The following is a 110852-nucleotide window of genomic DNA, read 5'->3' as shown; positions in this document are numbered from 1 at the left end:
TCATCAATGGTCCCGTCATGCAGAAACCAGTCATCCGCTATTTACATCTCACCCCGGACAGCGATTTTCCCGCGCTGGAAGGCCTGTCGCAATTCAAGGCCGTGCTGGTCGTCGAGGCCGAGGTGGCCGAGATGACGATGTGGGAAACCAGCCGCGCGCTGGTCGCATCGGGCTGCCTGTACGCGCTGGCCTGGGGCGACCAATGCGAAGCCTGGCGCGAAGCGATCGAGGACGCGAGCCTGGAGGCATCCGACTACGACGACGTGGCCGAAGAGCGGCAAGTGATCACCACCGCGCACGAGGATGAGGATCTGAGCGAAGTCTTCTGGTTCGCCAAGCACCGCGCCGTGCATCCAGCCGAACTGCGCGAGACCCTGATCCTGCACATCGCCGACGCCCCGCGCCGCGACGACATCGAAGCCGGGTACCGCGACGCCTGATTGCCGGCCCCTCTTTTACCCGCCGAAAGATCAGAACGTTATTTTCACGGACGGCGTGCTGCGTTTCGCTTCGCCGTGGAAGACCGCTTCGATATTGTTGCCGTCCGGGTCCAGCACGAAGGCGGCGTAGTAGCCCGGATGATAGGGCCGCTCGCCCGGCGCGCCGTTGTCCTTGCCGCCGTTGGCCAGCGCCGCTTTGTAGAAGGCTTCCACACCGGCCCGGTCCTGCGCCTGGAACGCCAGGTGATGGCGCCCGGTCAGCACGCCTTGCGCCGCCTCGCTGTCGGCGGTGGAGACGAACAGCTCGTCGGCCCAGAAGTAGCCTTCGCCGGTGCCGCCCATCGGCACTTTCAATACTTCGAAGATGGCCGAGTAGAATTTTTGCGAGGCGGGCAGATCCCGCACGACCAGCTGGATATGGTCGATCAGACGACCGCGATGGATTTCCTGTGTTTCCATTTTTCGCTCCTGTGAGTGGTGACCAAGCTTAGCGCAGCGCGGATTAATCCGGCGCGCGCGATTCGGTTTGCGCAGCCGCAACGCTCAACGCCCAGCTGGTACCGAAGCGGTCCTTCAGCATGCCGAATAGCGGCGACCACGGCGAGGGCATGAGCGGCATGGTGATGGTGGCGCCGTCGGACAGCTTGTCCCAATAGGCGTTGATGTCCCCGGGATTTTCTGCCTGCAGCGCGATCAGGAACGCATTCTCGCCCGGATTCCAAGGTGACTGGGATGGAACGTCATAGGCCATCACGCGGAATCCGCTATCGGCCGCCACCTGGCCCCACATGATCTGGTCCGCTTCCGATTCGTCGGTCACGCTGTGGGCGTCTTTGTACGTGACCGCCTCCAGATGGCCGCCGAAGACGGACTGGTAGAAAGCGAGCGCCTTGCGCGCCTGGCCGCGGAAATTTAAATGGACAACGGCGCTGACGTTTGCTGGTTTCATGATGAACTCCGGTGAGAAAAGGGAGCCCCATTCTATCCAGCACTCCTGTCAGTTTCTGGCAGGAGTCGGCGTCTCCAACGCCTGGAGTATCTTGCAATTCCTGATGGAGTCCACCGACTGGCAAGACTGCCGCAGATCGCGCAGTTGTTGCTGGAGCAGATGCAGTTCGCGGATGCGCGCCTCGACCGCCTGGATGTGCGTGTCGAGCAGGCGGTTCACGCCATCGCATCCCGCTTCCGGACTGGCGCGCAATGCCAGCAAGGTACGGATTTCGTCCAGCGATATGTCGAGCGACCTGCAGGCGCGGATGAACAGGATGCGCTCCAGATGTTGCGCACCGTACAGGCGATAGTTCGCGTCGGAGCGCGGCGGCGTTTGCAGCAAGTTCATGCGCTCGTAGTAGCGGATGGTTTCCACCGATGTCCCGGTTTCCCGGGATAGATCGCCGATTTTCATAGCTCCTCCGCGCTTGACCCTGTAGCTGCTACAGGGTTTCTAATCGGACTATACACATAAAACCAGGAGTGGATATGGCCGACTGTTGCAATGGTGGATGCGCCTCGGGCAAGCCGCCGGTGGACCCGCGCTACCGGCGTATCCTGTGGATCGCCTTGCTGGTCAATGCCGCGATGTTCGTGGTCGAGCTGGTGAGCGGGTGGCATGCGGATTCGGCGGCGTTGCTTGCGGACTCGGCGGACTTCATGGGCGATGCGCTGAACTACGGCATCTCGCTGTTTATCCTGGGATTGCTGCCGGTCTGGCGCAGCCGCTCGGCACTGATCAAAGGCTTGTCGATGGGGGCGTATGGCTGCTTCGTGCTGGCCACCACGGCCTGGCATGTCGCTTCCGGCTCGATGCCGGCGGCGTCCACCATGAGCATCATCGGCGTGCTGGCGCTGGTGGCGAACGGCGTGGTCGCGGCCTTGCTGTATGCCTTCCGCAACGGCGACTCCGATATGCGCGCGGTGTGGCTGTGCACGCGCAACGATGTGATCGGCAACCTGGCGGTGCTGCTGGCCGCCGGCTTTGTCGCCAACACCGCTAGCAACTGGCCCGACCTCCTGGTGGCGGCAGGCATGGGCATATTGAGCCTGACGGCCGCCTGGGCCGTGGTCAAGCGGGCGCGCCAGGAATCCGCAGCGGCACTAATCGGTGCGAGCAAGGATGTTCAACTCCCGCTGCACGCGCCACGACAACGGCAGCGTGAATAGCAGGATGGCAGCCAGGGCGATCAACGCAAACGGCACGCCCATGGCGTCCCCCAGACTGCCGAACAGCACGGGCGACAACGCGCCGGCGCCGATGGTGCCGGTATAGAACAACGCGAACGCCTGCTCGTGCTTGCCTGTCTCCGCCAGTTCCGGCACCACGCCATACAGCACCGACGAAGTGCCGTTCAATGCCAGGCCGAGCAGCGGCAGCATCGCCATCACGCCGGCCAGCGGCAGCCACACCGCCAGCATGACGAACAGCGAGGTGGCGGACTCGGTGATCCAGACCGTCTTCATCATGCCGATGCGCGCGCCCAGGTAGCCGCACAGCAGCTTGCCGAACGCGCCGCCGACAAACAGCAGCGACAGCGCGATGCCGATGCCGGCCGTACCCGCGCCTTTGCTTTTCAACAGGAAGGGCAGGAAGGTGAGGAAACCCATGCGCACCGCGCTGTCCAGCGTGCCGGTCATCAGCAGCGCGCGCAGCCCTCGGGCGGAGCCATTGCCGCTTGCGGCCTTGATGGCCTTCGCCTTGCCGGCTGCGGGTTCGCTGCGCGCCGGAATCAGCCACCACAGCAGCGCGGCGGCGGCAAGGCCGAGCAGGCCTATCAACGTTACGCTGGCCTGCCAGCTCGCGACCACCAGCAACAAGCCCACCAAGCCGGGGATCAGCGTCTTGCCGATGTCGCCGGCAAAGTTATACTGCGACAGCGCTTCCTTGACGCCGCCACCCGCTTCATAAGCGTCGGTGACCATCGAGGAGGCTAGCGGATGCTGGGTGCTGGCGCCCAGGCCGCCCAGCATCAGCGCCACCAGCAGCGCCGCCAGTCCGCCGGCCTGGCCGGCGACCAGGTAGGCGACGCCCGCCAGTGCGGTGCCGCCGATCAGCATGCGTTCGCGTCCCCAGCGCTTGGCCAGGCGGCTGGCCAGCAACTGGAAGCTGGCCATGACGCCGGAATAGGAAGCGCGCAGCATCCCGACCACCGCGTAGCTGAGGGCGAACTGGGCCTGCCAGATCGGCAGCAGTACATAGATAAGATCGGTCAAGCCGTCATGCACGGCATGCGCGGTGCTGGCGGCGAACAGGGAGCGGCGGCGCACCGAGATGTCGGCGGCGTCCGCATTCAGCGCGGTGAGGGTCATAGCTGCCGAGTTTAGCAGACATAAAAAAAGCCGGCTCCCGAAGAAGCCGGCTTTCTCAGCAGCGGACTGCGTGCCCCGGCGAACCGGGGCGGCACATTACATCATGCCGTCCATGCCACCCATGCCGCCCATGCCACCCATGCCGCCGCCCATGCCGCCGGCAGCTTTGTCGTCGGCAGCTTCAGCAACCATGCAGTCGGTGGTCAGCATCAGGCCAGCGATCGACGCTGCGTTTTGCAGTGCCGAGCGGGTCACTTTGGCTGGATCCAGCACGCCCATTTCAACCATGTCGCCGTAGGTGCCGTTGGCGGCGTTGTAACCGTAGTTACCTTTGCCAGCCAGGACAGCCGCGACAACTACCGATGCTTCTTCGCCGGCGTTTTGAACGATCATGCGCAGTGGCTCTTCCATGGCGCGCAGAACGATCTTGATGCCTGCGTCCTGGTCCGGGTTGTCGCCTTTGACGGTGATCGAAGCGCGTGCGCGCAGCAGGGCTACGCCGCCGCCAGGCACGATGCCTTCTTCCACGGCAGCGCGGGTCGCGTGCAGTGCATCTTCAACGCGGGCTTTCTTTTCTTTCATTTCAACTTCGGTGGCTGCGCCGACTTTGATCACTGCAACGCCGCCTGCCAGTTTGGCAACGCGCTCTTGCAGTTTTTCACGGTCGTAGTCCGAGGTCGCTTCTTCGATCTGCACGCGGATTTGCTTGACGCGGCCTTCGATGCCTTCAGCCTGGCCAGCACCGTCGATGACGATGGTGTTTTCCTTGCCGATTTCGATACGCTTGGCCTGGCCCAGTTCTTCCAGGGTGATTTTTTCCAGGGTCATGCCGACTTCTTCAGCAACCACTTGACCGCCGGTCAGGATCGCGATGTCTTCCAGCATGGCCTTGCGACGGTCGCCGAAGCCTGGGGCTTTGACTGCGCAGGTTTTCAGGATGCCGCGGATGTTGTTCACAACCAGGGTCGCCAGTGCTTCGCCTTCGATGTCTTCGGCGATGATCAGCAGTGGACGGCCGGCTTTGGCGACTTGTTCCAGTACCGGCAGCAGATCGCGGATGTTCGAGATTTTCTTGTCGCACAGCAGGACGAATGGATTGTCCAGGATCGCGACTTGCTTCTCTTGGTTGTTGATGAAGTATGGCGACAGGTAGCCGCGGTCGAACTGCATACCTTCAACGATGTCCAGCTCGTCGTTCAGCGACTTGCCGTCTTCCACGGTGATGACGCCTTCCTTGCCGACTTTTTCCATCGCTTCAGCGATGCGCTCGCCGATCGATGCGTCCGAGTTGGCGGAGATCGAACCAACCTGGGCGATTTCCTTGGTGGTGGTGCATGGACGGGCGATGATGGCGATCTGCTCGACGGTGGCGGCAACGGCCTTGTCGATACCGCGCTTCAGGTCCATCGGGTTCATGCCGGCGGCAACGAACTTCATGCCTTCGCGCACGATGGCTTGTGCCAGCACGGTGGCGGTGGTGGTGCCGTCGCCGGCGTTGTCGCTGGTGCGGGAAGCAACTTCCTTGACCATCTGCGCGCCCATGTTCTGCAGCTTGTCTTTCAGTTCGATCTCTTTAGCAACGGATACGCCGTCCTTGGTGACGGTAGGGGCGCCGAACGAGCGTTCCAGCACGACGTTGCGGCCTTTAGGGCCCAGGGTGACTTTCACTGCGTTGGCCAGGACGTTAACGCCTTCGACCATTTTGGCGCGCGCTGCGTCGCCGAAAATTACTTCTTTAGCTGCCATGTTGTTTCTCCAGAATTAGGTGAGTACTTGATGCAGTCGATCGGTCAATTACTTGACGACGATTGCCATGATGTCTTCTTCGCGCATGACCATCAGTTCCTGGCCGTCGACTTTGACGGTTTGACCGGCGTATTTGCCGAACAGGACGCGGTCGCCTACTTTGACATCCAGCGGACGGACTTTGCCATCTTCCAGAATCTTGCCATTGCCGACGGCGAGCACTTCGCCTTGATCCGGTTTTTCAGCAGCCGCATCAGGGATGATCAGGCCGGACGCAGTTTTGGTTTCCTGGTCGAGGCGTTTGACGATTACACGATCGTTCAAAGGGCGAAGGTTCATACAAAACTCCTTAATTAACAATGGTACAGTTTGTTGTTGTTTCAATCAGATTGCCACAACGGAAAGTTGTTGAGAGCGCTGTTAGCACTCTCTCGTAACGAGTGCCAATTATAGGGACGACCTTGGTGTATTTCAAGGCGAACTGTTTGCGTGTGCGCAAAAAAGAGGGGTAATGATGCAGATATGACTACGTTTGGAACGCCGGACCGGTCGCCGGCCGGCGTTCCAGGGTGTTATCAAGGGTCCAGCGGATCCAGCGGATCGATGCGCAGCGACTTGGCCGACGGCCGGAAAGTCAGCTCGGTGGGCGATAATCGGGTGCCGACCGTGCCGGGCAGGTAGCCGAGCTCCTTCTGGTTGCGCGCCGCGAACTCCGCGCTTTCGATGTAGCGGCTTTGAGGGGTGTAGGTGACGATCAGGCTGTCCCTGTCCAACGGCGCCCCCATCGCGATCAGCCGCCGCGTCACATTGCGCAGGTTGGTCGTGGTGTGGCGAGCATACGGCTCGATGATGATGGACTCGGCCGGCACGCCGAAGCGCTCGATCAGGGCTTTGCGCATTTCGACCGCCTCGACAAACCGGGTGCCTTTCGGATGCACCGAGGCGCCGCTCAGGATGATGAAAGGCGCTACGCCGTCCGCAAAACGCCTGGCGGCCAGCCGCACATTCCATTTGCCCCGTGCGCTGAGCGGCATGCCCGGATTTTCCGGACCGATGCCCGGAATGATGATGGCCGTGTAGCGATACAGCTTCCAATCGATAATCTGCGCACGCCCCAGCGCGGCCGCGTTGTGGGCCATGTCGAGCGGCTCGAAGGCGACGGCGTCGTCGCGGTCATTCGCATCAAGCAGGGCGATGGCCAGCTGGAGGCTGGGATCCAGCGTCAGCGCCGGATCGTCCTCGCCAGCGTTGGCGAGGGCGATCGCGTCCTTGACCGCGGCGTTGAAGAGCGGGCTGCCGGCCACGTCGATCGGACCGTCGACGAGCGGATAGCGCGGCGCCGCACCCTGGCCGTAGACCTGGATAATGCTGTTCAGCCCGCGCAGTTCGCGCGCGACCTGGGCTTGCGCGCCATCATCGGCCAAGGTCGATTTTCGCCATGACGAAGCGGGCGCCTTGGCGGCCGTGGCCGCGATGGCGGCGATTTCGGCATCCGTCCACAGGCTGGCGTTCAGCGTGCAAGCCGGCTCCTGCTTGCACGCTTCGATGCGCGCGCGGCGGCCGGCCGGCACGGCGGCGTCGGGACGCGCGCCGCCCATGTCCACCAGCGCCGGAAACAGCTGCCTGGCGAGCAGCGACCAGTGCTGGTCGCGCACCGGGGCGGCGTGCGCCTGCTGCGCCAGCAGCAGCGAGAGTGCGATTATCGTTTTCTTGATCATCTTGTTTACCATGCCTTGCTCAGTACCAGGCGGGCGCTGCGGCCGAAGACCGGACGTCCGTAAATCGCTTCGCGGCTGCCCTGTCCGGCCAGCGTATCGGTCCGGGTGTTGCCTTCGGTGATGCCTTTCGCGTTGGTCAGGTTGTCGCCGACGATCTGCAGCCGCCAGTCGCCGCGGCTGACCGAGACGCCGGCGCCGATGGAGTGATAGGCCGGCATCGCGGTGGCCTCGAAGAAGTCGACGTAGCGCTTGCCCGTGTACGCGTAGCTGCCGTACAGCTCGACCAGCTTGTCGCCGACATTGAAATTGAAGTTGGGACGGATATTGCCGAACACCTTGGGCTCGCGGATGATCTGGTTGCCGACCACCTTGGACGGATCGGCGCCGGTGGCGCTGACGAAGTCACGGTACTGGGGATCTTGCACGGTCAGCGAGCCGTTGATGTAGAAGCGGTCCGTCAGGTGCAGCGCGCCGTCGAACTCGGCGCCGCGCACCACCGCCTTGCCGAAGAACGGCACGGTCTGGTCGTTGCGGCCGGTGACCGGATTGAAGGCGGTAAACGAGGCGTTGAGCGGATCGAATTGCGTGTAGAAGCCGGTCACGTACAGATAGGAGCGGCCGGCGCTCATCTTGAAACCAACTTCATACTGGTCCGCCTTGGTGGTCAGGACCAGCGGATCGACCGAGGCGGCCACCTGCATCGACGGCGGCACTTCCAGGTGCGACACGCGCGCGTAGCCGCCGAAGCGCTGCGAGAAGTCGTAGTTGGCGCCCAGCGTCCAGTTGAGGGTGTTGAGGTTGTACTTGTGCGCCTGCCTGTCGCCGGTGAAGGCGCGCGTGGTGTCGTCGGCCAGCGTGGCCGTATCGCCCAGGTTTAGCTGTTTGGTCAGCAGCGCGTAGCCGTCGTAGTTATAACGCTCCTTGCGCACGCCGCCGTCGAGGCGCAGTCCGTCGAAGACTTCCCAGGTGTCGTTCACATAGAACGCGCCCATCCTGGCGTCGACGTCGCCCTGGTTCAGCGTGGTGGTGTAACGCAGCACGCCGTTGTCGGTGACCGAGCCGAGCACCGCGCCGGAAGCGGAGTAGGCGACCAGGTCGAGGGTGCGCGGCTTGCCCTGCACTTCGATCAGCATATCGTTGTAGACCGACTTGCTGGTCTGGCCGTAGCCGCTGCCGTAGAAACCGATCTTGACGTCGTGGTTGCCCATGCCGGTCTCGAAGTTGCGCGTGATATTGATATCGGCCTGGTTCGAATAGAAGTCGGAACCGGCGGCGCGGTATTGGGCCTGCATCACCAGGCCCGAGGCGGCGGCGGGGTTGTAGACCTGGGCGCCGTGGCTGCCGGCGATCGCGTAGCCCAGATGGTCGACGGCGCCGAACGCGGTTTTGGCCGCGCCCAGGAAGCCGTTGGCGAACGTGGTGGCGTCGGCCGGATTCGAGGTGGAGTAGAACGCGTCGAAGTCCAGCGTGCCCTTGGTCATGCCGCCCTTGGCCGACAGCTGCCACTTGCCGAGTTCGCCTTCATAGCGCACGCCGATATTGCCGTATTCGAGATGGCGGCCGTTGGCCAGGTCGCGGGTGTCGGTTTGCAGCTTGCCGGCGCCGTCCAGGTATTTCTGCGGCACGCTGCGCAGCGACGGCGAATTCATCGTGCCGTCGAAGTAATCGATGTACTTGTCGAGCGACACCGCCGGATTGCGCGGATCGGAGATCGGGATCGGCAGGTAGAAGGTGTTGTGGTCGTTCAGGTAGTTGGCGCTGACCGTCAGCGTGCCCGACTCCAGCACGCGCTTGATGTTGCCGCGTATCTGTCCGCCGCGATCGTTCGGGAAGCCGTTGTCGCGGTGGCCGTCGTCCTGGCGCACGAAGCCGCCGACCGCATAGAATGTCTTGTCGTCGATCTTGCCGGCCTGATAGATGTCGAGGCGCGCGAGGCCGGTGGTGCCCAGCGTGACCTGCGCCTTGCCCTTGGTGGTCTCGGTGCCGGTGACGGTGCTGCTGTTGACGATGGCCGCCGCCTGGCTGGCGTAGATCGATGCCGGCCCGCCGCGCACCACTTCCAGGTTTTTCGTCATCAGGTCGTAGCGGTTCAGGCTGTCGCCACGGAAGAAGAAGCCGTTGATTTCCGTGAACAGCGGCAAGCCGTCCTGCTGGAACAGCGCCAGGCCATCGTCGGTCGGGATGCCGCGCACGCGGGTGATGTTCTGCACCTCGCCGCCGGTGGCTTCGACCTGGATGCCGGGCAACTTGCCCAGCAGGTCGGCCATGTTTTGCGGCGCGAGTTTCTGCACATCGTTCTGCGACAGCGAGTTCACCGCGTAGGACACATCGAAGCGGCGCTGCGGCCGCGCCGAGCCCGTCACGACGACGCTCGCGACGTCGGCTTCCTCGCCCGCTTGCGCCGCCGGCGCGGTGCCGGTTTCCGCAGGCAAAGCCTGGGCGAATGCGGGGCAGGCCATGGCGTACAAGGCGCCGATCACCCAGCTGTGGGCCAGGGTATTCTTTCTCTTCATCATAGATTTCTCCGGTTTGGACAAGGTGGGAAGCTGTTGAGCCGGAGTATAGGCACGGTATTTTGGGTATAATTATTTATTACTTGTAAAATAAATAGAATATGACAGGCGTGTTACAGGAATTGCCTTTATATACATAACACCATGAAAATTGCGCGGCTAAAACTGTCTTCAGAAGAAAAACGTTTGTTATGGCAGCTCAGGACCAAGGGTCCGCTGCCGCGCACCGATCTTTCCATGGCGCTGCAAGTGAGCAACTCGGCCTTGACCAAGCTGTCGCGCAACCTGATCAGCATGGGCCTGGTCGAGGAGCAGGCGTCGTCCGACACGAGCGGGCGCGGGCGTCCGACCGTGCCGTTGACGATCTCGGCGGCCGGCGGCTTCGCGGTGGGGGCGACGGTGCACAAGGGCGTGCTGGAAATCGCGCTGGTCGACTATGCGGGCGGCATCATCTCGCTCACCAGCGAGGCGGTCGGTGCGCCCGACCCGCTCGGCTTCGCGCAACTCCTGGAGCAGCGGATTACCGAGCTGTCGGTCAAGCACCGGCTGTTGGGCGGGCGGTTTCTCGGCGTCGGCGTCGGCCTGCCGGGCCCGCCCCGTGGCCGCGACGGCGGGCAATGGAACATCGTCAACGACCTGCCGGGATGGCGCAATGTCCCGCTGCGCCAGATCCTGGACGACGCGCTGGGCTTGCCGACCATGCTGGAGAATGACGCCAACGCGTCCGCGCTCGCCGAGTACTATCTGAACGATACGATACGGCGCTCCTCGACGGTGGTGGTATTCCTGCTGGGGTACGGGATCGGGGCGGGCGTCATTGAGGATGGGCGCCTGCTGAAAGGCGAGTTCGGCGGCGCCGGCGATATCGGCGGGCTGTATCCGATGGAGCTGCCGCGGCCCACCACCATGGACCTGCTGTCCGTGCTGCGCGAAGCGGGATGTCCGATCCAGTCGATCGCGCATTTCGATGAGGCGAGCGTCGGCCACGATGCGCTGATCGAGCGCTGGCTGGACCGGGCCGCCGGGCAGCTGGAATCGGTGGTCAACAGCGCGATCTCATGGTTCGATCCCGGCGAGATCGTGTTTTCCAGTCCGCTGCCGGAGTCCATCATGATTCGCCTGGCCGCCAGGCTGAACCAGGGCCAGCTGCGCTGGCCCGAGCACCGGCAGCCCGCCGAAATCCGGGTGTCGCGGCTCGGCGGCAGCTCGATCGCGCTGGGCGCCGCGCTGTTGCCGATACACGCGTCCACCACGGTTTCCTTCTGGTAGGGACGGGCGATCATGGGCCGTTATCTCGCAAGGGTAAAGACGGACCGGCATTTGATCGGCTATTCGACCGGCAATTTCGGCAAGAACCTGCTGCTTGGCAGCGTGGATGTGACGCTGCTGTTCCTGCTGACGGACCTGCTTGGCATCGCTCCGCAAAGTGTCAGCCTGCTGATGCTGCTGGTCTTCGGCGCCGACCTGGTGCTTGATTTGAGCGCGGGCTTGCTGGCGGCCTGGGCGCAAAATAGGGGGACCGGTTACCGGCGCCTGATCGCCTTGGGCACGCTGCCCTGCGCCGCCGCGTTCGTCCTCATTTACAGCTTGCCGTGGCTGGGGGCGAATGACATCACCGCGATTGCCCTTGTCATTATTCTGTTCCGCGCGACGTACGCGATCATTGACGTCCCGCACAACAGCCTGCTCGCGCGCGTCGCGACCGACAGCCGCGCGCGCGGGCGCGCGTCCGGGTATCGCACCGTGTTCAGCTCGGCGGCCAGCGTGATCATCGCCACCGTGCTGGTGCCATTCATGGTCGCCGCCGGCCCGCCCGTCAGCGCCGGCCGGCTGTCCTTGCTGGGCATGGCGGGCGGACTGGTGTTTTGTGCCGTGATGTTCTTCGCGGCCTGGTCGGCAAAGGAAGAGGGCGGCGGCGAACGCCGGATCCGGCCTCACGCACGCATAGTCATCCTGCCCAAGCTGGACCGGCTGTTCGGGGCCATCGCCATCATCGCTTTGATCACCGGCTTCGCGACGCCGGTGTTCTCCAAGATGATCCTTTACATCGCGACGTATGTGCTGAAGCAGCCGGACTTCGCGGGCCGGGTTTTGCTGACCATCACCCTGGGCCAGTTGGCCGGCGCCGCATTCTGGATTTTCCTCATCCGCTCGCGCGACAAGACCGTCTTGCTCGCCGCCAGCCACGCTGTCGCCGGCTGCGGCATTGCGGTTTTCTGCATGGCTGGAGACCGCCTGTGGTTATTGACGGCTTCGGCGGCGCTGATCGGCGTCGGCTTCGGCGGTGTGTTCATGCTGCCCTGGGGGATCCTGGCGGACCTGACGGATTTCGCCGAATTCCATCATGGCGAGCGGCGCGAGACGGCCACCTTCGCCACCGTCCTTGTCCTTCTCAAGGCGGGCGGGGTGGCGTCCGTGGCGTGCATAGGCTGGACGTTGGGGGCGCTGGGCTATGTGCCGGGCATGGCGCAACCCGAATCCGTGATGCAGGGCATGCAACTGCTTGCCTTCGGCGTCCCGATCCTGGGCTCCCTCATCGCGATCCTGACACTGCGGCGTCTCGCGGTCGGGCATGCGTTGCATGCCCGCGTTGTGCGGGCGAACAAGCGGTGGACATAGTTACTCGTGCTTGGTCACTCGTGATACATCTGCGAGCGGCCGCCGTCGATCAGGATGTCGGTGGCGTTGATGAAAGGGGCTTCGTCGCTGGCCAGGAACAGCGCGGTGGCGGCGACTTCTTCGGGACGGCCGAGGCGTTTGCAGGGCAGCAGGGCGGCCTGGCGGGCGCGTTCGGCTTCGGGGTCGGCCTGCTCGGCGAAGTGGCGCTCGATCATCTCGGTGACGATCAGGCCCGGCGAGATCGAGTTGACGCGGATGCCGCGCGCGGCGTATTCCAGCCCCAGCGCGCGCGTCATGCCGATCAGCGCATGCTTGGCGACCGGGTAGGGGAAGCAGCCGGGGATGATCTTGTGGCCGTGCACGGAGGCGATGTTGACGATGCTGCCGGCGCCTTGCGCCAGCATCGAGGGCAGCGCGGCGCGCGAGGCGTTCCATGCGCCTTCCAGGTCGACCGCGAAGCAGCGCTTCCAGTCTTCCTCGCTCAGCGCCAGCGGATCGTCGAAGACGTTCATGCCGGCGTTGTTGATCAGGATGTCGATGCGCCCGAAGCGCTCGATGGTGCGCGCGGCCAGCATCTCCATGGCGGCGCGGTCGGCGACATCGGCTTCGATGAAGATGCTGCGTTCAGGGCCGAGTTCCGCCGAGATCAGGCGCGCGGCGTCGTCGTCGCGGTGGCTGTTCAGCGCGACCATCGCGCCTTCCGCCGCAAAGCGCCGCGCGATGGCCGCGCCGATGCCTTGCGTTGAGCCGGTGACGATGGCGACCTTGCCGTGCAGTCGTTGCGACATCGCTTAACGGCGCTCGCCGCGCGTTTTGAGCTGGTCCAGCAGCACGGCCACCAGCAGGATCACGCCGCGCATCAGGTACTGGTAGAAGGCGTCGACGTCCAGCAGGTTCATGACGTTTTCCACGGTGCCCATGATCAGCACGCCGATCAGCACGCCGAAGATGCGCGCCTTGCCGCCTTGCAGCGAGACGCCGCCCAGCACGCAGGCCGAGATCACGTCCAGTTCGAAACCCTGCGCCGCATTCGGCTGGCCGCTGGTGATGCGCGACGCCAGGATCAGGCCCGCCATCGCGGTGACCAGGCCTTGCAGCAGGAATATCCAGACGCGCAGGCGTTCCACGCGCACGCCGGCCAGGCGCGCCGCTTCCGGATTGCCGCCGATGGCCAGCGTGTTGCGGCCGAAGACGGTCTGGTTCAGCAGCACGCCGAACACCAGGAAGCACAGGCCGCACACCAGCACCGGCAGCGGCATGCCGAAGATGCGCTCGTCGCCGAAGGCGATGAAGGCGTCGCTGTTGATGCCGACCGCCTGGCCCTTGGAGACGATGAAGGCCAGGCCGCGCACCATCAGCATGGTGGCCAGCGTGGCGATCAGCGCGTTGACGCGCAGGTAGGCGATCAGCACGCCGTTGGCGGCGCCGATCAGCGCGCCGGCCGCCAGGCCAGCACCCACGGCCAGCGCGACGCTGCCGCTTTGCTCCATGACGATCGCGCCCAGCACGCCGGCGAAGGCGATGGTCGAACCGACCGACAGGTCGAAGTCGCGCGAGGCCAGGCACAGCATCATGGTGCAGGCGACCATGCCGATCTGCGCCACCGACAGCATCAGGCCGATGACGTTGGTCACCGAGAAGAAGTTTTCCACCGTCGCCGCCAGCACGGCGAACAGGACGACGTAGGCCAGCGGCATGCTGTATTCGGACAGCCATTGGCGCGAGATCAGGGGGCGCGCGGACGGCGCGGCTGGATTCAATGGTGAGACGTTCATGCGATGCTCCGTGTTGGTAGTGCGGGCGTTTCGATATATGCGGCGGGGGCCGGGGCCGAGGAATCGGGCAGGGCCAGGCGCAGGACTTCGGTTTCGGTGGCTTGCGCGCGCGGCAGTTCGCCGCAGATCTCGCCCTCGCGCATGACGATCACGCGGTCCGAGATGCCCAGCACTTCCGGCAGTTCGCTGGAGATCACGATCACGCAGCAACCGCGTTCGGCCACTTCATGAATGATGCGGTAGATATCGTTCTTGGCGCCGACGTCGATGCCGCGCGTCGGTTCGTCGAGGATCAGCACTTTCAGGCCGGGTTCGGCCAGCCAGCGCGCCAGGATCACCTTCTGCTGGTTGCCGCCGGAGAGCAGGCGGATTTCCTGCTGGCGGTTCGGCGTCTTGATGCGCAGGCGGGCGATGAACTCGTCGGCCAGCGCGGCTTCCTTTTTATGGCGCAGGAACAGGCCGGCGCGCAGATCGTTGCGGCGCACGCTGATATTGATGTTCTCAGCCACCGAGGCGGTGGCCAGGATGCCTTGTTCCTTGCGGTCTTCGGGGCACAGCACGATGCCGGCCGCGATGGCGTCGGTCGGCGCGCCGGTAGGGACGATCGCGCCGTCGAGCGTCACCGTGCCTTCGCTGCGCGGATCGGCGTTGTACAGGAGGCGCATCAGTTCCGAACGTCCGGCGCCGACCAGGCCGAAGAAGCCCAGCACCTCGCCGCCGCGCATGGAAAAGCTTTGCGGGCCTTTCACGTGCTTGCCGTTCAGGCCCTGGATCTTCAGGCGTTCCTCGCCGTGCCGGCGCTCGCGGTAGTCGTAGATGTCGCTCAGTTCGCGGCCGACCATGTCGCTGATCAGGCGCTCGCGCGGCACGTCGGCCATCACGTCGTGGGTGACGATCTTGCGGCCGTCGCGGAAGATGGTGCAGGCGTCGCACAGTTCGTACAGCTCTTCCAGGCGGTGCGAGATGTAGATCAGCGTGCGGCCTTCGGCGCGCAGTTCCTTCACAAGGCGGAACAGGATCTCGGTTTCGCGGTGCGACAGGCTGGACGTCGGCTCGTCGAAGGCGATGACCTGCGCGTCCTGCATGATGGCCTTGCAGATCTCGACCATCTGGCGCTGCGCGATCGACAGGTCGGCCAGCCTGGCATCCGGCGACAGGTCAACGCCGATGGCGGCCAGCTTTTCGGCCACGATGCGGTGCGCCCTGGGCTTGTCCAGCAGGCCGAAGCGCGTCGGCATGCGGCCCAGCAGCACGTTCTCCGCCACCGTCAGCTCAGGCACGTATTGCAGCTCCTGGTGGATGATGGCGATGCCCGCTTGAATCGCGTCCTTGGCGCTGGCGAAGTGGCGCTCCTTGCCGTCGACCAGCAGGCGGCCGCCGTCCGGCTTGTACTGGCCGCCGAGGATTTTCAGCAGCGTCGACTTGCCCGCGCCGTTCTCTCCCAGCAGGCCGTGGACCTGGCCGGCGTGCGCCGAGAAGCTCACCCCGTTGAGCGCCTTCACGCCCGGGAAGAACTTGCAGACCTGGTCAAATTGCAGGTACGCGGTCATGTCACTGGCCCATCGCTTTGCGGACTTCCGCCTGGTTGGCGCGGGTCATCAGCATGCCCTTGGTCAGCACTTCGGCCGGCGGTACGGCTTTGCCGGTGATCCAGTTGTACAGATTGACGGAGGTCTGGTAGCCGTGCTCCTTGGCGCTGATCATGACGGAGCCGAAGAAGCCGGTTACCGCAGGCTTGTTCAGTTCATTCTCGGCCGCCTTGGCGCCGCCGATGCCGACGCCGACCATGTTGTCGGCCTTGATGCCGCGGCCTTCGGCCGCGCGCACCGCGCCCAGCACGGCTTCGTCATTCAGGCCGACCGCGACCCAGTGCTTGAACTTGGCGTTCTTGGTCAGCGCGATGTTGGCGGCGTTGAAGGCGTTCTCGGTATCGGTCTTGGCCTGCGGCGCGTCGATGATGTTCGCGGCCGGGAAGCCTGCGGCTTTCAGCGCGTCGACCGCGCCGGTGGTGCGCTCCTTGGCGGTCGGCAGCTGGTCGTAGGCGACGCGGATCGCGCCCACTTCCGCCATGTTCCACTTGCGCGCCTTGATCTCGGCGATGATGCCTTCGCCCACCTGCTTGCCGATGGCGTAGCCGGAAATGCCCATGTGCGGAATCGTGTCGATCGGCTTGCCGCCGCCGTCGACCAGGCGGTCGTCGACCGAGATCACTTTCAGGTTGTTGCGCTTGGCCGAGCGTTCGACGGCCTTGCCCAGCTTGACGTCGGGCGCGCAGATGACGAAGCCCTGGGCTTTTTGCGCGGCCAGGTTGTCGATCGCCGCCATCATTTTTTCGCCGTTCGGCACGCCGATCTTGACCAGCGTGAAGCCCTTGTCCTTGGCTGCCTGTTCGGCGTAGCGCCACTCGTCCTGGAACCAGGGCTCCTCCGCCTGCTTGACGAGGAAGCCGATTTTCACCGGATCGGCGGCATGGGCCAGGTTGGCGGCGGCCATGATGCAGAGCGTTGCTGCGGCGATGAGGGTACGTTTCATTGAAGTCTCCAGTTGATATTGTTTTTTACGGCGCCACGCGGAGCTGATACACGGGTATCACGCTGATCCCGCGCAGGGTGGCCATTTGCTTATCGCCGCCGAAGTCGGGGCGTGCCTCTTTGGGCAGGTAGATCGGCGCGTCGGCGCGCAACGGCAGTACGGATACGGTCAGCGGCTGGTCGAGCAGGGCGGCGTTCTGGCGCAGGCCGAACTGCCATTGATAGCCGCTGTAGTACCAGTCGTCCAGCAGGCGGGTACCCGAGTATAACCGGCCGATGTCGCCGACGAAGTCAATCTGCAGCAAGGCGTCGTCCAGGCCGCGCAGTTGCTCGCGCGGCACGATGACCTGCCATGCGCCGGCGGCCTTGAAGCTCTCCGGGATAGGCTGGATGGCGGATTTCGCCAGGCCGCCCGTCATGACAGGCGGCGCGGCTTGCGCGGCGCGGGTTTGCGTCACGGAGGCTTTCAGTTCGCGCGCAGGCAGCTCCGCTTCAAACGCCTGGAAGATGCCGTCGTTGCCGGCGGCGCGCAGCGCCACCGAGGCGGAAGGCGCCGAGCCGGTGGCCTTCGCGCTCCATGCCGCGCTGTCGCTGCTGGCCTTCGGCAGGCCGCCCAGTGCGGGATAGACGGCGAAGCGGAACTTGCTGCTGCCGGTCGAGCGCAATTGCAGCGCGCCGTCGCCGGCGTAGGCCTGCTGCGCGCTCAGCACCAGGCGGCGCTGGCCTGCCAGCTGGACCACGTTCAGTTGCTGCGATTGCTCCGGCGTCAGCACCACGATGGTCAGTGGACGCTTGCCGTCGCGCTGCAAGGTCAGCGCCGCCTCGGCGCCCGGCTGTACGCCGGTCACCAGCGCGCGGCCGTCGGCCACCGTCACTTGGGCACCCGGCGCGGCGATGCGCGCCGCCGCGTCGAACGCCAGTTCGACCGGGATGCCGGCAGCGGCGGCAAACACCGCCACCACGCCGGCCTTGCCCTGGTCGAGCAGGGTCAGGGGTTGCGCGGTCGCGTAGGCCAGGTTGGTGCCGTCCAGGTCCAGGTTCAGCGGCCAGATGAAGTAGGCGCCGTCGGCGATGTCGACCGGCTTGCTCGGCAGCGTGATGTTCTGGCCCGGCAGCTTGACGCTGAACCGCGTCGCCTGCTGCGCGGCCATCGGATACTGGCGCACGTGGTTGTTCACGAACAGGAAGCCGCGATCGCCTTCGCTGCGCACCGCGAAGCGCGCGGTCGCCAGGTCGGCCGGTGTGGCGGGCGTGTGGTCCGGCTTACGCACCGTCATCGGCGCCAGGCGCGCGCCGAAGTCGTGCAGGAACAGGTGGAAGGGGCGCAGCTTCTCCAGCACCTTGCGCTGCTGGCCGTCCGGGCCGAGCGGCGCCTGGAAGTCGTAGCTGACCATGGTGGTGTCGTTGTAGCCGCCGCTGAGGGTGGACTCTTCCAGTCCGCTGCCGCCCAGGCTGAGCGGATTGCGGCCGCCGTGGAACATGTAGTAGCCCATCAGGTTGACGCCGGAACCCAGCTGCACCGGCAGCATCGAGGCGATGTCGTCGGCCGACACCACGGTGCGGCGGCGGTACATGAATGGCAAACCGGCGCCGTATTCGGCGCCGAGGAAGGGGGTGACTTCTTTGTCCGTCTCCGCCGTGCCGGGAGCGTGGGCCGCCGTCTGCGCGCCGAGGTCGCCGCTGACGCGGGTGTCGAAGCGGAAGGCGTAGGTTTCCTTCGGCGGCAGCTCTTTCGTGCTCACGCCCCAGGGTTCGTCGGGATAGCCGCCGAACACCGGCGTCACTTCGCCGGTCGGGTAGATGGTGCCGTCCCAGCCGGTGACGGTGTAGTAGGGCACGTCCATGCCCGCCTTCAGCGCCAGCTTTTTCAGCGCGGCGATGTGCGCCGCGCCCTTGCCCGGGCCGTCGATGTTGTATTCGTTTTCCAGCTGGACGCCGATCACGCGGCCGCCGTCTTTCCACAGCTGTCCCTTGATCTGCGCGCCGATCTGCGCGTACAGCTTCTCCACCAGCGCCATGTACTGCGGGTCGTTGCCGCGGGTCGGCATGGCGTTCACCACCCAGTCCGGAATGCCGCCGAAGCGCACTTCCGCGTGCGCCCACGGGCCGACGCGCACCACCACATCCAGCCCGGCCTTGGCGGCCAGCTGCACGAAGCGGCGCAGGTCGCGGTTGCCGGACCAGTCGAACCTGCCGGCGATTTCCTCGTGGTGGTTCCACATCACGTAGCTGGCGACGATGTCGATGCCGGCCGCCTTCATCTTGCGCAGTTCCGCCTCCCACTGTGAGGCGGGCGTGCGGCTGTAGTGGAATTCGCCCATCACCGGCAGCCACGGGGCGCCGTTGCGGGTCAGGTAGCGGGCGTTGGCGCCCAGGGTGTCGCCGTTGGGAGCGACGGCGCTGCCGAGGCGCAGCGCGGCCGCCAGCGGCGCCGGGGTGGGCGCGCTGGCGTCGATGGACAGCGTACCGGCGCTGGCCGCGTTGGCTGCCAGGACGCCGGCGATCAGCGCGGCGCCGGAATGGCGGCGTAACAAAAAGGGCATACTCGTCTCCAGATACTTTTTTATTGTTGGCCCCAGGCCGCGATGACAGCGCTTGCCGCGCCTACCACTCGGCGACGCTGCCGTCCGCATGGCGCCAGACCGGATTGCGCCAGTCGGGGGCGTTTTTGCTCGCCTCGATCACGCGCTCCTCGTCCACTTCCACGCCCAGGCCGGGCTTGGTCAGCGGCTTGATGTAGCCGTCGGTGATCTTGAAGTCTTCCTTGTTGAGGACGTAGTCGAGCAGTTCGCCACCGCGATTGTAGTGGATGCCCATGCTTTGCTCCTGCAGCATGGCGTTGTAGGAGACGAAGTCCACGTGCAGGCACGCCGCCAGCGCGACCGGGCCCAGAGGGCAGTGCGGCGCCAGCGCGATGTCGTAGGCTTCGGCCATCGCGGCGATCTTCAGGCATTCGGTGATGCCGCCGGCGTGCGACAGGTCCGGCTGCACGATGGATAGGCCGCCGGCCGCGAACACGTTCTTGAATTCGAAGCGCGAGTACATGCGCTCGCCCGCCGCCAGCGGAATCGCCGTCATCTCGGCCAGGCGCGGGTAGTACTCGGCCTGCTCGGCCAGCACCGGCTCCTCGACGAACAACGGGCGGAACGGCTCCAGCTCGCGCAACAGGATCTTGGCCATCGGCGCGGCCACGCGGCCGTGGAAGTCCAGGCCGAATTCGATGGTGTTACCGAAGGCTGCGCGGATCTCCGCCACGCGGCGCACCGCTTCGTCGACCTTGGCCGAGGTGTCCAGCATGCCCAGTTCCTCGGTGCCGTTCATCTTGAAGGTGTCGAAGCCGCCTTTTTTCAGCGTGGTGATTTGTTCGATGATGTCGGACGGGCGGTCGCCGCCGACCCAGCTGTACATCTTCATGCGGTCGCGCACCAGGCCGCCCAGCAGTTCGTGCACCGGCTGGCCCATGACCTTGCCCTTGATGTCCCACAGCGCCTGGTCGATGCCGGCGATCGCGCTCATCAAGATGGCGCCGCCGCGGTAGAAGCCGGCGCGGTACATGGTCTGCCACAGGTCGTTGATGCGGGACGGGTCCTGGCCGATCAGATAGGGCTCCATTTCCTGTACCGCGGTCTCCACGGTGCGGGCGCGGCCTTCGATGACCGGTTCGCCCCAGCCGACGACGCCTTCATCGGTCTCGATTTTGAGCAGCATCCAGCGCGGTGGAACACGGTAGGTCGTCAGTTTGATGATTTTCATGGGATCAGGAGTGAAGTTCAGGGAACAGCGCTCAGTCTAAGCCCGGCCGCTAGACTGGAAATATGATTAATTCGCAGGTAGCCATATCAATATCAGATAGCTGAATTCCCCTCTGGCAGCTATCCGATATCGGCATGGATGACCGTGATTTATTCATATCTGCTGGCGCCCGTGGCCGCTTAGACTGGCGCGATCCGTTGTCATCCCCATTTCAGGAGCATTTGCCGCATGAGTACAGCCAGCACGACCGTCGCCTCCACCCCCGGCATTATGCTGATCCGGGTCGGACAAGCCGGCAGCGCGCTGCGCTGGGACGCCGCCGGCCAGTGCTGGCGCTGGCCGGATCCGCTGGGCAGCCAGCTGTACGCCTGGCCGGCCCCGGCCGGCATGCCGAGCGGCGTGCGCATGCTGGAAAGCGCCTGCGTGATGGCCTGCTGCGGCTCCGGCCGCGTCTTGCTGGGCCTGGGTAAGCGCCTGGGCATGGTGGATTTGCCGCTGCCCGGCCAGCCTTCGGGCCAGCCCGGCCGCCCGCTGCTGGCCCAGGTGCTGACCACCATCGACGCCGCCGAGCCGCGCACCAGCATCAGCGACGGCTGTACCGACCGCAGCGGCAATTTCGTCTTCGGCACCGCCAACACGGCGCAGGACCGGCGGCCGATCGGCAGTTTCTACCAGTATTCCCAGCACCATGGCCTGCGCCGGCTGGCGCTGCCGGTGGTGGTGACGGCCGGCAGCATCGCCTTCAGCCCCGATGGCCGGCGCATGTACTTCGCCGACACCGCGGGCGGCGCCATCATGCAATGCAGCTACGATGCGGAGCGGGCCAAGGTTGGCGAAGTGGAAACCTTGGCCGAGCCGCTGGAGCAGGGCGCCGGCGCGGCGGTGGTCGACAGCGTCGGCCATCTGTGGAGCGTGCAGGGTGGTGCATTGGTGCAATACGATACGGGCGGCAAGGTGCGCCAGCGCATCGCCCTGGTCCGCGAGGAAGCGGCCAGCGTCGCCTATGGCGGCCCGCGGCTGGACCAGTTGCTGCTGCTCGGCGCGCGCGGCGGCCTGTACGGTTTGCCGCCCGATCTGGCGGCCGGACTGGCTCCGGGCATCGCCGATACGTTGTTTGATGATAGCGGTACCGGTTCCAGCGCCGCGTTCCACTCGCAACGGTGATTGACGCTGCTTCAGCCCGCCTTTATGATGGGCGATCAAAATAATCACCAATATGACCGATTCCCGCTCAGATCGCTTTGTTCGTTCCCACCTGAAAACCCGCCATTTGGTCTTGCTGGTCGAGCTGGGCCGTCACGGCTCCATCGCCCATGCCGCCCAAGCCGCCAACCTGACTCAGCCAGGCGCGTCCAAATTATTGGGCGAGCTTGAACACGCGCTGGGGGTGCAGCTGTTCGAGCGCCTGTCGCGCGGCGTGGCGCCGACCTGGTACGGCAAGGTGCTGATACGGCGCGCCGGCGCGGCGCTGGCGGAGATGGACGCGGCGCACCAGGAGGTGATGGAGCTGCTGTCCGGCCTGCGCGGGCGTGTCGGCATCGGTACCGTGCTGGCGCCCGCCACCGGCCTGGTGCCGAAAGCGATCAACCTGCTGAAGGCGCGCCACGCGCGCGTGCATGTCGCCGTCACCATGTCGACCAGCAAGGTGCTGGTCGAGCGCTTGCGCAGCGGCGAGCTGGATCTGGTGGTGGGCCGCATCCTCGATACCGAGGCGGCCGATGAATTGAATTTCGAACCGCTGACCGACGAGCCGCATCTGCTGATCGCGCGCAGCAGCCATCCGATGGCGGGCCGCACCGACCTGACGCTGGAAGAGCTGATGGGGCAGTGCTGGATACTGCCGCCGGCCGGCAGCATCCTGCGCGACCGCCTCACCGCGCTGTTCCTGTCGCACGGCCTGGAGCAGCCGGCGGAAACCGTCGAAACGCTGGACATGCCGGTGGTTGCTAGTCTCCTGATGAGCAACGACATGATCGTCGCGCTGCCTTCCGACGCCGTGCAGCCGTATCTCGAAGCGGGACTGCTGACGATTTTGCCGTTCGATCTCGGCGTCAGCATGGACTCCTTCGGCATTGTGACGCGCAAGCGACACCAGCTCTCGCCTGGCGCGGATGCGATGCTGATCGCGTTGCGCGATGCCGCAGCCAGCATCTACCCTCACTATCGGCCGCCTGCTTCCGCTTGATATACGAACTTGGTATGGCGCGCACGCAATAATCTATTGGTTTGTAAATTAGTGTTTCGTTAGCATCCAGTTTATCCGTCCACTCTGTATCAGAGACGGGCTATATACAAACACTGGAGATGCACAATGAAACATAAAAAAATGAGCTGGCTCATCGCCACGCTCTTCACTTCCCCTTTGCTGGTACAACAGGCGCTTGCCCAGGACGCCGCAGCCGCGGGCGATATCCAGCAAGTCAACGTGACCGGCATCCGTGCCTCGGTGCGCAATGCGCTGGCGGCCAAGGAAGCCTCCAACAGCATGGTCGAAGTGGTGTCGTCGGAAGACATCGGCAAGCTGCCGGATACCACCATCGCCGAATCGCTGGCGCGCTTGCCTGGCCTGTCGTCCGGTCTCGATCGCGGCAACGCCAGCCAGATCGTGGCGCGCGGCATGGGCCCGCGCTTCATCGGCGCGACCTTGAACGGCCGCGAACTGGCATCGTCGGAGCCTAACCGCGCCGTGCGTTTCGAGCAGTTCCCGTCGGAGTCGCTGAGCGGCGCCACCGTCTACAAATCGCAGAACGCGGAACTGGTGGAAGGCGGCATCGCCACCACCATCGACCTGCAAACCGTGTCGCCGCTGAAGTACAACGGCCGCCAGATCTCGTTGAAGGCCGATGCGCTGTACTACCCGCTGGCCAAGGATATCCAGGGCGCCGACAAGACCGCGCCGCGTATCGGCGGTGTCTATATCGACCAGTTCGCGGACAAGACCATCGGCGCCGCGCTGGCCTTCAGCTACCAGGACCAGCCTTCGGTGCAGAAGAACAAGCGCCATTGGGGCTTCAACGAAGACCATTCGGCCGACATCAACGGCGACGGCAAAGTCGACAAGACGCCTTGGGGCTTCCAGGACGAGGCCCGCTACGGCAAGGACAAGCGCGCCAGCGTGTTGGGCAAGCTGGAATGGAAACCTAACAGCGATGTGCTGATCACCGCCGACACCTACTACGCGCAAGCGAAGATCAAGGAACGCGGCCTGCAGCACTGGGCGGACAATCTGGGCAACTGGGACGGCGGCAACTCCGGCGCCTACAGCAAGCTGGATATCCGCGACGGCTACGTGGCCGGCGGCACCATCAGCAACGCCACCCTGATCACCAACGATTTCGTCTACGTGCAGGACACCAGCGTGGCCGCCAGCGGCTTGAACGGCAAGTTCAACGTCGGCGACTGGAAAGTGGAATCCGACCTGTCGACGTCGCACGCCATGCGCAGCAGCCAGTGGCGCGACCTGCGCATGAACGCCAACGGCGGCGTGCCTGTCACCTGGTCGTTCACCGGCGACGAGAAGCAGGACTACAGCTTCGGCATCGATAGCGGCAACCCGGCCAACTTCGGCGCGCCGACGCTGTACGTCGACAACGACGGCCATGTGAAGGATTTGCTGAATGCCTTCAGCTTAAGCGCATCGCGTCCTCTGGAAAACAGCTTCATCAGCCGCATCAAGGTCGGCGTGCGCGCCAGCGACCGTGAAAAGAGCTACCGCCAGACCACCTGGACCCTGGCGCAGAAAAAAGGATCCGAGATTACTTCTTCGGCCTACGAGACGGTCAACGTCAGCGGCTACCCGGCATTTATCGCGCTGAAGGATTTCGACGGCACCATCGCCACCGCGTTCGGCCCGAACGCTTTCAATCCTAACGGCCAGGTGCAGGAAGACTGGCAGATCCGCAACGACGCTCTGGCTGGCTGGAAGGTCAAGGAGCGCAGCACCTCGGCCTACGTGCAGGGCGATCTGGATGGCGAAGCGCTGGGCAAGACCTATCGCGGCAACGTCGGCGTTCGTCTCGTGCATACGAAGCAGACCGGCTACGGCATGCAATCGCTGGAGAACGCCGCGGCGACGCCGGTCGAAGGCGGCACCTCGTACACCGAGATCCTGCCTAGCCTGAACCTGATCTTCAACATGGATGAAGCGCAGGAACGCCAGGTGCGCTTCAGCGTGGCGCGCGCCATGTCGCGCGCACCGCTGGACGAGATGCGCGCATCCCGCAACCTGAGCAACGTGACGCAGACCAGCCAGCCGATCACCGGCAGCGCCGGCAATCCTGAACTGAAGCCGATGATGGCCAACCAGGTCGACCTGTCATACCAGTGGTACTTCAGCAAAGGCTCGCTGCTGTCGGCCGGCGCCTTCTACAAAAAGGTCTCGCGCTACATCGCCATCGAGAGCGACACCACCACCGTCAACGGCCGTACCGCGACGCTGACCCGTTCGGTCAACGGCGACGGCGGCGACATCCGCGGCCTGGAGCTGGTGTACCAGCAGGCGTTCACTTCGCTGCCGGCGCCGTTCGACGGCCTGGGCATCGCCAGCAACTATGCCTATACCACCAGCAATATCAAGGAGCAGACGCCGGTGGGGAATCCGTATCCGATCGAGGGCCTGATGAAGAGCAATGGCGGCGTGACCCTGTGGTACGAGAAAGCCGGCTATGAAGCCCGCCTGTCGGCCAACTATCACAGCGCGTTCGTGCGTAATCCGACCTGGGGCGCCGGACAGCTGATCATGAACGAAGCGGAGACCTATCTGACGCTGAACCTGGCCAAGCAGCTGACGCCGCAGATCCAGCTGCGCTTCGGCATCGACAACCTGACCAACCAGAAGGCTGTCTACACCAGCTCGAACATTCCGGTGCAGCAGGAAGTCACCGAGTTCGGCCGCCGCTTCAACCTGGGCTTGTCCTTCAAGCTTTGATACGTCGCTCCCGCTTGTGCGGGAACGACGACGTTTTTATCGTGGTTTGGCGGAGCGGTGCGTGATGGCGCTGCTCCGTTTTTTTTATTCTTCGGGAGCGCAGCTTGAAACCATTTATGACTCACTGGCGGAGGCTGTGCTCCGCTTTGCTTTTGCTGACCGCCTGCGTGCAGGCCTCCGCTGCGCCCGCACCTGCGGCGCCGGTGCGCGAGCGCCTGTCGCTGGACCGCGGCTGGCTGTTCCACCTGGGCGACATCGTCCAGCCGCCCATCGTCGGCCATGAGGAATCCTATGGCAACGCCAAGGCCGGCAGCGCCGGCGGCGCGGCCGGCAATGAATACGACGACTCCGACTGGCGCAAGCTGGACCTGCCGCACGACTGGGCGGTCGAAGGACCGTTCGATCCCAAGGCCAACGTCTCGCAGGGCTATCGTCCGCGCGGCATCGGCTGGTATCGCCGCTACCTGCGCGTCGGCCCGTCGGACCGCGGCAAGCACTTCGAACTGCAGTTCGACGCCATCGCCACCCACGCCACGGTCTGGGTCAACGGCAACGTGGTGAACCGCAACTGGTCCGGCTACAATGCCAGCAATATCGACATCACGCCTTACCTGCGCTACGGCGACTCCATGAACACCATCGCCATCCGCGCCGACGCCGAAGCGATGGAAGGCTGGTGGTACGAAGGCGCCGGCATGTACCGCCACGCCTGGCTGGTCAAGCGCAGCCCGGTGCATATCGCCACCGACGGCGTGCACGCCACGCCGCGCATCGGCAAGCGCATCGCCAATGGCCAGCAGTGGAGCATTCCGGTCGAGGTCACGCTGAACAACAGCGGCAAGCAGGCCGCCGGCGTGACGGTGGAAGTGACCGTGTTCGACCCGTCCGGCAAGCAGGTCGCGCAGCGCACCGCCGCCGCGCGCGTGGGCGTGCTGGCCACCAGCACCGTGCAGCTGCCGGTCACCATCGATAACCCGGCCTTGTGGTCGCTGGAGAAAACCAACTTGTACCGCGTGGCGACGCGCGTCCTGCAGGATGGCAGGCAGCAGGATGAACTGGCGCTGCATACCGGCTTCCGCACCATACGCTTCGACGCGGCGCAGGGCTTCTTCCTGAACGGCGTGCATACGAAGCTGCAGGGCGTGTGCATCCATCAGGACCACGCGGGCGTGGGCGTGGCGATTCCGGACTCGGTATGGGAGTACCGCCTGCGCCGCCTGAAGGAGATGGGCGTCAACGCGATCCGCTTCTCGCACAATGCGCCGGCGGCCGAGGTGCTGGACCTGGTCGACCGCATGGGCTTTGTCGTCATGGACGAGAACCGCAACTTCAATCCGTCGCCGGACTACATGAAGCAGCTGGAGTGGATGGTCAAGCGCGACCGCCATCATCCGGGCGTGGTCCTGTGGTCGGTGTTTAACGAAGAGCCGGTGCAGGCCACCGAAGTCGGCTACGAGATGGTGCGCCGCATGTCGGCCGCCGTCAAGGCGCTGGACGACACCCGTCCCGTCACGGCGGCGATGAACGGCGGCTTCCTGACCGAGCTGAATGTGTCGCACGCGGTGGACGTGGTGGGCGCCAACTACCAGGTGCCCGACTACGACAAGTACCACAAGGCGTATCCGAACAAGCCGTTCACCAGTTCCGAGGATACCTCCGCCTTCATGACGCGCGGCGAGTTCAAGACCGTCAAGGAAAAGAACCTGATCGCCAGCTATGACGACGATGCGGCGCAATGGGGCAATACCCACCGCGACGCATGGGAGGCCATCGCCACGCGCCCTTATGTGGCGGGCGGCTTCGTCTGGACCGGTTTCGATTACCGCGGCGAGCCGACGCCGAACGAGTGGCCGTCGGTCAGCTCGGTGTTCGGCATCATGGACTTGAACGGCTTCCCCAAGAACGCCTACTACATCCACCAGGTACAGTGGATCAAGGACAAGCCGCTGATCCATATCGCGCCGCACTGGAACTGGAGCGGCAGCGAAGGCAAGGACATCCGCGTGATGGTGATGGCCAACGTCGAGCGCGTGCAGCTGCTGCTGAACGGCCGCGTGCTGGGCGAGCAGCAGGTCGATCCGTTCCGCATGAATAACTTCAACGTCGCCTACGCGCCGGGCAAGCTGGAAGCGATCGGCTATCGCGGCGGCAAGGAGGTGGTGCGTACTTCGGTCGAGACCACCGGCGCGCCGGTGGCGCTGGAACTGGTGCCGGACCGCGCGCAGCTGGCCGGCGACGGCCGCGACGCGATGCCGATCACCGTGCGCGCGCTGGACGCGCAAGGCCGCGCTGTGCCGCTGGCCGATGCGCAGGTGACGTTCGACGTGACGGGCGGCGGCCGCTCCATCGGCCACGGTAACGGCGATCCGAATTCGCATGAGGACGAGAAGGGCGCCACGCGCCGCCTGTTCAACGGCCTGGCGCAGCTGATCGTGCAGACCAGCTACGACAGCAAGGAGGCCATCACCGTGAGCGCCAGCGCGCCGGGACTGAGCAGCGCGCGCGTGACGATTCCAGTGCGGCAGGTGGCGGCGCAGCCCTACGTGGCGGCGGCCGATGCGCCGCTGACCTTCGTGCGCAGCTGGCGCATCGCGCCGGAAGGCGATGCGCGTCCGGATCCGGTGCAGAAGCTGGCCGGCTTCGACATGAACACCTGGGGCTGGGGTTCGCCGCCGATGATCGCCAAGGCGGGCGGCAAGTTCCACCTGTACCGCTCCAGCTTTACGCCGCGTAAGAACCTGGCCGATGGCAACGGCGGCATCCGCTTCGCGTCCATACGCGGCAAGGCCGAGGTGTGGCTGGATGGCGTTCTGCTGGGCAAGAAGGACAGCTATGCGCCGGCCGCGCTGGACCTGCCGCTGCCGGCCGGCGCCGGCAAGCGCGAGATCAACGTGATCGTCGAGGCGGAAGCGGGGCAGGGCAGCGGCATCGAAGGCCATGTCACCATCGAGCCCTTGCTGGCAAAGTAGCAACCCGTTGTTGACGGCGTGTAAATAAATCGCGTGCTTGGGGCTCAAAAACGGCGTCCCGCACGCGATTCGGTTGACGGCGCATCGCGCGCTCCCTATAGTGGCGGGATGATTTCTGAATTCCAAGAACTATCCGACAAAATCGACCAGCTGGCCGAGATGACCGTCGCGCTGCGTCGGGAAAATGCGCAACTGCGCCAGGCCAATGCCGCCCTCGTGGTGGAGAACATGGGCTACCAACGCCGCCTGAGCGAAGCGTCCGGCCGGGTCGAGGCTTTGCTCGAAAAAATCCCCGCGCTCGACGGCGCCGATGCCGACGACTTGCCTGACAATGAGGATGTACGATGATTCAGCTGGATGTCACCATCATGGGGCAGCCGTATCGACTGGTCTGCAAGGAAGACGAAGAGCGCGCGCTGCGCGAAGCGGCGGCCTTCCTGGACAAGAAGATGACCGTCATCCGCGACGCCGGCAAAGTCAAGGGCAACGACCGCATCGCCGTGATGGCGGCGCTGGGCATGGCGGCGGAATTCCTGTCGGTGAAAGCGCCGCAGGGACCGTTGTCCGACATGTCGATTCTCGAGGTGCAGACCAAGATCGCGGCCATGCACAAAGTGCTGGATTCCGCACTGACTCCGCAAGAAACCCTGTTTTAATTCGCTAAACTTCTTCCTTTGCGGCGGACAAGAGAGTAAACTTCGTCTCACCCTGCGGTGTTCGCGATTGCCATATATTCCTTGAACCATTTATGTGCACCGGTTGCGGAATTTTGTTCGATGGGCGTGAGCGTCGCTAGTCCGATGAACCCGAAATTGAACTAACTGTGACCACCTTGAACCGTTTGGTTCGGGATGCCGGCAAAGACGGCACAGGCGGGGTACTAACACTAAAGAAGCGGTTGCAAGCATGTGAGTGCGCAGCCGTTTTTTTTCGCCTGGAGAACGCTGATGCAATACTGGTTGATGAAATCCGAGCCGGATGAAGTGAGTATCGACGACGTCATGGCGTCGCCGGGCCAGACCACGCCGTGGTTCGGCGTGCGTAACTACCAGGCGCGCAATTTCATGCGCGACCAGATGCGGGACGGGGATGGGGTGCTGTTCTACCACTCCAGCTGCCCGGAGCCTGGCATCGCCGGCCTGGCGCGCGTGGTCGGCGGTCCGTATCCGGACGCGACGCAGTTCGACAAGGACAGCAAGTACTACGACCCCAAGGCCACGCAGGAGCAGCCGCGCTGGATTTCAGTGGATGTGCAGGGCACGCGGAAAACGCGCCTGCTGTCGCTGGCGGAGCTGCGCACGATACCGGCGCTGGAAGAGATGGTGGTGCTGCAGAAGGGCAGCCGCCTGTCCATCACGCCGGTCACGCCGGCGCAATGGAAGACGATCGTCAAGCTGCTGAACGCCTAGCCTTCGCTCCAAGCAGCGCAAGCCCTGCCGCCATCATCAGCCAGGTGGACGTCTCCGGCACCGGTGTCACCGGCGCGCCAGTCAGCGTAAAAGAGAAGCTGACGTTGGGCGAATGCAGCACCACGATCCCGTCATCCGAGTCGGCAGATGCGCCACCCTGGAAGTTCACCGCATAGGCGGCGTAGTTGGTGCCTGGGTCCATGTCGTAGTAGACGATATCGTACCAGGAGCTGATGGCGACGTTTCGCGTGCCGTCGCCGAGGAACAGCTGGTGGTTGCCGTAGGTGTTGGTCTCCGCCACAAAGTTCTGGTAACCGAAGGCGCCGCCGGTGAAGGTGCCGCCATACAGCGCCGTGGATCCGAGCGCGCTCCAGCCGCCGGGGGCGAGCAGGGTGGCCGTGGCCGTAGCAATGCCTGGGACGTAGTGCGAGAGCTCATAGCCCGCGTGCGGCACCACCACCAGCGGAGAGTCATACGGATTGGTATTCAGGTAGAAGGACGAAGTGTCGCTGAAATCGAGGGACAGCTTGTCTCCCGATAGCGAGACATTGTTTCCCAGGACCGCGGTGTCGTAGTAGACATCAAATGTGGCGCCGCCGATGAAGCTGTAGGTACTTGCCTGCGCCGTCAGTGACAGCAGCAGGCTGGCGCCGACCATCGCGGCCTTGGCGTATCGAGTGATCATGGCATTCCTTGAGATTGTTTAAAAATAATTCAAAATAAACAATATCACGGGATGCCGCGCTCCACAAACGCTATTTGAGCGGTGCGCGGCCTTTCTGCCTGACCTTGTAGGCCCACACCAGCATCGCGACGGCGCCGACGATCATCGGCAGCGACAGCACCTGGCCCGAGGTGATCGGCATGCCGAGGACCGTGGTTTCCCAGTCCGGCGTGCGGAAGTATTCGGTGAAGAAGCGCGCGCAGCCATACAGCAGCGTGTAGAAGGCGCCGACCGCCAGCCGCGGACGCTCCTTGCGCGAGTACAGCCACAGGATCGCGAACACCAGCAGGCCGTCGATCAGCAACTGGTAGATCGGCGACGGATGGCGCAGGCCTTGCAGGAACACGGGATTCGGCGACAGCGGATAGGCGGTGTTGGGCCACATCATGGCCCACGGCAGCGACGGATCGCCGACCACGCGGCCCGGCAGTTCGGCGTTGATGAAGTTGCCCAGGCGGCCGGCCGCGTAACCCAGCGGCACCAGCGGCGCGATGAAGTCGTACACGTCCAGCAGGTTGCGGCCCGACTTGCGCGCCCACAGCGCCATCGCGATCAGCACGCCGATGAAGCCGCCGTGGAAGGACATGCCGCCGTGCCAGACCTTGAAGATCTCGATCGGATCGGAGAAGTATTTGACCGGTTCGTAGAACAGCACCTCGCCCAGCCGGCCGCCGATCACCACGCCCAGCATGCCGTAGAACAGCATGTCGTCCAGGTCCTCTTTCCGCCACAGCTGCGCGGCGATGTGCGGCTGCTTGATGCGCACCCGGCCCAGCGTGATGAACATGGCGAAGGCGAGTACGTACATCAGTCCATACCAGTGGATCGCCACCGGCCCCAGTTGCAGGGCGATCGGATCGGGCATCGGGTGTATCAGCATAGGGTGTTCTTCCTTAATAATTCCAAAAAGCCGCGCAGCACCGGCGAGGCATTGTCACGGCGCCAGGCCAGGCCGGTCTCGACCAGCGGCGTGGCGTCGCTCAGCGCCCGGTATTCTACCCCGGGCCGCATCAGGTTGGAGACCGACTGCGGCACCAGCGCCATCCCCATGCCGGCCGAGACCAGGCTGACGATGGTTTGCATCTGGATCGCCTGCTGGCCGATCTCCGGGGTGACGCCCGCCTCGCGGAACACCGACAGGATGGCGTCGTACAGGGCCGGCGAGATCGCGCGCGGGAAGACGATCAGCGGCAGCGGCGGCAGCGCGGCGAGCGCCAGCCTGCCTTTCTTCTTCAGCGCCGGCAGGCCGGCGGGCAGGGCCAGCACCAGCGGTTCGTTCAGCACCGGCAGGTAGTCGAGTTCCAGTTTCGCCTTGTCCGGCAGCGGCGGGATCAGCAGGCCGACGTCGATGCGGTTCTGCAGCAGGTCGTCCAGCTGCAGGTCCGAGGTCGCCTCCTGCAGCGTGATCTGGACTTGCGGGTAGGCGGCGCGGTAGGCGCGCAGGAAGGGCGGCAGCACGCTGTAGTCGGCCGAGGAGACGAAGGCCAGGCTCAAGCGCCCGACTTCGCCGGCGGCGGCGCGCTGCACCAGCTGCGGCAGTTCCTGCGACTGCGCCAGCATGCGCCGCGCCTCGGGCAGCAGCGCCTGGCCGGCCGGCGTCAGCGCCACGCCGCGCCGGTTGCGCTCGAACAGCGGGGCGCCCAGCAGCTCTTCCAGCGCCTGTATCGTCTGCGACAGCGGCGGCTGCGTCATGTGCAGGCGCAGCGCCGCCTTGCCGAAATGGAGTTCCTCGGCCACGGTGACGAAATAGCGCAGTTGCCGCAATTCTAGATTCATATCGTTTACTATTGAAATGATGCCTTGTGATATTTTATACGACTCACAGAGTCGAAAATCATATATTTGACACTGGGGCAGGGGCAAGGCAATCTGTCATGCTAAGCCAGCGGTCTTAAGCCCGCCTTACCAGCCAAGCAACATCAGGAGAAACATCATGCCGCAATACCGTTCCCGCACCACCACCCACGGCCGCAACATGGCCGGCGCACGCGCCCTGTGGCGTGCCACCGGCATGAAGGACGGCGACTTCGACAAGCCTATCGTCGCCGTGGTCAACTCCTTTACCCAATTCGTCCCCGGCCACGTGCACCTGAAGGACCTGGGCCAGCTGGTCGCGCGCGAGATCGAGAAGGCCGGCGGCGTCGCCAAGGAATTCAACACCATCGCCGTCGACGACGGCATCGCCATGGGCCACGGCGGCATGCTGTACTCGCTGCCGTCGCGCGACCTGATCGCCGATTCGGTCGAGTACATGGTCAACGCCCACTGCGCCGATGCGATGGTCTGCATCTCCAACTGCGACAAGATCACGCCGGGCATGCTGATGGCCGCGATGCGCCTCAACATTCCGGTGGTGTTCATTTCCGGCGGCCCGATGGAGGCCGGCAAGGTGCTGAAGGTGGTCGACGGCAAGCAGAAGATCATCAAGCTGGACCTGGTGGACGCCATGATCAAGGCCGGCGACCAGACCGTCAGCGACGCCGACGTCGCCGAGATCGAGCGTTCCGCCTGCCCTACCTGCGGTTCCTGCTCGGGCATGTTCACCGCCAACTCGATGAACTGCCTGACCGAGGCGCTGGGCCTGGCGCTGCCGGGCAACGGCACCATCGTCGCCACGCACTCCGACCGCGAACAGCTGTTCCTGCGCGCCGGCCGCCTGATCGTCGAACTGGCCAAGCGCCACTACGAGCAGGACGACTACTCGGTGCTGCCGCGCTCCATCGCCACCAAGGCCGCGTTTGAAAACGCCATGGCGCTGGACGTCTCGATGGGCGGTTCCACCAACACAGTGCTGCACCTGCTGGCCGCCGCGCACGAGGCGGAAGTCGACTTCGACATGGCCGACATCGACCGCATCTCGCGCAAGGTGCCTTGCCTGTGCAAGGTCGCGCCGATGACCGACAAGTACCACATCGAGGACGTGCACCGCGCCGGCGGCATCGTCTCCATCCTGGGCGAACTGGCGCGCGCCGGCCTGCTGGACACGTCGCTGCCGACCATCCACGCACCGACCCTGGGCGATGCGATCGAACGCAACGACGTCAAGCGCACCGACGATCCGGCGGTGCACCAGCTGTTCCGCGCCGCGCCCGGCGGCGTACCGACGCAGACCGCGTTCTCGCAGTCGGAGCGCTACGACGCGCTGGACCTGGACCGCAGCACCGGCTGCATCCGCGACAAGGCGCACGCCTATTCGCAGGACGGCGGCCTGGCGGTCCTGTACGGCAACCTGGCGGAAAACGGCTGCATCGTGAAGACGGCCGGCGTCGACGAAAGCATTTTGAAATTCAGCGGCAAGGCGCGCGTGTTCGAGAGCCAGGACGCTGCGGTCGAGGCCATCCTGGGCGACACCGTGCATGAGGGCGACGTCGTCATCATCCGCTACGAAGGTCCGAAAGGCGGCCCCGGCATGCAGGAAATGCTGTATCCGACCTCGTACATCAAGTCCAAGGGCCTGGGCAAGGCGTGCGCGCTGTTCACGGACGGCCGCTTCTCGGGCGGCTCGTCGGGCCTGGTGATCGGCCACGCTTCGCCGGAAGCGGCGGAAGGCGGCGCGATCGGCCTGGTGGAAGAGGGCGACATGATCGACATCGACATCCCGAACCGCAAGATCAGCCTGCGCATCAGCGATGCCGACCTGGCGGCGCGCCGCGCGGCGATGGAAGCCAAGGGCGACGCCGCGTGGAAGCCGATCAACCGCGAGCGCTACGTCTCGCAGGCGCTGCAAGCCTATGCGGCGCTGACCACCTCCGCCGACCGCGGCGCCGTGCGCGACCTGTCGCAGCTGAAGCGCTAGTCGGTTACCTCGAACGCCGCCGGATCAAGCTCGTCGAGCTTGACGATGGCGTTGCGGCCCGGCTGCGCGGCATGCTGTCCCAGGCGGCCGCGCAGCTGCGCCAGATAATCGGCGCGGCAGCGGCGCAGCACGTAGTCGCGGAAGTTGTCCTGTTCCAGATTGCGCCACGCGCGCTCGCGGCCTTCGTCGGAGCGGCCGCCTGCCAGGTCGCGCAGTTCAGGCGAGATGGCGGCGTCGCCCGGCGTCAACCGCGTGTAGCCGTAGCGGTCCATGTAGTCGCCTGCCAGCGTTTCGATGACGTTGATCTCGTCCACCGACAGCTGCTGCTTGAACTTGTCGATGTTGGCGGCGATCGGCGGGTAGCAGTTGGACGACCACAGCGCCGACAACTGCGAGATCTGCCTGGCTTCCTGCGAGCCGGCGACGTCCAGCATCTTCGGCAGGAATGCGATGCCGAGGAAGTCGCACAGCGTCTCCAGCGTGGCCTGCTGCTGCGACAGGAAGTCCTCATAGCGTATCGTCAGCACCCGGTCCGGGTAGTGCCGCATCACGTGGTCCGCCGCCTGGTGGGCCGCCACCCAGGTCTGCGCGTTGAGCAGCGTGTCGAAGTCGTGGATGATGGCGCGGTTCATCGACGCCACCTGCGCGCGCGGGTCGCGCACCACGTTCACGAACAGCATGTCGGGGTAGAGCGTCATCAGCTCGTCGGCGTAGTGCACGCTGTCGAGCGATTTGTCCATCACCACCTGCGCCTGGCGGCGTTCGCCGGCGCGCAGCAGCAGCTCCCACACCACGCGGTGCATGCTGCGCGGCTGGTGGCGGATCGCTTCGAAAATCTCCACCGGATCGAACACCACCTCGGGCCACTTGACCATGCTGACCTCCTGCAGGCCGACCACGTCGACCACCATGCGGAAGTAGGCGCGGTCGTCGCGCAGGTCGCCGTACAGCTGCGCCAGCGGCATCAGGTCGACGATATGCAGAGGGTAGGGGGAATAGAACTGCGGCGACATATTCAGCCGCAGACGCAGCGCATGGCTGCCGCAGCGGCGCAGCGGTATCATCATGACGGGGCGCGGACGTGCCGCGCCCGTGGTGGCGTGTGTAACGGTCATTTCATCTCTCCTCAGAAAACCAGCCAGCCGGCGAGGGCGGCACACGCGACCACCCAGGCGGCATCGATACGAAAACGCACCAGCGCAAGCAGCGCCAGTGCACCAATCAAAACGGACGGCCACGATGGCGTGGCCAGATGGGCGATGCCGGCGGCCGCCGAAAACACCATGCCGGCCAGCGCGGCGCGCACGCCGCACAGCGCCGCCTGCACCCCGGCCGAGCCGCGGATGCGCTGCATGGCGCCGCTGGCGGCGATCATCAGCACGGCGCTGGGAATGAACATGCCGGCGCTGGCGGCGATGGCGCCGGCCACGCCCGCCACCTTGAGGCCGACGAAGGCGGAACTGATCATCACCGGCCCGGGACTGAGTTGGGTCAGCGCGAGGCCGTCGACGAACTCGCGCGGCTGCAGCCAGCCGTAGGTGTCGACCACGGTGTGCTGCAGCAGCGGGATGAAGACGTAGCCGCCGCCGAAGGTCAGCAAACTCATGCCAGCGAACACGCCGGCCAGCTTGGGCAGCAGGCTCGATTGCAGCGTCAGCGACGCCAGCCAGGCCAGCGGCAGCGCCGCCGCCAGCGCGATGCGCCACAGCCTGCGAGGCGGCGCGGCCGGCGCGGCGCCCTGCACCGGCGCCGCCTGCGCGGCGGACCGGCCGCGGTATTGATAGCCGACGGCGGCCGCCAGCGCCATCACCGCCAGCGTGGTCGGCAGGCCGGGGACGACGGTGAGCAGCAACGCGGCGGCCACGCCCAGCGCCATCTGCCGGGAATCGCGTACCGCCGACGACCACAGGCGGCAGCCGGCCGCCAGCACCACGGCGACAATGGCCGGCGTAATGCCATGGAACAGCGGCCGCACCGCGTCCATGCTGCCGAAGCGGAAATACAGGCTGCCCAGCATGACGATGCACAGGAAGGCCGGCAGCACCGCGCACAGCATGGCGATGGCGGCGCCGGCGACGCCGCGCAGGCGGTAGCCGGTGTAGGCGACGACATTGATCGCCACCGGGCCCGGCAGCACCGAGGCCAGCGCCAGGCCGTCCAGCAGGTCGGAGGCGGGCAGCAGGCGGCGGCGTTCGACGATGACGTTCTGCGTCACCGAGACCATGGCCATGAAGCCGCCGACGCTGGTGCAGCCGATGCGCAGGAACAGCAGCGCCAGCGTGGGCAGCGGCAGCGGCAGCGGCGACGCGGCCTGCGGCTGCGCGCCGGCGCCCAGCGGCAGAGGTTCGCTAGCCCGCATGGCGCTCGGCCGCGGGCGCGGCGAAATAGTGGCGGAAGCAGTCCAGGAACCGGCCCAGCTCGGAGGCCGGCAGGCGGTTGATGCCGGCGGCCGCCATGCGCCCGCCGCCGCTGTCGAACTGCCGGCACAGGCCGCAGGCGCTGAGCGCCGCCGGCGAGCCGGAACGCACGCTGACCAGATAGCTGCCGTCGCCGCGCTCATTGAGCACGGCGAACGAGGCGCCGCTGTGCTGCGCCGCCAGGCGGTTGGCCAGCACGCCGCTGATGCGGCGTGCCCACGGGGCGGCCGGCAGCAGGTAGACCGCGCGTCCCGGCGCGTCCCAGTACGGTTGCAGGTGCTGCAGGCGCGCGCAGTCTTCGCGGTAGCCGTCGCTCAACAAGCGGTAGGCATCGCTGGCGGCGATGAAATCGAGCGGATGCTCGTAGCCGCCCAGCGCGCGGTACAGTGCGGCCGGTGCGATATGCAGGTCTTCCACGCATTCGCCGTAGGCGTTGTAGTTGATGACCTGGCCCAGTTGCGCCAGCGCCGCGACGGCGTCGTCGGCCAGTCCGAGGCTGGCGGCCAGTTGCCGCGCCGGCTGCTCCAGGTTGTCGCCGAAGGCCGCGGCCACGGCCCAGGGGCGGTGGCGGCCGCCCAGGTGGCGGTCCACCAGGATGCTGGTGCAGACGTCGGGCGCGACGTCGCAATGCAGCCGCAGCCGGGGATGGTCGAAGGCGCCGCCGGCCGCGCAGTCGGCTGAATGATGGTCGAAGTAGTCCACCGTGGCGCCGCTGTCGAGCAGCCGCCGCAGCTCGCCGGCGTTGCTGTCGAGCGAGATGTCCAGCACCACGATGCCGTCCGCGCCGTCCGGCACTTGCCGCAGCAGTTCGATGTCGCGCTTGACGCCGGTCACCAGCACGGCATCGGCCGGCGCGTGCAGGCGCAGCTGGTGCAGCGCGCAGATGCCGTCGGCATCGCCGTTGAAGACGTCGTAATGCGGCGCCGTCGCGGCGCCGCCGGTGATGTGGGGGTTCATGATGTCAGATGAAGCGCGGCGACAGGTACTGGAACAGGCGCTCGCTGGACTGTTCCAGCGACAGCTCGCCGGTGTCCAGCGCCATCGCCGGCTCCAGCGGCACTTCGTAGGGCGCCGAGACGCCGGTGAATTCCGGGATCAATCCGGCGCGGGCCTTTTTGTACAGGCCCTTGGGGTCGCGCTCTTCGCACACCGCGCACGGCGTGCTGACGTAGGTCTCGACGAAATTGTCGGCGCCGATGATCTGGCGCGCCACCTCGCGGTCGCTGCGCAGCGGCGAGATGAAGGCGCAGATGACGATCAGGCCGGCGTCGTTCATCAGCCGCGCCACCTCGGCGCTGCGGCGGATGTTTTCCTGGCGGTCGGCCGGCGAGAAGCCGAGGTCGCGGTTGAGGTGGTGGCGCAGGTTGTCGCCGTCCAGCACGTAGGCCAGGTGGCCGGCGCCGATCAGGCGGCCCTCCAGCGCGCAGGCCAGGGTCGACTTGCCGGCGCCGCTCAGGCCGGTCAGCCAGACGGTGGCCGCCTTCTGGCCGGCCTGGCGCCAGCGCGCCTCCGCCGTCACCTGGCCGGCGTGCCAAAAGATGTGGGGAGCGACGGCTCCGTTCGTATCGCTGATCTTGTCCAGTTTGCCCATGTCCGCTCCTCGGTGCGTTGGCTTAGAACTGTTCCCACTCAGGCTCGGGCGCCTTGGCGCTGCGCGCGCCGCCGGCCAGCGCCGGTGTGCGCGCCGCCGTCACGCGCGGCGCCGGGCGGCGCGGCGTGACGGCGCCGACCATCAATTGTAGCGCGGGACGCGCCGCGCCCGCTTTCGCTTCGACCCGGAACACGCTGACCACCGCGTTCAGGTCGTTGACCTGTTCCTGCATGGCCTGCGCGGCGGCGGCCGCTTCCTCGACCAAGGCCGCGTTCTGCTGGGTGACGTCGTCCATCTGCGTCACCGCGTTGTTGATCTGTTCGATGCCGGACGACTGCTCCTGGCTGGCCAGCATGATCTCGGACATGATGTCGGTGACGCGCTTGACGCTGGCCACCACCTCGTGCATCGTCGAGCCGGCCTGTTCGACCAGCCGGTTGCCGGCCTGGACCTTGTCGACCGAGTCGCCGATCAGGTCCTTGATTTCCTTGGCCGCCGCCGCCGAGCGCTGGGCCAGGTTGCGCACCTCGGTGGCCACCACGGCGAAGCCGCGGCCCTGCTCGCCGGCGCGCGCCGCTTCCACCGCCGCGTTCAGCGCCAGGATATTGGTCTGGAAGGCGATGCCGTCGATGACGGCGATGATGTCGACGATCTTGCGCGCCGACACGTCGATGGCGGCCATGGTGTCGACCACCTGCGCCACCACCGCGCCGCCCTGGGCGGCGACGTCGGAGGCCGATTCGGCCAGGCCGTTGGCCTGGCGCGCATGGTCGGTATTGAGGCGCACGGTGCTGGTCAGCTCTTCCATCGAGGAGGCGGTTTCCTCCAGCGTGCTGGCCTGCTGCTCGGTGCGCGAGGACAGGTCCAGGTTGCCGGAGGCGATCTGGCCGGCCGCGGTGGCGATGGTCTCGGTGCTGGCGTGCACCTGCGAGACGATCTGCGACAGGTTGTCGCGCATCGAGCGCATCGCGAACAGCAGGCTGTGCTTGTCGTCGTCGCGGGTGGCGATGTGCACCGCCAGGTTGCCGGCGGCGATCTGGCCGGCGATCTCGGCCGCTTCGGCCGGCTCGCAGCCGAGCTGGCGGGTGACGCCGCGGGTGATCAGCACCGCCGCGATCAGGCTGGTGACCAGCGCCATCGAGCCGATGATCAGCATCACCAGGCGGGCGCTGGCGTAGGCCGCCTCGGCCGCCGCCGCGCCTTCGGTGTTTTGTTTTTCCTCGATGGCGATCAGCTTGCGCACCAGTTCCCACCACTGCTTCTGCACCGGGCGGAATTCATAGCGCAGCAGCTTGTAGGCCTCGTCCTGTTTTTCCTCCAGGGCCAGCCCGGCGGCGCGCTGGATGAAGGGGGCGGCCAGTTCGGCCTGCTGCTTGATCTGGCCGAGCAGCTGTTTCTCGTCGGCCGATGTGCTCTCCAGCGTGGCGAACATCTGGCTCAGCTTGTCCTGCGCGGTCGCGTATTTCTTTTCCTGCTCGGCGATCCGGTTGACTTCGATCTGGATTTCCTTGGCTTCCTTCAGCAGGATCAGGTTGCGCAGCGCCAGAGCGCGCTCGGTCACGGTCAGGTCCATGGTCTGGGCCAGACGGGTTTCGACGTTGTTGATCTTGGTCACTTCATCCATCCGGTCCTGGATTTGCCGCATGCTGGTCAAGCCCAGCGCGATCACCACCATCAGGAACACGGCAACCAGGCCAAAGCCGATGCCCAGCCGCGTTGCAATTGTCAGATTCCGAAATTTCATACACCCTCCTCAAGGCCTACATACGCTTTCCAAATAAGCAAATGCGAAATTTGGTGGAGCACCTTGATGTTAGGGATTGGAAGCGCCGTAAACATCTCCAATAATCACTTTCAGCATCAACGCAACAGGAAAAATTGCGATTGACGTTGTCGTGTGGAAAGGTTAATTGGACTGTCGCAGCAGGAGGAACGCGTCCGGAAGGCAAGCTCGGCGCGAAACCGGCTTGCAGGGAAGGAGTGAGGCGGTGTGGTAAATCGGCGATGGGCGCGGCGGCGCGCCTTGCCCATCGCGCTTATTTCTTGTCGAAGTTTTGCTTGACCCGCGCCTTGCGGCGCTTTTCGTCTTCGTTGTGGGCCTTGCGCTTGTCGAAGCCCAGCATCGGTTCGAGGAATTCGAACCAGACGAAGGCCAGTATCATCAGGCCGATGATCCACCACCAGGACAGCTGGCCGAACTTCCACACTTCAAAATAGCGCAGCCCGCACAGGGCGGCGATCAACAGGATAATGGGCATGACGATCTCCTTCTCTTCCTCCATCTTACAAACAAAACGGCTTTACAGGGAGCAATATTCTATTATTGGTCAACGGGGATATCCGGTATGGCGTTTAATGTTCCATGGGAAAACACGGTAGAATTGTTGGCAGAATCGAGTAGCACTTACCTGGAGAGCACAATGAAACGCAATTTGATGATGGTTGGGGTAGTAATGGCAACGGCGTTGGCGTCGCAAGCGGCGCTGGCCGATGCCGGCCTGGATCTGGCCAAGGCCAAGAACTGCATGGCTTGCCACGCGGTCGGCACCAAGCTGGTGGGTCCGGCCTACAAGGATGTGGCCGCCAAATACGCCGGCCAGAAAGATGCCGAAGCCAAGCTGGTCACCAAAGTGATCAAGGGCGGTTCCGGCACCTGGGGCGCGATCCCGATGCCAGCCAATCCGCAGGTCAGCGAGGCCGATGCCAAGACGCTGGTGAAATGGGTGCTGTCGCAGAAATGATGCCGCGGCCCTAGGCCGAAAAAAAGCCCACATCGCTTGCAGCGGCCAAGGCCGCCGCACAGCGATGTGGGCTTTTTTTATGGCCGCGGGATTTACTTGATGACTTCCACCTTGGTCTTTTTGCCATCGGTGTAGGTGAACAAGGTCATCGCGCCATCCTTGATGTCGCCCTTGGCGTCGAACGAGATCAGGCCGGTCACGCCCTGGTACTTGATCTTGTGCAGGAACGGCAGGTACTTGGCCGGCTGCGACGACTTGGCTTCCTGCATCGCGGTGGCCATCGTCATCACGGCGTCGTACACATACGGCGAATAGATCTGCACGTCGGCGTTGTATTTCTTCTTGTAGCGGGCGACGAAGTCGTCCATGCCTTTTTGCTGGTCGCCGGTGACACCGCCGGCTTCGGCACAGGTCACCAGGCCGTTGACGGCGGCGTCGCCGGCCAGCTTGGCGAACGGTTCGGTGCAGATGCCGTCGCCGCCCATGTACTTGGCCTTGATGCCCAGCGCCTTCATCTGGCGCAGCAGCGGGCCGCCGACCGAGTCCATGCCACCGAAGAACACCAGGTCGGGATTCTTGGCCTTGACGGTGGTCAGGATGGCGTTGAAGTCGGTGGCCTTGTCGTTGGTGAATTCCTTGGCGACGATCTGCACGCCGGGCAGCGCCTTCTTGGCGCCCTTGATGAATTCATCCGCCACGCCCTGGCCGTAGGCGGTGCGGTCGTCGATGACGGCGATCTTCTTGGCGGCCAGCTTGCCGACCGCGTAGGTGCCCAGCGTGCCGCCCAGCTTGGCGTCGTTGGCGACCACGCGGAAGGCCGAATTGAAGCCCTGCTGCGTGTACTTGGTCTGGGTGGTGGCCGGCGAAATCTGCGGGATGCCGGCGTCGAAGTAGATCTTCGAGGCCGGGATGGAGGTGCCCGAATTCAAGTGGCCGATCACGCCGTTGACCTTGGCGTCGACCAGCTTTTGCGCCACTGCGGTGCCCTGTTTCGGATCGCTGCCGTCGTCTTCCAGCTGCAGTACGAACTTGACCGGCTTGCCGTCGATCTTGAAGCCTTTGGCGTTCAATTCCTCGACAGCCATCTTGGCGCCGTTTTCATTGTCCTTGCCGAGGTGAGCCGATGGACCGGAGACCGGGCCGACGTGGCCGATCTTGATCACCTCTTGCGCACCGGCGCTGCCGGCGAATGCCAGGGCGATGGCGAGTGGAATGAATTTAGTCTTGAACAGCATATACATTCTCCAGTGGTTGAGATTTATTCTGCAAGGCCAAAAGGTACAACAAATTATTCGCGGCGCAAAGCTGGAAACGCAGGGATGGGTACTTTTGTGGAGCATTTCCCTCATTTGATGCGGGGATGCCCGGGAAGAGTGCGGTCCGCGCACTGGAATGGACGCGGACCGGGGGAGGAGGGGCTTACTTCTTCTGCGCCTGCAGGTGGGTGAGTTCCTGCGAGACGGCGCGGGCGACGATTTTCTCGATGGTATCGTGCAGGCCGATGCGGATTTCGTTGGTCAGGTCATGCAAGGCATGGCTGAGCACTTCGGCCATGCTGTCCTTGATGCGCTGCTCCAGCACGAAGTCCACGCGCGATTGCAGCTGGTGCATGATGCGCACCGACAGGCGATGCTCCATCATCGCCCATTCCGCCTCGCTCCAGCCGTCGACGGCGTCCGCCTCGAGCTGGGCGGCCTGTTGGGCTGGGGTGGCGCGGGCGGCGGAAGCGCTGGCTTCGCCGGGCAGCAGTTCATCGCCCAGCGGCTCGGCTTTCAGGACTTCCGTCAATACAGGGATACTGGCGTCAAACGATTGGGCTTGGCTCATGATTTTCCTGTGACAAAGTGGGTAAGTGGGTACTCTTGCTGCTTGTATGCGACATAACGCTTGCGGCCGGCAGCCGCATCATCCTCGTCTGAGGAAATCACTTCGATCATGCGCTCGAATTGCGCGACATGGCCAGGCGCGCGGCGCGATAAATTGACCAATAATTCTTTGTGGGTGTGTGGTAATTCCGCCTCATCGTTGTCGGTGAGAATGATCGGCGTCTGCGCGGCGAGGGCGTCGCCGGCGACCACATGCGGCAGGAAGTCGGCGGCGGAAAATGTCCACATCGCCGCGTTAAGTTCCGCCAGTTGTGCCTCATCTTCCGCCATCAGCACCACGCGATTGTTCGCGGCCCAGGCCTTGCGCGCGAGGCGGCAGGCGTAGGCGACCTTGTCCGGCACATTGGTGTGGAAATCGATGCGTGTCATAGCTGTTTGATCTGTTCTCTAGAGGGGAATCGCCTGCGCGTGGCAGGCGCTGGATTCCAGTTTATGCGAAATTTGTGAATGCCGCTGGCATCGATGTTGCTACCGCGTCGCTATCGTGTCGCCGCCGCGCTGTGATTTTAGAACTGGAAACCCGGCGGCGCATTGAGCGGCGGCAGCGGCTTGCGCGCTTGCTCTTCCATGGGCGCCAGTTCCGGTGGCTGCGGCGGCGGCGGGGCGGCGGCGACCGCCGGCGGATACTGGTAATTCGACGGCAAGCGCTTCTCCGCCGGATAGCCGGCCTCGGTCAGCGCGCCGTCCCAGCCGCTCTGTTCATAGCCGGCCAATTTGGTGCGTCCGACCAGCAGCAGCGGCAACTGGTTGGCGCCGCCGGCCTGCTTGAACGCGGCCTGGTCGTCGGCGCTGTTGACGGTCTTTTCGCGGAAGGGGATGCCGCGCGCCATCAGCATCGCGCGCGCGTTGTCGCAGCCTTGGCACTGGCCGGTGGTGTACAGCGTCACGGGCCGATTGCGCGCGGCGTCGGCCAGCTCAGGCGGCAGTTCGACCGCGCCGCCGGTGCTGAAGGATTTGACTTCGACCCGGGTCCTGGCCGGCGTGGACGGCGGCGGCGGCTGGTCGCTGTAATGCGTCACGCCCTTGTCGTCCTTCCACTTGTAGACCTGCGCGCCGGCCGTGCCGAAGCACAGCAGCGCGGGCAGCACCATCAGCAGCAGCGCCGGCCGTTTCATGATCAGGCCGCCATGCCGCTGTGACGCAGCAGCGCGTCGATGCTGGGCTCGCGGCCGCGGAAGGCGGTGAACGATTCCAGCGCCGGGCGCGAGCCGCCCACCGACAGGATCTCCTGCAGGTAGCGCTTGCCGGTCTCGGTGGCGGCGGCGGGCCCCAGCGCCTGCGCTTCCTCGAACGCGGCGTAGGCGTCGGCGGACAGCACCTCGGCCCACTTGTAGCTGTAGTAGCCGGCCGCGTAGCCGCCGGCGAAGATGTGGCCGAACGAGTTCTGGAAACGGTTGAACGCCGGCGGGATGATCAGCGCGAATTTGGCGCGCACTTCGTCGATCACTTGCTGCACGGTCTTGCCGGTCGATGCGTCGTAGTCGTAGTGCAGGTGCATGTCGAGCAGCGAGAACTCGACCTGGCGCAGGGTCATCAGGCCGGACTGGAAATTCTTCGCGGCCAGCATCTTGTCGTACAGCGCGCGCGGCAGCGGTTCGCCGGTGACGGCGTGCGCCGTCATGTGTTCCAGCACTTCCCATTCCCAGCAGAAGTTTTCCATAAATTGCGACGGCAGTTCCACCGCATCCCATTCGACGCCGGAGATGCCGGACACGGCCAGCTCGTCGACCTGCGTCAGCATGTGGTGCAGGCCGTGGCCGAATTCGTGGAACAGCGTCGTCACTTCGTCGTGCGTGAACAGCGACGGCTGCGCCTCGCCGTCGACAACGGCGGGCTCGGTGAAGTTGCAGGTCAGGTAGGCGACCGGCGTTTGCACCGACTTGCCGTCGGCGCGGCGGCCGCGCGCGTCGTCCATCCAGGCGCCGCCGCTCTTGCCGGCGCGCGCGTACAGGTCGAGATAGAACTGGCCGACCAGCTTGCCGTCGCGCTCGATGCGGAAGAAGCGCACGTCCTTATGCCAGACCGGCGCCTCGTCCGGCTTGATCTCGACGTTGAACAGCTTCTGGATCAGGCGGAACAGGCCGTCGACCACTTTGTGTTCAGGGAAGTACTGCTTCACTTCCTGCGCGGAGAAGGCGTAGCGGCGCTCCTGCAGTTTTTCGGAAGCGTAGGGGATGTCCCAGGCCTTCAGTTCTTCGAGGCCCAGCTCGTCCCCGGCGAATTTTTTCAGCTCGGCCAGGTCCTGCTCGGCGAACGGGCGCGCGCGCCTGGCCAGGTCTTCGAGGAAGGCGATGACTTCGTCGGGCGACTTGGCCATCTTCGGCACCAGCGACACTTCGGCGAAATTCCTATAGCCCAGCAGCCTGGCTTCCTCGTCGCGCAGCTGGAGCAGCGTGACGATGTTTTGCGTGTTGTCCCAGTCTGCCTTCTTGCTGAAGACCTCACCCTGCTCGGAGGCCTTGGTGGCGTTGGCGCGGTAGATGGTTTCGCGCAGTTCGCGCTTGTCGGCGAATTGCAGGATAGGGAAGTAGGACGGGAAGTGCAGCGAGAATTCGTAGCCGTCCTTGTTTTCCTTTTCTGCGGCGGCGCGCGCGGCGGCCTTGACGTCGGCCGGCAGGCCGGCCAGGCCGGCTTCGTCGGCGACCAGCAGCTTGTAGTCGTTGGTGGCGTCGAGCACGTTTTCCGAGAAGCGCGTCGAGACGGCGGCGTGCTGTTCCTGGATCTCGGCGAAGCGTTGCTTCTGCTCGGCCGGCAGTTCGGCGCCGCCCATGCGGAAGTCGCGGATGGCGTTGTCGATGATGCGCTTGCGGGCCGGCGACAGGCTGTTGAATTCCGCCGAGGCGCGCAGCGCCTTGTATTTGTCGAACAGCGCTTCGTTCTGGGACAGCTCGGTCCAGAACTCGGTCACCTTCGGCTGGTTGTCGTTGTAGGTGGCGCGCAGTTCAGGCGTATCGACCACATTGTTCAGATGGCTGACGATGCCCCAGGCGCGGCCCAGCAGCTCGGTGGCGTTTTCCAGCGGCGTGACGAAGCTGTCCCAGCTCGCTGGTCCGGCTGGCGCTTCCAGTTGCGCGACGACGGCGCGGCTCCTGGCCAGCAGGTCGTCGATCGCAGGCGTGACATGCTCGGGCTTGATCGCGTCGAAACGCGGCAGGCCGGAAAAGTCGAGGAGGGGGTTGATAGCGTCTGTAGTCATCATCAGTTCCAATATGTTCGTTACGCCGTCGTCCTCGCGGACGCGGGGACGACGGTCTTTAGGTACGCTCTGCGGCCTCGACCGTGTTCATCAGCAACATGGTGATCGTCATCGGACCGACGCCGCCCGGCACCGGGGTGATGTGCGACGCCACTTCCTTGATGCCGGCGAAGTCGACGTCGCCGCACAGCTTGCCCGCGTCGTCGCGGTTGATGCCGACGTCGATCACGATCGCGCCCGGCTTCACCATCCCGGCGGTCAGCGTGTTGCGGCGGCCGGTCGCGGCCACCACCACGTCGGCCTGGCGGGTGTACAGGCCCAGGTCCGGGGTCGCGCTATGACAGATGGTGACGGTGGCGTTGGCTTGCAAGAGCAGCAGCGCCATCGGCTTGCCGACGGTGTTGCTGCGGCCGATGACCACCGCGTGCTTGCCGCGCAGGTCGACGCCGGTGCTTTCGATCAGCTTCATGCAGCCGTACGGCGTGCATGGGCGGAAGCCGTCCAGGCCGGCCATCAGCTCGCCGGCGCTCAGCACCGAGTAGCCGTCGACGTCTTTCTTGGTCGAGATGGCTTCGATGACCTTGTGCGGGTCGATGTGCTTGGGCAGCGGCATTTGCACCAGGATGCCGTGGATGGCCGGATCGGCGTTCAGCGCGGCGATGCGTTCCAGCAGCGCGGCTTCGGTCAGGTCCGCAGGGTATTGATCCTTCAGCGAATAGAAACCGGCGTCTTCGCAAGCCTTGACCTTGTTGCGCACGTACACATGGCTGGCCGGGTCGTCGCCGACGATGATCACGGCCAGGCCGGGTTGTTTGCCTTTGGCGGTGAGGGCGGCAGCACGTGCAGCAATTTCCGCGCGCAGTTTTTGGGAGAGGGCGATTCCGTCGATCAGTTGAGCAGGCATGATTTAACCAGGTTGGAGAGGAAAGCAGGATTATAAAGCGCCGGAGCGCAGTGCGCCTTGTTTCCGGCGGCTTGGTGATGCTGCGATGCACAAGATTTTCATGGGGAAATCTCATAATATGAAATGTCATATCATAGTTTGAAAAACCTAAAAAACGCTGTTAGAATCCGTACACGTCATCGAAGTATTAGTAAATAATCAGCGTTCCACTGCCCGAAGCCAGCATATATCGCGGCACTTAACTCAGGAGACTTAATACATGTCAGCTCAACTTGACCAGGTAACGGTAAACACCGACCCTGATTCGCAAGAAACCAAAGAATGGTTGGACGCACTGGCCGCAGTGCTGGAACAAGAGGGCCCTGACCGCGCTCACTACCTGATGGAACGCCTGATCGACCTGGCCCGCCAAAGCGGCTCGGATATCCCGTTTTCCGCTAATACCGCTTACGTCAACACCATCCCTACCCACCTCGAAGTCCATTGCCCGGGCAACCTGGAATACGAAGAGAAGCTGCGCTCGTGGATGCGCTGGAACGCCATGGCGATGGTGGTCAAGGCCAACCGCGTCGACGGCGACCTCGGTGGCCACCTGTCCTCGTTCGCCTCGCTGGCCAACATGCTGGGCATCGGCTTCAACCACTTCTGGAAAGCGCCTAGCGACACCCACGGCGGCGACCTGCTGTACATCCAGGGCCACTCCTCGCCAGGCGTCTACGCCCGCGCGTTCCTGGAAGGCCGTTTGAGCGAAGAGCAGCTGACCCATTACCGCCGCGAAGTCGACGGCAAGGGCCTGTCCTCGTATCCGCACCCGAAACTGATGCCGGACTTCTGGCAGTTCCCGACCGTGTCGATGGGCCTGGGCCCGCTGATGGCGATCTACCAGGCGCGCTTCCTGAAGTACCTGCACGCGCGCTCGATCGCCGACACCACCGACCGCAAGGTCTGGGCGTTCTGCGGCGACGGCGAGATGGACGAACCGGAATCGCTGGGCGCGATCGGCATGGCCGCGCGTGAGAAGCTGGACAACCTGGTCATCGTGGTCAACTGCAACCTGCAGCGCCTGGACGGCCCTGTGCGCGGCAACGGCAAGATCATTCAAGAGCTGGAAGCGGACTTCCGCGGCGCCGGCTGGAACGTCGTCAAGGTCATCTGGGGCCCGGGCTGGGACGCCCTGCTGCAGCAGGATAAAGAAGGCATCCTGCGCAAGGTGATGATGGAAACCGTCGACGGCGAATACCAGAACTACAAGGCGAAAGACGGCGCCTACGTGCGCGCCAACTTCTTCGGCAAGCATCCGAAGCTGCTGGAGATGGTCGCCAACATGACCGACGACGACATCTGGCGCCTGACCCGCGGCGGCCACGATCCGCACAAGATCTACGCCGCCTTCAAGGTCGCCCAGGAACACAAAGGCCAACCGACCGTCCTGCTGGTGAAAACCATCAAGGGCTTCGGCATGGGCAAGCACGGCGAAGCGCGCAACACCGCGCACAACACCAAGAAGCTGACCGACGAAGCCGTGCGCGAAATGCGCGACCGCTACTCGATCCCTATCCCGGACGACCAGCTGGCCGACATCCCGTTCTACAAGCCTGCCGACGACGCGCCGGAAATCAAGTACCTGCACGAGCGCCGCGCGGCGCTGGGCGGCTACCTGCCGGCCCGCCGCCAGCAAGCCGACGAGAAACTGACCGTACCGCCGCTGAGCGCCTTCCAGAACGTACTGGATGCGACCGCGGAAGGCCGCGAAGTGTCGAGCACCCAGGCTTACGTGCGTATCCTGACCACGCTGCTGAAGGATTCCAGCGTCGGCCAGCGCATCGTGCCGATCCTGGTCGATGAGTCGCGTACCTTCGGTATGGAAGGCCTGTTCCGCCAAGTGGGCATCTTCAACCAGCAAGGCCAGTTATACGAGCCGGTCGATAAAGACCAGGTCATGTACTACCGCGAAGACAAGGCCGGCCAGATCCTGCAAGAGGGTATCAACGAAGCCGGCGGCATGAGCTCGTGGATCGCCGCGGCGACTTCGTACTCGACCAACAACCGCATGATGGTGCCGTTCTACACCTACTACTCGATGTTCGGCATGCAGCGTATCGGCGATCTGGTGTGGGCGGCGGGCGACATGCGCGCACGCGGCTTCCTGATGGGCGGCACCGCCGGCCGTACCACGCTGAACGGCGAAGGCCTGCAGCACGAAGACGGCCATAGCCACCTGTTCGCGGCGGCCGTGCCTAACTGCGTGCCTTACGATCCGACCTTCGGCTACGAGCTGGCCGTGATCATCCAGGACGGTATGCGCCGCATGGTGGAAGAACAGGAAGACGTGTTCTACTACATCACCATCATGAACGAGAACTACTCCCACCCGGGCATCAAGCCGGGCCAGGAAGAGGGCATCCTGAAAGGCATGTACCTGCTGCAGGAAGGCGACAAGAAGGCCAAGCAGCGCGTGCAGCTGATCGGTTCCGGCACCATCCTGCGCGAGTCGATCTTCGCCGCGGAACTGCTGAAGAACGACTGGAACATCGCCGCCGACGTCTGGTCCGCACCGTCGCTGACGCTGGTGGCCCGCGATGGCCAGGATGCGGAACGCTGGAACCTGGTCAACCCGACCAAGCCACAGCGCGTGCCTTACGTGGCGCAGCTGCTGAAGGATACTTCGGGTCCTATCGTTGCGACGACCGACTACATGCGTGCGTTTGCTGAACAGATCCGCGCCTTCATCCCGAAAGACCGCACGTTCCGCGTGCTGGGCACCGACGGTTTCGGCCGTTCGGACAGCCGCGCCGCGCTGCGCGAGTTCTTCGAAGTGAACCGTTACTACATCACGGTCGCTGCGCTGAAATCGCTGGCTGAAGAAGGCAAGATCGACGTGAAAGTGGTTGAACAGGCTATCGCCAAGTACAACCTCGATCCGAACAAGCCAAATCCGGTGACCCAATAATTAGAAAACGGAGCAAACGCTATGAGCATTGTGGAAGTTAAAGTCCCGGATATCGGCGATTTCAAGGAAGTTGAAATCATCGAGTTGATGATCAAGGTCGGCGACACCATCAAGGTGGACCAGTCGCTGATTACGGTTGAATCGGATAAGGCCAGCATGGAGATTCCTTCGTCCGCCGCTGGCGTGGTCAAGGAAATCAAGGTCAAGGTCGGCGATAAGGTGGCCATGGGTTCGCTGCTGCTGTTGCTGGAGGCTGACGGCGCCGCTGCGGCTCCTGCCGCCGTACCGGCCGCTGCTGCGCCAGCACCAGCGCCTGCCGCCGCTGCTGCCGCGCCAGCTGCTGCCGCCCCTGCACCGGCTCCTGCAGCTTCGGCCGGCCCGGTCGAAGTCAAGGTGCCGGATATCGGCGACTTCAAGGAAGTGGAAGTCATCGAAGTGATGGTCAAGGTTGGCGACACGATCAAGGTCGACCAGTCGCTGCTGACCGTCGAATCGGACAAGGCCAGCATGGAAATTCCTTCGTCGCACGCTGGTGTGGTGAAGGAAGTCAAGGTCAAGGTTGGCGACAAGGTTGCCATGGGTTCGATCGTGTTCGTGGTGGAAGCCTCCGGTGGCGCAGCTCCTGCGGCCGCCGCTCCGGCTGCGGCACCAGCACCTGCCGCCGCTGCGGCACCAGCGCCTGCGCCGGCTCCGGCCGTAGCAGCTGCTGCTCCGGCGGCGTCGCAAGGTTCGGTCCAAACCGGCAAGCTGGCGCACGCATCGCCGTCGATCCGCAAGTTCGCCCGCGAACTGGGCGTGGATCTGGGCAAAGTGCCGGGCTCCGGTCCTAAAGGCCGCATCACCCAGCTCGACGTGCAGAACTACGTCAAGGGCGTGATGGCCGGCACCACCGCCGCACCTGCCGGCGCTTCGGCTCCAGCCGGCGGCGCGAACGGCGGCATGAGCGTGCTGCCATGGCCGGTGATCGACTTCAGCAAATTCGGTCCGACCGAACTGCTGCCGCTGTCGCGCATCAAGAAAATCAGCGGTCCTAACCTGCACCGCAACTGGGTCATGATCCCGCACGTCACGCAGTTCGACGATGCCGACATCACCGACCTGGAAGCGTTCCGCGTCGAGACCAACAACGCCAATGCCAAGAACAAGGACGCCGCCAAGCTGACCATGCTGGCCTTCGTCATCAAGGCATCGGTCGCCGCATTGAAGAAATTCCCGTCGTTTAACGCGTCGCTGGATGAGAAGGGTGAAAACCTGATCCTCAAGCAGTACTACAACATCGGCTTCGCGGCCGACACGCCGAACGGCCTGGTGGTACCGGTGATCAAGAACGCCGACCAGAAATCGGTCTCGCAGATCGCCCGCGAAATGACCGAACTGTCGCTGCAAGCACGCGAAGGCAAGCTGAAACCGACCGACATGCAGGGCGCCAGCTTCACCATCTCGTCGCTGGGCGGCATCGGCGGCACGCACTTCACGCCTATCGTCAACGCGCCGGAAGTGGCGATCCTTGGCTTGTCCAAGGCGTCGATCAAGCCGGTCTGGGACGGCAAGGCCTTCCAGCCTCGCCTGATGATGGGTACCTCGCTGTCCTACGACCACCGCGTGGTCGATGGTGCGATGGGTGCTCGCTTCTCCGTGTACCTGAGCGAAGTGCTCGGCGACATGCGCAAAATTCTGCTGTAAGGAGCGACTATGAGCACAGAAGTGAAAGTGCCGAATATCGGCGACTTCGCAGAAGTTGAAGTAATCGAAGTGATGGTCAAGGTCGGCGATACGATCAAGGTTGACCAGTCGATCATCACCGTTGAATCGGACAAGGCCAGCATGGAAGTTCCTTCGTCGCACGCGGGTGTGGTGAAGGAAGTCAAGGTCAAGGTCGGCGACAAGGTCAAGGAAGGCGTGGCGATGCTGGTGGTGGAGGCTTCGGCGGGTGCTGCTGCTCCCGCTCCGGCCGCTGCGGCGCCAGCGCCTGCGGCAGCCGCACCGGCTCCGGCCGCCGCAGCTCCAGCGCCCGCACCGATCGCCGCGCCGGCCGGTGGCAGCTACGCCGGCCAGGTCGACATTGATTGCGACATGATGGTACTGGGCGGTGGTCCTGGCGGTTACTCCGCCGCGTTCCGCGCCGCCGACCTGGGCCTGAACACGGTGATCGTCGAGCGTTACGAAACGCTGGGCGGCGTGTGCCTGAACGTCGGCTGCATCCCGTCGAAAGCGCTGCTGCACGTGGCGTCCGTGATCGACGAGACCGCGCACATGTCCAACACCGGCGTCACCTTCGCCAAGCCGACCATCGACATCGACCAGGTACGCAAGTACAAGGAAGGCGTCATCAAGAACATGACCGGCGGTCTGGCCGGCATGGCCAAGGCCCGCAAGACGCAAGTCGTCACCGGCGTCGGCCAGTTCCTGAGCGCGAACCACATCGAAGTCACCGCCGGCGACGGCACCAGGAAAGTGGTGCAGTTCAAGCAGGCCATCATCGCCGCCGGTTCGGCTGTGGTGAAGCTGCCGTTCGTTCCTGAAGATCCGCGCATCGTCGATTCGACCGGCGCGCTGGAACTGCGCCAGATCCCGAAACGCATGCTGGTCATCGGCGGCGGCATCATCGGCCTGGAAATGGCCACCGTCTACTCGACCTTCGGTGCGCGCATCGACGTGGTCGAAATGATGGACGGCCTGATGCAAGGCGCCGACCGCGATGCGGTCAAGGTCTGGCAGAAGTTCAACGAGAAGCGCTTCGACAACATCATGACCAAGACCAAGACGGTCGGCGTTGAAGCGCTGCCGGAAGGGATCAAAGTCACCTTCGAAGCGGCGGAAGCCGGCGCCACCGCGCCCGCACCGCAAGTCTACGACCTGGTGCTGGTCGCGGTTGGCCGCAGCCCGAACGGCAAGAAGATCGCCGCCGACAAGGCTGGCGTGGTGGTGACCGATCGCGGCTTCATCGCGGTCGACAGCCAGATGCGCACCAACGTGCCGAACATCTTCGCCATCGGCGACCTGGTGGGCCAGCCTATGCTGGCGCACAAGGCGGTGCACGAAGGCCATGTGGCTGCCGAGGCGGCAGCGGGCCAGAAGTCGCACTTCGATGTGAAGGTGATTCCATCGGTGGCCTACACCGATCCGGAAGTGGCATGGGCCGGCATCACCGAGGACGAAGCGAAAGCCAAGGGCATCAAGGTCGAGAAGGGCCACTTCCCTTGGGCGGCGAGCGGCCGCGCCGTGGCCAACGGCCGCGCCGAAGGCTTCACGAAGCTGCTGTTCGACGCTGAGACGCACCGCATCATCGGCGGCACCATCGTCGGCACGCATGCCGGCGACATGATCGGCGAGATCGCGCTGGCGATCGAGATGGGCGCCGACGGCACCGACATCGGCAAGACGATCCACCCGCACCCGACACTGGGCGAGTCGATCGGCATGGCCGCCGAAGTGTACGAAGGCGTCTGCACCGACCTGCCGCCGCCGCGCAAGCGCTAAGCAAGGCATCACCACGAAACCGGGACGCGTTCCCGGTTTTTTTTATTTTTAAGGATTTACCATGCCGTCTTTTGTGCCGTTGCTGCTGTCGGTCGCGCTCTACACCAGCATCGTCAAACTTTCCGCTTTCCTTTACCGGCGTTCGCGCCTGAGCTGGCGCGATGCCTGCATCTTCAGCTTGATGCTGCTGATGGTGCTGGGAGCCGGCACGCTGCTCAACCGTCTGTCCGGCAATACGGTGCCGCTGGCGGTGTCGATCGCTGCGGGGATGGTGATCCAGGTCGGCATCGGCGCCTGGTATCTGGCGCCGCGCGCGCGCACGGTTTCCGGCTTGCCGCTGGACAGCAAGGGCGCCGCGATGCTGGCGCTGATCGCCTACATCCTGATCGCCAGCCTCGGCCTGCTGGCCGGGGTGGCGCTCGGCTTCCTGATCCTGGCTTAACGCGTCAGGCGGTAGATCAGGATCGCGGTGCGGATGGTGGCGCGTTCGATGGAGGCGATCTCCAGGTCTTCGTCGGGCGAGTGGGCGCCGTTGCCGGCCGCGCCCAGGCCGTCCAGGCTGTCGAGCAGCGGGGCGACGAACTGGATGTCGCCGGCGCCGCGCTGGCCCGGCGGCAGGGCGGGGATCTCGCCCAGGCCGGCGTCGCTGCTGGCCTGGGAGTACACCTTCAGCACCGCGAGGTTGCCTGCGGTCGGCGACATCGGCGGATAGGAGTCGTGGAAGGCGATGCTGGCGCTGGTGCCCGGCAGGTTCTGCGCGACGATGGCTTTCATCTTCGCGTGCGCGCGGTCGCGCTGTTCGTAGCTGATGTAGCGCAGGTCGCCTTCCACGGTGGCGGTGCGCGAGATGACGTTGCTCTTGCCGGCCGCCTGTCCGGTCGTGCCGAGCGCATTGGTGGTGGCGTCGGTGCCGCCGACGATCAGGCCCGGGCTGAAGGTGAGGTCGGGTTCGATCACCTGCTGGCGGAAGCCGTCGACGATACGCGCCGCCTCGTAGATGGCGCCATAGCCGGCGCTCTCGGTGAAGATGCCGCTGGAGTGGCCTTGCTTGCCCTTGACTTGCAGCTCCCATGACGACGAGGCGCGGCGGCCGATGGTGCCGGTATCCTTGCCTTCCTTGTTGCGCACCGTGCCTTCGAAGGCGAGCGCGATGTCGCTGCGCTTGGCGGCGGCCACCATGTCGCCGCGCGAGATGGCGACCGGATCGCCGGCGTTTTCTTCGTCGCCGCTGAACATCACGGTGATCGTGGTGTTATCGAGCGCACCCACGCGCTGCAAAGCGCGCAGCGCTTCGACGATGATGACGTCGCCGCCCTTCATGTCGTTGACGCCCTGGCCGCGCACGCGGTCGCCGTCGCGCTTCCACAGCTGCACCGGGCTGTCTTTTTCAAACACGGTGTCCAGATGGCCGATCAGCAGCAGGCGCTTGCCCCGCTTGCCTTCGCGCGTGGCCAGCAGGTGGCCGGCGCGCTTCACTTCCGGCGGCATGTCGATCCAGCGCGTCTTGAAGCCCAGTTGATCGAACTGTTCGCGGAACACCTTGCCGACTTCCCGCACGCCTTCGTGGTTCATGGTGCCGCTGTTGATGTTGACCGAACGCTCCAGCAGTTGCAGGCCCTGTTCCGAATGCGCCTTGACCTCGGCGACGATCTTTTGCTCGATGGGCGACAGCTGCGCGGCGGTGGCCATGCCCATGGACAGGGCAAGGGCGGCAAAGGCGAACGGTTTCAAGATCATGTGGGCTCCAGTTGAACGATTGCGTTCGATTGTAGCTCAGGCTTGTGCCGACGCGGGCAGGCCGAAGATGCGGTCGAACGCAAGGCTGAACAGGAAGGTGTAGACCATGAAGAACAGCACCAGCCCCAGGTCCAGCACGAAGGCTTGCCACAGCGAGATATCCAGCCACCAGGCGAACAGCGGCACCAGGATCACCACCAGGCCGCCTTCGAAGCCGATGGCGTGCGCGGCGCGGCGCATCCAGCCGCGGCCGCGCGTGGGCTGGCGCGCCTCCCACGCTTCGAACAGCGTGTTGTAGACCAGGTTCCACAGCAGCGCGATGATGGACGAGGCGACGGCGGCGACACCGGCGTGTCCGGCGTCATGGCCGGCCAGCAGCAGCATCAGCAGGCTGCTGGTGAGGGCGACGGCGATCAGTTCAAACAGGGTGGCGTAGATGACTTTGCGTTTAATGCCTTGCATGATGTTTCTCCTTGATTCCAATACTGAGATGGTAATAGAGATTTTTTGATTGAAAAAGTCGACAGCTATCAGTTTTTCTGACAGCATGTGGCATGGCCTTCTCCAGCGACAACATTGCAATCTTTCTCGCCGTGCTAGATCACGGTTCCTTCTCGGCGGCGGCACGGGCGCTGGGACGGGTGCCGTCGGCCGTCAGCATGGCGATCGGGCACCTGGAAGCGGAACTGGACCTGCAGCTGTTCGAGCGCAGCTCGCGCGAGGTGCGGCCGACCGAGTCGGCGCGGGCGCTGGAGGCCGAGGCGCGGCAGATGGCGGGGCAGTTGCGGCGCCTGCAGGCGCACGCGCTGTCGCTGCACCAGGGCCTGGAGCAGCGGCTGACGCTGGCCATCGCGCCCGAGCTGCTGTCGGCGGCGTGGAGCGATCCGCTGGCGCGATTGGCCGAGGAGTTCCCGTCGCTGGAAGTGGAGGTGCTGTCGGCGCCGCAGGCCGACGCGCTGCGCATGCTGCATGACGGCGCGGCGCAGCTGGCGCTGATCTACGAGCGTGCCCGCGTCGATGAGCGCGAGAGTTTCCAGGAGCTGGGCAGCGAGATGCTGGTGGCGGTGATCTCGCCGCAGCATCCGCTGGCGCGGGAGCGCAACGGCCACTTCCGCCTGGAGGACCTGGTCGACATGCGCCAGATCGCCATCGTCAGCCGAGACACGCAAGCGGCCGGCGAGGAAGCCGACCAGCGCGTGCTGATCTCGCGTAAGGTCTGGCGCACCGACAGCCACCTGGCCACGCTGCGGCTGGTGCAGGCGGGGCTGGGGTGGGCCTATCTGCCCAAGCGGCTGGCGGCGCCGATGCTCGACAGCGGCGAACTGCTGGGCATCGGCTTCGCCCACATGAGCAACCAGGTGCGGCTGTGGGTCGACGTGGTGTGGGTCAACGACAGGCCGCTGGGCCTGGGCGCCAAGCGCCTGATCGCGCTGATGAAGGACATCGCCGGATTGGAGGCGCCGCCCGTGGAGGAATAATCGGAACGGTGCTATTCTGCTGCCTTTACCTAACACGAGGAAGACCATGCGTTTGCTGAAGATTGCTGTCGCCGTTGCGGGCCTGTGCGCCGCCACCGCTTTTGCCTCGCCGGCCGCGCCGCGCAACGGCGCCGAATACCTCACCTTGAAGGCGCCGCAGACGGTGCAGGCCGTCGGCAAAAAAGTCGAGGTGATCGAGTTCTTCATGTACCACTGCCCGGCTTGCTACGCGCTGGAACCGGCCATGCTGGATTGGGTCAAGAAGCAGGGCGACAACATCGTGTTCCGCCGCATCCACCTGCCGCTGACCGGCGAGAACGATCCGGAAGCGCACCTGTTCCTGGCGCTGGAGGCGATGAAGCTGGAAGAGCAGTTGCACGCCAAGGTGTTGAGCACCTGGCACGTCGAGCGCCGCCGCCTGAAGAGCGACGCGGACAACATCGATTGGGCCGTCAAGAACGGCATCGACAAGGACAAGTTCACGGCCGTCTACAACTCGTTCGCGGTGATGACGCGGCTGAAGAACGCCGGCCGCGTGGCGGGAACGTATGAAGTCAACAGCACGCCGACGCTGATTGTCGACGGCCGTTTCTCCACCAACCCGAGCATGGTGGATGCCGCCAATCCGGGCCAGATCCCGCGCGCGCAGCTGAACCAGGCGACCTTGCAGGTGCTGGACGCGCTGGTGGCGCAGGCCCGCAAGTAAGATGGGAGCGAGCGCCGAATTCGTCGCCTGGATGCGCGAGCAGTTTGCGCCCTTGGGCGCGGCGGTGACGGATGCGGTGTTTTTCGGCGGCCGCGCCTTCAGCTATCACGGCAAGCAGTTCGCGTGGGTGATGGGCAGTACGCTCTACCTGCGCGTTTGCGACGCCACCCGCGCCGACTTCATCGCGCAAGGCGCGGAGCCGTTCTCCTACTCGACCAAGAAAGGCCGGGTCGAAGTGCGCAAGTTCTACACCGCCCCGGAGTTCCTGCTGGACGATAGCGAGCAATTGCTGGCCTGGTCGCGCAAGGCGATTACCTCGGCGGGCTGAACTCTACAAGTGGCATTGGTAGAGGTAGGAGTCGTGGCTGTCGTCGTTGACGGCGACGGCGATGGGCGGCGTCAGCGTGGCGCGGGTGAAGTGGCATTTTTCCATCACGCGGCGCGAGCCGAGATTCTCTTCGGCGATCCAGGCGTTCAGCATGCGCAGGCCGTAGCGCGTGCGCGCCAGCTCCTTCAGGTGCTCCAGCGCGCCGCTGGCCAGGCCTTTGCGCGCCTGGCTGCGGGCGATGCGGTAGCCGACTTCGCCGGTGCCTGCGGCCGGGTCGATGCGGCGCACGTTGGCGCGGCCGATGATGGCGCCGTCGTCTTCCACCAGCACACACGGGTGCATGATGCCCGCCGCATAGTCGCGCAGGTAGTCGGCGATGTGGGCGGCCACGCCTGCCGGCGTGTAGAACGCCGCCGCGCGCGCTTCCACGTGCTGCTCGAACCAATCCCGGTTTTCCAGTTCAAACGCCAGCAGGCGGGCTTCGTCGTCGGCTTGCAGGGTGCGGATGTTCATCACGGGTGCGCGGCCAGGTGGGCCAGCATGCGCTGGTTGAAGATCGCCGCCTGCTCCATTTGCGGCAGGTGGCCCGACTGGTCGATCTCGACGTATTCCAGCGACGGGATGGCGCGGCGGATGCGGGCCGATTGCGCGACCGGGATGACCGGATCCTGCTTGCCCCAGACCAGTTGCACCGGCGTGCCGGCGCGCGCGATGGCGGCGTAGATGCCGTCGAAGTCGGCGCGCGCGAGGTTCAGGCGCGAGCGGTACAGCGCGCGGCCGAAGCCGTGGTATTGCATCTGCGGGCGATAGCGCTCGGCCCAGCCGGGGAACTGCTCGGGACGGAGGAAGTCGCCGCTCTGGTTGTCGGCCATGGTCGGCACGGCGCCGACCTGGAACAGGTAAGGCCCCAGCAGCGGCGCGGCGAATTGCCACGACAAGCTCGGCGCCATGTTCGATGGATCGACCAGGTGCAGCGTGCGCACGCGCTGCGGATGCGTGGAGGCGTAATGCGCGGCGACGTAGCCGCCGAACGACAGGCCGAACAGGTCGATCGGGCCGTCGACCTTGAGCGCGGCCAGCAACTCGTCGAGCTGCTTGTCGTAGAAGGCGCCGTCGTAGGCGGCGTCCGGACGGTCGGACAGGCCGCGGCCGTACAGGTCGTAGCGGATCACGCGGTAGCCGGCGTCGCGCAGCGCGGCGAAGGTCGGGTCCCAGATGTAGGAAGGCACGGAGAAGCCGTGCACCAGCACCGCCACGCGGCCATGGGCGGGGCCGGCGGCTTCGTAGTGGGTGGCGCCGTCGCTCAGCGCGGCATAGGCGCCGGAGGCGGCGGCCGCCGCGCGGGCGCCGTCGTCCAGCGTGCGCTTCTCGGGATTCTTGTAGTGGTAGTAACCGGCGGCGCCGCCGCCGGCCAGTACGATCAGGATCAGCAGCCAGCGCAGGACTTTCATGTCGCGGTCCGGTGCCTAGGTGGTGAAGAGGGTGGGGATTTCGATGCCGCCGGTGCGGGCCGCTTCGGCGTAGGCTTTCAATTCCTCGATGACGGCGTCCAGCTGTTCCTGGCCGGGGTTGGCCTGGAAGCTCTTGATGCGTTCGTTCATGAGCGTTACTTGCTTGCTCCAGTCCAGTCGATTCGTTTTGCTCATGTGCGCTCCGTTTTCAAAAAAACAGTATAGAACAAATGGCAAAATTTGGCAGCGTTCCGCGTGTAATTCATTGCAGCGCGTTAGCGCAGCACGCCGTGCAGGAAGAAGTCCAGCGCCTCCTTGGCCTGGAGCCGCAGCTCGGCTGCGCTGGGCGGGTGGTCGGGCGGGAACAGCATGCGCGTCATATTGTCGCCCAGCAGGGCGCAGGTCAGGTGCACGGCCAGCATGTCCAGCGGCACCTCGGGCCGCAGCTGGCTGCGGATGTCGGGACGGGCAAAAAAGCGCGTCAGCTGCTCGCGCGTGCGCTGCGGACCGGCCTGGTAGAAGGTCTGCGCCAGCTCCGGCGTGGTCTTGGCTTCGGCCACCACCATGCGGTGCAGGTTGACGAAGGGCGGCGCCGTCACCAGGTCGAGGAAGCGCTGCGCGAAGTCGTCCAGCACCTCGCGCAGCGGGCGCGGGTCGGTTTCCATGTCGCTCATGCCGGCGAAGAAATGCGCGCGGCCATTTTCGATGACGGCGTTGAGCAGTCCGGCCTTGCCGCCGAACTTGACGTAGATGGTGCGCACCGCGACGTGGGCCTCGCGGGCGATCATTTCCAGGCTGACCTTGCTATAGCCTTTTTCCAGGAACAGCTGCGCCGCCGTGTGCAGCAATGACTGCATCCGGGCTTCCTTGTCGGCCGCGCGCGGGCGGCCGGCCGCCTTGCCGTAGCAGGGCGAATCGGTGGCGTAGGAAACGCCTTCCGGACAATCTGTATCGTCCTGGTCGGCGACGGCGGTAGCGGGAGTCATGTTCATGGCGGCAATGATATCGAATGCCGACATGCTAGTCCAAAATAAAATGAAATGCAATCGTTTCATTTCTTGACTTTGCCGAAAATCCGGCGAATAATGCACTTATCCCATTTCATTTCTGGAGCAACATATGTCCACTCAGCACACCCAAGAACAAAAAGTGCTCAGCGCCGTCCCGGCCGCGCAGGCAGCGCCAACCGCGGCCGCGCCGGCCGGTCCGGCCGCGCCCAACCGCAAAGTGCTGGTGGTGGCCGCGCTGGTGGCGATCGCCGCGCTGGCCGCCGGTGGCCGCATGTGGTACCGCAGTCATTATTTCGTCGAGACCGAGAACGCCTATGTGGCGGGCCACGTGCATCCGGTGTCGGCCCGCATTGCCGGCGTGGTCACCAAGGTGCTGATCGACGACAACCAGATCGTCAAGGAAGGCGATGTGATCGCCGAGCTGGACCCGTTCGACCAGCGCGTCAAGGTCGAGCAGATCCAGGCGCAGATCGCCACCGCCGAGCAGCAAGTGGTGCAGTCGGACGCGCAGATCGCCCAGGTGCAGGCCCAGGCCAGCGGCGCCGCCGCCCAGGTGGCGCAGTCGGAAGCGCAGCTGGTGCGCGCCAGGCAGGACGCGGAACGCTACGGCCAGCTGTATAACAGCCAGATGAAGGCCGTGTCGAAGGCCGAGCTGGACGCCGCCGTCGCCGGCCGCGCCAGCGCCGTGGCCGACCTGGCCGCGCGCAAGGACAGCGCCACCGCCGCCAAGGCACAGATCACCGCCGCCCATTCGGCGCGCGAAGTACTGAAGTCGCAAGTGGCCGTGCTGCGCGTGCAGCTCAAGGACGCCCAGCAGCAACTGGCGTACAACAAGGTGCTGGCGCCGGTCGGCGGCCGTATCGGCAAGCGCTCGGTCGAAGTGGGCCAGCGCGTGACGCCGGGCCAGCAGCTGACCGCCATCGTGCAGGAAAACGTCTGGCTGACCGCCAACTTCAAGGAAACCCAGCTGGCCGACCTGAAACCGGGCCAGGAAGTCAAAGTCAGCATCGATGCGATTCCGGGCAAGGAACTGGTCGGCAAGGTGGACAGCTTCGCGCCGGCTTCGGGCGCGCAGTTCGCGCTGCTGCCGGCCGATAACGCCACCGGCAACTTCACCAAGATCGTCCAGCGCGTGCCGGTCAAGATCACCTTCAAGCCGGAAGACGTGAAGGCCCTGAGCGGCCGCCTGGTGCCGGGCATGTCGGCGATCGCCGAAGTGGCCATCAAACAGCACTAAGGACACGCCATGGCTAGCACCACAATCGATACGCCGGCTGGCGGCCAGGCGGGGAAACCCGCGCTCGCGCCGATCATGCCAAGCGAGAAGGTCTCGGGCCGCACCTGGATGGCGGTGGCCGCCGGCATGCTGGGCGCCTTCATGGCGGTGCTCGACATCCAGATCACCAACTCGTCGCTGAAGGACATCCTCGGCACGCTGTCTGCCACGCAGGAAGAGGGCTCGTGGATCGCTACCGCCTACCTGGTGGCGGAGATCGTCGTGATTCCGATGACCGGCCTGCTGACCCGCGTGTTCGGCATGCGCGCCTACATGATGGGCACCACCGCGCTGTTCCTGGTGTTCTCCACGCTGTGCGGCTTCGCCTGGAACCTGCCGAGCATGATCGCCTTCCGCATGCTGCAGGGCTTTACCGGCGGCGCGCTGATCCCGATGGCGATGACGCTGGTGATGACCAAGCTGCCGCCGTCCAAGCGCGCGACCGGCATGGCGATCTTCGGCCTGACCGCGACGCTGGCGCCGTCGATGGGCCCGACCTTCGGCGGCTACCTGAGCGAGCTGTATGGCTGGCCTTCCATCTTCTACATCAACTGGGTGCCTGGCCTGCTGCTGATCGGCGGCATCGCGCTCGGTCTGGACAAGGAGAAGGCGCAGCCTTCGATGCTGCTCAACGCCGACTGGCTGGGCATCGCCTTCATGGCCGTCGGCCTGGGCAGCCTGACCATCTTCCTGGAAGAGGGCAACAGCAAGGACTGGTTCGATTCGTCGTTCATCATCACCTTCGCGGCGATGGCCATCATCGGCCTGCTGGGCTGGGTGGTGACCAGCGCCACGCGCAAGCAGCCGTTTGTGAACCTGGGCCTGTACGGCCAGCGCAACTTCTTCGCGGCCACCGCGCTGTCGATGGCGATGGGCATGGGCTTGTACGGTTCGGCGTTCCTGCTGCCGCTGTACCTGGGCCAGATCGCCGGCTACTCGCCGATGCAGATCGGCGAGGTCATCATGTGGGCCGGCTTGCCGCAGCTGTTCATCATGCCGTTCGTGGCCAAGCTGTCGTCGAAGGTCGACAACCGCATCCTGTGCACTTTCGGCCTGCTGCTGTTCGGCGGCTCCTGCCTGATGAACGCCTACATGGATGCGACCACCGGCTACGACCAGCTGCTGCTGTCGCAGATCGTGCGTGCATTGGGCCAGCCGTTCGTGATGCTGACCCTGTCGAACTTCGCGATGAACGGCATCCAGCCGAAAGACATGCCTTCGGCTTCGAGCCTGATCAACATGACCCGCAACCTGGGCGGCTCGATCGGCATCGCCTTGCTGGCGACGGCGCTGACCTCGCGCGAGCATTTCCATTCGCAGCGCATCGGCGAGTCGGTGACCGGCTTTGCGATGGCGACGCAGGAACGCCTGGCGGCATTGACGCAATCGTTCATCGGCAAGGGCTTCGACGCCAGCACGGCGTCGGACATGGCGCTCAAGGCGGTCGACGGCATCGTGCGGCGCGAGGCTTATGTGATGGCGTATAACGACGGCTTCTTCCTGGTCGCGGCGGTGCTGTTCGGCTGCATCGGCGTGCTGTGGTTCTCGGACAAGGTCAAAGCCCCTTCCGCCGGCGGTGGCGGCGGCGCGCACTAATAACCCAATTAATTTGTGAGGTAACACCATGTTGAATTCAGCTTTGAAGCGCCTGACGCTCGCTGTATCCGTAACCTTGGCCGTGACCGGCTGCGCCACCGTCGGTTCCGATTTCTCGGCGCCGAAGAATGTCGCCGATACGTCGTTCCGCCATCTGCCGCAAGCCGGCGCCAGCGAGGCGCATCTGCCGGCGCAGTGGTGGACCGTCTTCAACGACGACACCTTGAACCGCCTCGAGCAGACCGCGCTGCGCGACAATCCGAGCGTCAAGGCGGCCGCGCAACGCCTGGTGCAGGCGCTGGAGCAGGCCGGCGTGACGCGCGCCCAGCAACAGCCGCAACTGAGCGTGAATGCCGGCATCTCGAACTCGCGCACTTCGGCCGAGACCTCGCAAGGCCTGGCGCTGGGCGGCCGCTCGATCAAGGGTAACAACTACTCGGTCGGTTCCAACTTCTCGTATGAAGTCGACCTGCTGGGCCGCGTGCGCCGCCTGGTGGAAGCATCGGACGCGCAAGCGCTGGCGGCCGAAGCGGACCGCGACGGCGTGCTGCTGTTGCTGTCGTCGCAGCTGGCGACCACCTACTGGCAGCTGCGCGGCCTGGATGCGGAAATCGCCATCCTGAACGGCGCGCTCGATACCCGCCGCGAATCGGAAGAGCTGGTGACGGCGCGCTTCGATGCCGGCCTGTCGAATGAGCTGGACGTGTCGCGCGCGCGCATCGAGCGCGCCAATGCGCAGGCCGACCTGCATGAAGTGCAGCGCCAGCGCAACCTGCTGGAGCACAGCCTGGCAACGCTGGTCGGCGCCTCGCCGTCGGCCATGCTGACGGCGCCGAACGCGAATGCGTCCGTGCTGCCGCAGCCGCCGGCGATTCCGGTCGGCCTGCCCGCCAGCCTGCTGGCGCAGCGTCCGGACCTGGCCGGCAGCGTGGCGACCCTGCGCGGCACCAATGCGCAGATCGGCGTGGCGGAAGGCGCGTTCTATCCATCGGTATCGCTGACCGGTAATTTCGGTTTCGCGTCCGAGAGCCTGAGCAACCTGGCCAAGGGCGATTCGCGCCAGTTCAGCGTTGGCCCGCTGGCGCTGTCGCTGCCTATCTTCGACGGTGGCCGCAACAAGGCCAACCTGGCGATCGCGAAAGCGCGCTATGAAGAGGCGCTGGCCAATCACCAGACCAAGCTGCTGACGGCGCTGCGCGAAGTGGAAGATGCGCTGTCGGACGTGCAGCAACGCCAGCAGCAGGGCGATGCGCAGAAGGCCTCGCAAGTGGCGGCCGCGCGCGGCTACCTGGTGGCGCGTGCGCGCTACGAGCGCGGCGTGTCGACTTATCTCGACGTGACCGATGCGCAGCGCAGCGCGCTGTCGGCCGATCGCGCCGCGGTGCAGATCAACACCCAGCGCCTGCTGGCGGCGGTGTCGGTGGCGCGCGCGCTGGGCGCGGGCTGGCAGCCTTCGGCGCAACTGGCGTCGGTGGCGCAGAACGGCAGCATCAACACCAAGGCGCAGTAAGCGTCGTCCCTACGCGGAAGAGCCAGCGGTGCGCAATAAAGGCGATGCCGCTGGCCCGAAGCGTTCCACCATGAAGTCGATGAAGGTGGTCAGCTTGGGCGTGGCCAGGCGGTCGCGTGGGTAGACCAGGTTCATCGGACGCGGCGGCGGCAGGTGATCGCACAGGATGGGCACCAGCCGTCCGGCCGCGATATCCTGCGCCAGCAGCACTTCCGCCTGCATCACAATGCCGAAATCCTTGAGCGCGGCCATGCGCAAGGCCTGGCCGCTGTTGGTGCGGAAGCGGCTGGCCGGCAGCTCGCGCTTGCCGCGCAGGTCGTGCACCGACTGCAGGCGCCAGCGCACGCCCACCGCGCCGACCATGAAATCCAGACATTCGTGAGCGGCCAGTTCATCCGGCGTTTGCGGCGTGCCGTGCTTTTTCAGATAGGCCGGCGTGGCGCAGATCGCCATCGCGTAGTTGAACAGCGGGCGTGCGATCATGCCCGAGTCGTCCAGCGCGCCGATGCGCACGGCGGCGTCGTAGCCTTCTTCCACCAGGTCCACCATGCGGTCGTTCAGGCTGAGGTCCACGCTGACCTCGGGATGCAGGCGCAGGTAGTCGCTGATCGCGGGCGCCAGCCATTCGCTGCCGAAAGAGAAGGGCGCGGTGATCCTGAGCCGGCCGCGCGGCACGCTGCGCATCGCTTCGGCGCCGGTTTCGGCGGCGGCGATCTGTGCCAGGATGGCGCGGCATTGCTCGACATATTGCGCGCCGATCTCGGTCAGGCTTTGGCGGCGCGTGGTGCGCGCCAGCAGGCGCGCGCCCAGCGTGGCCTCCAGGCTGGCGATGTGCTTGCCGATCATGACGGGCGATATGTTGAACGTGGCGGCGGCGGCCGTGAAGTTGCCGGCGTCGACCACCGCGACGAAGATTTCCATGCTGCGCAGCTTGTCCATGCTATTGCTAACTGTGGATTAGTAATGATATTCATCTTAGCGCATTTATTCTTTCGGCTGTTGGAGTGATACTGGCTGCGTCAATCACAGTCACTGAAGGAGTTCAGCATGAAAGTTATCGTTATCGGTGCTTCGGGCACGATCGGCAAGGCGGTTGTCGAGCAATTGGGCCAGCGCCATGAGATCGTGGCGGTCGGCTCGCGCAGCGGCGAGTATCAGGCGGATATCGCCGATATCGCGCAAGTGAAGGCTTTGTTTGCCAAGGTGGGCAAGGTCGATGCGGTGGTGGTGGCGGCCGGCGCGCTGCACTTCGCGCCGCTGGCCGGTTTTACGCCTGAGAATTTTTATGTGGGCTTGAACAGCAAGCTGATGGGGCAGGTGAACGTGGCGATGGTGGCGCAGGAGTATTTGAACGATGGCGGTTCGATTACGCTGACCAGCGGCATCGTGGCGGACGAGCCGATACGCAACGGCGCCAGCGCCAGCATGGTCAATTCGGCGGTCGAGGGCTTTGCGCGCGGCGCCGCCATCGAACTGCCGCGCGGCCTGCGCATCAATGTCGTCAGCCCGACCGTCTTGCAGGAATCGATGGGCAGCTATGGCCCGTTCTTCATCGGTTTCGAGCCGGCGCCGGCCCAGCGCGTGGCGCTGTCGTATGCGCGCAGCGTCGACGGCGCGCAGACGGGACAGGTATATAAGGCCTGGTAGGTATCCCGTACAATGTGTTCCTCACTCTATCCGAGGAACACATGAAAAAAATCCTGCTTCCGCTGGCCTTGGCTGCGGCCTGCGCCACCGCCTTTGCCGCGCCGGCCGGCGTTGCCGACCTGAACAAGATGAGCAAGCGCTACGCGCCGATCGCGCTGACCGCCGACACCAGCAAACTCTCCGCCGGCGACAAAAAAGCCATCGCCAAACTGATCGAGGCGGCCAAGATCATCGACGTGCTGCAACTGCGCCAGCGCTGGTCCGGCAACGAAGCGCTGTGGGCCGCGCTGAAAAAGGACACGACGCCGCTGGGCAAAGCCCGCCTCGACTACTTCTGGCTCAACAAAGGCCCATGGTCCATTCTCGACGACCATCAATCCTTCCTGCCGGCCGAAGTGGGAGGCATCGCCGTGCCAGCCAAGAAACCTGAAGGCGGCAACTTCTATCCGGAAGGCGCCGGCAAGGCCGCGCTGGAAAACTGGATGAACGGTTTGTCGGCCGAGGACAAGAACCAGGCGCAATGGTTCTTCACCACCATCCGCAGCGGCAGCGACGGCAAATTCAAGATCGTCAAATATTCCGAAGAGTACAAGGCCGATCTGGAAAAAGCCGCAAGCCTGCTGAAGCAAGCCGCAGCCGACACCGACAACGCCTCGCTGAAAAAATTCCTGGAACTGCGTGCCGAGGCCTTCCTGAGCAATGACTACCTGGCCTCCGACTTCGCCTGGATGGACCTGGACGCGCCGGTCGACATCACCATCGGCCCATACGAAACCTACAACGACGAACTGTTCGGCTACAAGGCCGCGTTTGAAGCCTACGTCAACATCCGCGACCAGAAGGAAACGCAGAAGCTGGACTTCTTCGCCAAGCACATGCAGGAGCTGGAAGACAACCTGCCGCTGGACGCGCAATACCGCAACCCGAAAGTCGGCGCCCTCGCGCCGATGGTCGTGGTCAACCAGGTGTACGGCGCCGGCGACGGCAACATGGGCGTGCAGACCGCCGCCTACAACCTGCCGAACGATGAGCGCATCATCAGCCAGCGCGGCTCCAAGCGCGTGATGCTGAAGAACGTGCAGGAAGCCAAGTTCAAGTCCACGCTGACGCCGATCTCCAGGCTGGTGCTGAAGCCGGCGGACCAGAAGGACGTCGACTTCGATTCCTTCTTCACGCACATCCTCGCGCATGAAATCACGCACGGCCTGGGCCCGCACATCACCAAGGCCAACGGCAAGGAATCGACGCCGCGCCAGGACCTGAAGGAAGCCTACTCGACCATCGAGGAAGCCAAGGCCGATATCACCGGCCTGTACGCGCTGGCCTATATGATGGACAAGGGCCAGCTCAAGGGCACGCTGGGGCAGGGCGAGGCGGCCGAGCGCAAGCTGTACACGACCTTCCTGGCGTCGGCCTTCCGCACCCTGCACTTCGGCCTGACCGACTCGCACGCGCGCGGCATGGCGATCCAGATGAACTACATCCTCGACAAGGGCGGCTTCGTCTCGCATGGCGACGGCACTTTCGCGGTGGACTTCAAGAAGATCAAGCAAGCCGTGATCGACCTCGACCGCGAGTTCCTGACCATCGAAGCGACCGGCGACTACGCCCGCGCCAAGGACATGATGACCAGGTATGTGGTGATCCGTCCGGACGTGCGGAAGGCGCTGGATAAGATGAAATCCGTGCCGAACGACATCCGGCCGGCATTCAAGACCGCCAATACGCTGCTGGGCAAATAAAGCCACGCGGGGACCACGGTCCCCGTTTTCAATTGCGTAATCATTCAACTTTTTCTACGTAGAAATAAACTGTTGTAGAACCTGCTTTGCGGCAATAAATATTGCCGACGCCATGCTACAGTTTGATCACCATGATCAAGCGCACCTTATCCCTGTTGCTGTTCCTCTCGTCCGGCCTGGCTTCCGCGGCCCAGCTGACCGACGTGGAAACCCGCTGGCTCACCGCCGGCGCGGCGGTACTGACCTACGCCAAGCAGGAGCTCAAGCTGCCGATCGACATCACCGTGCAACCGCAGGCGCGTCCCAACGACGTGCCGCTGGCGCTGGGCTACCAGGACGGCCGCTGCAAGCTGGTGCTGTCGATGCGCGGCAATCCCAACGCCGAAGACATCCTCGCCAACGTGCCGGCCGCGCAGCGCCCCTTGATGATCGAAGCGATGGTCGCCCATGAGATCGGCCACTGCTGGCGCTACGCGCAGGGCGTATGGCACGCGCTGCCGGCCGGTTTCGAGCAAGGCCCGCCAGGCGAGGCCGAGGCGCTGCGCGACACGCGCCGCGAAGAGGGCTACGCCGACCTGGTGGCGCTGGCCTGGACCCAGCAGCGCCATCCCGAACACTATGCCGCCGTCGCCGCGTGGATGCGGCAGGTGCGCCAGCCGTCGCCGGCCACTGGCTCGCACAGCACGCTGGCCTGGCTGCAACTGGCGCCCACCGGCGCCGCCTTCCCGGCCGGACTGCCGCTGTTCGAGCAGGCCGGCAGCCTGTGGCGCCAGGGGCTGTTGCAGGACGACTGAGTCCCCATAGCAAATCGCCAACAGTGTACGTTCCCGCACAGAGCCTGAGGGCTTGCGGGCGTTTAATGTGTCCATCAACCACCACAACAAAGGGACACATCATGAACAAGTTGCTCTTCCTCGTCATGGCTACCGCAGTCAGCGCCAGTTTCGCCGCCACGCCCAACGACGACAAGGTAGCGTACAAGGCCGCCACCACCAAAGCCGACGGCGACTATAAAACCGCCAAGGCCGCATGCGATGCGCAGTCGGGCAACGCCAAGGATGTCTGCGTCGAACAAGCCAAGGTCGCGCGCGCCAACAGCGAAGCCACCGCCGCATGGCAGTACAAGAACGACAAAAAATCGGTGGAAAAAGCCCAGATCAATGTGGCCGACGCCAACTACAACCTGGCCAAGGCCCAGTGCGCGCCGATGAGCGGCGCCGACAAGGACAGCTGCCTGAGCGGCGCCAAGTCGATGCACGTGGCCGCCGTCAACGACGCCAAGGCCGGCAAGAAAGCCGCCGACGTGGCCCAGACCGGCATCGACTGCAGCACGCTGACCGGTACCGACAAAGCGTCGTGCGAAACCCGCTCCAGGAGCGAGCTGGCCAAGGACACCGTGGCCGACTCCGTCATCACCACCAAGGTGAAGACCGAGCTGCTGGCCGAGCCCGCACTGAAATCGCTGGACGTGCATGTGGAAACCACCAACGGCACCGTCATGCTGAGCGGCTTCGTGCCGTCGCAGGCCGAGGTCGACAAGGCCGTCGATGTGGCCCGCAACGTCAAGGGCGTGAACAAGGTGCAAAGCTCGCTGCGCATCAAGTAAAAGGAGGGCGGGCTAGCCCCCACGCCCGCTGTCCTGTGCGCCCGGCGCCGCCTCATGGCCACGCCGGGCGCCGACGCATCCGCCGTCCGCGCGCCGCCGCGCCGGATGGCCTTGGCGCCCGCCGGGCGTTTTTTTTGATTGCATTCATGATGGTCATCATTTAAACTGGCGGTCAGCGTGCCTTCCGCGCGCATCGCATCGCGAGGATCTTTATGTTTGCACAAGCATTTTCCAATTGGCTGCAGCGGCGCGGCCTGCATTTTTCGTGGGTCATCGTCGCGCTCACCTTCCTCACCGCGCTGACCTCGTCGGCCGCGCTGGGTTTGCCGGGGGCGCTGTTGCAACCGCTGTCCAAGGAGTTCGGCTGGGACGTCGAACAGATCTCGTCCGCGCTGGCGGTACGCTTCGTGCTGTTCGGCCTGATGGGGCCGTTCGCCGCCATCCTGATGGAGCGCTTCGGCCTGCGCAACGTGGTGGTCACGGCGCTGGCGCTGGTCGCCGCCGGCATGGCGCTGGCCACGCAGATGTCGCAGTTCTGGCATCTGGTCGTGCTGTGGGGCATCATGCTCGGCGTCGGCTCCGGCATGACCGCGCTGGTGCTCAGCGCCGTGGTCTCGACGCGCTGGTTCGACACCCACCGCGGCCTGGTGGTGGGCGTGCTCACAGCCAGCTCGGCCACCGGCCAGCTGATCTTCCTGCCGGTCGGCGCCTGGCTGATCGAGCACTTCGGCTGGCGCATGGCGGTCATCCCGGTGTTCGCCGCCTGCGCCGTGGTGGCCGTGCTGGTGTTCCTGTTCATGCGCAACCGCCCGAATGAAGTCGGCCTGGCGCCGTATGGCGCCGCTGCCGGCACGCCGGTGGCGCCGATCGCGCCGCCGATGCACGTCACCTTCGCCACCCCGTTCAAGGTGCTGGCCAGCGTCTCGGGCAACCGCGTGTTCTGGATCCTGTTCGCGACCTTCTTCATCTGCGGCCTCAGCACCAACGGCCTGATCCAGACGCACTTCATCTCGCTGTGCGGCGACTCCGGCCTCTCGGCCGTGCCGGCCGCGTCGGTGCTGGCGATGATGGGCGCATTCGACCTGGTCGGCACCATCGCCTCCGGCTGGCTGTCGGACCGCTACGACAACCGCAAGCTGCTGTTCATGTACTACGGCCTGCGCGGATTGTCGCTGTTCTGGCTGCCGTATTCGGAATTCACCTTGTACGGCCTGTCGCTGTTCGCCATGTTCTACGGGCTGGACTGGATCGCCACGGTACCGCCGACGGTGCGGCTGGTCGGCGCCACCTTCGGCAAGGAAAAAGCCGGCATGGTGTTCGGCTGGGTGTTTGCCGGCCACCAGATGGGCGCCGCCGTCGCCGCCTATGGCGCCGGCCGCATCCGCACCTTGCTGCTGACCTACAACCCGGCGCTGTTCGCCGCCGGCGCCGCCTGCCTGGTGGCGGCCGCCGTGATCCTGATGATACGCAAGCCGGCCGCCGCGGTCTCGGCCGTACCCGCCGTCCCGGCCAAGGCCGCTTGACTGGAAGCGTTCCCAAAATGTAATCAAGCTGTCATTTGTCGATGTAACAATGCGCCGACCTTAACAGCTTGATGGAGTTTTGCATGCGCTTCGCCCTACCAGCCTTGCCGTTGGCTACCTTGCTGGCCTCGCTGCTCGCCGCCTGCGGCAGCGACGGCCTGCCCGTCACCGAAACCAATCCCGGCGACGGCTACAATTCGACCGCCGTCGCCTTCATGAGCGACGTCCACTTTGAAAACATCTACGGCGACCTGAAGAGCGCGCAGTTCTCCGGCATCCCGACCAAGGACGGCAAGAACGCGACGATACGCACGATGTACGCGCAGCTGACGTCGACCCGGCTGTTCAACGAAAACTACTTCGCCTTCCGCGCCGCGCTGGACGACGCCTACGGCAAGGGGATCCGCCTGGTCGCGCTGCCGGGCGACATCTCGGACGACGCCCAGCCGATCAACATCGACGGCATGGCCGACATCCTGCACGAATACCAGGCCAAGGGCATGCGCTTCTTCATCGCGCCCGGCAACCACGACCCGAACGAGCCGTACGACGACGACGAGGCCGGCAAGAACGACTTCCTCACGCGCGACGGCAAGGAACAGAAAATCTACGCCGTCAACAACGCCGCCTGCAAGGCCAAGGACCCGACCGTGGTCTGCACCAACCAGCTGATGGAGCAGGGCTACGACAAGCTGCTCACCAAGCTGGGCGAATTCGGCTACATGCCGAACAAGAACGACGTCTACTGGGAAACCCCGTTCACGTCCTACGCCGACGGCAAGTACAGCTACGATGCCGCCACCGCCGCCTCCGCGCTGGGCAAGCGCGAGTTCGAAATCTGCGCCGAAGGCGAGGGCGGCAGCTACAAGGCCGCCGGCGAAACCAAGCTCGGCAAGTCGTACACGCGCTGCACCAAGATCATCGACGCCAGCTACCTGGTCGAACCGGTCAAGGGCATCTGGCTGCTGGCGCTGGACGCCAACGTCCACGTCCCGAACGCCAAGTTCGACCCGGCCAATCCGAAAGTGTTCAGCGGCTTCGACAACGCCGGCGACGCCGGCTGGAACAAGGTGCAGACGCACAAGATCCACCAGATGGAATGGATCAAATCGGTGGCCGCGCGCGCCAAGGCGCAGGGCAAGCAGCTGATGTCGTTCTCGCACTACCCGACGATGGACTTCTACGCCAACCAGACCGACGCCATGAAAGCCGTGTTCAAATCGGGCGCCTTCCAGGTCACGCGCATGCCGGCCGCCGCCACCACCGCCGCGCTGGCCGCCACCGGCCTGCCGCTGCACATGGGCGGCCACATGCACTTCAACGGCACCAACGACTACAAGGACGCCGCCGGCAACTACCTGGTCAACGTGCAATCGCCGTCGCTGGCCGTGTTCGGCGCCGCGTACAAGATCGTCAGCTACCAGAGCAAGGACAGGATCGACGTGCAGACGGTCGGCCTGGACAGCGTCGCGCGCTACAACGAACTGTTCCCGCTGTACCAGACCGAGTACGACTACCTGCAGGGCAGCGTGGCCGCCGGCGACGTCGCCAAGCGCTGGAACCGCGGCATTCTGGACGCGACCTCCTACGGCCAGTTCACCCGCACCTACTTCGGCGAACTGTCGCGGCTGCGCTTCATGGGCGACTACTGGCCATGTGAAATGAAGGAAGCGGCGATGTCGCTGGACGCGCGCCAGATGCTGATCCTGTCGCAGCTGCAGACCAAGGTCACGCTGGCGCAGCTGAAGGACAACCCGTCGGTGTTGCCGATCACGGCGGCGTGCGCAGCCAAGGGCACGGTAGCGGACGGCGGCGTCGCGGCCAGCCAGCTGACGGCGGACTGGGCCGCGGCCACCGCCAAGGCCGAGCAGGTCGCCACGGCGGCCGGCCTCAAGCTGGACGACTTCGCCAAGATCAGCGCCTATGAATTCTATGGCGACTTCCACCGCACGGTGTACGCGGGCGAGTTGGCCTTGCGCGACATGGGGACCCAGCGCGTAGCGCAGTACAAGGTCCTGATGAGCGCCTTCCCGGCCTCGCCGGCGGCCATCGCCAGGATCGGCGACCAGCCGTCGGACCAGAACCCGGTGCACGTGCTGTTCCAGAACCAGTTCAAGCAAGTGTTCGCGATCCTGAAGGGGCTCGGCTCCGGCAAGCCAAGCGACCGCTTCACGATCGACCTCAAGGCCAAGACGCTGACCAACGCCAGCAACAGCGGCCTCAGCTTCAACTAAAACTCCGGGGTCAGGTCCAGGATGCAGACACGGTCTCTGCTGTAGCGACCGCTACGCCAGAGGCCGTGTCCGTGTTCTGGACCTGACCCCGGAGTTTATTTGAGGTACTTGGCGAGCCAGCCGTGGACTTCGCTGTAGAAGTAGCGGCTGTTGTCGCCTTTGAGGATCCAGTGGTTTTCGTCGGGGAATACCAGCAGCTTGCTCGGTACGTTGAGGCGCTGCTGCGTGGCGAAGTTCATCAGCGCGTTGTTGGCGGGGACGCGGTAGTCCAGCTCGCCCACCGAGATCAGGATCGGCGTCGTGAAGCCCGTGCCTTTTTCGTGGTTGCCGGCCTGCATGACCGGGCTCTGCTCGCGCCACACCGGCAGGTTGCCCCACACCGGTCCGCCGCTGTTGACTTCGCGGCCGTGGATGCTGTCGCTCGAGCCCCATTGCATCACCAGGTCCATCTCGCCGGCGTGCGAGACGATGGCCTTGTAGCGCGTGGTGGTGGCTTGCAGCCAGTTGGCCAGGTGGCCGCCGTAGCTGGCGCCGCCCGCCGCCAGCTTGCTGCCGTCGACGTAGCTGTATTTCTTGACCGCTTCATCGACCGCTTCGTTGACTTCGTCGCCCGGCCCCTTGAGCGGATCGCCCTGGATCGCGCGTGCGAATTCCTCGCCGTAGCCGGTCGAACCCTTGTAGTCGGTCAGCAGCACCACGTAGCCAGGCTGCGCCAGCAGGTGGTAGTTCCAGCGGATCACGAACTGGTCGCGCCACATATTGGCCGCGCCGCCGTGGATCACGGCGAACAGCGGATATTTTTTCGCCGGATCGAAATTGGCCGGCTTGACGATCATGTTGTGGATCATGCGGCCGTCGCTGGCCTTGAACCAGAAGTGTTCCGGCGCCTGCCAGTCGATGCTGGCGGCGCGCTCGGTGTTGAACGCGGTCAGCCGCTTCGGCGCGCCGTTGCCGAAGGCGTAGACCTCCGGCGGATTGATGGCCGATTCCCATACGCCGACCAGCGCCTTGCCGCCGGCGTTGAGCGAGCCGATGCTGCCGGTCGGCGGCGACGGTTCGTCGCGCAGGTCGCCGCCCGCGTAATTGATCGAGTGCAGCTGTTCCAGGCCCGCGTGCTCGTAGCTGAACACCACGCGGCCAGTGCCGGCCGGCAGCGCGTAGCGCGAGATCGAACGGTCCAGCGATGCCGTCAGGATCTTCGGCGTGGCGCCGGCCAGCGGCCAGCTGAAGCTCGCCAGGCGGCTGACGTCATATACCTTGCCCGGTTCTTCCGCTTCGGTCAGCGAGAACAGCGTCTTGCCGTCGGCGCTGAATTTCAGGTTGTTGTAGCTGTGCTTGTCGGCCGTCAGCTGCTGCGCTTCGCCGCCCGCCACAGGCAGGCTGAACAGCTGCGTGTAGCCGGACGCGCGCGCCAGCTCGTCGCGGTTGATCGAGGCCGAGAACACCACCGCCTTGCCGTCCGGCGACCAGATCGCGTCCAGCGACTGGCCCTCGTCGCCCTGGCCGCCGCCAAAGCCCGGCAGCGCCGCCAGCTTGGTGCCGGCCAGCAGGTCGCGCGGCTTGGCGCCGAGCGCCGCCTCCATCACGAACAGGCGCACCTTCTTGTCGTCGAGCCATTTGTCGAAGAAGCGCGGCGGGAAGGTTTCGTAGGCGCGCGCCGTGTACTTGCGGTCCTTGCGCTCCTTGGCGGTTTTCTTCACCTCTTCTTCGTTGGCGTTGCCGGGGAAGATATCGCTGATGAACAGCAGCTGCTTGCCGTCCGGGCTGAACTTGGGCGAGCGCGCGCCCAGGGTCAGCGTGGTCAGGCGCTGCGCCTCGCCGCCGCCGGCGATGTCGATGCGGTAGATCTGGCCGGCCTCGTCGCCTTCGCGCTTGGCCACGAACACCAGCTGCCGGCTGTCCGGCGACCAGTTGACCGCGCCTTCGCCGCCCTTGCTGAAGGTCAGGCGGCGCGCCGGCGCGTCGTCGCCCAGCGACTTGATCCACAAGTCCGACCACTGCTCCTTGCTGTCGTAGGCCGGATCGGTGACGGAGAACACCGCCCACTTGCCGTCCGGGCTGGGCTGCGGCGCGCCGACGCGCTTCATCAGCCACACATCTTCATGCGTGATCGCATGCCTGGCGGCGGGCGCATCGGCCGCCAGCGCCTGGCCGGCGAACTGGGCCGAAATGATGAGGGCAAGAAAGGAAAGTCGCGGTATAGTCATGGCGAGGTCGCTCGAAAGTCGGTGAAGCAAAGATAGTGGCCAAATCCTTCATTGCTGTCAATCAAGTTTCTACCCAGTCCATCCACAAGACCACGGAGACCACCCATGCAGACCATCACCAAGATCCACAAAGTCGCCGCCTTCACCGCAGGCGATAGTGGCGGCAACCCGGCCGGCGTCATGATACGGGCGGCACTGCCGGACGAGCCGGCCATGCAGCGCATCGCCGCCGAAATGGGCTACTCGGAAACCGTGTTTGCCGCGCCCACCGACGACGGCTGGCGCGTGCGCTACTTCTCGCCGGACGGCGAGGTGGCGTTTTGCGGCCACGCCACCATCGCGCTGGGCGCCGTGCTGGCGCAGCAGAACGGCGACGGCATTTTCCCGCTGACCACCAACCATGCGCGCGTGACCGTCGAAGGCCGCGCCAGCGGCGCGCGCGCCGACGCCGCGCTGCAGTCGCCGGCCACCTCCAGCGAGCCGGCGCCGCCGGCGCTGGTCAAGGAAGCGCTGGCGCTGTTCGGCTACACGCTGGCCGATCTCGACGACCGCATCCCACCGGCGCTCGCCAACGGCGGCGTAACCCACCTGGTGCTGGCGCTGGCCAGCCGCGCACGGTTGCGCGCGATGCGCTACGAGCTGGCGGCGGGGCGCAGCCTGATGCAGCGCTACGGCCTGACCACGATCTCGCTGGTGCACGCGGAAACGCCGCAGCGCTTCCATGCGCGCAACCCGTTCGCGTCGAGCGGCGTGTATGAGGATCCGGCCACCGGCGCCGCGGCGGCGGCGCTGGCGGGATATTTACGCGACCTCGACTGGCCGCACGGTGGCGCCATCGACATCATCCAGGGCGAGGACATGGGAGCGCCTTGCCATTTGCAAGTCCAGATCGGCAATGAGGCGGGCGGTTCGATCCGCGTCTCGGGCAGCGCCCGCTGGATGGGGGACTAGCCCACTAATCCCATTTCCTGATCAGGCGCGCCAGCTCCCCGCTTCTTTCCATCTGCTCGACCGCGCGCTGCACGCGCAGCCGCACCGCCGGATCGACATGCGTGCCCATCGCCATGTAGACGTCGGTGCTGAACATCACCTGCGGCAGGATCTTCACCTTGCCGGCGGCGCCGGCGCGTTCGATGAAGCCGTTCAGGCCGGGGCCGCGATGCAGGAAAAAGCGTCCGCGTCCGGCGATCAGCTTTTGCAGGTTGATCAGCGGGCTGGTGGCGCTGGCGTCGACCTGCAAGCCGCCGACGCCTTCCAGCACCTCGGCGGTGGTATAGCCGCGATTGACCAGCACCACGTTCTGCTTGCCCAGATTGCGCACATCGGCCCAATCGTTGATGACGACGTTGTCGTTGCCGCGCGCGATCAGCATATAGCGCAGGGGAAACAGCGGCGGGTCGAGGTAGGCGTACAGCCGCGCGCGCTCTTCGTTGCGCTGCACGGCGCACAGCGCGTCGTGCTGGTGATTGGCCAGTTCGTAGTGCGCGCGCAGCAGCGGCAGCCATTGCTGGTCGCCCATGAAGATCAGGCCGGGATCGATGCGCTCGATGGTGCGGAACAGGTCCACGCAGAAGCCGACGATGCGGCCCTTGCCGGCCGGGATGAACTTGGGCTCGGTGCCTTCCTGGGCCGCCACCCGCAGCACCACGGCCGGCGCCGTCCAGGCACCGCCGCTCAGCAGCATGCAGCACAGCGCCAGCGCGCCTCGCAATCTCCTCGGCAGCATTGTCCCTCCCCGGATGACAACTGCGGAAAGTATAGCAGCCTGGCGCAGCGCCGCTTCCAGCCTTAGTCCCACTTGCGCATCATGCGTTCAAGCTCGCCGTTTTTCTCCAGCTGGAACAGGGCGCCGGCCAGCCGGTCGTTGATGCGGCTGTCGAGCTGCTTGCTGGTGGCGAAGTACAGCTTGGCGCTGTACATCACCTGCGGCAGGATCTTGACCTTGTCGGCGGTGCCGGTGCGCTCCAGCAGTTTCTGCAGGCCGGGGCCGCGGTGGAAGTAGAGGCGGCCGCGGCCGGCGATCAGCTTTTGCAGGTTCAGTTGCGGGTTGGTGGAGCTGGCGTCGATCTCGATGCCGCCCAGCGACGCCAGGATGTCGCCGGCCGCGAAGCCGCGGTTGATCAGCACCACGCCGTTGGGCGCCAGGTTGCGCACATCGTCCCAGCTGTGGATCACCACCTTGTCGTTGCTGCGCACCAGGAAATGGTATTCGATGCTGTAGAGCGGCGGGCCGAGGAAATGGAATTTCTTTTCGCGCTCGGGATTGCGCTGCACCGCGCATTGCACGTCTTCCTGGCCGGTCGCCAGTTCCGAATAGGCGCGGATCAGCGGCTTCCAGTGCTGGTCGCCGACGAAGCGCAGCCCGGGATCGATTTGCTCGACGGCGCGCATGATATCGATGCACAGGCCGACGATGCGGTCCTTGCCGTCGGCGATGAATTTGGGTTCGGTGCCCTCCTGGGCGGCGGTGCGCAGCACGATGGTCGGTTCGGCCGGCGCGCCGGCGGACAGCAACGGGATGCAGCAAGCCGCGCCGAGCAGCCAGGTCCATCCTCCGCGCCAACCACCCATGTGTCATCCTCTATAGTCCGGCGCATTGCGCTCTTTGTCCGTAGCTTACACTAAATGTAATGAGGGAAAACAGGCTTCCGCAGGACCCGGCGTCGCGATTTTCGCGTAGCGAACGGGCCGATGCGGGAACCGCAGGCCATCCGTGGTGCCTAAAAATGAATCAGGTCGGCGTACTGCCGCGCGCTTGCATCCCCAGGGCGAACGCCGGGACCTGTCCAGGTAACCAGACGACGAGGAGGAATATGATGGCCATTAAAAACATCGCAATTGCATGCCAAGGGGGCGGCAGTCATGCGGCCTATGCTGCGGGGGCGCTGCCGGCCCTGCTGCCGCAGTTTGCGAACATCGACATCGCGCAATCCCCCGCCCGTCGCAGGGCGCTGCAAGACGGCAAGGGCGAAGTGCTGCATCTGACCGGTATCAGCGGAACATCGGGTGGCGCCATCAGTGCGCTGCTTGCGTGGTACGGTTTTCTGACCGGCGGGGCAGACGCCGTCCGGCCCAAGCTGGAGCGGTTCTGGGATGCGAACTGCGCCCAGCGACCCGGAGAACACCTGCTCAACGAGCTGGGGCAGTGGTGGGGCAATATGCTCCCCTTGGACCTGAAGCTGAGCCCGTATCTGTCGCCGCTGCGGGAGATCGAGGGGTTTGCGACCAGCATGTGGCCATTGATGACCGCGTGCTGGCCGCCATTCGGCAACTGGATACGCGGCCCTTACTTCCAGCTGCGCCAAGCCGTCGCGCCGCATGTCGACTTCAAGCTGGTGGCGGCGATTGGGGATTTCTGCAGCATTCCACTGGAAATCAAGCGCTGGCAGGCATGCGACCTGGAAGCGAGGATGCTCAATCCGGCGGCCCCGCAGCACGCCCGGATCCGCCGCACGCAGCAGGCGATCGAGGAAGGGCTGCGGTGCAAACTGGACGCGGCGGGTCGGATCCAGGAAGCGATGGCGCGGAGCGATATTCCTGAAGAAAGCCTGTTGCGCACGGCGTTCGCCGCATGGCGTGCGCCGGGGCTGGCGTTCGACCCGGCGTCGCTGGCAACCCTGTCGCAGGCGGTGAAGGAGGTCAGCTACAGCATTCCCCAGCTGCTGATCGGTGCGGTCGATATCGACAGCGGCGCCTTCGTGGCCTTCAGTTCCGAACGTTCATCGCTGGACGCCGGCATCACCCTGGACGCCGTGCTGGCGTCCGCATCGCTGCCGTGGGTGTTCAAGGCACAGGAAGTCGACGGTACCGACGCCGAGACCCATGAGCCGCGCAAGATGTTCTGCTGGGATGGCCTGTTTTCGCAGAACCCGCCGATCAAGGACTTCATCTCGAACCTTGCCGACCGGACCAAGAAGCCGCACGGGCTGTGGATCCTGCAAATCAACCAGGACCGGTTCGACTTCAGCAAACGGGTCGCCGATGCGCGCGGCGGCACGCGTTCCGGCGGCGAACTCTGGCACCGGCGCGACATGCTGTCGGGGAACCTGTCGCTGAACCAGGAAGTCGCGTTCATCAAGGCGTTCAACCAGCGCATGGACGATCCGGGTCAACGCTTCCTCCCGGATGACAAGCCGATCGAAGTGGCGCGCATCGTCCTGGACGGCGAAGCGGTGGAAAGTGCGATGGCAAAGGAACTTGGCCTGTTTTCCAAGTTCGACCGCGATCCCTTGCTGGAGCAGGCGCTGCTGGCGCATGGCCGCAAACAGGCGTTGAATTTCCTGTCGCTGCGTTCGAGCGCGGACAGCCTGTGCGACCAGCTTGCCCTTGAGCTGGAGGCGACCGGCGCACGGCCCGGCCCACGCATGGAAACGGCATCCGGCCGGCCGCCGGGCGGGCGCCGGCTTTTCGGCGGCTTGCTGGCGCCCGATGTGATCACGATCGATCGTGTGCGCGGCTCCGGGCCGGTCGGCCGGGCGCATGCGGCGTTGCAGTGGCATGTCAGCGACGCGGTGGTGGGCGGCTGCAACGTGCGCATCCGCGGCAGCACCAGCTTGTGGGCGGACGGCGCCGATTGGCGCTTGGGGGAGACGCGCCTGCTCGAGATCGAGCAAAAGGCGGTCGAGGCGGAGCAGCCGTTATTACCGCTGGCGGAAGCGAATTCCTCGATGCATATGCCCGGCCCATCAACCGGCGAGCGCGAGCAGGTTGGGCTTGGGCGCGGGATGACGCAATAAGCTTGTCAATAAGAAAGGCGAGCGCAAAGCGGGAGCTGTCGCCGGGGACGCAAAAAAGGGCTTCGCGCCGAAGCGGGAAACCCTGTTCTGTACTGCGAATTCGGTGGTAGGCCGTGCGGGATTCGAACCTGCGACCAACGGATTAAAAGTCCGCTGCTCTACCAGCTGAGCTAACGACCCCCGAAAGAGGCCGTATTATATACAGCCGGCCGCGAACTGCAAAGGGTTTTGTTAAAACAATTTAGCCGATTGTTTCGCATCGCTTATTTCATGCCCAGGGCCGCCGTCACCTTCAGCACTTCGTCGGCGGTGGTCACGCCTTCCTGGATCTTCATCGCGCCGGCGATGCGCAGCGGCTTCATGCCGTCGGCCACGCTCTGGCGGCGCAGCGCCTGGATGTCGGTTTCCTCGCGCACCTGCTCGCTGAAGCGCTCGGTCACCGTCAGCAATTCATACAGGCCGGTGCGGCCGCGGTAGCCGGTCTGGCGGCACTCCGGGCAGCCGACCGGGCGATATACCTTGTCCGGCTTGGGCAGGTTCCACGCGCCCGCCAGGCTTTGCCAGATATCGTCGCTCAGTTCGCCGCCTTCGGCCTTGCAATCCACGCACAGCGTGCGCACCAAGCGCTGCGCCATGATGCCGATCAGCGTCGCCTCCAGCAGGTAGTAGGGCACGCCCAGCTCCAGCAGCCGCATCACGGCCGACGGCGCGTCGTTGGTGTGCAGGGTCGACAGCACCAGGTGGCCGGTCAGCGCGGCCTGGATCGCCATCTCGGCGGTGGCCAGGTCGCGGATCTCGCCGACCATGATGATGTCCGGATCCTGCCGCATCAGCGCGCGCACGCCGTCGGCGAACGACAGCTCGATGCCGGGCTGCACCTGCATCTGGTTGAAGGCAGGCTCGACCATCTCGATCGGATCCTCCACCGTGCAGACGTTGACCTCCGACGTCGCCAGCGCCTTGAGCGTGGTGTACAGCGTGGTGGTCTTGCCGGAGCCGGTCGGCCCGGTCACCAGGATGATGCCGTGCGGGCGCTGCGTCAGCGCGTCCCAGCGCAGCGCGTCGTCGATCGGGAAGCCCAGTTCCGGCAAGGTCTTGACCACCACCTCGGGGTCGAAGATGCGCATCACCAGCTTTTCGCCGAAGGCGGTCGGCAGCGTCGACAGGCGCAGCTCGACTTCCTGGCCGCCGGCGGTGCGGGTCTTGATGCGGCCGTCCTGCGGGCGGCGCTTTTCGATGACGTCCATGCGGCCCAGCAGCTTGATGCGCGCGGTCATCGCGATCATCACCACCGCCGGCACCTGGTACACCTGGTGCAGCACGCCGTCGATGCGGAAGCGGATCGCCGCCATGTCGCGCTTGGGTTCGAGGTGGATGTCGGAGGCGCGCTGCTCGAAGGCGTACTGCCACAGCCAGTCGACGATGTTGATGACGTGCTGGTCGTTGGCGTCGACCTGCTTGTTGATCTTGCCGAGTTCGACCAGCTGCTCGAAGTTGTTGCGCAGCGCCAGGTCGTTGCCGCTGGACTTGTTGGCCTTCTTGATCGACTTGGCCAGGCTGAAGAATTGCGTGATGTATTGCGCGATGTCGAGCGGGTTGGCGATCACGCGGCGGATCGCGCGGCGCGAGATCTTGGCGATCTCCGCCTCCCACTCGAACGAATACGGATCGGCGGTGGCCACCACCAGCGTGTCGGCGGTCAGCTCGACCGGCAGGATGTTGAAGCGCGCCGCGTAGCTGGCCGACATCACGTCGGCCACCTTGGTGAAATCGATCTTCAGCGGATCGATGCGGATGAAGGCCAGCTCGACGCGCGCGGCCAGCCATTCGCACAGCGCGTCCAGCGTCAGCAGCTTATGCGGCGGCTTGGCCGACAGCAGCTTGCCGTGCGCGACGGCGCACAGCGGATGCATGGCGCCGGTGGCGTTCTTCAGGATCGCCTGGCTTTGCGCGTACAGCTCCTTGACCTCGGTCTTGCGTATCATGCCGTCGGCCAGCAGCCAGGTGTAGATCTGCTGCAGGTCGAGCGGGGCCGATTTCTGCTGGGCGGGTGCGGAAGTTGCGGACATCGTAAGCCACTTTCAAAAAGTCGTTACATTGCTGCGATGGCCGCCGTGATCCCTTTGACCCAGGACTTGGCCGGCAATTTGGTGTCGGTGACGATCTGCGCCGCGCGCGCGGCCAGCGCCTCCAGCGCGACCGGCCGCTTGCGCTTGAAGGCGATCGCGACCACGTTACCATCATGTACCTGCGGCAGGCAAATGACTTGCTCGAACGCGAACTTGATCGCCTTGATGTTGCGCGCATAGCTGGGGTGGTCGCCGAACAGGTTGACCGTCATGATGCCGTCGTCGGCCAGGCAGGCGTTGCAGGACTGGTAGAACTCGGCGCTGTCGAGCACCGGTCCGCGCGCGGTGGCGTCGTACAGGTCGACCTGCAGCACGTCCAGCGTGGCGGCGTTGGCCGCGTCGTTGACATAGTCGAGCGCGTCCATTTCCAGCACGCGCAGGCGGGCGTCGTTGGGCGGCAGCTTGAACATCGATTCGCAGATCGCGATCACCGACGGGTTCAGCTCCACCGCCGTGACGGCGGCCCCGGGGAAGGTGGCGTGGCAGTATTTGGTCAGCGTCGCCGTGCCCAGGCCCAGCTGGGCGATGTGCCTCGGCTGCGGCAGCCACAGCATCCACGCCATCATCTGCTGCGCGTATTCCAGCTCCGGCCAGTTCGGCTTGCGGAGGCGCATCGCGCCCTGCACCCACTCCGTACCGAAATGCAGATAGCGCACGCCATCCTGCTCCGACAGCGTCACCGGCGCATATTTCGGCTTGCGGGGCGGGGCCGATGCCGGGCGCGAGGATTCTTCTTTTTCGATGGATTTTCGTTTGATCAGCATGGGGATGTGGGGGAAAGACGCGCGACAGGAGTGAACCGGCATTATCCCGCGATGCCTTGCAGCAAAGCAAGCCTGAAAACAACAATGCCGGTCGCGGGACCGGCATTGCTGGGGAGATGCTGAGGCGGATCAGCGCTGGGCGGGCTCGACCACCACGCGCAGCTTGACGCGCTCGCCCGGATCGTAGGACATCACGCTGGTGTAGTTGCGGCCGCGATAGTCGTAGGTGACTTCATAGCCCGAGGTGCGCGATTCCCAGTGGTCGACGGTGCGGCACTGCTTGACGGCTTGTTCGCTGACCGGGCCGCTGTTGGGCGTGTTGGCGTTGTCGACGCGGTCGCCGACCAGGGCGCCGGCGATCGCGCCGGCCGCGGTGGCCACCGAGCGGCCGCTGCCGCCGCCAACCTGGTTACCCGCCAAGCCGCCGACCAGGCCGCCAAGGATGGCGCCGCCCACGCCGCGCTGCGGCGCCGGCTGCTGGACTTGCACATACTCGGTGCGGCATTCCTGGCGTGGGCGGTTGATTTGTTCGACCTGCGGGGTGACGCGAACGACGCGGCCGAAATCTTCAAAATCGGCGGCTTGGGCGAATGGCAGCGCGCCCACGCAAAGTACGGATGCGATCAGTTTGGCTTGCAAGTTCATTTGGTACCTCGTTTCGTTCAGGGGTGTCTTATCAGGGATTCTGATATTGCATGATCAGTATAGTAATGCGGCTATCGCGCCGAAACTAGTGCATATCAAGTATCTATGGCAACAAATTGTAACAGCACCGCCGCCCGGGCGTCGCCGCCCTGCGCAGGGGCGAAATGTGCCGATTTAACCCCTAAAACACTTCAAATATCTTCTGTTTTTAACAAATATTGCGTTAGACATCACATTCGTGTTGATCTGGAAGGAACAACACGTTACCCTAATATGCGTATGGGATTCGAGAAACACGTTGAATCAGCCACGGCCGGCGCAGACCCGCCGCCGTGTAAAGTGGACAGGTGCTCAAATTATTTACTCATTAATTCACAAAATAGGCACTCCCGACAGTAAAGTGGACACACCGTACATGCCAGGTCAAATTGAGGGAAACATGAGTTTGCTAATGACCGTGCCGCCCAACCTCGTGCAGTCGATCCGCGCCTTCCGGGTGGTGGAGCTGCAGGAAGAGGCGGCCCGCCTTGAACAGCACTTCCTGTACGCGCACTGCATCGCCGGCGCCACCAAGCAGCAAGTTCTGGGCATCATTGCAGAATCGTTCCAGTTTCCCAAAGGTATAGGCAAGAATTTCGACGGCCTGCGGGAAACCCTGACCGAGACCATGTTCAAGGCCGGCACGCAAACCGGTTTTCTGGTGGTGCTGGAGCAATTGCCGAATACCCAAAAATTTGACAAGGAAGCACGGGAAACCCTGCTGGACGTCTTCCGCGACGCTGCCGATTACTGGGCCGACAAAAAAGTTCCTTTCCGGGTGTTTTACTCCTTCGAGTAGGCCGGAACCCCTCCCGCGGCAGCGACGGAGCCGCTTCTTTGCGGCCTGTCGGCGCCTGCTGCGCCGCAGCAATTCTTGCCTTTTGTGGTTCTGTGCCTGTGGACAAGGTACAATGTCGGCCTATGAAAAACATCGTCATTCTTATTTCCGGTCGCGGCAGCAACATGGAAGCGGTCGTCCGCGCGGTCAACGCCGAGCGGTGGCCGGCCCGCGTTGCCGCCGTCATCAGCAACCGCGCCGACGCCCCCGGGCTGGGGTTCGCTGCCGAGCACGGAATCAAGACGGCTATTGTTGCCAATAAAGACTATGCCAGCCGCGCCGAGTTCGACGCGGCGCTGCAGGCCGTGATCGACGGCTTCGCGCCCGATCTGGTGGTGCTGGCAGGGTTCATGCGGATTTTGACGGAGCAGTTTGTCGCGCATTACGCCGGCCGCATGCTCAATATCCATCCATCGCTGCTGCCGCTGTTCCCCGGCCTGGCGACGCACGCGCAGGCGCTGGCCGCCGGCGTGACGGAGCATGGCGCGACGGTGCATTTCGTAACTGCCGAACTCGATCACGGACCGATGGTGCTGCAAGCCGCCGTGCCCGTGTTGCCCGACGATACGGTTGAAACCCTGTCCGCCCGCGTGCTGGAGCAGGAGCATGTCATCTACCCGCGCGCGGTGCGCTGGTTTGTCGAAGACAGGTTGACGATAGCGCAGGGCGCGGTCCATGTGGACCACATAAAGTAAACTAAACCAAGGAATTCCATGAGATTGCCACCAGCGATACTCGCCAACGCCGAAGAAGTGTTGCGCGAGATTTTGCGCTTTGCCGCGCCGGCCGACACCACCCTGTCGCGCTATTTCAAAGACCACCCGCGCCTGGGCGGCCGCGAACGCGGCGCCATCGCCGAAGCCATCTACAACGTGCTGCGCAATAAATCGTTCTACACCGACTTCTCCGAAGCCGGCGGCGGCGCCACCATGCGCCGCCTGACCTTGCTGGGCATGGCCGACGCCGTCGGCGTCGAGTCGCTCGGCGGCCTGACCGAGGAAGAAGTGGCGTGGGTCGAGCGCATCCTGCAGATCGACCGCAAGGTGATGCACAAGTCGATGCGCTCGAACATGCCGAAATGGCTGTTCGACAAGCTGGTCGAGCAGATGGGCGAAGACGAGACCCTGCTGCTGGCCGACGGCATGAACGCGCCGGCGCCGCTGGACCTGCGCGTCAACAGCCTGAAGGCGACCCGCGAAGCGGTCGCCGAAGAGCTGGCGCAGGCGCCGATCCGCAGCACGCCGACGCCGTTCTCGCCGCTGGGCCTGCGCGTGCTGCAAAAGCCGGCGCTGCAAAACCTGCCGCTGTTCAAGAGCGGCGCCATCGAAGTGCAGGACGAGGGCAGCCAGGTGCTGTCCGCCATCGTCGGCGCCAAGCGCGGCGAGATGGTGGTCGACTTCTGCGCCGGCGCCGGCGGCAAGACGCTGGCGCTGGGTGCCATCATGCGCAACACCGGCCGCCTGTATGCGTTCGACGTGTCCGAGAAGCGCCTGGCCAAGCTCAAGCCGCGCCTGGCGCGCAGCGGCCTGTCCAACGTGCATCCGGTGCAGATCGCGCATGAGCGCGACGCCAAGATCAAGCGTCTGGCCGGCAAGATCGACCGCGTGCTGGTCGACGCGCCATGCTCGGGCCTGGGCACGCTGCGCCGCAATCCCGACGTCAAGTGGCGCCAGAAGCCGGACGCGATCGGCGAACTGCAAGTCAAGCAGGCCGCGATCCTGGACGGCGCCGCGCGCCTGCTGAAGGGCGGCGGCCGCCTGGTCTACGCGACCTGCAGCTTCCTGGACGACGAGAACGACTTCATCGCCAAGCAATTCCTCGACACCCACCCGGACTTCGAGCTGGTGCCGATGAGCAAGGTGCTGGCCGAGCAGAAGATCGAGCTGGACATGGGCGACTACCTGAAACTGCTGCCGCACAAGCACCAGACCGACGGCTTCTTCGCCGCCGTGTTCGAGCGCAAGCCGATGGCCAAGAAAGTCGTCGTCAAGGACGAGGACGAAGCCGTCGAAGAATAAAACGACGCTGTTTCAAAGGCCGGGAAGGGTGCTCACCTCCCGGCCTTTTTACGTTAATCTACGCATCTCGCAACTCAGCAGACACTCGGCAAAATCCCCATGGCCCAACCACAACCGCTCCTCAATCTCATCGACGACCTCACCGGCGATATCCGCGACCCCAGCCTGCTGTGGCAGCTGGTCGCCATCGTCGGCGCCGTCATCCTGGGCTTTGCGCTGGCGCGGCTGCTGAAAAAACGCTTCGGCCGCGACGAGGCGCACGGCGGCATGCTGCGCTTCGGCGTCGAGAGCTTCGGCCGCGTGATGGCGCCGCTGGCCGTGGTCTGCCTGCTGGCGCTGGCGCGCGTGGCGCTGGTCAAGTACCACTTCCACGTCAACCTGATCAAGGTCGCGCTGCCGATCTTCGGCTCGCTGGCGGTGATACGCTTCACCTTCTACGTGCTGCGCCGCGTGTTCGCGCGCCGCGGCGGCGAGGTCAGCCCGACCATGCTGGCCTTTGAAAAAATCTTCCAGCTGCTGGTGTGGCTGGCCTTCGTGCTCTACATCACCGGCATGTGGTTCGAAGTCTACGAGTACATGGAAGGCACGGTCCTGCCCATCGGCAAATACAAGGTGTCGATCGCCGACATCCTGCAGGCCACGCTGTCGGTGGTGGTGCTGCTGATGCTGGCGCTGTGGGCCGGCGCCGCGCTGGAAGAGTGGCTGATGAAAGTGCAGGGTATGCACACCAACCTGCGGGTGGTGGTGTCGCGCACCGCGCGCGCCGTGCTGATCCTGGTGGCGGTGCTGATGAGCCTGTCGCTGGTGGGCATCGACCTGACCGTGCTGTCGGTGTTCGGCGGCGCGCTCGGCGTCGGCCTCGGCCTGGGCTTGCAAAAGATCGCCAGCAACTATGTGTCCGGCTTCGTGATCCTGCTGGACCGCAGCCTGACCATCGGCGACATGATTACGGTCGACAAATACAGCGGCATGGTGACGCAGATCAACACCCGCTACACCGTGCTGCAAGGCCTGGACGGCATGGAATCCATCGTGCCGAACGAGATGCTGGTGTCCGGCGCGGTGCAGAACTCGTCGCTGTCGAGCAGCATGCTGAACATCTCGACCAAGGTCTCGGTAGCCTACGATACCGATGTCGACATGGTGCTCAAGCTGCTGGAGGAGGCGGCGCTGACCGTCGCCCGCGTGCAAAAGGAAAAGGCGCCGTCGGCCACGCTGCTGAGCTTTGGCGCCGATGGTCTCGACCTGCAAGTCAGTTTCTGGATCAACGATCCGCAAAACGGCCGTGGCGGCGTGACCTCGGACGTCAACCGCGCGATCTGGCGCGCGCTCAAGGACAACAACATCTCGGTGCCGTTCCCGCAGAGGGAAATGCGCATCCTGGGCCCGGTGCCTAGCGTATTGGCGGGTACGGAAAGCACGACTGCATCAAGGGAATAGTCTGCGACCGCAAGAAAACCTTCCGCAAATCAGCATTAATTCAGCGTACAATACAGTCCAAAAGTAAGACTGACGGACTTCCTGCGCCTGTTGGAAACGCAATATTGACGGAACGACCGCATAGCGAGACATGCCCACTTTGGAGTAGTAATGAGCTTTAGTTTAAATGCAGTATTGGATTTTTTGTCTAACGGCGTCACCCGACTCACCGCCTGGCAAGTCTTCTTCTATACGATGGCGGTGACCCACATCACCATCGCCAGCGTGACCATTTATCTGCACCGCCACCAGGCGCACCGTGCACTGGAGTTGCACGCCATCCCTAGCCACTTCTTCCGTTTCTGGCTGTGGCTGACCACCGGCCAGGTGACCAAGGAATGGGCGTCGATCCACCGCAAGCACCACGCCAAGTGCGACACCGAGGAAGATCCGCACAGCCCGGTCACGCGCGGCATCAAGAAAGTGTTCTGGGAAGGCGCCGAGCTGTATCGCGCCGAATCGAAGAACAAGGAAACCATGGACAAGTACGGCCACGGCACGCCGGACGACTGGATCGAGCGCAACCTCTACACCCGCTTCAGCGCATCGGGCGTGGTGGCGCTGTTCATCATCAACTTCATGCTGTTCGGCGTCATCGGCATCACCGTGTGGGCCGTGCAAATGATCTGGATCCCGGTGACGGCGGCCGGCATCATCAACGGCATCGGCCACTACTGGGGCTACCGCAACTACGATTGCGCCGACGCCGCCACCAACATCATCCCGTTCGGCCTGCTGATCGGCGGCGAGGAACTGCACAACAACCATCACACCTTCGCCACCTCGGCCAAGCTGTCGTCGAAGTGGTATGAGTTCGACATCGGCTGGGGCTACATCCGCGCGCTGGAAATGCTGGGCCTGGCCAAGGTCAAGAAGCTGGCGCCGGAGCCGAAGTTCGCCAAGGACAAGCTGGAAGCCGACTTCGAGACGCTGCAATCGGTGATCGCCAACCGCTACGACGTCATGGCCAAGTACGCCAAGTCGATGAAGCATGCCTGGAAGGAAGAGCTGGAGCACCTGAAGGACAAGGCCCAGCTGGAATCGCGTTTCCTCAAATCGTCGCGCAAGCTGATGCAGCGCGAGCCGGGCAAGCTGGAAGCGCCGCAGCAGCAACAGCTGGTGGAACTGTTCCAGCACAGCAAAGCGCTGGAAACCATGCACAATATGCGGGTGGAACTGGGCGTGATCTGGGAGCGTTCGCACTTCACCCGCGACCAGCTGCTGCACAAGCTGCAGGACTGGTGCAACCGCGCCGAAGGCTCGGGCATCAAGTCGCTGCAGGATTTCTCGATGCGCCTGCGCAGCTACGCTTAACAGCAAGTATTGATACAATCAAATGGCCCTGCGGGGCCATTTTTCATTTGCAAAGGAAGACTATGGGATGGCGTAGTGTGGTGCTGGGGGCGGCGATGGCCTTGCCGTTGATGGCGCAGGCGGGCGACTGGACCGTGCGTTTCGATGGTGCGGGTCCGCTCAAGATCGGCATGCGTTTCGATACGGTCAACAAGATACTGGGCGACAATATGCAGCGCATGCCCAAGGAATTGCGCAACGTGCCGAACTGCTTCCAGCTGGAGCCGGCGCGCCAGCCCGGCTTGCTGCTGATGTTCATAGACGACGTGCTCAAGCGGGTCGATGTGATGGAGGAGGGCATCGCCTCCGAGCGCGGGATCGCGCTGGGCGATACGGTGGCCAAGGTGGAGCGCGCCTATGGCGAGGCGATCCAGCGCGCGGCGCAACTGCGCGACCCCGCCGAGCAGACGCTGACGGTGCTGGCCGGCGGCGGCCAGTATGCGATCCGCTTCGAGACCGGCAAGGGCAAGATCACCGGCCTCTACGCCGGCGACTATTCGCAGGTCCAGCTGACCGAAGGTTGCCAATAAAATTAAAAAAGCCGCTGAGTTTTCACTGAGCGGCTTTTTTATCGAGACGAAGACCGGATTACTTGATCTTGGTTTCTTTGAACATGACGTGCTTGCGTGCTTTAGGATCGAACTTCATGATCTCCATCTTAGCAGGCGTGGTACGCTTGTTCTTGGTAGTGGTGTAGAAGAAACCCGTACCTGCGGTCGATTCCAGCTTGATTTTGTCGCGGCCAGTTTTTGCCATGGTAGCTCCCTAATTAGACTTTTTCGCCACGGGCGCGCATGTCGGCCAGTACGGCATCGATGCCGACTTTGTCGATTACGCGCAGACCAGCGTTGGACAGACGCAGGGAGACCCAGCGGTTTTCAGATTCAACAAAAATACGACGGTTCTGCAGGTTAGGCAGGAAACGACGTTTGGTTTTGTTGTTTGCGTGGGAAACATTGTTGCCGACCATCGGCTTCTTCCCAGTAACTTGGCAAACACGTGCCATAACGCACTCCTTAAAAGACATTCCACAATTGGAAAAACAAGAGTATATCCAAAAAACTCAGCTTTTTCAATGACTTGTGAAAAACAATTGTGTCTTAAATATCTGAAAAAATTTAACAATTGTGAATTCGAGGTATTCCCCCTCTGTAAACCCTTGAGCGCACAGGGGTAAACTCATAGCTGGCCATGCTCGGCGAACGAGTGGACCTGGTGGCCCGCGACCACAAAATGGTCGAGGATGCGGATGTCCACCAGCGCCAACGCCTGCATCAGCGCCCGCGTCAGCAGCAGATCGGACTCGCTGGGATCGGGCGTGCCGGACGGGTGGTTGTGGGCCAGCATGACGCTGGCGGCGTTGCGCGCCAATGCTTCCTTGACCACTTCGCGCGGGTACACGCTGGTGTGGGTCAGCGTGCCGCGAAACATTTCCTTGGCCTCGATCAGGCGGTTCTTTACGTCGAGGAACAGCACATAAAAGGATTCAAAGGGCTTGCCGGCAAACACCAGCCGCAGGTATTCCTTGACCGCGCGCGGCGAGCCCAGCGTGGCGCCAGCCTTTATTTCCTCCAGGATGGCGCGCCGGGCCAGCTCCATCACCGCCTGCAGCTGGGCAAACTTGGCCGGCCCCAGGCCGTTGATGGCGGAGAATTCGGGCAGGCTGGCGCCGAACAGGCCTTGCAGCGAGCCAAAGTGGTGCACCATTTCCTGCCCGAGCTGCACCGCGTCCTTGCCGGGCACGCCGATGCGCAGGAATACCGCCAGCAATTCCGCATCCGTCAGCGCGGCGGCGCCTTCGCGTATCAGCCGCTCGCGCGGACGCCGCTCCAGCGGCCAGTCGATGATGGGCATGGGCTATCTCCGGTAATCGCTCTGCTGTCGATTATCGGCCGGCCGGCGGAGACGGTACTAACCCTGCGCAAAGCCGCGCAAACCGCCTTTTGCATCGATCGTTTGCGCGGGCCGCGGGCGCGAGGGGCAAGGTGGCTTACAATAGAGCCTTTGCCAGCTCATCGAATCTCAAGTCATGTCTAACGCGCAACCTGTCGTCACCCCATCGGCGTATCTCACCTTGCACTACCGTCTGGCCTCGCTGGACGGTACGGATATAGTTTCCACCTTCGCCGGCAATCCGGCCACGCTGATGCTGGGCCAGGGCCAGCTGGCGCCGGTGCTGGAAGCCTTGCTGATCGGCCTGCCGGAAGGCACGCACAAGACCTTCGACCTGGAGCCGGGCGTCGGCTTCGGCCCGCGCAATCCGGAACTGGTGCGCGAAGTGACCCGCGCCACGCTGGATGAGAACTCGGTGCCGGGCGCCGACTACAAGGTGGGCGACCTGGTCGACTTTGCCGCGCCGGGCGGCGGCCGCTTCGCCGGCATCCTGCGCGAGCTGGGCGACGACACCTGTCTGTTCGACTTCAACCATCCGCTGGCCGGCCAGCCGCTGAAATTCGAAGTCAACCTTATTTCCGTACTCTGAGGAAGTCATGAGCGATAAAGAAATCCTGTTGGCCCAGCCGCGCGGCTTTTGCGCCGGCGTCGACCGCGCCATCGAAATCGTCGAGCGCGCGTTGCAGCAGTTTGGCGCGCCCATCTATGTGCGCCATGAAATCGTCCACAACGCCTACGTGGTGGAAGACTTGCGCAACAAGGGCGCGATCTTCATCGAGGACCTGGATGATGTCCCGGCCGGCAACACGCTGGTGTTTTCGGCCCACGGCGTCTCCAAGGCGGTGCGCGCCGAAGCCGAGTCGCGCGGCCTGAGCATTTTCGACGCCACTTGTCCGCTGGTCACCAAGGTCCACGTGGAAGTGGCCAAGATGCGCAAGCAGGGTTGCGAGATCGTCATGATCGGCCACGACGGCCATCCGGAAGTCGAAGGCACGATGGGCCAGACGGAAGAGGGCATGTACCTGGTCGAAACCGTGGCCGATGTCGCCAGGCTGGACGTCACCAAGCCGGACCAGCTGGCCTATGTTTCGCAGACAACGTTGTCGGTAGACGACACCGCCGACATCATCGAAGCCCTGAAGCGCAAATATCCGGCGATCATCGAGCCGAAAAAAGGCGATATTTGCTACGCCACCACCAACCGCCAGGAAGCCGTGAAATTCATGGCGCCGCAGGTCGACCTGGTGATCGTGGTCGGCAGCCCGAACAGCTCCAACTCCAACCGCCTGCGCGAAGTGGCGGAGAAGAAGGGCACGCCGGCCTATATGGTGGACAACGCCACGCAGATCGACGCCGCCTGGCTGGAAGGCAAAGTCCGCGTCGGCGTGACGGCGGGCGCTTCGGCGCCGGAAGTGCTGGTGCATGCCGTGATCGACCGCCTGAAGGAACTGGGCGTGCGCAGCGTGCGCACCCTGGACGGCGTGGAGGAGTCGGTGACCTTCCCGCTGCCCAAGGGGCTGGATGGACAGAAAATCGCACCAATCGGAGGCGCGGCCTGAAGATTCGTTGGCCGGCGCGGAATTTAATTCAGTGACTGCTCATTTATTCCGCAGTTAGTTTTTCCAAATTCTCGCTATTATTTGCCTCGCTCTAAAAAGTTGTCGTTTCGGCTTATAAAACGGGGGCGGCGGCAGACACCGGTCAGGCACGAAACTTGCATTTTGAACGCGTAGTCAACGGCGGCACTACGGGGACACCCTCCCCGGGTGCCGTTTTTGTTACATGAACCGTCTGTGCAGGCATAACACAAAGTAAAGGCACTCTGAATGGATACTTTTATCCAACAAATTATTAATGGACTGGTGCTCGGCAGCATGTACGCACTGGTCGCGCTGGGCTACACCATGGTGTACGGCGTACTGAACCTGATCAACTTCGCCCACGGCGACGTGCTGATGATAGGCGCGATGACCGGCCTGACCATCCTCAAACTGCTCAACGTCTATGCGCCCGACCTGCCCGGCTACGTCAAGCTGGCGATCGCCATCGGCGGCGCCATCCCGGTCTGCATGGCGGTCAACGTCCTGATCGAACGCGTCGCCTACCGCCGCCTGCGCAATGCGCCGCGCCTGGCGCCGCTGATCACCGCCATCGGCGTCTCGATCCTGCTGCAAACCTTCGCCATGATGATCTGGGACCGCAACCCGCTGCCGTTCCCGCAACTGCTGTCGTCGGATCCGGTCGCCATCGGCGGCGCGCTGATCTCGCCGACCCAGATCCTGCTGCTGGCGCTGGCCGTGATCGCCATGACCGGGCTGGTGTTGCTGGTGGAAAAAACCAAGATGGGCCGCGCCATGCGCGCCACCGCGGAAAACCCGCGCGTCGCCGGCCTGATGGGCGTCGACTCCAACAAGGTCATCGTCGCCACCTTCGCGCTCGGCGCGGCGCTGGCCGCCGTGGCCGGCGTGATGTGGGGCGCCAACTACGCGTCGATCTCCTTCACGATGGGCTTCGTGCCCGGCCTGAAGGCGTTCTCGGCCGCGGTACTGGGCGGCATCGGCAATATCTACGGCGCCATGATCGGCGGTATCGTCCTCGGCCTGGTGGAAAGCCTGGGCGCCGGCTACATCGGCGACCTGACCGGCGGCTTCCTCGGCAGCCACTACCAGGACATCTTCGCCTTCGTCGTGCTGATCCTGGTGTTGACGGTGCGGCCGTCCGGCATCATGGGCGAACGCGTTGCGGACCGCGCGTAACAAAGGGACATCATGGCTATCTTGAATTTCGACTTCACCCACAATCCACGCAAGGCCTACAGCAGCATGGCCGTGCTGATCATCGGCTTGCTGGTGTTCCCGTTCTTTGCCGCGCAGTTCGGCAACTCGTGGGTCCGCATCATCGACATGGCGCTGCTGTACATCATGCTGGCGCTGGGGCTGAACATCGTGGTCGGCTTTGCCGGCCTGCTGGACCTGGGCTATATCGCCTTCTTCGCGGTGGGCGCTTATGTGACGGGGCTGCTGGCCTCGCCGCAGTTCGCCACCTTGCTGGAATCGGTGATCTATCAGTACCCGGTGCTGGGCGAATCGCTGGTGGCGCTGTTCGGGCCGGAAATCCAGCAAAACGGCATCCACCTGTCGGTCTGGATGATCGTGCCGCTGGCGGCCGCGCTGGCCGGCCTGTTCGGCGCGCTGCTGGGGGCGCCGACCTTGAAGCTGCGCGGCGACTACCTGGCCATCGTGACCCTGGGCTTCGGCGAGATCATCCGTATCTTCATGAACAACCTGAACGAGCCGATCAACTTCACCAACGGTCCGCAGGGCATCAACATGATCGATTCGATCAAGGTGTTCGGCGTCAACCTGGCCGGCGAGGCGGGCTCGCGCGCCACGGTGGTCATCGGCGGCTTCTCCATGCCGTCGGTCAACGCCTACTATTTCCTGTTCCTGGCGCTGTGCATCGCGATCGTGTTCGTCACCACGCGCCTGCAGCATTCGCGCCTGGGCCGCGCCTGGGTCGCGATCCGCGAGGACGAGATCGCCGCCAAGGCGATGGGCATCAATACCCGCAACGTCAAGCTGCTGGCGTTCTCGATGGGCGCCTCGTTCGGCGGCGTGGCCGGCGCCATGTTCGCGGCCTTCCAGGGCTTCGTGTCGCCGGAATCGTTCGCGCTGACCGAATCGATCGCCGTGCTGGCGATGGTGGTGCTGGGCGGCATTGGCCACATCCCGGGCGTGATCCTGGGCGGCGTGCTGCTGGCCTCGTTGCCGGAAGTGCTGCGCCACGTGGTCGAGCCGCTGCAGCAGCAGTTGTTCGGCCATGTGCTGATCGAAGCGGAGGTGCTGCGCCAGCTGCTGTACGGCCTGGCGCTGGTGCTGATGATGCTGTTCCGTCCGGCCGGCTTGTGGCCTTCGCCCAAGCATGAAGACCGTCCCGACAGCGACTCCGACACCAAAGATCAATCGTCCGGCACCATGGCGGCGTGAGGAAGACAGAAATGAGTGAACAGGTAATTCTCCACATCGCTGGCGTCAACAAGCGCTTCGGCGGCCTGCAGGCGCTGACCGATGTCGGCATCAAGATCATGAAAGGCCAGATTTACGGCCTGATCGGCCCCAACGGCGCCGGCAAGACCACTTTCTTCAATGTCATCACCGGCCTGTACCAGCCGGACACCGGCACCTTCGAGCTGGCCGGCAAGCCGTATTCGCCGTCGGCGCCGCACGCGGTGGCCAAGGCCGGCATCGCCCGCACCTTCCAGAACATCCGCCTGTTCGGCGAGATGACCGCGCTGGAGAACGTCATGGTGGGCCGCCACGTGCGCTCGCACCAGGGCGTGTTCGGCGCCGTGTTCCGCCACAAGGCGGCGCGCGAGGAAGAGGCGTCGATCCGCAAGCGCGCGCAGGAGCTGCTGGACTTCGTCGGCATCGGCCAGTTCGCCAGCCGCACGGCGCGCTTCCTGTCCTACGGCGACCAGCGCCGCCTGGAAATCGCCCGCGCGCTGGCGACCGATCCGCAACTGCTGGCGCTGGACGAACCGGCGGCCGGCATGAACGCGACCGAGAAACTGGCGCTGCGCGAGCTGCTGGTCAAGATCAAGAACGAAGGCAAGACGGTGTTGTTAATTGAACACGACGTCAAGATGATGATGAGCTTGTGCGACCGGCTGATGGTGCTGGAGTACGGCAAGCCGATTGCGGAAGGTTTGCCGGCGGAAATACAAAGCAATAAGGCGGTGATTGAAGCCTATCTGGGAGGATCGCACTAATGAGCGACAACGTTCTTAAAGTATCGGGACTGAAAGTCGCGTACGGCGGCATCAAAGCCGTCAAGGGTATCGATCTGGAAGTGAACAAGGGCGAACTGATCGCGCTGATCGGCGCGAATGGCGCCGGCAAGACCACGACCTTGAAAGCCATTACCGGCACTTTACCGCCGTGTAAAGTCGAGGGCACGATCAGCTATCAGGGCGTATCTTTAAAAGGCAGTAAATCCTTCCATTTGGTGGAAAAGAAACTGGCGATGGTGCCGGAAGGCCGTGGCGTATTTACCCGCATGTCGATTCATGAGAATCTGATGATGGGGGCTTATACCCGTAACGATACAGCCGGCATCGACGCCGATATCGCCAAATGGTTTGATGTGTTCCCGCGCTTGAAAGAACGCTCGGCGCAAATGGCCGGGACCTTGTCGGGCGGTGAGCAGCAAATGCTGGCGATGGCACGCGCATTAATGTCGCATCCTGAACTGCTGTTATTGGATGAGCCATCGATGGGGTTATCGCCGATTATGGTGGAAAAGATTTTCGAGGTGATTCGCAATGTCTCGAAAGAGGGAATTACGATTCTGCTGGTCGAGCAGAATGCGAAACTCGCATTGCAAGCGGCGCATCGCGGCTATGTCATGGACTCCGGGAACATCACCATGACCGGCAACGCCCAGGACATGCTGGACGATCCCCGCGTCAAGGCGGCTTATCTGGGCGAATAGGGGGAAACCGGAAAGCGTTCCGGTTTTTCCGGCTTCACGCGGTCAATATGTGAGTTGCCAGGAGGCTGAATCTTTGCAATTCCGGCGCGATTTCTGCCGCATAATCCGGGGCGTTTACCGTCACCGGTAGATGACCTCCGCCGGGATTCTTATATTGAGCCGTAATCGTCTTGTCGCCCACAAAGCGGACCTCCACGCCGGGCGGCAAATTGTCTTCAAGCATAATATAGAAAGGCCGGAACCATTGAGGTATCAACAGGACCTCGAACCCGCCGGGTCCCGGCGCTATCGCCCCACCTGGCACCTCCGACTCATAGGATAAGCCGTGGTGGTCCGAGTTCGCGACGTTGGAAGGCGGTTGCCGGACAATGGCCATGACCGTGTTTTGTGCCCGCTCGGTCATTTCTGGCAGGTATAGTGTATTCAGTAAGGCCGTATTATTCCTGTCGGCGCCGTTCGCTTGCAAGCGCCGGGCGACCATCCCCCCGGCTCCCGGCATCTCTTGCTCGGCTTTTTCGCACTGTTCTTGTTGCTCAGGGGTCAATGCCACATTTTCCGGCCGGCTCCACTCCCCAAATGGATCGGTGTCGGGACTTTGTTTAATCCAGTCGTCTTGCCGCTCCAGGGCGACGCTGATACTGCCCCGGTCTTCCGCGTTCATCGATCCACTGGCAATTTCATTTGCGGTTGCGGTTCCCGCGCGATGATCCAGTACGTTGACCGCAAGCCCGCCATCGCCGCCCTCATCGACCGAGCCTACGAAATCAATATTCTGCTGAGTCAGCCGCTGGCGGCTGAGAATGCCGGTGGCGAATATGCTGCGGAGGAGTTTGGTAACGGAATAGACCTTGTTGACGTAAAGGACGAGCTCTTCCCCGTCTCTGAAAGGCAATACCTGATTTATGCCCAGCATCCAACCAGCTATTTCTGATTCGTCGAACGAAACCAAATGATCCAATTGGTTCATGCTCAAATAATCAATGATGCTGTCGATGGGGTGACCGTTGACGACCACTCGACGTTGGACGGTACGACCATCTTTCGCTCGCATCTGGGTTTGTACCGCCCGCAGGTTTTGAGAGTGCAAGCTTGAACTCATCGTTGCCTGCATCGCGCGTAGCTGTATGGCTTCGTCGCGCTTGTCTTCAGATGCCGTAGGCATTGGCGCCGGGCCCCGATTGATGAGGGCCGTGGTTTGATTGATGGTTGCAGGCGTTTGCGTTCTCATGTGGCCCCATCCTTTTTTATCGCTAGTTCAAGTACTGCTGGACAAGTATCAGGTTACCACGCTCAGCCATCTACTTGTCAAATGAATAAAAAAAAGCCCCGGCGCTTAGCCGAGGCTTTTAAGGACACCCGTTTGAGAAGAACTCCGCGGATGTCGAGGAGGCAGCACAACGGGGAGTCGGCGCGCTGCCGCGCCGATTATCCCTTGATTACTTCTTTGCAGCCGCTTTCGCGGTGGCGGTGGTGAACTGATTCACTGCCGACGACAGGTTGCTTTCGATCGATTCAACAGCCTGCTTGGCGGTTTTGGTGAATTGCTCGTAACCGGCATTGGCATTGCCGATTGCCGATTTCAGCAGGGCAACAGCGTTTTCGCTGCCGGCCGGGGCGTTCTTGCTCACTTCTTCCACCAGCGAAATGACTTTGCGGTTGGTTTCAGCGATCTGGGTTTCAGCGGCTTTGCTGAATTCAGCGCTGGTGCTCGAAGCGATGCTTGCCAGGTGACGGCCGTAAGCGATGGTCTTTTCGGCGTTAGGCTGAGCCTGAGCGGTGGCCAGCGAGAAGAATTCTTGCGGGTCTTTGGCCGACAGCAGTTGTTTGGTGGTGGCCGACGACTCTTCCAGCGATGCCTTGGCAGCGGTCAAGTTCAGGTCGACGAATTTCTCCACGCCTTCGAATGCCTTGTTGGTCAGGGCCGAGAAAATAGCGAACTGGGCTTCAAAGTTGGCTTTGGTCGCATTGGAAAATTGCTCAGGGATTGAAAACATTTAGATCTCCAGGAAAAATAGTCATTGATGATTGAATACTGCCGTTTCTTACCGTCGGTAAGAAACAGGCAATCCACGTTTCAGACCGAACAACAAATTGTGCAACGCAACAAACCCGATTTTACGGCCTTCAAAAATTAAGTCAAGCGATTTTTTGTGCGTTGCATCAAAGCACGAAATATCGATCCCTGGAAGTATTTCCATAGGGAATTGTTATCAAAAAGACGAGCTGGACAGGGGGCTGCCGATGGGAAATCGCTCACCGTGTTAGACTCAAGCCATCCCGAGTCGGCGCCGCAATCCGGCGCCGATTCCCTTTCAGTCCGATAGTCAGACGACATGCCCGAGACCCCGACCGCTGTTGCCGCCACCCGGCATGCCACTTTTCTATCGCCGATGCCGCTGTTTTTCGTGGTGTTGTGGAGCAGCGGCTTCATCGTCGCCAAGTTCGGCCTGCCGTATGCGCCGCCGCTGACCTTCCTGCTGCTGCGCTTTTTGGGCGTGCTGCTGTTCCTGGTGCCGGCCGTGCTGCTGCTCAAGGCGCCCTGGCCGTATGGCAAGATATGGCGGATCGCACTGGCCGGATTGCTGGTCCAGGCCGGCTACCTGATCGGCGTCTGGTGCGCGATCAAGCAGGGCATGCCGGCCGGCCTGTCGGCGCTGATCGTCGGCATGCAGCCGATATTGACCGCCTTCGCCGCGCCGCTGATCGGCGAAAAAGTCCGTCCGCGCCAGTGGCTGGGCTTGTTGTTCGGCATCGCCGGCGTCGGGCTGGTGGTGGCCGCCAAGGTCCAACTGGTCGGCTTGTCGCTTGATGCCATCTTATTGTGCGTGCTTGCACTATTGTCTATCACCATAGGCACGCTGTATCAGAAACGTTACTGCCCGCAGTTCGACCTGCGCACGGGCACGGTGATCCAGTTCGCCGCGTCCATCGTGCTGGTGTTGCCGCTGGCCATACTATTTGAAGGACTGGGCCCGGATTTTGCTGCGGTGCAGTGGACCCCGCGCTTTGTCGGTGCATTGCTGTGGTCGGTCCTGGGTCTGTCGATCGGCGCCATCTTCCTGCTGTTCGCGCTGATACGCCGCAGCGACGCCACCCAGGTCACCAGCCTGCTGTACCTGACGCCGCCGACCACCGCCGTCATGGCCTGGCTGATGTTCGGTGAAGCTTTCAACGCCCTCGGCATCGCTGGCATGGTGCTGGCGGTGACGGGCGTGATATTTGTGGTCAAAAAAGTTAAATAATAGCGAGGACACATGATTTCCACTCCCGACCAGCAAGCCGTCGACGCGGCGATCACGTCGCGCCGCTCGATCCGGGCCTTCCTGCCGACGCCGGTGGCGCGCGAGGACATCGCGCAGATACTGCAGGTGGCGGCGCGCGCGCCGTCCGGCACCAATACCCAGCCGTGGAAGGTGTATGTGCTGCAAGGCGAGCGCAAGCAGGAGTTGTCTTCGGCGATCTTGGCCATACATAATGACCCGGAGCAGTCCAAATTGCACACAGAGGAATACGCCTACTATCCGCGCGAGTGGATCTCTCCTTTTATCGAACGGCGCCGCAAGGTCGGCTGGGACCTGTATGCCTTGCTGGGCTTGACGCGCGACAACAAGACCGGCATGGCGGCCCAGCACGGCCGCAACTACGAATTCTTCGGCGCCCCGGTCGGGCTGATTTTTACGATAGACCGCATCATGGAGCAGGGCTCCTGGCTGGACTACGGAATGTTTCTGCAAAACATCATGGTGGCGGCGCGCGCGCGGGGACTGGATACCTGTCCGCAGGCGGCGTTTACGCAGTACCATCAAGTCATCGGCCAGCTACTGGGCTTGCCGGAAAATGAAACCGTGGTGTGCGGCATGGCGCTCGGTGTTGCGGACATGGCAAAGATTGAGAATACTTTGATCACGGACCGTATGCCGCTTGAAGAATTTGTTAAATTTGTCGATTAGTACCACCTTGTTTTTCCGGTATGGCGCATAAGCAACCAACGATGCGCTCAATGTTAAATATGCTTGCGCTGGGGCAGCGTTTTGCTACACTGCAACTTGGGTTGTACGACTTCTTTTGGGGATACGAATGTATAAACTAGCGTTAAGTGCGCTCATTTCGCTGATGTTTGCATCCGCAGCCGCTACCGCAGCGCCGGCACTCAGTGCCGACGGCGCCGCGCCGAAAAAACAGCAGGTCAAAAAGGCCAAGCGCCAGCCGGTGCGCGTCGCCGCGGCGCAAGCCAGCGAACGCGTGGTCAAGCGCGTCATCAAGGTCAACGGCCGCCGCAAGGTGGTGTACCAGCGCGTCATCGCCGCCGCACCGGCCGTGCCGACCATGGGCGACCTGGCCGGCCTGAACATGACGCGCGACCCGCTGGACCTGGCGTCCAACGTGGCGCTGGTGCTGGACCAGGCCAATTCCGAAGTGCTGTTTGAAAAGAATTCCAACGTCGCCTTGCCGATCGCCTCGATCACCAAGATGATGACCGGACTGGTCGTGGTGGAAGCGAAACAGGACATGGACGAAGTGCTGACCGTGACGGAAGAGGACGTCGACCGCGAAAAATTCAGCAGCTCGCGCCTGAAGGTCGGCGCCCAGCTGACCCGCGCCAATATGCTGCATATCGCCTTGATGAGTTCGGAAAACCGCGCCGCCTCCGCGCTGGGCCGCAACTACCCGGGCGGCAAGCCGGCGTTTGTCGAGGCGATGAACGCCAAGGCCCGCGAACTGGGCATGACCGACACGCATTACGTCGATTCCAGCGGCTTGTCGAAAATGAATGTGGCCAGCGCGCGCGACCTGGCCAAGCTGGCGATGGCGGCGTATCAACAGCCGATGCTGCGCCAGTTCTCGACCGACGCCAAGGCCATGATCGAGACGCCGAACGGCCGTCCGATGCAGTTCGGCACCACCAACCACCTGGTGCTGAGCCCGGACTGGGCGATCGGCCTGCAGAAAACCGGCTTCATCAACGAAGCGGGCCGCTGCCTGATGATGCAGGCGGTCATCGAAGGCCGCTCGGTCATCATGGTATTCCTGGACTCCAAGGGCAAGCAATCGCGTACCGCCGACGCGGGCCGCATGCGCAAATGGCTGGAAGCGCTGAAGCCGGCCGGCTTCGGCGCCAGTTCGCCGTCTTACTCGACGGGAATGTAACCCAGGGTGGCGGAAATCTGGTTGGCGGTGCCGACCAGGTCTTCCAGCCACTCTTCCTGCAAGCGGTCGGCCGGCGCCGAGATCGACAGCCCGGCAATCAGCTTGCCGCTGTCGTCGTGGATGCCGGCGGCCATGCAGCGCACACCCAGTTCCAGCTCCTCGTTATCGCGCGCATAGCCGCGTGAGCGCACCAGGCTCAGCTCCCGCTCCAGCTTGGACAGATCCGTGATCGAATTCTTGTTGTGCCCGGCCAAGCCGGTGCGCGTGGCGTAGGCGCGGATGGCTTTCGGCTCGTCCACCGACAGGAACAGCTTGCCGGTCGAGGTCAGGTGCAGCGGGCCGCGGCCGCCGATGGCGCGCACCACCTGCATGCCCGAGCGTTCCGAGAAGGCGCGGTCGATGTAGACGATCTCGTCGCCCTGGCGCACCGACAGGTTGATGGTCTGCTGGGTCTTCTTGTGCAGCGCGCGCATGAAATCCAGCGCCGCCTCGCGCACCGACAGCCGGCTCTTGACCACATTGCCCAGTTCCAGCAGGCGCATGCCGAGGCGGTAGGTGCCCGGCTCGATGCGGTCGACAAAGCGGGTCAGCACCATGTCGTTGAGGATGCGGTGCGCGGTTGACGGGTGCAGCCCGGAGACCTTGGATAATTCCTTCAGGCTCACGGGATCGGGATACTTGGCCAGTGCATCGAGCAACGCCACCATGCGCTCGATCACCTGGATAGTGGTCTTTTGCTCGGGAACGGTTTCGATTTTCATGATGTGGTTGGTGCAGTGCGGTATGTGATACTGACTTTATACCACAATGTGGAAAAAAGCGGAATTGATGCATAATACGACATTGTTATTTTTAGACCAAATCATGGATCCAGTCAGCGAATTCAAGAGCAAAAGTGGCCTCAAACGTATTTATTCCGCCTTTTTCTACTCCCTCGACGGTTTCCGTTCGGCATGGAAGCATGAGCATGCGTTCCGCCAAGAGGTGGGCATGTTCGTGGTCGGCGCCGTCATCGCCCTGGTGTTGCGCATCTCGGCGTTCGAAAAACTGCTGTTAATCGGCGTGCTGATGTTGATATTGATCGTGGAACTGATCAATTCATCGATAGAAGCGGTGGTGGACCGGGTCTCGCTGGAGCGCCATCCCCTATCCAAGAACGCCAAGGACTTCGGCAGCGCGGCAGTGCTGCTGACCTGTCTGCTGGCGGCCGCGACCTGGGCGGTGGTCCTGTTCAACCGTTTTTACTGAGCGACAACTAATCTATATAAACTTTTTATATATTGAACTGCTAAAAGCTTAGTTCTCATTTATAAAGGGCAGCAGTAATCTGGAGACCTTCACTACTAGGGGAATCAAATGCTGTCCAAAAAAATCATTGCTGCTGCTGTTCTTGCCATTACCGCCGTTGCACCTGCTCTGGCGGCTGAGATTTCGCTGTTGAACGTATCGTACGACCCGACCCGTGAGCTGTACCAGGACGTCAACACCGCCTTCGCCAAGGAATGGAAAACCAAGACCGGCGACGTGCTCAAGATCAAGCAATCGCACGGCGGTTCCGGCAAACAAGGCCGCGCCGTGATCGACGGCCTGGAAGCGGACGTGGTCTCGCTGGCGCTGGCCTACGACATCGACGAAATCGCCCAGCACAAGCTGCTGTCGCCGGACTGGCAGAAGAAGCTGCCGCACAACAGCACCCCGTACACCTCGACCATTGTGTTCCTGGTCCGCAAGGGCAATCCCAAGGGCATCAAGGACTGGAACGACCTGGTCAAGCCAGGCGTGGCCGTCATCACCCCGAATCCGAAAACCTCCGGCGGCGCCCGCTGGAACCATCTGGCGGCCTACGGCTACGCGCTGCGCCTGCCGGGCGGCACCGACGCCTCGGCCAAGGAATTCCTGGGCAAGCTGTATAAAAACGTGCCGGTGCTGGACTCCGGCGCCCGCGGCGCCACCACCACCTTCGTCGAGCGCGGCATCGGCGACGTGCTGATCGCCTGGGAAAACGAAGCGCTGCTGGCGATCAAGGAACTGGGCCCGACCAAGTTCGACATCATCGCGCCATCGGTCTCCATCCTGGCGGAACCGCCGGTCGCCATCGTCGACAAGGTGGTCGACAAGCGCGGCACCCGCAAAGTGTCCGAGGCTTACCTGAACTTCCTCTACACCGACGAAGCGCAGGACATCATCGCCAAGAACTACTACCGTCCGGCAACCGAGAAGGCATCGAAGAAATACGCTTCGCAGTTCCCGAACGTGAAACTGTTCACCCTGGCGCAAGTCGCGGGCGACTGGACCAAGGCCCAGAAGACCCACTTCGCCGACGGCGGCGTGTTCGACCAGATCTACCAGCCTAAGTAAGCAAGATGGACGGCGTGCTTGCCCAGTTTCGCGTGTTGATTGCGCCCGGCCTGCATAACAGCGGGCCGGACCACTGGCAAAGCCGCTGGCAACGCCTGTTCCCCGCCTTCGAGCGGGTGCAGCAGGACGACTGGGAGGTGCCGGACCTGCCGCGCTGGTCGGCCCGCATCGACGAGGTTCGCCGGCGCGACAGCCGGCCGACGCTGGTGGTCGCGCACAGCTTCGGCAGCCTGGCCACGGTGCACAGCCTGGCGCGCGATCCGTCCGGCGTCGCCGGCGTGCTGATGGTGGCGCCGGCCGATCCCGACAAATTCAACGTGGCGGCGCTGCTGCCTCGGCAAGCGCTGCCGGTGCCCTCCATCATGGTTGGCAGCACCAACGATCCGTGGATGGCGGCGCCGCGCGCGCAGCTGTGGGCGCAGCGCTGGCACAGCCGCTTCATCAACGGCGGCCCGCTCGGCCATATCAACGCGGAATCGGGCCTGGGCGACTGGCCGGAGGGCTTGGAAACATTGTATTTTCTAGCAGAAAAGGCGCAGAATGACGCGCTGACGGCGCCCTGACGCCGATACTTGCTTAACCTCAACCTCCTGGAGACCACCATGACGATACGCCTGGGCGATACCGCGCCTGATTTTGAACAAGATTCTTCCATTGGCAAACTGCATTTCCACGAATGGGCGGGCAACTCCTGGGTGGTGCTGTTTTCGCACCCGGCCGACTTCACGCCGGTCTGCACCACCGAACTGGGCCTGACCGCCAAGCTGAAACCGGAATTCGACAAGCGCAACGTCAAGGCGATCGCGCTGTCGGTCGACCCGGCCGAATCGCACCAGAGCTGGATCAAGGATATCGAGGAAACCCAGAACACCGTGGTCGGTTTCCCCATCATCGCCGACGCCGACCGCAAGGTGTCCCAACTGTACGACATGATCCACCCGCAAGCCTCGGCCACCGCCACCGTGCGCACGCTGTTCGTGATCGACCCGAATAAAAAGGTTCGCCTGAGCATCACTTATCCGATGAGCACCGGCCGCAACTTCGACGAAGTGCTGCGCGTGATCGATGCGCTGCAACTGACCGACGGCTACACCGTGGCGACGCCGGGCAACTGGAAGGATGGCGACGACGTCATCATCCCGCTGACCGTGCAGGATCCCGAAGTGCTCAAGCAAAAGTATCCGAAAGGGTTCACCGCCGCCAAGCCTTACCTGCGCGTCACCCCGCAACCGAACAAATAACGGCTATCACGCGCTAAGGCATTTGCAAAGCGCATAAGCAAATAAGCATTCCGTTGTTTGGAAATTTCCCTATAGTAGGTACCCTTCGGGCCTACTTTGGGGAAACTGCATGGATTTGTCGTTTGTCATTTCAGGTTTTGCCGTTGGCGTGCTGGTCGGCATGACCGGCGTCGGCGGCGGCTCGCTGATGACGCCGCTGTTGACGCTGATGTTCGGCGTCTCGCCGGCCGTCGCGGTCGGCACCGACCTGGCTTTCGCTTCGCTGACCAAGGGCGTCGGCACCTTCACCCATCGATTGCGCGGCACGGTCCACTGGGACATCGTCGGCCGCCTCTGTCTCGGCGCCTTGCCGGCCGCGCTGCTGGCCAGTATCGCCCTTCAACATTTCGGCACGCTCAACAAGGAAATCGGCCAGGTGATCCGCTACACCATCGCCGGCTCGGTGCTGCTGACCGTGGTCGCGCTGCTGTTCAAGCGCAAGATGCTGGCCTGGATCACCGCCCACCCCGAGCGCCAGCTGCAGGGCAGGGCGCTGAGCACCGCCACCATCGTCTCCGGCGTCGTGCTGGGCACGCTGGTGACGATCTCGTCCATCGGCGCCGGCGCCATCGGCGCGACCCTGCTGGTGATGCTGTATCCGCGCCTGAGTGCCGCCGAAGTGGCCGGCACCGATATCGCCTATGCCGTGCCGCTGACCGCGATCGCGGCGATCGGCCACTGGTGGCTGGGCTCGATCAACTGGACGCTGCTGGCGACCTTGCTGGTCGGCTCGCTGCCCGGCATCACCATCGGCGCCTACGCCGCCCGCGCCGTGCCGGAGCGCCTGCTGCGTGGTTTGCTGGCGATCACACTCGTTGCCGTGGCAACAAAATTAATCTTCTGAGCGTATATAGCGTAAACATCTAATCAAATGAGAAAAGCTTCGTTTGTATTATGAAGCGCGGATGAGATTATGCAGCCCTTATAGAAGAATTTGTAATAAGGGAGCCTTCATGTCCGCAGTTCTCGCAGCGTCCGCCACGGCACCCGTTGCCGCCAAGGGCGCACCATTCCGGGTGATGCCGGGGTTCCGGCTGTCGCTGGGATTCACCATTTTCTATCTGGCGCTGATCGTCCTGATTCCGCTGTCGGCGGTCTTCCTGAAGACCTTCACGCTGACCTGGGATGCGTTCTGGGCCGCGGTGACCTCGTCCCGCGTGATCGCCTCATATAAGCTGACCTTCGGCGCCTCGCTGATCGGCGCCTTCATCAACGTCATCTTCGGCGGCATCGTCGCCTGGGTCTTGGTGCGTTATGAATTCCCCGGCAAGCGCATCATCGACGCCCTGGTCGACCTGCCGTTCGCGCTGCCGACCGCCGTGGCCGGCATTACGCTGACCGCGCTGTACTCGGCCAACGGCTGGTTCGGCCGCTTCCTCGAAGGCACGCTGGGCCTGAAGGTGGCGTTCACGCCGCTCGGCGTGGTGATCGCGCTGACCTTCATCGGCCTGCCCTTCGTGGTGCGCACGGTGCAGCCGGTGCTGGAAGACGCCGAGCGCGAACTGGAGGAGGCCGCCGCCAGCCTGGGCGCCAACGCCTTCCAGACCTTCACCCGCGTGGTGTTCCCGACCATCCTGCCGTCGCTGATGACCGGCTTCGCGCTGGCCTTCGCGCGCGCCACCGGCGAATACGGCTCGGTGATCTTCATCGCCGGCAACATGCCGATGGTGTCGGAAATCACGCCGCTGTTCATCATCACCAAGCTGGAGCAGTACGACTACGCCGGCGCCACCGCGATCGCGGTGGTGATGCTGGTGGCGTCCTTCCTCATGCTGTTGACCATCAACCTGTTGCAAGCCTGGGCTCGCGGAAAGTCGGGGAAATAATATGAGCGCAGCTCCAACAGTCACGCCAAGCGCCCCGGTGCGCCGCGGCGAATTGCCGTCGGCGCCGAAAACGCTGGAACCGGCCTGGGTGCGCATCGCGCTGATCGCCGTCGCGCTGACCTTCCTGACCTTGTTCCTGTTCGTGCCGCTGGTGGCGGTGTTCGTCGAAGCGTTCAAGAAGGGCTGGGAAGCCTACCTCGCCGCCATCATCGAGGACGACGCGATCTCGGCCATCAAGCTGACGCTGATCACCGCCGCCATCGCCGTGCCGCTGAACCTGGTGTTCGGCATCGCGGCCTCGTGGTGCATCGCCAAGTTTGAATTCCGCGGCAAGAGCATCCTGCTGACCCTGATCGACCTGCCGTTCTCGGTGTCGCCGGTGATCTCCGGCCTGATCTATGTGCTGCTGTTCGGCGCACAGGGCTGGTTCGGCCCATGGCTGATGGAGCACGACATCAAGATCTTGTTCGCGGTGCCGGGCATCGTGCTGGCGACCATCTTCGTCACCTTCCCGTTTGTCGCGCGCGAGCTGATCCCGCTGATGCAGGCGCAGGGCAGCGAGGAAGAGGAAGCGGCCATTGTGCTGGGCGCCTCCGGCTGGGACACCTTCCGCCGCGTGACGCTGCCGAACATCAAGTGGGGCCTGCTGTACGGCGTGATCCTGTGTAACGCCCGCGCCATGGGCGAGTTCGGCGCGGTGTCGGTGGTGTCCGGCCACATCCGCGGCGAGACCAACACCATGCCGCTGCAGGTCGAGATCCTCTACAACGAATACAACTTTTCGGCAGCCTTTGCCGTGGCGTCCCTGCTGGCCCTGCTGGCGCTGGTGACCCTGGCCCTGAAATCCTTTATCGCCTGGCGCTTGAACGAATCCATCGCCGACGACAAGCGCACAACGGAGTAATACCATGACGATCGAAGTTAAAAACATCAACAAGCGTTTCGGCGATTTCGTCGCCCTCAACAATGTCTCGTTGGACTTCCCGCAAGGCGAACTGACGGCGCTGCTGGGGCCTTCGGGCTGCGGCAAGACCACGCTGCTGCGCATCATCGCCGGCCTCGAGCATCCCGACTCCGGCCAGGTGCTGCTGGACTCCAACGACGCCTCCCACCGCCACGTGCGCGAGCGCCAGGTCGGCTTCGTGTTCCAGCACTACGCGCTGTTCAAGCACATGACCGTGTTTGAAAACGTCGCCTTCGGCCTGCGCGTCAAGCCGCGCGCCGAGCGGCCGTCGGAAGAGCAGATCCGCCGCAAGGTCAAGGACCTGCTGGAGCTGGTGCAGCTGGACTGGCTGGCCGACCGCTATCCGCCGCAACTGTCGGGCGGCCAGCGCCAGCGTATCGCGCTGGCGCGCGCGCTGGCGGTCGAGCCGCGCGTGCTGCTGCTGGACGAGCCGTTCGGCGCGCTGGACGCCAAGGTGCGCAAGGAACTGCGCCGCTGGCTGCGCCGCCTGCACGACGACCTGCATGTGACGTCGATCTTCGTCACCCACGACCAGGAAGAGGCGCTGGAAGTGGCCGATCAGGTGGTGCTGATGAACAAGGGCAACGTCGAACAGATCGGCGCGCCGGCCGAGGTCTACAACCATCCGGCCTCGCCGTTCGTCTACGGCTTCCTCGGCAACGTCAACATGTTCCACGGCCGCGTGCAGGACGGCATCCTGGCCAGCGGCGACGCCAGCTTCCAGGTGCCGGGCCAGCCCGACGCCGACGGCAAGGGCACCGCCTACGTGCGTCCGCACGACCTGGAAATCGACCGCTACACGCCGGGCGCGGAAGGCATCGTCGTCAAGCTGCGCCGCGCCCATGCGATCGGCCCGCTGGCGCAGCTGGACCTGCAGCGCGACGATACCTCCGAACTGATCGAAGCCGTGATGTCCAACGAGCGCTTCAGCAGCCTGCAACTGAAAGAGGGCGAGACCCTGGTCGTGCGTCCCAAGCGCCTGCGGGTGTTCGTCGACCAAGGAGCATCCATATGAATTTCCAACAACTGCGGTCCATCCGCGAAGCCGCCCGGCGCGGCTACAACCTGACCGAAGTGGCGAACGCCCTGTTCACCTCGCAGCCCGGCGTGTCGCGCCAGATCCGCGAACTGGAGGATGAGCTGGGCGTCGTGATTTTCGAACGCAACGGCAAGCGCCTGACCGGCATGACCGAGCCCGGCAAGGGCATCCTGAAGATCATCGACCGCCTGCTGATCGAGGCGGAAAACCTGCAGCAGGCCAGCCTGGAATACACCGGCCAGCAAAGCGGCACCCTGAGCGTGGCAGCGACCCACACCCAGGCGCGCTATGCCTTGCCGAAGGTGGTGCAGAGTTTCCGCAGCGCCTATCCGGACGTGCGCATCGCCCTGCAGCAGAGCGCGCCCGAGCACATCGCCGAATGGATCTTGTCCGGCAAGACCGACATCGGCATCGCCACCGAAGGCTTGTCGCAATTCCCGGACCTGGTGTCGTTCCCGTGCTACCGCTGGAGCCACATCATCGTGGTGCCGGACGGCCATCCGTTGTTGACGCGCTCGCCGATCCGGCTGGAAGACCTGGCCGAGTTCCCGCTGATCACCTATGACGTCGGCTTCACCGGCCGCGGCCATATCGACGCGGCGTTCGCGGCGGCCGGCGTCAAGCCGGACATCGTGCTGACGGCGATGGATTCGGACGTGATCAAGCAGTATGTGTCGCTGGGACTGGGCGTCGGCATCGTCGCCTCGATGGCCTTCGACCACGGCCGCGACAAGGGCATGCGCGCGGTGGAGGCGTCGCACCTGTTCGCGCAGAACACCACGCGGCTGGCGGTGCGCAAGGGCGCCTACCTGCGCTCCTACGCCTACCACTTCATCCAGGAATTCGCGCCGGACCTGAGCCGCGCCGACATCGACGCCGCCCTCAACGGCGGGGATCTCTCCTGATCCCGCGTGGCCGCCGAAGTATTGTGGCGGCCACAAAACAGTCTGCAAAAATTTTCCTATTTGCATGATGAAATGACCATATACTGATACCCAGCATTCCACTGATGGGGGGCATGATGGGTATCGGTAATTGGAAAATCGGCTACCGGCTCGCGGCCGGCCTGGGTGTCTCGATCGTGTTCATGGTCGGCATCTCGGTGATCGGTATAGGCAATCTTGGCAAGTTGAATAACAACACCAACGACCTCGCCGCCGACAAGGTTCCCAAGGTGATACTCGCTTACGAAACGATAGGCGGCGTCAACGACATCGCCCGCGCCATGCGCAACGCCATGCTGTCCAAGGATCCCGAGGTGATCAAGGCCGAGATGGAGCGCGTCGACAAGCGCAAGGTGGAAAACGCCGCGCGGCTGGACAAGCTGGGCGTGCTGATCGCCGACGACGAAGACCCGCAAAGCAAGGCCAGGCTGCAAGCCGTGCTGGACGCGCGCGCCAAGTACGCGGTGGTG

104 protein-coding genes, 1 tRNA gene and 1 other RNA gene (1 of these 106 only partly in view) are annotated in these 110852 nt (G+C 64.0%); 57 read left to right on the top strand and 49 right to left on the bottom strand.

Features of this window, described 5'->3' with window-relative positions; translation table 11 throughout:
- Window positions 1–17 precede the first annotated feature (17 nt).
- Window positions 18–440: a hypothetical protein gene (locus ACEN9F_RS12660; RefSeq protein WP_413420369.1), complete on the top strand. Its 423-nt coding sequence runs from the start codon at window positions 18–20 to the stop codon at window positions 438–440.
- Window positions 441–470: 30 nt separating this feature from the next.
- Here ACEN9F_RS12660 and ACEN9F_RS12655 read toward each other — a convergent pair whose 3' ends face one another.
- Genes ACEN9F_RS12655 through cadR form a run of 3 tightly spaced genes read right to left on the bottom strand, consistent with a single transcriptional unit; the run spans window position 471 to window position 1845 of the window.
- Complete coding sequence (locus ACEN9F_RS12655; protein WP_413420368.1) at window positions 471–899, bottom strand: VOC family protein; 429 nt, start codon at window positions 897–899, stop codon at window positions 471–473.
- Between the two features lie 43 nt (window positions 900–942).
- On the bottom strand, window positions 943–1389 hold the full coding sequence (locus tag ACEN9F_RS12650; RefSeq protein ID WP_413420367.1) for a VOC family protein: 447 nt from the start codon (window positions 1387–1389) through the stop codon (window positions 943–945).
- A gap of 48 nt (window positions 1390–1437) precedes the next feature.
- The gene (gene cadR, locus ACEN9F_RS12645) at window positions 1438–1845 is read right to left on the bottom strand and encodes a Cd(II)/Pb(II)-responsive transcriptional regulator (protein WP_413420366.1); all 408 of its coding nucleotides are present in this window, start codon (window positions 1843–1845) and stop codon (window positions 1438–1440) included.
- A gap of 74 nt (window positions 1846–1919) precedes the next feature.
- On the opposite strand from cadR, the gene ACEN9F_RS12640 reads away from it, so the two are divergent.
- Entirely contained in the window at window positions 1920–2600 is a 681-nt protein-coding gene (locus tag ACEN9F_RS12640; RefSeq protein WP_413420365.1) for a cation transporter, read from the top strand.
- Here the strand turns inward: ACEN9F_RS12640 and ACEN9F_RS12635 are convergent.
- The 5 genes from ACEN9F_RS12635 to ACEN9F_RS12615 all read right to left on the bottom strand — a co-directional run bounded on the left by ACEN9F_RS12635 (window position 2535) and on the right by ACEN9F_RS12615 (window position 9723).
- Window positions 2535–3743: an MFS transporter gene (locus ACEN9F_RS12635; protein ID WP_413420364.1), complete on the bottom strand. Its 1209-nt coding sequence runs from the start codon at window positions 3741–3743 to the stop codon at window positions 2535–2537. The genes ACEN9F_RS12640 and ACEN9F_RS12635 overlap by 66 nt on opposite strands.
- A gap of 96 nt (window positions 3744–3839) precedes the next feature.
- The gene (groL, locus tag ACEN9F_RS12630; protein ID WP_413420363.1) at window positions 3840–5489 is read right to left on the bottom strand and encodes a chaperonin GroEL; all 1650 of its coding nucleotides are present in this window, start codon (window positions 5487–5489) and stop codon (window positions 3840–3842) included.
- A 48-nt stretch (window positions 5490–5537) separates the two neighbouring features.
- Complete coding sequence (groES, locus tag ACEN9F_RS12625; RefSeq protein ID WP_008451606.1) at window positions 5538–5828, bottom strand: co-chaperone GroES; 291 nt, start codon at window positions 5826–5828, stop codon at window positions 5538–5540.
- A gap of 236 nt (window positions 5829–6064) precedes the next feature.
- Window positions 6065–7207 carry a YdcF family protein gene (locus ACEN9F_RS12620; protein ID WP_413420362.1) on the bottom strand — a complete coding sequence of 381 codons (1143 nt, stop codon included), beginning with the start codon at window positions 7205–7207 and terminating at the stop codon, window positions 6065–6067.
- A 5-nt stretch (window positions 7208–7212) separates the two neighbouring features.
- Window positions 7213–9723, bottom strand: coding sequence for a TonB-dependent receptor (locus tag ACEN9F_RS12615; RefSeq protein ID WP_413420361.1), 2511 nt, complete (start codon window positions 9721–9723; stop codon window positions 7213–7215).
- Window positions 9724–9864: 141 nt separating this feature from the next.
- Here ACEN9F_RS12615 and ACEN9F_RS12610 point away from each other — a divergent pair, with 141 nt between their 5' ends.
- Together ACEN9F_RS12610 and ACEN9F_RS12605 are read left to right on the top strand one after the other, a co-directional pair.
- Complete coding sequence (locus tag ACEN9F_RS12610) at window positions 9865–10989, top strand: ROK family transcriptional regulator (RefSeq protein WP_413420360.1); 1125 nt, start codon at window positions 9865–9867, stop codon at window positions 10987–10989.
- A 12-nt stretch (window positions 10990–11001) separates the two neighbouring features.
- Window positions 11002–12339 (top strand): MFS transporter, encoded by a 1338-nt coding sequence (locus ACEN9F_RS12605; protein WP_413420359.1) that lies wholly within the window; start codon window positions 11002–11004, stop codon window positions 12337–12339.
- 14 nt (window positions 12340–12353) lie between these two features.
- Here the strand turns inward: ACEN9F_RS12605 and ACEN9F_RS12600 are convergent, their stop codons facing one another.
- From ACEN9F_RS12600 to dgoD, 6 genes are all read right to left on the bottom strand, one after another.
- Window positions 12354–13127, bottom strand: coding sequence for an SDR family oxidoreductase (locus tag ACEN9F_RS12600; RefSeq protein ID WP_413420358.1), 774 nt, complete (start codon window positions 13125–13127; stop codon window positions 12354–12356).
- Window positions 13128–13130: 3 nt separating this feature from the next.
- Window positions 13131–14114: an L-arabinose ABC transporter permease AraH gene (araH, locus tag ACEN9F_RS12595; RefSeq protein ID WP_413420357.1), complete on the bottom strand. Its 984-nt coding sequence runs from the start codon at window positions 14112–14114 to the stop codon at window positions 13131–13133.
- Window positions 14111–15664: an L-arabinose ABC transporter ATP-binding protein AraG gene (araG, locus tag ACEN9F_RS12590; protein ID WP_413420356.1), complete on the bottom strand. Its 1554-nt coding sequence runs from the start codon at window positions 15662–15664 to the stop codon at window positions 14111–14113. Before araG ends, araH begins: the two co-directional genes overlap by 4 nt.
- A 1-nt stretch (window position 15665) precedes the next feature.
- A complete protein-coding gene (locus ACEN9F_RS12585) occupies window positions 15666–16646 on the bottom strand; it encodes an arabinose ABC transporter substrate-binding protein (protein WP_413420355.1) in 981 nt (326 codons plus the stop codon).
- 25 nt (window positions 16647–16671) lie between these two features.
- Window positions 16672–19188 carry a beta-galactosidase gene (locus ACEN9F_RS12580; protein WP_413420354.1) on the bottom strand — a complete coding sequence of 839 codons (2517 nt, stop codon included), beginning with the start codon at window positions 19186–19188 and terminating at the stop codon, window positions 16672–16674.
- A gap of 61 nt (window positions 19189–19249) precedes the next feature.
- The gene (gene dgoD, locus ACEN9F_RS12575) at window positions 19250–20398 is read right to left on the bottom strand and encodes a galactonate dehydratase (RefSeq protein ID WP_413420353.1); all 1149 of its coding nucleotides are present in this window, start codon (window positions 20396–20398) and stop codon (window positions 19250–19252) included.
- Window positions 20399–20626: 228 nt separating this feature from the next.
- On the opposite strand from dgoD, the gene ACEN9F_RS12570 reads away from it, so the two are divergent.
- The 8 genes from ACEN9F_RS12570 to ACEN9F_RS12535 all read left to right on the top strand — a co-directional run bounded on the left by ACEN9F_RS12570 (window position 20627) and on the right by ACEN9F_RS12535 (window position 29703).
- Window positions 20627–21562, top strand: coding sequence for an SMP-30/gluconolactonase/LRE family protein (locus tag ACEN9F_RS12570; RefSeq protein WP_413420352.1), 936 nt, complete (start codon window positions 20627–20629; stop codon window positions 21560–21562).
- Window positions 21563–21614: 52 nt separating this feature from the next.
- A complete protein-coding gene (locus ACEN9F_RS12565; protein ID WP_413420351.1) occupies window positions 21615–22583 on the top strand; it encodes a LysR substrate-binding domain-containing protein in 969 nt (322 codons plus the stop codon).
- A gap of 126 nt (window positions 22584–22709) precedes the next feature.
- The gene (locus tag ACEN9F_RS12560) at window positions 22710–25325 is read left to right on the top strand and encodes a TonB-dependent receptor (protein WP_413420350.1); all 2616 of its coding nucleotides are present in this window, start codon (window positions 22710–22712) and stop codon (window positions 25323–25325) included.
- 146 nt (window positions 25326–25471) lie between these two features.
- The gene (gene galA / locus ACEN9F_RS12555) at window positions 25472–28294 is read left to right on the top strand and encodes a beta-galactosidase GalA (protein ID WP_413420349.1); all 2823 of its coding nucleotides are present in this window, start codon (window positions 25472–25474) and stop codon (window positions 28292–28294) included.
- Window positions 28295–28402: 108 nt separating this feature from the next.
- Window positions 28403–28642: a hypothetical protein gene (locus ACEN9F_RS12550; protein ID WP_413420348.1), complete on the top strand. Its 240-nt coding sequence runs from the start codon at window positions 28403–28405 to the stop codon at window positions 28640–28642.
- Window positions 28639–28950, top strand: coding sequence for a cell division protein ZapA (locus ACEN9F_RS12545; RefSeq protein WP_413420347.1), 312 nt, complete (start codon window positions 28639–28641; stop codon window positions 28948–28950). The genes ACEN9F_RS12550 and ACEN9F_RS12545 overlap by 4 nt, the downstream gene beginning before the upstream one ends.
- Before the next feature lie 46 nt (window positions 28951–28996).
- A non-coding RNA gene (gene ssrS / locus ACEN9F_RS12540) (6S RNA) lies at window positions 28997–29177 on the top strand.
- A 64-nt stretch (window positions 29178–29241) separates the two neighbouring features.
- Window positions 29242–29703 (top strand): EVE domain-containing protein, encoded by a 462-nt coding sequence (locus tag ACEN9F_RS12535; protein WP_413420346.1) that lies wholly within the window; start codon window positions 29242–29244, stop codon window positions 29701–29703.
- Here ACEN9F_RS12535 and ACEN9F_RS12530 read toward each other — a convergent pair.
- The 3 genes from ACEN9F_RS12530 to ACEN9F_RS12520 all read right to left on the bottom strand — a co-directional run bounded on the left by ACEN9F_RS12530 (window position 29684) and on the right by ACEN9F_RS12520 (window position 32203).
- Window positions 29684–30388 (bottom strand): hypothetical protein, encoded by a 705-nt coding sequence (locus ACEN9F_RS12530; RefSeq protein WP_413420345.1) that lies wholly within the window; start codon window positions 30386–30388, stop codon window positions 29684–29686. The two genes, ACEN9F_RS12535 and ACEN9F_RS12530, sit on opposite strands and share 20 nt — an antisense overlap.
- Before the next feature lie 70 nt (window positions 30389–30458).
- Window positions 30459–31307, bottom strand: coding sequence for a prolipoprotein diacylglyceryl transferase (lgt, locus tag ACEN9F_RS12525; protein ID WP_413420344.1), 849 nt, complete (start codon window positions 31305–31307; stop codon window positions 30459–30461).
- Window positions 31301–32203 carry a LysR substrate-binding domain-containing protein gene (locus tag ACEN9F_RS12520; protein ID WP_413420343.1) on the bottom strand — a complete coding sequence of 301 codons (903 nt, stop codon included), beginning with the start codon at window positions 32201–32203 and terminating at the stop codon, window positions 31301–31303. The genes lgt and ACEN9F_RS12520 overlap by 7 nt, the downstream gene beginning before the upstream one ends.
- Before the next feature lie 157 nt (window positions 32204–32360).
- Here ACEN9F_RS12520 and ilvD point away from each other — a divergent pair, with 157 nt between their 5' ends.
- Window positions 32361–34223: a dihydroxy-acid dehydratase gene (gene ilvD, locus ACEN9F_RS12515; RefSeq protein ID WP_413420342.1), complete on the top strand. Its 1863-nt coding sequence runs from the start codon at window positions 32361–32363 to the stop codon at window positions 34221–34223.
- Here the strand turns inward: ilvD and ACEN9F_RS12510 are convergent.
- From ACEN9F_RS12510 to ACEN9F_RS12485, 6 genes are all read right to left on the bottom strand, one after another.
- A complete protein-coding gene (locus ACEN9F_RS12510; RefSeq protein ID WP_413420341.1) occupies window positions 34220–35338 on the bottom strand; it encodes a sulfotransferase family protein in 1119 nt (372 codons plus the stop codon). The two genes, ilvD and ACEN9F_RS12510, sit on opposite strands and share 4 nt — an antisense overlap.
- 11 nt (window positions 35339–35349) lie before the next feature.
- Window positions 35350–36582: a chromate efflux transporter gene (gene chrA, locus ACEN9F_RS12505; RefSeq protein ID WP_413420340.1), complete on the bottom strand. Its 1233-nt coding sequence runs from the start codon at window positions 36580–36582 to the stop codon at window positions 35350–35352.
- On the bottom strand, window positions 36572–37597 hold the full coding sequence (locus ACEN9F_RS12500) for a DHH family phosphoesterase (RefSeq protein ID WP_413420339.1): 1026 nt from the start codon (window positions 37595–37597) through the stop codon (window positions 36572–36574). Before ACEN9F_RS12500 ends, chrA begins: the two co-directional genes overlap by 11 nt.
- Before the next feature lie 4 nt (window positions 37598–37601).
- On the bottom strand, window positions 37602–38231 hold the full coding sequence (gene cysC, locus ACEN9F_RS12495; RefSeq protein WP_413420338.1) for an adenylyl-sulfate kinase: 630 nt from the start codon (window positions 38229–38231) through the stop codon (window positions 37602–37604).
- 22 nt (window positions 38232–38253) lie between these two features.
- A complete protein-coding gene (locus ACEN9F_RS12490) occupies window positions 38254–39975 on the bottom strand; it encodes a methyl-accepting chemotaxis protein (RefSeq protein WP_413420337.1) in 1722 nt (573 codons plus the stop codon).
- A 292-nt stretch (window positions 39976–40267) separates the two neighbouring features.
- The gene (locus ACEN9F_RS12485) at window positions 40268–40489 is read right to left on the bottom strand and encodes a TIGR04438 family Trp-rich protein (RefSeq protein WP_413420336.1); all 222 of its coding nucleotides are present in this window, start codon (window positions 40487–40489) and stop codon (window positions 40268–40270) included.
- 162 nt (window positions 40490–40651) lie between these two features.
- Between ACEN9F_RS12485 and ACEN9F_RS12480 the strand changes: the two genes are divergently transcribed.
- Window positions 40652–40972, top strand: a complete 321-nt coding sequence (locus tag ACEN9F_RS12480) for a c-type cytochrome (RefSeq protein WP_413420335.1) — start codon at window positions 40652–40654, stop codon at window positions 40970–40972.
- Between the two features lie 92 nt (window positions 40973–41064).
- Here ACEN9F_RS12480 and ACEN9F_RS12475 read toward each other — a convergent pair whose 3' ends face one another.
- From ACEN9F_RS12475 to folD, 6 genes are all read right to left on the bottom strand, one after another.
- A complete protein-coding gene (locus ACEN9F_RS12475) occupies window positions 41065–42207 on the bottom strand; it encodes a branched-chain amino acid ABC transporter substrate-binding protein (protein WP_413420334.1) in 1143 nt (380 codons plus the stop codon).
- Between the two features lie 184 nt (window positions 42208–42391).
- A complete protein-coding gene (locus ACEN9F_RS12470) occupies window positions 42392–42799 on the bottom strand; it encodes a hypothetical protein (protein ID WP_413420333.1) in 408 nt (135 codons plus the stop codon).
- Window positions 42796–43227: a DNA polymerase III subunit chi gene (locus ACEN9F_RS12465; RefSeq protein ID WP_413420332.1), complete on the bottom strand. Its 432-nt coding sequence runs from the start codon at window positions 43225–43227 to the stop codon at window positions 42796–42798. Before ACEN9F_RS12465 ends, ACEN9F_RS12470 begins: the two co-directional genes overlap by 4 nt.
- A 137-nt stretch (window positions 43228–43364) precedes the next feature.
- Complete coding sequence (locus ACEN9F_RS12460; RefSeq protein ID WP_413420331.1) at window positions 43365–43973, bottom strand: DUF4124 domain-containing protein; 609 nt, start codon at window positions 43971–43973, stop codon at window positions 43365–43367.
- Between the two features lie 2 nt (window positions 43974–43975).
- Entirely contained in the window at window positions 43976–46057 is a 2082-nt protein-coding gene (locus tag ACEN9F_RS12455) for a M3 family metallopeptidase (protein WP_413420330.1), read from the bottom strand.
- Between the two features lie 55 nt (window positions 46058–46112).
- On the bottom strand, window positions 46113–46958 hold the full coding sequence (gene folD / locus ACEN9F_RS12450; RefSeq protein ID WP_413420329.1) for a bifunctional methylenetetrahydrofolate dehydrogenase/methenyltetrahydrofolate cyclohydrolase FolD: 846 nt from the start codon (window positions 46956–46958) through the stop codon (window positions 46113–46115).
- Window positions 46959–47217: 259 nt separating this feature from the next.
- Here folD and aceE point away from each other — a divergent pair, with 259 nt between their 5' ends.
- The 4 genes from aceE to ACEN9F_RS12430 all read left to right on the top strand — a co-directional run bounded on the left by aceE (window position 47218) and on the right by ACEN9F_RS12430 (window position 53830).
- Window positions 47218–49908 carry a pyruvate dehydrogenase (acetyl-transferring), homodimeric type gene (gene aceE, locus ACEN9F_RS12445; protein ID WP_413420328.1) on the top strand — a complete coding sequence of 897 codons (2691 nt, stop codon included), beginning with the start codon at window positions 47218–47220 and terminating at the stop codon, window positions 49906–49908.
- Window positions 49909–49929: 21 nt separating this feature from the next.
- A complete protein-coding gene (gene aceF, locus ACEN9F_RS12440) occupies window positions 49930–51591 on the top strand; it encodes a dihydrolipoyllysine-residue acetyltransferase (protein ID WP_413420327.1) in 1662 nt (553 codons plus the stop codon).
- Between the two features lie 9 nt (window positions 51592–51600).
- Window positions 51601–53388: a dihydrolipoyl dehydrogenase gene (gene lpdA / locus ACEN9F_RS12435; protein WP_413420326.1), complete on the top strand. Its 1788-nt coding sequence runs from the start codon at window positions 51601–51603 to the stop codon at window positions 53386–53388.
- Between the two features lie 61 nt (window positions 53389–53449).
- Window positions 53450–53830 carry a hypothetical protein gene (locus ACEN9F_RS12430; protein ID WP_413420325.1) on the top strand — a complete coding sequence of 127 codons (381 nt, stop codon included), beginning with the start codon at window positions 53450–53452 and terminating at the stop codon, window positions 53828–53830.
- Here the strand turns inward: ACEN9F_RS12430 and ACEN9F_RS12425 are convergent.
- Together ACEN9F_RS12425 and ACEN9F_RS12420 are read right to left on the bottom strand one after the other, a co-directional pair.
- Window positions 53827–55125, bottom strand: coding sequence for a M20/M25/M40 family metallo-hydrolase (locus tag ACEN9F_RS12425; RefSeq protein WP_413420324.1), 1299 nt, complete (start codon window positions 55123–55125; stop codon window positions 53827–53829). The genes ACEN9F_RS12430 and ACEN9F_RS12425 overlap by 4 nt on opposite strands.
- A gap of 36 nt (window positions 55126–55161) precedes the next feature.
- A complete protein-coding gene (locus tag ACEN9F_RS12420; protein WP_413420323.1) occupies window positions 55162–55587 on the bottom strand; it encodes a PACE efflux transporter in 426 nt (141 codons plus the stop codon).
- Window positions 55588–55679: 92 nt separating this feature from the next.
- Between ACEN9F_RS12420 and ACEN9F_RS12415 the strand changes: the two genes are divergently transcribed.
- Genes ACEN9F_RS12415 through ACEN9F_RS12405 form a run of 3 tightly spaced genes read left to right on the top strand, consistent with a single transcriptional unit; the run spans window position 55680 to window position 57637 of the window.
- Window positions 55680–56603: a LysR family transcriptional regulator gene (locus ACEN9F_RS12415; protein ID WP_413420322.1), complete on the top strand. Its 924-nt coding sequence runs from the start codon at window positions 55680–55682 to the stop codon at window positions 56601–56603.
- 46 nt (window positions 56604–56649) lie between these two features.
- A complete protein-coding gene (locus ACEN9F_RS12410; RefSeq protein ID WP_413420321.1) occupies window positions 56650–57309 on the top strand; it encodes a thiol:disulfide interchange protein DsbA/DsbL in 660 nt (219 codons plus the stop codon).
- Window position 57310: 1 nt separating this feature from the next.
- Window positions 57311–57637, top strand: coding sequence for a TfoX/Sxy family protein (locus tag ACEN9F_RS12405; protein WP_413420320.1), 327 nt, complete (start codon window positions 57311–57313; stop codon window positions 57635–57637).
- A gap of 3 nt (window positions 57638–57640) precedes the next feature.
- Here the strand turns inward: ACEN9F_RS12405 and ACEN9F_RS12400 are convergent, their stop codons facing one another.
- From ACEN9F_RS12400 to ACEN9F_RS12385, 4 genes are all read right to left on the bottom strand, one after another.
- On the bottom strand, window positions 57641–58150 hold the full coding sequence (locus tag ACEN9F_RS12400; protein ID WP_413420319.1) for a GNAT family N-acetyltransferase: 510 nt from the start codon (window positions 58148–58150) through the stop codon (window positions 57641–57643).
- Window positions 58150–59088 carry an alpha/beta fold hydrolase gene (locus ACEN9F_RS12395; protein WP_413420318.1) on the bottom strand — a complete coding sequence of 313 codons (939 nt, stop codon included), beginning with the start codon at window positions 59086–59088 and terminating at the stop codon, window positions 58150–58152. The genes ACEN9F_RS12400 and ACEN9F_RS12395 overlap by 1 nt, the downstream gene beginning before the upstream one ends.
- Window positions 59089–59103: 15 nt before the next feature.
- Entirely contained in the window at window positions 59104–59283 is a 180-nt protein-coding gene (locus ACEN9F_RS12390) for a hypothetical protein (protein ID WP_413420317.1), read from the bottom strand.
- Window positions 59284–59363: 80 nt separating this feature from the next.
- On the bottom strand, window positions 59364–60107 hold the full coding sequence (locus ACEN9F_RS12385) for a TetR/AcrR family transcriptional regulator (protein WP_413420316.1): 744 nt from the start codon (window positions 60105–60107) through the stop codon (window positions 59364–59366).
- 100 nt (window positions 60108–60207) lie between these two features.
- Between ACEN9F_RS12385 and ACEN9F_RS12380 the strand changes: the two genes are divergently transcribed.
- From ACEN9F_RS12380 to ACEN9F_RS12370, 3 genes are read left to right on the top strand one after another with little or no spacing between them, the layout of a single operon-like run.
- Complete coding sequence (locus tag ACEN9F_RS12380) at window positions 60208–61335, top strand: HlyD family secretion protein (protein WP_413420315.1); 1128 nt, start codon at window positions 60208–60210, stop codon at window positions 61333–61335.
- Window positions 61336–61344: 9 nt separating this feature from the next.
- Complete coding sequence (locus tag ACEN9F_RS12375; protein WP_413420314.1) at window positions 61345–62970, top strand: DHA2 family efflux MFS transporter permease subunit; 1626 nt, start codon at window positions 61345–61347, stop codon at window positions 62968–62970.
- Between the two features lie 28 nt (window positions 62971–62998).
- On the top strand, window positions 62999–64480 hold the full coding sequence (locus tag ACEN9F_RS12370; protein ID WP_413420313.1) for an efflux transporter outer membrane subunit: 1482 nt from the start codon (window positions 62999–63001) through the stop codon (window positions 64478–64480).
- Between the two features lie 9 nt (window positions 64481–64489).
- On the opposite strand, the gene ACEN9F_RS12365 is transcribed toward ACEN9F_RS12370, so the two are convergent.
- Window positions 64490–65419 carry a LysR family transcriptional regulator gene (locus tag ACEN9F_RS12365; RefSeq protein WP_413420312.1) on the bottom strand — a complete coding sequence of 310 codons (930 nt, stop codon included), beginning with the start codon at window positions 65417–65419 and terminating at the stop codon, window positions 64490–64492.
- A 108-nt stretch (window positions 65420–65527) separates the two neighbouring features.
- Between ACEN9F_RS12365 and ACEN9F_RS12360 the strand changes: the two genes are divergently transcribed.
- From ACEN9F_RS12360 to ACEN9F_RS12335, 6 genes are all read left to right on the top strand, one after another.
- Entirely contained in the window at window positions 65528–66127 is a 600-nt protein-coding gene (locus tag ACEN9F_RS12360) for a short chain dehydrogenase (RefSeq protein ID WP_413420311.1), read from the top strand.
- A gap of 41 nt (window positions 66128–66168) precedes the next feature.
- Window positions 66169–67869 carry a dipeptidyl-peptidase 3 family protein gene (locus ACEN9F_RS12355; protein ID WP_413420310.1) on the top strand — a complete coding sequence of 567 codons (1701 nt, stop codon included), beginning with the start codon at window positions 66169–66171 and terminating at the stop codon, window positions 67867–67869.
- 131 nt (window positions 67870–68000) lie between these two features.
- Entirely contained in the window at window positions 68001–68663 is a 663-nt protein-coding gene (locus ACEN9F_RS12350) for a hypothetical protein (RefSeq protein WP_413420309.1), read from the top strand.
- 101 nt (window positions 68664–68764) lie between these two features.
- Window positions 68765–69475 carry a BON domain-containing protein gene (locus ACEN9F_RS12345; RefSeq protein WP_413420308.1) on the top strand — a complete coding sequence of 237 codons (711 nt, stop codon included), beginning with the start codon at window positions 68765–68767 and terminating at the stop codon, window positions 69473–69475.
- Between the two features lie 212 nt (window positions 69476–69687).
- On the top strand, window positions 69688–70998 hold the full coding sequence (locus tag ACEN9F_RS12340) for an MFS transporter (protein ID WP_413420307.1): 1311 nt from the start codon (window positions 69688–69690) through the stop codon (window positions 70996–70998).
- A gap of 83 nt (window positions 70999–71081) precedes the next feature.
- On the top strand, window positions 71082–73232 hold the full coding sequence (locus ACEN9F_RS12335) for a metallophosphoesterase (protein ID WP_413420306.1): 2151 nt from the start codon (window positions 71082–71084) through the stop codon (window positions 73230–73232).
- A gap of 95 nt (window positions 73233–73327) precedes the next feature.
- Here the strand turns inward: ACEN9F_RS12335 and ACEN9F_RS12330 are convergent, their stop codons facing one another.
- Window positions 73328–75439, bottom strand: a complete 2112-nt coding sequence (locus tag ACEN9F_RS12330) for a prolyl oligopeptidase family serine peptidase (RefSeq protein WP_413420305.1) — start codon at window positions 75437–75439, stop codon at window positions 73328–73330.
- A 105-nt stretch (window positions 75440–75544) separates the two neighbouring features.
- Between ACEN9F_RS12330 and ACEN9F_RS12325 the strand changes: the two genes are divergently transcribed.
- A complete protein-coding gene (locus ACEN9F_RS12325) occupies window positions 75545–76390 on the top strand; it encodes a PhzF family phenazine biosynthesis protein (protein WP_413420304.1) in 846 nt (281 codons plus the stop codon).
- A 4-nt stretch (window positions 76391–76394) separates the two neighbouring features.
- Here the strand turns inward: ACEN9F_RS12325 and ACEN9F_RS12320 are convergent, their stop codons facing one another.
- Together ACEN9F_RS12320 and ACEN9F_RS12315 are read right to left on the bottom strand one after the other, a co-directional pair.
- Entirely contained in the window at window positions 76395–77165 is a 771-nt protein-coding gene (locus ACEN9F_RS12320; RefSeq protein ID WP_413420303.1) for a substrate-binding periplasmic protein, read from the bottom strand.
- Between the two features lie 62 nt (window positions 77166–77227).
- Window positions 77228–78010 carry a substrate-binding periplasmic protein gene (locus ACEN9F_RS12315; RefSeq protein WP_413420302.1) on the bottom strand — a complete coding sequence of 261 codons (783 nt, stop codon included), beginning with the start codon at window positions 78008–78010 and terminating at the stop codon, window positions 77228–77230.
- Window positions 78011–78252: 242 nt separating this feature from the next.
- Here ACEN9F_RS12315 and ACEN9F_RS12310 point away from each other — a divergent pair, with 242 nt between their 5' ends.
- Complete coding sequence (locus tag ACEN9F_RS12310) at window positions 78253–80175, top strand: patatin-like phospholipase family protein (RefSeq protein ID WP_413420301.1); 1923 nt, start codon at window positions 78253–78255, stop codon at window positions 80173–80175.
- Between the two features lie 104 nt (window positions 80176–80279).
- Here the strand turns inward: ACEN9F_RS12310 and ACEN9F_RS12305 are convergent.
- From ACEN9F_RS12305 to ACEN9F_RS12290, 4 genes are all read right to left on the bottom strand, one after another.
- Window positions 80280–80355: transfer RNA gene (locus ACEN9F_RS12305), tRNA-Lys, on the bottom strand.
- Window positions 80356–80438: 83 nt separating this feature from the next.
- The gene (locus ACEN9F_RS12300) at window positions 80439–82244 is read right to left on the bottom strand and encodes a GspE/PulE family protein (protein WP_413420300.1); all 1806 of its coding nucleotides are present in this window, start codon (window positions 82242–82244) and stop codon (window positions 80439–80441) included.
- Between the two features lie 23 nt (window positions 82245–82267).
- Window positions 82268–83068 (bottom strand): spermidine synthase, encoded by an 801-nt coding sequence (locus ACEN9F_RS12295; protein WP_413420299.1) that lies wholly within the window; start codon window positions 83066–83068, stop codon window positions 82268–82270.
- 129 nt (window positions 83069–83197) lie between these two features.
- Window positions 83198–83713: a glycine zipper 2TM domain-containing protein gene (locus ACEN9F_RS12290; RefSeq protein WP_413420298.1), complete on the bottom strand. Its 516-nt coding sequence runs from the start codon at window positions 83711–83713 to the stop codon at window positions 83198–83200.
- Between the two features lie 439 nt (window positions 83714–84152).
- Between ACEN9F_RS12290 and ACEN9F_RS12285 the strand changes: the two genes are divergently transcribed.
- From ACEN9F_RS12285 to ACEN9F_RS12260, 6 genes are all read left to right on the top strand, one after another.
- Window positions 84153–84551 carry a barstar family protein gene (locus tag ACEN9F_RS12285; RefSeq protein ID WP_413427048.1) on the top strand — a complete coding sequence of 133 codons (399 nt, stop codon included), beginning with the start codon at window positions 84153–84155 and terminating at the stop codon, window positions 84549–84551.
- Window positions 84552–84673: 122 nt separating this feature from the next.
- Complete coding sequence (purN, locus tag ACEN9F_RS12280) at window positions 84674–85285, top strand: phosphoribosylglycinamide formyltransferase (protein ID WP_413420297.1); 612 nt, start codon at window positions 84674–84676, stop codon at window positions 85283–85285.
- 18 nt (window positions 85286–85303) lie between these two features.
- Entirely contained in the window at window positions 85304–86608 is a 1305-nt protein-coding gene (locus ACEN9F_RS12275; protein ID WP_413420296.1) for an RsmB/NOP family class I SAM-dependent RNA methyltransferase, read from the top strand.
- Window positions 86609–86707: 99 nt separating this feature from the next.
- A complete protein-coding gene (locus tag ACEN9F_RS12270; protein ID WP_413420295.1) occupies window positions 86708–88048 on the top strand; it encodes a mechanosensitive ion channel family protein in 1341 nt (446 codons plus the stop codon).
- A 150-nt stretch (window positions 88049–88198) separates the two neighbouring features.
- Window positions 88199–89401: a fatty acid desaturase gene (locus ACEN9F_RS12265; protein WP_413420294.1), complete on the top strand. Its 1203-nt coding sequence runs from the start codon at window positions 88199–88201 to the stop codon at window positions 89399–89401.
- Between the two features lie 62 nt (window positions 89402–89463).
- Complete coding sequence (locus ACEN9F_RS12260) at window positions 89464–89970, top strand: hypothetical protein (protein ID WP_413420293.1); 507 nt, start codon at window positions 89464–89466, stop codon at window positions 89968–89970.
- Window positions 89971–90028: 58 nt separating this feature from the next.
- Here ACEN9F_RS12260 and rpmG read toward each other — a convergent pair whose 3' ends face one another.
- From rpmG to radC, 3 genes are all read right to left on the bottom strand, one after another.
- Window positions 90029–90196, bottom strand: coding sequence for a 50S ribosomal protein L33 (gene rpmG, locus ACEN9F_RS12255; protein WP_008451489.1), 168 nt, complete (start codon window positions 90194–90196; stop codon window positions 90029–90031).
- Window positions 90197–90209: 13 nt separating this feature from the next.
- Window positions 90210–90446: a 50S ribosomal protein L28 gene (rpmB, locus tag ACEN9F_RS12250; RefSeq protein WP_008451488.1), complete on the bottom strand. Its 237-nt coding sequence runs from the start codon at window positions 90444–90446 to the stop codon at window positions 90210–90212.
- A 173-nt stretch (window positions 90447–90619) separates the two neighbouring features.
- Complete coding sequence (gene radC, locus ACEN9F_RS12245; RefSeq protein WP_413420292.1) at window positions 90620–91294, bottom strand: RadC family protein; 675 nt, start codon at window positions 91292–91294, stop codon at window positions 90620–90622.
- A gap of 175 nt (window positions 91295–91469) precedes the next feature.
- On the opposite strand from radC, the gene ACEN9F_RS12240 reads away from it, so the two are divergent.
- The 6 genes from ACEN9F_RS12240 (at window position 91470) to ACEN9F_RS12215 (ending at window position 96823) form a co-directional block, all read left to right on the top strand.
- Window positions 91470–91922 (top strand): FKBP-type peptidyl-prolyl cis-trans isomerase, encoded by a 453-nt coding sequence (locus tag ACEN9F_RS12240; RefSeq protein ID WP_413420291.1) that lies wholly within the window; start codon window positions 91470–91472, stop codon window positions 91920–91922.
- 7 nt (window positions 91923–91929) lie between these two features.
- Window positions 91930–92892, top strand: coding sequence for a 4-hydroxy-3-methylbut-2-enyl diphosphate reductase (ispH, locus tag ACEN9F_RS12235; protein ID WP_413420290.1), 963 nt, complete (start codon window positions 91930–91932; stop codon window positions 92890–92892).
- 267 nt (window positions 92893–93159) lie between these two features.
- The gene (locus tag ACEN9F_RS12230; protein WP_413420289.1) at window positions 93160–94089 is read left to right on the top strand and encodes a branched-chain amino acid ABC transporter permease; all 930 of its coding nucleotides are present in this window, start codon (window positions 93160–93162) and stop codon (window positions 94087–94089) included.
- Between the two features lie 12 nt (window positions 94090–94101).
- Window positions 94102–95319: an ABC transporter permease subunit gene (locus tag ACEN9F_RS12225; protein WP_413420288.1), complete on the top strand. Its 1218-nt coding sequence runs from the start codon at window positions 94102–94104 to the stop codon at window positions 95317–95319.
- Window positions 95320–95330: 11 nt separating this feature from the next.
- Window positions 95331–96101, top strand: coding sequence for an ABC transporter ATP-binding protein (locus tag ACEN9F_RS12220; protein WP_413420287.1), 771 nt, complete (start codon window positions 95331–95333; stop codon window positions 96099–96101).
- Window positions 96101–96823, top strand: coding sequence for an ABC transporter ATP-binding protein (locus ACEN9F_RS12215; RefSeq protein WP_413420286.1), 723 nt, complete (start codon window positions 96101–96103; stop codon window positions 96821–96823). Before ACEN9F_RS12220 ends, ACEN9F_RS12215 begins: the two co-directional genes overlap by 1 nt.
- A 34-nt stretch (window positions 96824–96857) precedes the next feature.
- Here ACEN9F_RS12215 and ACEN9F_RS12210 read toward each other — a convergent pair whose 3' ends face one another.
- Both ACEN9F_RS12210 and ACEN9F_RS12205 read right to left on the bottom strand, forming a co-directional pair.
- Window positions 96858–98051: a hypothetical protein gene (locus tag ACEN9F_RS12210; protein WP_413420285.1), complete on the bottom strand. Its 1194-nt coding sequence runs from the start codon at window positions 98049–98051 to the stop codon at window positions 96858–96860.
- Window positions 98052–98259: 208 nt separating this feature from the next.
- Entirely contained in the window at window positions 98260–98817 is a 558-nt protein-coding gene (locus tag ACEN9F_RS12205) for a phasin family protein (protein ID WP_413420284.1), read from the bottom strand.
- Window positions 98818–99156: 339 nt separating this feature from the next.
- Between ACEN9F_RS12205 and ACEN9F_RS12200 the strand changes: the two genes are divergently transcribed.
- The 3 genes from ACEN9F_RS12200 to pbpG all read left to right on the top strand — a co-directional run bounded on the left by ACEN9F_RS12200 (window position 99157) and on the right by pbpG (window position 101971).
- On the top strand, window positions 99157–100065 hold the full coding sequence (locus tag ACEN9F_RS12200; RefSeq protein WP_413420283.1) for a DMT family transporter: 909 nt from the start codon (window positions 99157–99159) through the stop codon (window positions 100063–100065).
- Window positions 100066–100077: 12 nt separating this feature from the next.
- Window positions 100078–100773 (top strand): nitroreductase, encoded by a 696-nt coding sequence (locus ACEN9F_RS12195; RefSeq protein ID WP_413420282.1) that lies wholly within the window; start codon window positions 100078–100080, stop codon window positions 100771–100773.
- A gap of 127 nt (window positions 100774–100900) precedes the next feature.
- Entirely contained in the window at window positions 100901–101971 is a 1071-nt protein-coding gene (pbpG, locus tag ACEN9F_RS12190) for a D-alanyl-D-alanine endopeptidase (protein WP_413420281.1), read from the top strand.
- On the opposite strand, the gene ACEN9F_RS12185 is transcribed toward pbpG, so the two are convergent.
- The gene (locus ACEN9F_RS12185; protein ID WP_413420280.1) at window positions 101953–102732 is read right to left on the bottom strand and encodes an IclR family transcriptional regulator; all 780 of its coding nucleotides are present in this window, start codon (window positions 102730–102732) and stop codon (window positions 101953–101955) included. The genes pbpG and ACEN9F_RS12185 overlap by 19 nt on opposite strands.
- A gap of 103 nt (window positions 102733–102835) precedes the next feature.
- Between ACEN9F_RS12185 and ACEN9F_RS12180 the strand changes: the two genes are divergently transcribed.
- From ACEN9F_RS12180 to ACEN9F_RS12135, 10 genes are all read left to right on the top strand, one after another.
- Entirely contained in the window at window positions 102836–103219 is a 384-nt protein-coding gene (locus tag ACEN9F_RS12180; RefSeq protein ID WP_413427046.1) for a diacylglycerol kinase, read from the top strand.
- A 108-nt stretch (window positions 103220–103327) separates the two neighbouring features.
- On the top strand, window positions 103328–104329 hold the full coding sequence (locus ACEN9F_RS12175) for a sulfate ABC transporter substrate-binding protein (protein ID WP_413420279.1): 1002 nt from the start codon (window positions 103328–103330) through the stop codon (window positions 104327–104329).
- A 5-nt stretch (window positions 104330–104334) separates the two neighbouring features.
- Window positions 104335–104892: an RBBP9/YdeN family alpha/beta hydrolase gene (locus ACEN9F_RS12170; protein ID WP_413420278.1), complete on the top strand. Its 558-nt coding sequence runs from the start codon at window positions 104335–104337 to the stop codon at window positions 104890–104892.
- A 39-nt stretch (window positions 104893–104931) separates the two neighbouring features.
- Window positions 104932–105570: a peroxiredoxin gene (locus ACEN9F_RS12165; RefSeq protein WP_413420277.1), complete on the top strand. Its 639-nt coding sequence runs from the start codon at window positions 104932–104934 to the stop codon at window positions 105568–105570.
- 109 nt (window positions 105571–105679) lie between these two features.
- Window positions 105680–106453, top strand: a complete 774-nt coding sequence (locus ACEN9F_RS12160) for a sulfite exporter TauE/SafE family protein (protein ID WP_413420276.1) — start codon at window positions 105680–105682, stop codon at window positions 106451–106453.
- Window positions 106454–106562: 109 nt separating this feature from the next.
- A complete protein-coding gene (gene cysT, locus ACEN9F_RS12155) occupies window positions 106563–107435 on the top strand; it encodes a sulfate ABC transporter permease subunit CysT (protein WP_413420275.1) in 873 nt (290 codons plus the stop codon).
- 1 nt (window position 107436) lies between these two features.
- A complete protein-coding gene (gene cysW, locus ACEN9F_RS12150) occupies window positions 107437–108339 on the top strand; it encodes a sulfate ABC transporter permease subunit CysW (RefSeq protein WP_413420274.1) in 903 nt (300 codons plus the stop codon).
- A gap of 4 nt (window positions 108340–108343) precedes the next feature.
- A complete protein-coding gene (locus ACEN9F_RS12145; RefSeq protein ID WP_413420273.1) occupies window positions 108344–109414 on the top strand; it encodes a sulfate/molybdate ABC transporter ATP-binding protein in 1071 nt (356 codons plus the stop codon).
- Window positions 109411–110343, top strand: a complete 933-nt coding sequence (locus ACEN9F_RS12140; protein WP_413420272.1) for a CysB family HTH-type transcriptional regulator — start codon at window positions 109411–109413, stop codon at window positions 110341–110343. Before ACEN9F_RS12145 ends, ACEN9F_RS12140 begins: the two co-directional genes overlap by 4 nt.
- A gap of 116 nt (window positions 110344–110459) precedes the next feature.
- Window positions 110460–110852 carry the 5' portion of a methyl-accepting chemotaxis protein gene (locus ACEN9F_RS12135; protein WP_413420271.1) on the top strand. It continues 1224 nt past the right edge of the window, so only the first 393 of its 1617 coding nucleotides appear in the window; the start codon lies at window positions 110460–110462; its stop codon lies off the right edge, out of view.

Origin of the sequence: Duganella sp. CT11-25 (assembly GCF_047302815.1) — a bacterium.
Lineage (GTDB): Bacteria > Pseudomonadota > Gammaproteobacteria > Burkholderiales > Burkholderiaceae_D > Rugamonas.
Note: the sequence above shows the minus strand (reverse complement) of the source record. Positions and strands in the feature narration are given on the sequence as shown.

What these genes read in the sequence shown, in the direction of transcription:
- ACEN9F_RS12660 (WP_413420369.1), top strand. Translation starts at nt 18, where the DNA reads ATGCAGAAACCAGTCATCCGCTATTTACATCTCACCCCGGACAGCGAT.
- ACEN9F_RS12655 (WP_413420368.1), bottom strand. Translation starts at nt 899, where the DNA reads ATGGAAACACAGGAAATCCATCGCGGTCGTCTGATCGACCATATCCAG.
- ACEN9F_RS12650 (WP_413420367.1), bottom strand. Translation starts at nt 1,389, where the DNA reads ATGAAACCAGCAAACGTCAGCGCCGTTGTCCATTTAAATTTCCGCGGC.
- cadR (WP_413420366.1), bottom strand. Translation starts at nt 1,845, where the DNA reads ATGAAAATCGGCGATCTATCCCGGGAAACCGGGACATCGGTGGAAACC.
- ACEN9F_RS12640 (WP_413420365.1), top strand. Translation starts at nt 1,920, where the DNA reads ATGGCCGACTGTTGCAATGGTGGATGCGCCTCGGGCAAGCCGCCGGTG.
- ACEN9F_RS12635 (WP_413420364.1), bottom strand. Translation starts at nt 3,743, where the DNA reads ATGACCCTCACCGCGCTGAATGCGGACGCCGCCGACATCTCGGTGCGC.
- groL (WP_413420363.1), bottom strand. Translation starts at nt 5,489, where the DNA reads ATGGCAGCTAAAGAAGTAATTTTCGGCGACGCAGCGCGCGCCAAAATG.
- groES (WP_008451606.1), bottom strand. Translation starts at nt 5,828, where the DNA reads ATGAACCTTCGCCCTTTGAACGATCGTGTAATCGTCAAACGCCTCGAC.
- ACEN9F_RS12620 (WP_413420362.1), bottom strand. Translation starts at nt 7,207, where the DNA reads ATGATCAAGAAAACGATAATCGCACTCTCGCTGCTGCTGGCGCAGCAG.
- ACEN9F_RS12615 (WP_413420361.1), bottom strand. Translation starts at nt 9,723, where the DNA reads ATGATGAAGAGAAAGAATACCCTGGCCCACAGCTGGGTGATCGGCGCC.
- ACEN9F_RS12610 (WP_413420360.1), top strand. Translation starts at nt 9,865, where the DNA reads ATGAAAATTGCGCGGCTAAAACTGTCTTCAGAAGAAAAACGTTTGTTA.
- ACEN9F_RS12605 (WP_413420359.1), top strand. Translation starts at nt 11,002, where the DNA reads ATGGGCCGTTATCTCGCAAGGGTAAAGACGGACCGGCATTTGATCGGC.
- ACEN9F_RS12600 (WP_413420358.1), bottom strand. Translation starts at nt 13,127, where the DNA reads ATGTCGCAACGACTGCACGGCAAGGTCGCCATCGTCACCGGCTCAACG.
- araH (WP_413420357.1), bottom strand. Translation starts at nt 14,114, where the DNA reads ATGAACGTCTCACCATTGAATCCAGCCGCGCCGTCCGCGCGCCCCCTG.
- araG (WP_413420356.1), bottom strand. Translation starts at nt 15,664, where the DNA reads ATGACCGCGTACCTGCAATTTGACCAGGTCTGCAAGTTCTTCCCGGGC.
- ACEN9F_RS12585 (WP_413420355.1), bottom strand. Translation starts at nt 16,646, where the DNA reads ATGAAACGTACCCTCATCGCCGCAGCAACGCTCTGCATCATGGCCGCC.
- ACEN9F_RS12580 (WP_413420354.1), bottom strand. Translation starts at nt 19,188, where the DNA reads ATGCCCTTTTTGTTACGCCGCCATTCCGGCGCCGCGCTGATCGCCGGC.
- dgoD (WP_413420353.1), bottom strand. Translation starts at nt 20,398, where the DNA reads ATGAAAATCATCAAACTGACGACCTACCGTGTTCCACCGCGCTGGATG.
- ACEN9F_RS12570 (WP_413420352.1), top strand. Translation starts at nt 20,627, where the DNA reads ATGAGTACAGCCAGCACGACCGTCGCCTCCACCCCCGGCATTATGCTG.
- ACEN9F_RS12565 (WP_413420351.1), top strand. Translation starts at nt 21,615, where the DNA reads ATGACCGATTCCCGCTCAGATCGCTTTGTTCGTTCCCACCTGAAAACC.
- ACEN9F_RS12560 (WP_413420350.1), top strand. Translation starts at nt 22,710, where the DNA reads ATGAAACATAAAAAAATGAGCTGGCTCATCGCCACGCTCTTCACTTCC.
- ACEN9F_RS12550 (WP_413420348.1), top strand. Translation starts at nt 28,403, where the DNA reads ATGATTTCTGAATTCCAAGAACTATCCGACAAAATCGACCAGCTGGCC.
- ACEN9F_RS12545 (WP_413420347.1), top strand. Translation starts at nt 28,639, where the DNA reads ATGATTCAGCTGGATGTCACCATCATGGGGCAGCCGTATCGACTGGTC.
- ACEN9F_RS12535 (WP_413420346.1), top strand. Translation starts at nt 29,242, where the DNA reads ATGCAATACTGGTTGATGAAATCCGAGCCGGATGAAGTGAGTATCGAC.
- ACEN9F_RS12530 (WP_413420345.1), bottom strand. Translation starts at nt 30,388, where the DNA reads ATGATCACTCGATACGCCAAGGCCGCGATGGTCGGCGCCAGCCTGCTG.
- lgt (WP_413420344.1), bottom strand. Translation starts at nt 31,307, where the DNA reads ATGCTGATACACCCGATGCCCGATCCGATCGCCCTGCAACTGGGGCCG.
- ACEN9F_RS12520 (WP_413420343.1), bottom strand. Translation starts at nt 32,203, where the DNA reads ATGAATCTAGAATTGCGGCAACTGCGCTATTTCGTCACCGTGGCCGAG.
- ilvD (WP_413420342.1), top strand. Translation starts at nt 32,361, where the DNA reads ATGCCGCAATACCGTTCCCGCACCACCACCCACGGCCGCAACATGGCC.
- ACEN9F_RS12510 (WP_413420341.1), bottom strand. Translation starts at nt 35,338, where the DNA reads ATGACCGTTACACACGCCACCACGGGCGCGGCACGTCCGCGCCCCGTC.
- chrA (WP_413420340.1), bottom strand. Translation starts at nt 36,582, where the DNA reads ATGCGGGCTAGCGAACCTCTGCCGCTGGGCGCCGGCGCGCAGCCGCAG.
- ACEN9F_RS12500 (WP_413420339.1), bottom strand. Translation starts at nt 37,597, where the DNA reads ATGAACCCCCACATCACCGGCGGCGCCGCGACGGCGCCGCATTACGAC.
- cysC (WP_413420338.1), bottom strand. Translation starts at nt 38,231, where the DNA reads ATGGGCAAACTGGACAAGATCAGCGATACGAACGGAGCCGTCGCTCCC.
- ACEN9F_RS12490 (WP_413420337.1), bottom strand. Translation starts at nt 39,975, where the DNA reads ATGAAATTTCGGAATCTGACAATTGCAACGCGGCTGGGCATCGGCTTT.
- ACEN9F_RS12485 (WP_413420336.1), bottom strand. Translation starts at nt 40,489, where the DNA reads ATGCCCATTATCCTGTTGATCGCCGCCCTGTGCGGGCTGCGCTATTTT.
- ACEN9F_RS12480 (WP_413420335.1), top strand. Translation starts at nt 40,652, where the DNA reads ATGAAACGCAATTTGATGATGGTTGGGGTAGTAATGGCAACGGCGTTG.
- ACEN9F_RS12475 (WP_413420334.1), bottom strand. Translation starts at nt 42,207, where the DNA reads ATGCTGTTCAAGACTAAATTCATTCCACTCGCCATCGCCCTGGCATTC.
- ACEN9F_RS12470 (WP_413420333.1), bottom strand. Translation starts at nt 42,799, where the DNA reads ATGAGCCAAGCCCAATCGTTTGACGCCAGTATCCCTGTATTGACGGAA.
- ACEN9F_RS12465 (WP_413420332.1), bottom strand. Translation starts at nt 43,227, where the DNA reads ATGACACGCATCGATTTCCACACCAATGTGCCGGACAAGGTCGCCTAC.
- ACEN9F_RS12460 (WP_413420331.1), bottom strand. Translation starts at nt 43,973, where the DNA reads ATGAAACGGCCGGCGCTGCTGCTGATGGTGCTGCCCGCGCTGCTGTGC.
- ACEN9F_RS12455 (WP_413420330.1), bottom strand. Translation starts at nt 46,057, where the DNA reads ATGATGACTACAGACGCTATCAACCCCCTCCTCGACTTTTCCGGCCTG.
- folD (WP_413420329.1), bottom strand. Translation starts at nt 46,958, where the DNA reads ATGCCTGCTCAACTGATCGACGGAATCGCCCTCTCCCAAAAACTGCGC.
- aceE (WP_413420328.1), top strand. Translation starts at nt 47,218, where the DNA reads ATGTCAGCTCAACTTGACCAGGTAACGGTAAACACCGACCCTGATTCG.
- aceF (WP_413420327.1), top strand. Translation starts at nt 49,930, where the DNA reads ATGAGCATTGTGGAAGTTAAAGTCCCGGATATCGGCGATTTCAAGGAA.
- lpdA (WP_413420326.1), top strand. Translation starts at nt 51,601, where the DNA reads ATGAGCACAGAAGTGAAAGTGCCGAATATCGGCGACTTCGCAGAAGTT.
- ACEN9F_RS12430 (WP_413420325.1), top strand. Translation starts at nt 53,450, where the DNA reads ATGCCGTCTTTTGTGCCGTTGCTGCTGTCGGTCGCGCTCTACACCAGC.
- ACEN9F_RS12425 (WP_413420324.1), bottom strand. Translation starts at nt 55,125, where the DNA reads ATGATCTTGAAACCGTTCGCCTTTGCCGCCCTTGCCCTGTCCATGGGC.
- ACEN9F_RS12420 (WP_413420323.1), bottom strand. Translation starts at nt 55,587, where the DNA reads ATGCAAGGCATTAAACGCAAAGTCATCTACGCCACCCTGTTTGAACTG.
- ACEN9F_RS12415 (WP_413420322.1), top strand. Translation starts at nt 55,680, where the DNA reads ATGGCCTTCTCCAGCGACAACATTGCAATCTTTCTCGCCGTGCTAGAT.
- ACEN9F_RS12410 (WP_413420321.1), top strand. Translation starts at nt 56,650, where the DNA reads ATGCGTTTGCTGAAGATTGCTGTCGCCGTTGCGGGCCTGTGCGCCGCC.
- ACEN9F_RS12405 (WP_413420320.1), top strand. Translation starts at nt 57,311, where the DNA reads ATGGGAGCGAGCGCCGAATTCGTCGCCTGGATGCGCGAGCAGTTTGCG.
- ACEN9F_RS12400 (WP_413420319.1), bottom strand. Translation starts at nt 58,150, where the DNA reads ATGAACATCCGCACCCTGCAAGCCGACGACGAAGCCCGCCTGCTGGCG.
- ACEN9F_RS12395 (WP_413420318.1), bottom strand. Translation starts at nt 59,088, where the DNA reads ATGAAAGTCCTGCGCTGGCTGCTGATCCTGATCGTACTGGCCGGCGGC.
- ACEN9F_RS12390 (WP_413420317.1), bottom strand. Translation starts at nt 59,283, where the DNA reads ATGAGCAAAACGAATCGACTGGACTGGAGCAAGCAAGTAACGCTCATG.
- ACEN9F_RS12385 (WP_413420316.1), bottom strand. Translation starts at nt 60,107, where the DNA reads ATGTCGGCATTCGATATCATTGCCGCCATGAACATGACTCCCGCTACC.
- ACEN9F_RS12380 (WP_413420315.1), top strand. Translation starts at nt 60,208, where the DNA reads ATGTCCACTCAGCACACCCAAGAACAAAAAGTGCTCAGCGCCGTCCCG.
- ACEN9F_RS12375 (WP_413420314.1), top strand. Translation starts at nt 61,345, where the DNA reads ATGGCTAGCACCACAATCGATACGCCGGCTGGCGGCCAGGCGGGGAAA.
- ACEN9F_RS12370 (WP_413420313.1), top strand. Translation starts at nt 62,999, where the DNA reads ATGTTGAATTCAGCTTTGAAGCGCCTGACGCTCGCTGTATCCGTAACC.
- ACEN9F_RS12365 (WP_413420312.1), bottom strand. Translation starts at nt 65,419, where the DNA reads ATGGACAAGCTGCGCAGCATGGAAATCTTCGTCGCGGTGGTCGACGCC.
- ACEN9F_RS12360 (WP_413420311.1), top strand. Translation starts at nt 65,528, where the DNA reads ATGAAAGTTATCGTTATCGGTGCTTCGGGCACGATCGGCAAGGCGGTT.
- ACEN9F_RS12355 (WP_413420310.1), top strand. Translation starts at nt 66,169, where the DNA reads ATGAAAAAAATCCTGCTTCCGCTGGCCTTGGCTGCGGCCTGCGCCACC.
- ACEN9F_RS12350 (WP_413420309.1), top strand. Translation starts at nt 68,001, where the DNA reads ATGATCAAGCGCACCTTATCCCTGTTGCTGTTCCTCTCGTCCGGCCTG.
- ACEN9F_RS12345 (WP_413420308.1), top strand. Translation starts at nt 68,765, where the DNA reads ATGAACAAGTTGCTCTTCCTCGTCATGGCTACCGCAGTCAGCGCCAGT.
- ACEN9F_RS12340 (WP_413420307.1), top strand. Translation starts at nt 69,688, where the DNA reads ATGTTTGCACAAGCATTTTCCAATTGGCTGCAGCGGCGCGGCCTGCAT.
- ACEN9F_RS12335 (WP_413420306.1), top strand. Translation starts at nt 71,082, where the DNA reads ATGCGCTTCGCCCTACCAGCCTTGCCGTTGGCTACCTTGCTGGCCTCG.
- ACEN9F_RS12330 (WP_413420305.1), bottom strand. Translation starts at nt 75,439, where the DNA reads ATGACTATACCGCGACTTTCCTTTCTTGCCCTCATCATTTCGGCCCAG.
- ACEN9F_RS12325 (WP_413420304.1), top strand. Translation starts at nt 75,545, where the DNA reads ATGCAGACCATCACCAAGATCCACAAAGTCGCCGCCTTCACCGCAGGC.
- ACEN9F_RS12320 (WP_413420303.1), bottom strand. Translation starts at nt 77,165, where the DNA reads ATGCTGCCGAGGAGATTGCGAGGCGCGCTGGCGCTGTGCTGCATGCTG.
- ACEN9F_RS12315 (WP_413420302.1), bottom strand. Translation starts at nt 78,010, where the DNA reads ATGGGTGGTTGGCGCGGAGGATGGACCTGGCTGCTCGGCGCGGCTTGC.
- ACEN9F_RS12310 (WP_413420301.1), top strand. Translation starts at nt 78,253, where the DNA reads ATGATGGCCATTAAAAACATCGCAATTGCATGCCAAGGGGGCGGCAGT.
- ACEN9F_RS12300 (WP_413420300.1), bottom strand. Translation starts at nt 82,244, where the DNA reads ATGTCCGCAACTTCCGCACCCGCCCAGCAGAAATCGGCCCCGCTCGAC.
- ACEN9F_RS12295 (WP_413420299.1), bottom strand. Translation starts at nt 83,068, where the DNA reads ATGCTGATCAAACGAAAATCCATCGAAAAAGAAGAATCCTCGCGCCCG.
- ACEN9F_RS12290 (WP_413420298.1), bottom strand. Translation starts at nt 83,713, where the DNA reads ATGAACTTGCAAGCCAAACTGATCGCATCCGTACTTTGCGTGGGCGCG.
- ACEN9F_RS12285 (WP_413427048.1), top strand. Translation starts at nt 84,153, where the DNA reads ATGAGTTTGCTAATGACCGTGCCGCCCAACCTCGTGCAGTCGATCCGC.
- purN (WP_413420297.1), top strand. Translation starts at nt 84,674, where the DNA reads ATGAAAAACATCGTCATTCTTATTTCCGGTCGCGGCAGCAACATGGAA.
- ACEN9F_RS12275 (WP_413420296.1), top strand. Translation starts at nt 85,304, where the DNA reads ATGAGATTGCCACCAGCGATACTCGCCAACGCCGAAGAAGTGTTGCGC.
- ACEN9F_RS12270 (WP_413420295.1), top strand. Translation starts at nt 86,708, where the DNA reads ATGGCCCAACCACAACCGCTCCTCAATCTCATCGACGACCTCACCGGC.
- ACEN9F_RS12265 (WP_413420294.1), top strand. Translation starts at nt 88,199, where the DNA reads ATGAGCTTTAGTTTAAATGCAGTATTGGATTTTTTGTCTAACGGCGTC.
- ACEN9F_RS12260 (WP_413420293.1), top strand. Translation starts at nt 89,464, where the DNA reads ATGGGATGGCGTAGTGTGGTGCTGGGGGCGGCGATGGCCTTGCCGTTG.
- rpmG (WP_008451489.1), bottom strand. Translation starts at nt 90,196, where the DNA reads ATGGCAAAAACTGGCCGCGACAAAATCAAGCTGGAATCGACCGCAGGT.
- rpmB (WP_008451488.1), bottom strand. Translation starts at nt 90,446, where the DNA reads ATGGCACGTGTTTGCCAAGTTACTGGGAAGAAGCCGATGGTCGGCAAC.
- radC (WP_413420292.1), bottom strand. Translation starts at nt 91,294, where the DNA reads ATGCCCATCATCGACTGGCCGCTGGAGCGGCGTCCGCGCGAGCGGCTG.
- ACEN9F_RS12240 (WP_413420291.1), top strand. Translation starts at nt 91,470, where the DNA reads ATGTCTAACGCGCAACCTGTCGTCACCCCATCGGCGTATCTCACCTTG.
- ispH (WP_413420290.1), top strand. Translation starts at nt 91,930, where the DNA reads ATGAGCGATAAAGAAATCCTGTTGGCCCAGCCGCGCGGCTTTTGCGCC.
- ACEN9F_RS12230 (WP_413420289.1), top strand. Translation starts at nt 93,160, where the DNA reads ATGGATACTTTTATCCAACAAATTATTAATGGACTGGTGCTCGGCAGC.
- ACEN9F_RS12225 (WP_413420288.1), top strand. Translation starts at nt 94,102, where the DNA reads ATGGCTATCTTGAATTTCGACTTCACCCACAATCCACGCAAGGCCTAC.
- ACEN9F_RS12220 (WP_413420287.1), top strand. Translation starts at nt 95,331, where the DNA reads ATGAGTGAACAGGTAATTCTCCACATCGCTGGCGTCAACAAGCGCTTC.
- ACEN9F_RS12215 (WP_413420286.1), top strand. Translation starts at nt 96,101, where the DNA reads ATGAGCGACAACGTTCTTAAAGTATCGGGACTGAAAGTCGCGTACGGC.
- ACEN9F_RS12210 (WP_413420285.1), bottom strand. Translation starts at nt 98,051, where the DNA reads ATGAGAACGCAAACGCCTGCAACCATCAATCAAACCACGGCCCTCATC.
- ACEN9F_RS12205 (WP_413420284.1), bottom strand. Translation starts at nt 98,817, where the DNA reads ATGTTTTCAATCCCTGAGCAATTTTCCAATGCGACCAAAGCCAACTTT.
- ACEN9F_RS12200 (WP_413420283.1), top strand. Translation starts at nt 99,157, where the DNA reads ATGCCCGAGACCCCGACCGCTGTTGCCGCCACCCGGCATGCCACTTTT.
- ACEN9F_RS12195 (WP_413420282.1), top strand. Translation starts at nt 100,078, where the DNA reads ATGATTTCCACTCCCGACCAGCAAGCCGTCGACGCGGCGATCACGTCG.
- pbpG (WP_413420281.1), top strand. Translation starts at nt 100,901, where the DNA reads ATGTATAAACTAGCGTTAAGTGCGCTCATTTCGCTGATGTTTGCATCC.
- ACEN9F_RS12185 (WP_413420280.1), bottom strand. Translation starts at nt 102,732, where the DNA reads ATGAAAATCGAAACCGTTCCCGAGCAAAAGACCACTATCCAGGTGATC.
- ACEN9F_RS12180 (WP_413427046.1), top strand. Translation starts at nt 102,836, where the DNA reads ATGGATCCAGTCAGCGAATTCAAGAGCAAAAGTGGCCTCAAACGTATT.
- ACEN9F_RS12175 (WP_413420279.1), top strand. Translation starts at nt 103,328, where the DNA reads ATGCTGTCCAAAAAAATCATTGCTGCTGCTGTTCTTGCCATTACCGCC.
- ACEN9F_RS12170 (WP_413420278.1), top strand. Translation starts at nt 104,335, where the DNA reads ATGGACGGCGTGCTTGCCCAGTTTCGCGTGTTGATTGCGCCCGGCCTG.
- ACEN9F_RS12165 (WP_413420277.1), top strand. Translation starts at nt 104,932, where the DNA reads ATGACGATACGCCTGGGCGATACCGCGCCTGATTTTGAACAAGATTCT.
- ACEN9F_RS12160 (WP_413420276.1), top strand. Translation starts at nt 105,680, where the DNA reads ATGGATTTGTCGTTTGTCATTTCAGGTTTTGCCGTTGGCGTGCTGGTC.
- cysT (WP_413420275.1), top strand. Translation starts at nt 106,563, where the DNA reads ATGTCCGCAGTTCTCGCAGCGTCCGCCACGGCACCCGTTGCCGCCAAG.
- cysW (WP_413420274.1), top strand. Translation starts at nt 107,437, where the DNA reads ATGAGCGCAGCTCCAACAGTCACGCCAAGCGCCCCGGTGCGCCGCGGC.
- ACEN9F_RS12145 (WP_413420273.1), top strand. Translation starts at nt 108,344, where the DNA reads ATGACGATCGAAGTTAAAAACATCAACAAGCGTTTCGGCGATTTCGTC.
- ACEN9F_RS12140 (WP_413420272.1), top strand. Translation starts at nt 109,411, where the DNA reads ATGAATTTCCAACAACTGCGGTCCATCCGCGAAGCCGCCCGGCGCGGC.